The organism is Pseudoalteromonas sp. SWYJ118, from assembly GCF_015864505.1.
In the GTDB taxonomy this organism is placed as follows: Bacteria; Pseudomonadota; Gammaproteobacteria; order Enterobacterales; family Alteromonadaceae; genus Pseudoalteromonas; species Pseudoalteromonas arctica.
Map to the genome: position 1 here is coordinate 1 of NZ_JADYXC010000019.1, position 96,031 is coordinate 96,031.

Annotated in this window: 63 protein-coding genes and 1 pseudogene; 29 read left to right on the forward strand and 35 right to left on the reverse strand. The window is 37.6% G+C overall.

The features are described 5' to 3' along the window. Positions 1–345: 345 nt before the first annotated feature. The 10 genes from I6F48_RS15825 to I6F48_RS15870 form a co-directional block, all read right to left on the reverse strand. The gene (locus I6F48_RS15825) at positions 346–3,273 is read right to left on the reverse strand and encodes a TonB-dependent receptor (protein WP_197119802.1); all 2,928 of its coding nucleotides are present in this window, start codon (positions 3,271–3,273) and stop codon (positions 346–348) included. A gap of 395 nt (positions 3,274–3,668) precedes the next feature. Beyond that, entirely contained in the window at positions 3,669–4,382 is a 714-nt protein-coding gene (locus tag I6F48_RS15830; RefSeq protein ID WP_166379560.1) for a metallophosphoesterase, read from the reverse strand. A gap of 217 nt (positions 4,383–4,599) precedes the next feature. Further along, positions 4,600–4,845 (reverse strand): YfhL family 4Fe-4S dicluster ferredoxin, encoded by a 246-nt coding sequence (locus tag I6F48_RS15835; RefSeq protein WP_024594128.1) that lies wholly within the window; start codon positions 4,843–4,845, stop codon positions 4,600–4,602. 703 nt (positions 4,846–5,548) lie between these two features. Next, positions 5,549–7,507 carry a sulfatase family protein gene (locus I6F48_RS15840; RefSeq protein WP_158001031.1) on the reverse strand — a complete coding sequence of 653 codons (1,959 nt, stop codon included), beginning with the start codon at positions 7,505–7,507 and terminating at the stop codon, positions 5,549–5,551. Positions 7,508–7,610: 103 nt separating this feature from the next. Then, positions 7,611–10,295 carry a hypothetical protein gene (locus I6F48_RS21555; protein WP_197119803.1) on the reverse strand — a complete coding sequence of 895 codons (2,685 nt, stop codon included), beginning with the start codon at positions 10,293–10,295 and terminating at the stop codon, positions 7,611–7,613. Positions 10,296–10,548: 253 nt separating this feature from the next. Further along, positions 10,549–12,417 carry a right-handed parallel beta-helix repeat-containing protein gene (locus tag I6F48_RS15850; RefSeq protein WP_024594240.1) on the reverse strand — a complete coding sequence of 623 codons (1,869 nt, stop codon included), beginning with the start codon at positions 12,415–12,417 and terminating at the stop codon, positions 10,549–10,551. A 32-nt stretch (positions 12,418–12,449) separates the two neighbouring features. After that, a complete protein-coding gene (locus I6F48_RS15855; RefSeq protein WP_166379566.1) occupies positions 12,450–14,255 on the reverse strand; it encodes an alpha-1,3-galactosidase-related protein in 1,806 nt (601 codons plus the stop codon). Positions 14,256–14,340: 85 nt separating this feature from the next. After that, positions 14,341–15,960, reverse strand: a complete 1,620-nt coding sequence (locus tag I6F48_RS15860) for a sulfatase family protein (protein ID WP_024594238.1) — start codon at positions 15,958–15,960, stop codon at positions 14,341–14,343. Between the two features lie 196 nt (positions 15,961–16,156). Then, a complete protein-coding gene (locus tag I6F48_RS15865) occupies positions 16,157–18,652 on the reverse strand; it encodes a glycoside hydrolase family 2 (protein ID WP_024594237.1) in 2,496 nt (831 codons plus the stop codon). A 271-nt stretch (positions 18,653–18,923) separates the two neighbouring features. Continuing rightward, entirely contained in the window at positions 18,924–19,949 is a 1,026-nt protein-coding gene (locus I6F48_RS15870; protein WP_024594236.1) for a LacI family DNA-binding transcriptional regulator, read from the reverse strand. A 142-nt stretch (positions 19,950–20,091) separates the two neighbouring features. On the opposite strand from I6F48_RS15870, the gene I6F48_RS15875 reads away from it, so the two are divergent. Then, the gene (locus I6F48_RS15875) at positions 20,092–21,486 is read left to right on the forward strand and encodes an MFS transporter (RefSeq protein ID WP_024594235.1); all 1,395 of its coding nucleotides are present in this window, start codon (positions 20,092–20,094) and stop codon (positions 21,484–21,486) included. A gap of 147 nt (positions 21,487–21,633) precedes the next feature. Here the strand turns inward: I6F48_RS15875 and I6F48_RS15880 are convergent, their stop codons facing one another. From I6F48_RS15880 to I6F48_RS15890, 3 genes are all read right to left on the reverse strand, one after another. Further along, positions 21,634–23,769, reverse strand: a complete 2,136-nt coding sequence (locus I6F48_RS15880) for a multiheme c-type cytochrome (protein WP_197119804.1) — start codon at positions 23,767–23,769, stop codon at positions 21,634–21,636. Positions 23,770–23,970: 201 nt separating this feature from the next. After that, positions 23,971–25,512, reverse strand: a complete 1,542-nt coding sequence (locus I6F48_RS15885; protein ID WP_197119805.1) for a sulfatase family protein — start codon at positions 25,510–25,512, stop codon at positions 23,971–23,973. Further along, positions 25,509–27,074, reverse strand: coding sequence for a sulfatase family protein (locus I6F48_RS15890; RefSeq protein WP_024594184.1), 1,566 nt, complete (start codon positions 27,072–27,074; stop codon positions 25,509–25,511). Before I6F48_RS15890 ends, I6F48_RS15885 begins: the two co-directional genes overlap by 4 nt. 403 nt (positions 27,075–27,477) lie before the next feature. Here I6F48_RS15890 and I6F48_RS15895 point away from each other — a divergent pair, with 403 nt between their 5' ends. From I6F48_RS15895 to I6F48_RS15905, 3 genes are all read left to right on the forward strand, one after another. After that, positions 27,478–31,083, forward strand: a complete 3,606-nt coding sequence (locus tag I6F48_RS15895) for a TonB-dependent receptor (protein WP_197119806.1) — start codon at positions 27,478–27,480, stop codon at positions 31,081–31,083. 77 nt (positions 31,084–31,160) lie between these two features. Beyond that, complete coding sequence (locus tag I6F48_RS15900; RefSeq protein ID WP_024594186.1) at positions 31,161–32,735, forward strand: sulfatase family protein; 1,575 nt, start codon at positions 31,161–31,163, stop codon at positions 32,733–32,735. A gap of 318 nt (positions 32,736–33,053) precedes the next feature. After that, positions 33,054–34,616, forward strand: coding sequence for a sodium/sugar symporter (locus tag I6F48_RS15905; protein ID WP_024594187.1), 1,563 nt, complete (start codon positions 33,054–33,056; stop codon positions 34,614–34,616). A 634-nt stretch (positions 34,617–35,250) separates the two neighbouring features. Here the strand turns inward: I6F48_RS15905 and I6F48_RS15910 are convergent. Continuing rightward, entirely contained in the window at positions 35,251–38,079 is a 2,829-nt protein-coding gene (locus tag I6F48_RS15910; protein ID WP_024592988.1) for an outer membrane protein assembly factor BamB family protein, read from the reverse strand. 1,156 nt (positions 38,080–39,235) lie between these two features. On the opposite strand from I6F48_RS15910, the gene I6F48_RS15915 reads away from it, so the two are divergent. After that, the gene (locus I6F48_RS15915) at positions 39,236–40,129 is read left to right on the forward strand and encodes a LysR family transcriptional regulator (protein ID WP_197119807.1); all 894 of its coding nucleotides are present in this window, start codon (positions 39,236–39,238) and stop codon (positions 40,127–40,129) included. Positions 40,130–40,173: 44 nt separating this feature from the next. Here I6F48_RS15915 and I6F48_RS15920 read toward each other — a convergent pair whose 3' ends face one another. Beyond that, entirely contained in the window at positions 40,174–41,046 is an 873-nt protein-coding gene (locus tag I6F48_RS15920) for a DMT family transporter (protein ID WP_165722900.1), read from the reverse strand. A gap of 627 nt (positions 41,047–41,673) precedes the next feature. On the opposite strand from I6F48_RS15920, the gene I6F48_RS15925 reads away from it, so the two are divergent. Further along, a complete protein-coding gene (locus I6F48_RS15925; RefSeq protein ID WP_165728749.1) occupies positions 41,674–42,054 on the forward strand; it encodes a GreA/GreB family elongation factor in 381 nt (126 codons plus the stop codon). Positions 42,055–42,285: 231 nt separating this feature from the next. On the opposite strand, the pseudogene trhP reads toward I6F48_RS15925, so the two are convergent. Beyond that, positions 42,286–43,671 (reverse strand): annotated as a pseudogene (gene trhP / locus I6F48_RS15930) (prephenate-dependent tRNA uridine(34) hydroxylase TrhP). Positions 43,672–43,950: 279 nt separating this feature from the next. Here trhP and ndk point away from each other — a divergent pair. From ndk to der, 9 genes are all read left to right on the forward strand, one after another. After that, positions 43,951–44,382: a nucleoside-diphosphate kinase gene (gene ndk / locus I6F48_RS15935; RefSeq protein ID WP_007377442.1), complete on the forward strand. Its 432-nt coding sequence runs from the start codon at positions 43,951–43,953 to the stop codon at positions 44,380–44,382. A gap of 167 nt (positions 44,383–44,549) precedes the next feature. After that, positions 44,550–45,680, forward strand: a complete 1,131-nt coding sequence (locus I6F48_RS15940) for a bifunctional tRNA (adenosine(37)-C2)-methyltransferase TrmG/ribosomal RNA large subunit methyltransferase RlmN (RefSeq protein ID WP_007583420.1) — start codon at positions 44,550–44,552, stop codon at positions 45,678–45,680. Positions 45,681–45,806: 126 nt separating this feature from the next. Next, positions 45,807–47,645, forward strand: coding sequence for a type IV pilus biogenesis/stability protein PilW (gene pilW, locus I6F48_RS15945; protein ID WP_197119808.1), 1,839 nt, complete (start codon positions 45,807–45,809; stop codon positions 47,643–47,645). Next, positions 47,642–48,511 (forward strand): RodZ domain-containing protein, encoded by an 870-nt coding sequence (locus I6F48_RS15950; RefSeq protein WP_007583424.1) that lies wholly within the window; start codon positions 47,642–47,644, stop codon positions 48,509–48,511. Before pilW ends, I6F48_RS15950 begins: the two co-directional genes overlap by 4 nt. 5 nt (positions 48,512–48,516) lie before the next feature. Then, entirely contained in the window at positions 48,517–49,635 is a 1,119-nt protein-coding gene (gene ispG / locus I6F48_RS15955; protein ID WP_007583427.1) for a flavodoxin-dependent (E)-4-hydroxy-3-methylbut-2-enyl-diphosphate synthase, read from the forward strand. A gap of 398 nt (positions 49,636–50,033) precedes the next feature. Continuing rightward, a complete protein-coding gene (gene hisS, locus I6F48_RS15960) occupies positions 50,034–51,314 on the forward strand; it encodes a histidine--tRNA ligase (protein WP_007583429.1) in 1,281 nt (426 codons plus the stop codon). 19 nt (positions 51,315–51,333) lie between these two features. Continuing rightward, positions 51,334–51,954, forward strand: coding sequence for a YfgM family protein (locus I6F48_RS15965; protein WP_165740736.1), 621 nt, complete (start codon positions 51,334–51,336; stop codon positions 51,952–51,954). A 10-nt stretch (positions 51,955–51,964) separates the two neighbouring features. Continuing rightward, positions 51,965–53,143, forward strand: coding sequence for an outer membrane protein assembly factor BamB (gene bamB, locus I6F48_RS15970; RefSeq protein ID WP_007583433.1), 1,179 nt, complete (start codon positions 51,965–51,967; stop codon positions 53,141–53,143). A 74-nt stretch (positions 53,144–53,217) separates the two neighbouring features. Beyond that, the gene (gene der, locus I6F48_RS15975) at positions 53,218–54,684 is read left to right on the forward strand and encodes a ribosome biogenesis GTPase Der (RefSeq protein WP_024592997.1); all 1,467 of its coding nucleotides are present in this window, start codon (positions 53,218–53,220) and stop codon (positions 54,682–54,684) included. A gap of 80 nt (positions 54,685–54,764) precedes the next feature. On the opposite strand, the gene I6F48_RS15980 is transcribed toward der, so the two are convergent. Continuing rightward, complete coding sequence (locus tag I6F48_RS15980; protein WP_165728756.1) at positions 54,765–55,268, reverse strand: TFIIB-type zinc ribbon-containing protein; 504 nt, start codon at positions 55,266–55,268, stop codon at positions 54,765–54,767. A gap of 41 nt (positions 55,269–55,309) precedes the next feature. Next, positions 55,310–55,897 carry a DUF4202 domain-containing protein gene (locus I6F48_RS15985; protein ID WP_166379210.1) on the reverse strand — a complete coding sequence of 196 codons (588 nt, stop codon included), beginning with the start codon at positions 55,895–55,897 and terminating at the stop codon, positions 55,310–55,312. A 228-nt stretch (positions 55,898–56,125) separates the two neighbouring features. Between I6F48_RS15985 and I6F48_RS15990 the strand changes: the two genes are divergently transcribed. The 4 genes from I6F48_RS15990 to I6F48_RS16005 all read left to right on the forward strand — a co-directional run bounded on the left by I6F48_RS15990 (position 56,126) and on the right by I6F48_RS16005 (position 60,545). Next, complete coding sequence (locus I6F48_RS15990; protein ID WP_197119809.1) at positions 56,126–57,853, forward strand: DUF885 domain-containing protein; 1,728 nt, start codon at positions 56,126–56,128, stop codon at positions 57,851–57,853. Between the two features lie 50 nt (positions 57,854–57,903). Next, entirely contained in the window at positions 57,904–58,611 is a 708-nt protein-coding gene (locus I6F48_RS15995) for a winged helix-turn-helix domain-containing protein (protein ID WP_165728759.1), read from the forward strand. A gap of 154 nt (positions 58,612–58,765) precedes the next feature. After that, positions 58,766–59,104 carry a transcriptional regulator gene (locus I6F48_RS16000; protein ID WP_165728760.1) on the forward strand — a complete coding sequence of 113 codons (339 nt, stop codon included), beginning with the start codon at positions 58,766–58,768 and terminating at the stop codon, positions 59,102–59,104. A 121-nt stretch (positions 59,105–59,225) separates the two neighbouring features. Beyond that, the gene (locus I6F48_RS16005; protein ID WP_197119810.1) at positions 59,226–60,545 is read left to right on the forward strand and encodes a DASH family cryptochrome; all 1,320 of its coding nucleotides are present in this window, start codon (positions 59,226–59,228) and stop codon (positions 60,543–60,545) included. Positions 60,546–60,571: 26 nt separating this feature from the next. Here I6F48_RS16005 and I6F48_RS16010 read toward each other — a convergent pair whose 3' ends face one another. After that, positions 60,572–61,654: a YeiH family protein gene (locus I6F48_RS16010; protein ID WP_197119811.1), complete on the reverse strand. Its 1,083-nt coding sequence runs from the start codon at positions 61,652–61,654 to the stop codon at positions 60,572–60,574. A gap of 121 nt (positions 61,655–61,775) precedes the next feature. Here I6F48_RS16010 and I6F48_RS16015 point away from each other — a divergent pair, with 121 nt between their 5' ends. Then, positions 61,776–62,654 (forward strand): LysR family transcriptional regulator, encoded by an 879-nt coding sequence (locus tag I6F48_RS16015; RefSeq protein ID WP_165740659.1) that lies wholly within the window; start codon positions 61,776–61,778, stop codon positions 62,652–62,654. 133 nt (positions 62,655–62,787) lie between these two features. On the opposite strand, the gene I6F48_RS16020 is transcribed toward I6F48_RS16015, so the two are convergent. From I6F48_RS16020 to I6F48_RS16050, 7 genes are all read right to left on the reverse strand, one after another. Then, positions 62,788–63,603 (reverse strand): hypothetical protein, encoded by an 816-nt coding sequence (locus I6F48_RS16020; RefSeq protein WP_197119812.1) that lies wholly within the window; start codon positions 63,601–63,603, stop codon positions 62,788–62,790. Continuing rightward, positions 63,581–64,018 carry a hypothetical protein gene (locus I6F48_RS16025; protein WP_197119813.1) on the reverse strand — a complete coding sequence of 146 codons (438 nt, stop codon included), beginning with the start codon at positions 64,016–64,018 and terminating at the stop codon, positions 63,581–63,583. The genes I6F48_RS16020 and I6F48_RS16025 overlap by 23 nt, the downstream gene beginning before the upstream one ends. Then, a complete protein-coding gene (locus tag I6F48_RS16030) occupies positions 63,999–65,045 on the reverse strand; it encodes a hypothetical protein (protein ID WP_197119814.1) in 1,047 nt (348 codons plus the stop codon). The genes I6F48_RS16025 and I6F48_RS16030 overlap by 20 nt, the downstream gene beginning before the upstream one ends. 263 nt (positions 65,046–65,308) lie before the next feature. Then, positions 65,309–65,767 (reverse strand): TlpA family protein disulfide reductase, encoded by a 459-nt coding sequence (locus tag I6F48_RS16035; protein WP_197119815.1) that lies wholly within the window; start codon positions 65,765–65,767, stop codon positions 65,309–65,311. Between the two features lie 83 nt (positions 65,768–65,850). Further along, entirely contained in the window at positions 65,851–67,830 is a 1,980-nt protein-coding gene (locus tag I6F48_RS16040) for a hypothetical protein (protein WP_197119816.1), read from the reverse strand. Between the two features lie 157 nt (positions 67,831–67,987). Next, positions 67,988–69,622: a DUF6892 domain-containing protein gene (locus tag I6F48_RS16045; protein ID WP_197119817.1), complete on the reverse strand. Its 1,635-nt coding sequence runs from the start codon at positions 69,620–69,622 to the stop codon at positions 67,988–67,990. 188 nt (positions 69,623–69,810) lie between these two features. Further along, positions 69,811–70,500 (reverse strand): hypothetical protein, encoded by a 690-nt coding sequence (locus I6F48_RS16050; protein WP_197119818.1) that lies wholly within the window; start codon positions 70,498–70,500, stop codon positions 69,811–69,813. A gap of 403 nt (positions 70,501–70,903) precedes the next feature. Here I6F48_RS16050 and I6F48_RS16055 point away from each other — a divergent pair, with 403 nt between their 5' ends. Continuing rightward, positions 70,904–71,389, forward strand: a complete 486-nt coding sequence (locus tag I6F48_RS16055) for a hypothetical protein (protein WP_165728771.1) — start codon at positions 70,904–70,906, stop codon at positions 71,387–71,389. A gap of 33 nt (positions 71,390–71,422) precedes the next feature. Here I6F48_RS16055 and I6F48_RS16060 read toward each other — a convergent pair whose 3' ends face one another. Next, the gene (locus I6F48_RS16060; RefSeq protein WP_197119819.1) at positions 71,423–72,628 is read right to left on the reverse strand and encodes an anhydro-N-acetylmuramic acid kinase; all 1,206 of its coding nucleotides are present in this window, start codon (positions 72,626–72,628) and stop codon (positions 71,423–71,425) included. A 147-nt stretch (positions 72,629–72,775) separates the two neighbouring features. Between I6F48_RS16060 and I6F48_RS16065 the strand changes: the two genes are divergently transcribed. The 4 genes from I6F48_RS16065 (at position 72,776) to I6F48_RS16080 (ending at position 76,998) form a co-directional block, all read left to right on the forward strand. Continuing rightward, positions 72,776–73,276: a GNAT family N-acetyltransferase gene (locus I6F48_RS16065; RefSeq protein ID WP_197119820.1), complete on the forward strand. Its 501-nt coding sequence runs from the start codon at positions 72,776–72,778 to the stop codon at positions 73,274–73,276. A 181-nt stretch (positions 73,277–73,457) separates the two neighbouring features. After that, the gene (locus I6F48_RS16070) at positions 73,458–74,486 is read left to right on the forward strand and encodes an NADP-dependent oxidoreductase (protein ID WP_165741712.1); all 1,029 of its coding nucleotides are present in this window, start codon (positions 73,458–73,460) and stop codon (positions 74,484–74,486) included. Positions 74,487–74,536: 50 nt separating this feature from the next. Continuing rightward, complete coding sequence (locus I6F48_RS16075; RefSeq protein WP_010554991.1) at positions 74,537–75,154, forward strand: glutathione S-transferase family protein; 618 nt, start codon at positions 74,537–74,539, stop codon at positions 75,152–75,154. A gap of 224 nt (positions 75,155–75,378) precedes the next feature. After that, positions 75,379–76,998 (forward strand): methyl-accepting chemotaxis protein, encoded by a 1,620-nt coding sequence (locus tag I6F48_RS16080; protein ID WP_197119821.1) that lies wholly within the window; start codon positions 75,379–75,381, stop codon positions 76,996–76,998. 71 nt (positions 76,999–77,069) lie between these two features. On the opposite strand, the gene I6F48_RS16085 is transcribed toward I6F48_RS16080, so the two are convergent. Continuing rightward, complete coding sequence (locus tag I6F48_RS16085) at positions 77,070–77,378, reverse strand: YkgJ family cysteine cluster protein (RefSeq protein ID WP_010554993.1); 309 nt, start codon at positions 77,376–77,378, stop codon at positions 77,070–77,072. Between the two features lie 45 nt (positions 77,379–77,423). Then, on the reverse strand, positions 77,424–79,352 hold the full coding sequence (locus I6F48_RS16090) for a RecQ family ATP-dependent DNA helicase (RefSeq protein WP_197119822.1): 1,929 nt from the start codon (positions 79,350–79,352) through the stop codon (positions 77,424–77,426). A 242-nt stretch (positions 79,353–79,594) separates the two neighbouring features. Between I6F48_RS16090 and I6F48_RS16095 the strand changes: the two genes are divergently transcribed. The 3 genes from I6F48_RS16095 to I6F48_RS16105 all read left to right on the forward strand — a co-directional run bounded on the left by I6F48_RS16095 (position 79,595) and on the right by I6F48_RS16105 (position 84,737). Further along, positions 79,595–80,899 (forward strand): NAD(P)/FAD-dependent oxidoreductase, encoded by a 1,305-nt coding sequence (locus I6F48_RS16095; RefSeq protein ID WP_197119823.1) that lies wholly within the window; start codon positions 79,595–79,597, stop codon positions 80,897–80,899. A 131-nt stretch (positions 80,900–81,030) separates the two neighbouring features. Beyond that, positions 81,031–83,127, forward strand: a complete 2,097-nt coding sequence (locus I6F48_RS16100) for a cupric reductase (RefSeq protein ID WP_197119824.1) — start codon at positions 81,031–81,033, stop codon at positions 83,125–83,127. Positions 83,128–83,237: 110 nt separating this feature from the next. After that, positions 83,238–84,737, forward strand: a complete 1,500-nt coding sequence (locus tag I6F48_RS16105; RefSeq protein WP_197119825.1) for a phospholipase effector Tle1 domain-containing protein — start codon at positions 83,238–83,240, stop codon at positions 84,735–84,737. Positions 84,738–85,462: 725 nt separating this feature from the next. On the opposite strand, the gene I6F48_RS16110 is transcribed toward I6F48_RS16105, so the two are convergent. Together I6F48_RS16110 and I6F48_RS16115 are read right to left on the reverse strand one after the other, a co-directional pair. Continuing rightward, positions 85,463–86,596, reverse strand: a complete 1,134-nt coding sequence (locus tag I6F48_RS16110) for a DUF1570 domain-containing protein (protein WP_197119826.1) — start codon at positions 86,594–86,596, stop codon at positions 85,463–85,465. Positions 86,597–86,598: 2 nt separating this feature from the next. Further along, positions 86,599–87,081 (reverse strand): hypothetical protein, encoded by a 483-nt coding sequence (locus tag I6F48_RS16115; protein ID WP_197119827.1) that lies wholly within the window; start codon positions 87,079–87,081, stop codon positions 86,599–86,601. A 779-nt stretch (positions 87,082–87,860) separates the two neighbouring features. Here I6F48_RS16115 and I6F48_RS16120 point away from each other — a divergent pair. Beyond that, a complete protein-coding gene (locus I6F48_RS16120) occupies positions 87,861–89,387 on the forward strand; it encodes a DNA cytosine methyltransferase (RefSeq protein WP_197119828.1) in 1,527 nt (508 codons plus the stop codon). Here the strand turns inward: I6F48_RS16120 and I6F48_RS16125 are convergent. The 4 genes from I6F48_RS16125 to I6F48_RS16140 are packed head-to-tail and all read right to left on the reverse strand — an operon-like array spanning position 89,384 to position 95,866. Next, positions 89,384–91,498 (reverse strand): AIPR family protein, encoded by a 2,115-nt coding sequence (locus I6F48_RS16125; RefSeq protein WP_197119829.1) that lies wholly within the window; start codon positions 91,496–91,498, stop codon positions 89,384–89,386. The two genes, I6F48_RS16120 and I6F48_RS16125, sit on opposite strands and share 4 nt — an antisense overlap. Beyond that, positions 91,491–92,468: a PD-(D/E)XK motif protein gene (locus I6F48_RS16130; protein WP_197119830.1), complete on the reverse strand. Its 978-nt coding sequence runs from the start codon at positions 92,466–92,468 to the stop codon at positions 91,491–91,493. The genes I6F48_RS16125 and I6F48_RS16130 overlap by 8 nt, the downstream gene beginning before the upstream one ends. Next, complete coding sequence (locus I6F48_RS16135) at positions 92,461–95,280, reverse strand: Z1 domain-containing protein (RefSeq protein WP_197119831.1); 2,820 nt, start codon at positions 95,278–95,280, stop codon at positions 92,461–92,463. Before I6F48_RS16135 ends, I6F48_RS16130 begins: the two co-directional genes overlap by 8 nt. Further along, the gene (locus I6F48_RS16140; protein ID WP_197119832.1) at positions 95,273–95,866 is read right to left on the reverse strand and encodes a hypothetical protein; all 594 of its coding nucleotides are present in this window, start codon (positions 95,864–95,866) and stop codon (positions 95,273–95,275) included. The genes I6F48_RS16135 and I6F48_RS16140 overlap by 8 nt, the downstream gene beginning before the upstream one ends. Positions 95,867–96,031: the final 165 nt, after the last annotated feature.

Here is a 96,031-nt window from a genome sequence, read left to right on the forward strand (position 1 = left end):
CTTAGTTTTAAACTTTCTTTTGGAAGATTTAAAACCGAAGTTTTATTTAACTCTCTGAGTTGTTCCTGCCTCGCTATGCGTTGGCGTTTCCCGTCTCAGTGGGGTCGCATTATAGGGAGATTCGAGCGGGGGTCAATGTTTTATTTCAGCTTTTTGACAATTAAATGAATTTAGTATGAAAGCTATACAAATAAAGGGTTGCGAGGCTTTTTCTGCCTATTAAACAATCAACATATGAGCGACAAAACTATGTGCATACATAAAATTATACTATTTGGCTCTGTTAGGTTAAGCCAACTAAAGTTAGTCAGTTGGCTTTTGATAAAATATTGCGTATGTCGTTAATTAAAAGCTGTAATTAAAGCCTGCGTAATAGCGCCGACCCGAATAGCTCGAGTTAAGTAATCTTGCATCTGTATCATCACCTAAGCGCGTTACCGATTCCGACTTAGTTAAATTAATAACAGCAGCTGTTAAGCTTAGCCCTTCATACAAATTAACCGATGCATTAACGTCAACTTGCTCGTATGGATCTTGATATACATTTAACCCACTATTAAGGCCTAATACTGTCTCCCCTCGTTTGTTATATGAAGCGCGCACATTAAAAGCGTCACCTTCATAATAAACAGAAGTGTTGTACTGATACTTTGCACTACCTATTAATGCCGACTGACCAAATTCTTCACCATTTACAGTTACATCTGCTTTGTTAGTTTTGTTATAGGTGTAGTTTGCGTAAAAGCCAAAACCATTATCAAAGGCATGCTGGATAAATACTTCCGCGCCTTTAGATACCGCATCGGTACCATTACCTACAGTGCTGTACGGGGCTATATTAATAATACCGGCATCCACTATGTTATTTTTACCGGCAAAACTTTGCTCTACATCTATTACCAGTGGCACAACAAAGTTATCTACTTTTTTATGGAAAAGCGCCAATCCAATAGCAGAACCCTCGCTGTAATAATACTCAATAGATAAATCTGCTTGAACTGATTCAAATGGTTTCAAGTTTTTATTACCGCCACTACCGCTAAAACCAGGCAATTCATTAAATGCAGCTCTATCATCGGCCCATTCATCCGATACAAACGTAATACGCTGCTGCGCACCTAAATCGCTGTAGTCAGGACGAGACATTACTTTTGCTATTGCCCCACGTATAACTAAATCGTCAGTTGCATCCCACGCTATATTAAAGCTGGGTAGTATTTGAGTATCTTTGTTTTGCTGAGTGACTAACTGATAGTCTTCTACAAAACGTGCGTCACCCGTTACTGGCTCACCTGTTGCGTTATTTGTGTGATCTAATTGGTAGGTATATAAGTCGGTAGATGAAGTAAATGTTTTAGTTTGTACTACGCGTACGCCCAAATTACCTCTTACTTCACTAAACTCAAAATCGCCTTGAATATAAAAAGCAGATATTTTTTCTTCAATGTCGTAAACAAAGTTATCTTCAATACGTGTATAAGGAACATAGTTAGCAGTGACCATATCGCGGTATTTATCCCAATCGATACTTGGCATTTGGTTTATATTAAAACCACCAGCAATATTACTCTCATTCGTAAATACATTTTGAGCTAATGGCATTCCACCATTCCACTGGTAGCTATCAAAACGCGTAATACCTTGCTCGCTTGCTTCGCCCGCAGCTATATCAAAATTAGGATCTAAAAAGAAGGTGTTGCCGGTTTCACGGTGAAGGGTTGAGTTACGGTATTTAACACCGGTTCTAATTGTTTTTAAAAAGCCCCAATCAACATAAAAATCCACATCAGCTTGGTAATAATCTTCTTCTAGCTCACTGCGTACAAAACTTGAGTTTGAAGAACCCGCATCACGACCGCCTCCAATTCCATTTTGTAAGTTAGTTAATGTATTAGGGTCAATATTAAGTGATACATTATTTTGGTTGAGTGACCAGCCTGCCGTTTGAGCTGCATTTTGTATAGCAGTGGCGTTTTCGCCGGCGTTTGAACTTTTATATGCAGCCTCCCAGCTTTCTTCTGGCCCTCCTTCTGATTTTGTATTACCCACAACAAAACGCGCTTTAAAATTATCGCCTTCGTAAGTTAAATTAAAATCAAAGGTATCTGAAGTAGATTCTTCACGTACATAACTTCCGCGCATCCACGGAAACTGCATATCACTTTCAATACCGCTTGCCATCGCATCGTATTGCATACCAGTGACAATAGTGCCCGATTCATCAAGGTTAACATCCGTTAAAAAGTCAGGATTGAGTGACCACTCAGGTATATCAATCACAGATTCTGTTCTGTCTTGCCCGAGCGTAAAGCCAAAGTAATTAAATCCAAGCTCTAAACGATTTGTTGGTCGCCATTGCGTACTAAATTGAATTCCTTCACGCTCACGTTTTTCGTTAAGAACTGAACCTCGCACAACTTGTGGAAACCAAACTCCATCGTAACTGTTTCCGTTTGCATCATTAATAGTATCCCAGCCGTTATTGTTATCAACTGCGTTACTGTTTATATCTGAAGGTTGTCCACCGCCGGTGTAACGCCACACATTTGAATCAGTTCCGCCCGAAAGAGTTCGGTTTGTCCGCTCCTGATACGTATAGCCTACCAATACACCGAAGTCTTCGTCATCGTTTTTCCATGAATATAAACCCGTAAACTGTGGTTCGTATTCTTTTGTAACATCAGCGTAAGTACTCTCTACATTAAATACACCTGAGTTTGCATCCATACTTAAAGGTTTTCGGCTATGCATTAATACAGTACCACCAACCCCACCTTCATCTAAGCGTGCCTCTGGCGATTTATAAATCTCGACACTTTCAATCATCGAAGACGGTAACAAAGCATAGTCAAATGAACGCGAAGGTTCACCCGGGGAAGACGCAATAAAATTACCATTAAGCTGTGTAAAAGTAAGTTCTGATGATAAACCACGAATACTGACTGACGAACCTTCCCCACCATCACGCTCAATTACCACACCGGGTACACGCTGAAGAGAGTCTGCTACATTTTTATCAGGGAATTTTCCAATATCTTCAGCGGTAATTGCATCAACCACAGAGCCTGACATACGTTTTACATCTAAGTTTTCGGCCATGCTTGAACGGATACCACGTACTTCTATTACTTCTATATCTTTTGTGTGCTGCGAGTTTTCGTTTTCTTGCGCTGCAAAAGCACACGTAGAACCCAAAACAGAAAAAATTGATACATAAAGTGATGACTTACAAAACGTTGAAAAAGGGAAAGGGTATATACTTGCTAATATCATGTGAGAGGTTGTTCCATTTAAATCTGCTCATAAAACTAAAGCGAGAAGTTAGTCCTTTTACGTAAACTATTTACGTAATGGCAAAAATTGTTCCTAATTTTACACAGCCAAACTTAATGGTTTGTTAACCAACAATATAAAATCGAGTGGATCCTCTTTTAACTGTATTTATACCTATTAAATGAAAGTTAAAACCCAGCCCACACATCAAAGCCGCTCTTAATTAACAAACTAAGAGAGGCTTTGCTGTGTTTAATAGCTTGATAAAATAATTACAGTGGGTAAATCATCATAAAGTGTATATAGAAAACGAAGGTGTATAATTAGGAGATGTAGTCAGCAGCTTACATTTTAAAAAGCAAAGCTGCCGAATGATATTTAAAAAGTAGAAAACCCTAAAGAACAGATGACTTTTCAAGTGTAGCAATAACCTCTGAAAGCTCGAGTAATGTAGGCTTTCCACCGTGATAGTTAGTATCTATATGGTAACTATTGCCAACCCAGAAAGGTGCTTTAGTTGAGTTATGTCCATGTATTGAAAAGTCGACTCCATGACTTTTAACTACCTTATTTTGTTTAACTACTTCGCGATCCCACAATAGAGATTGCACAGTCACCGATTTATCATCAGGATAATTTTCCCAATCCCACGATTGCGGAAATGTATGAGACAACCCAATTTTATAACCGCGATATTCAAGTACTATCGAAAGCGGCTTTGTTAGTAACTCATTACACATAACATCGAGCTTTTCACTCGATACATACTTATGCCAATTGCCACCATTGTCCGTCCATAATTTAAAAGCGGCAGCATCATTACTTAATAATGACTCCAGCATTAAATGCTCATGATTACCTAATATCAAACATGCCTTAATTTCGTGTAAGTACGTAAATAAATCATATGTTTTATCCCCACGATCAATAAAATCACCTAAACAAAATAAAGTGTCGCTTTGCGGGTTAAAATTTACGGTATTAAGTGCGCTTTTTAACGCTGGTAAATCACCATCAAGATCGCCAATTACAAATACTCGGCACTTATCATTTATGAATACGGCTTGTTTTGAAGATACAGCCTGAATAGCGTTAATACCTATATCCAAAATAGACTCCTATAGAATGCAATCTAAAACTTAGATTAATACTTGAGTTTATAAAGCCTTAAGGTAACACAATATAGTTGATAATTAATGAAGGTAATAAGATTTGATTGAAACTAAAAACACATGACGGCGGATTTTTGCTACAAGCTACATAAGTAATGTAGATAGTTTTTAGCCGATAGTAAAAAGCGGCTTAGCAAAATACCTAAACAAGCTATTAGCTAGTTAACAGCACATATTTATCAGCCAGTTCATCTAAGCTTTCACGCTTATTTGGATCAGGCTTTATACAGTCAATAGGGCAAACACTTACACAAGTAGGTTTATCGTAATGCCCTACACATTCAGTACATTTACTAGCATCAATTTGATATATTTTAGCTCCCATATAAATAGCCTCATTAGGGCATTCAGGATCGCACATGTCGCAGTTAATGCATTTGTTATTTATGAGTAGAGCCACTTATAAGCCTCTTCAATTAATATCATTATAAAACAAAAAGATAGAGCTAAACTAAATGTTTTTTGACTACTTTTGATACAAGTCCAGTTCAATAATAAACCTTTATTTTTCTTTAAATCGTAGCACACATTCGTAACACACCATTTTATTTTTAGGTGTAAATTGCAGCCACGAATTATGCCTATTTTTCTCTGTTGCTTTGTTGATCTCAATCAATAAAAATCGCCGCAAGGCCTTTATTTATATAGGTTATTACAAAGTGAAGCACTCTTTATCAACGCTTACCAAAGTTCAATACACGAAAGCTAAACTAGAATGGAACCAGCTCAAACCGCCGTTTTCTATGCAGCACATAAATCGGTGTGTTATTTTGGCCACTAAAATCATCTTTTTTAAAGGAAAAGAGAATTTAAAACAAGGGACTAAAAAATTAGACACTAAGCGTTTATCTAAATATGAAGCACAACACAGTCTTCGTATCATATTTACGTTATCTAACATTGTGCCTTTTTACTCGATCTTATCTAAATCGTTTTTAGCTCCAACTGAAACCTCTAGCTTAAAGTGGTTTTGGTACGTTTCTTCAAAAGTCTTTTATTTGGTGGACTAGGTTGATTGAAGTTTAAAAAGCAGAAATATCTGACAATGTAGTTTGGCTAACACCATAACGACTCAAAAATTTTAGCCGTTATGCTGTTTATTGCTAGATTGTTTTTAAATAAGTTACCCGGTCTTTAAACCAGCTATTAACCATACGTTGGCTAAAGCTGTTCATTGGGCTGCTGGCATTAGTACGTAATTTACCCCATGATTTTTGCAGTTTAATATCAAACGTAGTATCCAATTCATCATGTAATTGAGTAGCAATATTTAGTATTGCTAAAACGGTTAGTGGATTTTCTGTTTGTTCTATTAAGCTTTCTAAATCAGCCTTGGGAGATATCCCTTGATTAAGAGCCAAGTACTGAATAGCCCTACCTCGATTAAGTGCACTACTGTCATGTAGTTTTATTTTATTGATTAAAGGTAATAACTCATTTGCCTCACTACCAAACGATAACAGCGTATTCATTGCCCAATAGCGATCCCATTGTTCATTTGATAACAATACTGCCTTTAACTTATTTTTTACTTGTTCAAACGGTTGTAGGCTCATATCTATTATATTGATAAAGCGGGCAATATTACTTTTGTGCTTTAAACCAAAAGTATTGGGGTCATCTTTTGCAATATCGACTAAATAAGATTCAGGATAAAAAGCTAAATCGGGCATCGATCGCAGCTTTTTTTGTAATCCTGTACGCATTTCAATCACTTCATCCGTGTATTGTGGTAATAGTGCTAAATTTTCAGTTTCGAAAGGATCTTGTTCAAGGTCGTATAATGCCTCTAACGGCTTATGTTTAAAAAAAGCACTTTGTACAGAGTTTAACTTGTTAGCCTTAAATAGGTATTTCCACTCTCTGTAAGCGGCCTGTTTATAACGGTAACTTGAAAACAATCCATCTGGGTTAAAAGGTAAATAGTTACGAATATATTTATATTTACCTTTGCCAAAGCCTCTTACCATATCGTATTTTTCATCAAATCTATCGGCAAATGAAAAGTTTGTATCACGCTTATTTAAATCATCTAAACTTAAATTTTTTGACAAAAAGCTTTCGCCATCCTGCAACTTAGATTTAGGTAAACCTGCCAGTTCAAGCAAGGTAGGGGCAAAATCTATAAAACTAATAATGCCATCTACTCGAGTCGATAGCTTAGCTTGTAAATCTTTATGTAATAAATGTCGAAAATTCTTTGGTACACGAACAACTAAAGGAACATTAAGGCCTCTTTGTGAAACAAACCCTTTGCTACCTGGTAAAACACCACCATGATCACCAAAATAAAATATGAATGTATCCTCTAATAATCCTTCCTCTTTAAGCTGATTTATTACCACGCCCATCTCTTTATCTACTTTTTTATGTAAGTCGAGATAACGAGCGTACGTATATCTGAATAGTTCAGTATTGGGGTGGATAGGATCTAATTCTACTAAATTGGGATTATGTATCGTTGGTAAATTTTCTATATCGCTTTCAGGAAAGTGTAGTTTTCCTTCATGCGTGGTTTTCCACGTTTGCATATGAAAGAAAGGTTGGCCTGCTTTGCGATTATGCCAGCTCGCTCCCTTTTTTGACGAGCTCCAATTATTCTGTGGTGAGATAAAGTTATAGTCTTCTTTGGCATCATTTGACGTGTAATAACCTGCTTTAGTGAGGTAATCACTTATTGTGCTTAATTCTTTAGGTAAGTTTATACGCTCAAATGGGCGGTGATATTCCATTGCTAATTTAGCAGGATACGCCCCCAGGGCGAGCGTTGTTCTTGCTGTTGAACATACAGGCGAGTTAGAAAATGCATTATTAAACACTAAGCCTTGCTCTGCCAAAAACTCTATATTGGGCATTTCAGCGCCTTTAGCGTTATACAATTTTAAATACCGTTTCGAGTTATCCTCTGATACTAACCAAACAAAATTTGGCCTTTTTTCAATCGCTTTTTTGGAAATAGGCGAGTCATCATTCGATATAGCAGAAGACTCACAACCCGATAACAGAGCAGAGGCAAGGCATATCGTTAGTATATGTCTCATTCCTAATTTTTTTATTGTCATAATATTCATCACTTATTAAGATACAAAAATAGCGGCACTCAGTACGCTTATTTAGTTAGTTAGTTAGTTAGTTAGTTAGTTAGTTAGTTAGTTAGTTAGTTAGTTAGTTANGAACTGATCCAGCAGGAACAGTAACGTTCATTTTATTATCAGTTATATGAAACGCTTCTTTAGATAAAATATCTTTTACCCATTTCGCTTTTTTATGAAAATGTATAGTTACATCTCTATCTTGAGGGTCAATATAGCCTTGATCGACTAAAATAATACGGCTATGTTTCTCGTCTAACTTAATTACAGACCAAGCAGAACCTTCAACACGTATAGGTAAATTTTGTGCTCCGAGCTCAATTGAGTGTTGCATCTCTGGGTAAAATTCTTCTGCACCTATCTCTTTATCATTACTAAAACCGACTCTTCCATTTGATACAAAATAAGGGGTATTTTGTTTTTTTAATTGCGCTGCAGATTCTATAGGGGCGATTGGGATCATGCCATTTGGCATTGGCGGAATGAAATTCAACCATCTATATTGCACACCTAAGGCCGCTCTAGAATAATCATACTTTGGTAAGTTTGTACCCGCCCATTGAATTTGCCCTAAACTCATCAAAGCATTGGAGTCATTTTCACTGTAGTGATTCATTTCGTGATGATTAGTTATTGAATGAGCTAACTCTATGTCTACATCTTTTATTAGCATCCATGAACCGATTGATTGCATTGCATCTTTTTCAACAATCGGTAAAACACCCGACTTCATTAATGCAAATAGAACATTTAATCCTGGCTGCTCGGTATAACGGCTATCAAAAATAATACCCATTCTTGAACCATACGCAGCTCTTAACACGGCAGTTCTAAGGTAGGGAGATACACTGCGCTGTCCACCAGGGCTAAGAGGACGCCAACTGGTTGGGTTATCATCAACAAGTCTCATTGCGTAATCGTTAACATAACCACCTAAAAACATGCCAACTCTACCGGTAAAATTTATATCTTGCGTACGTGATGTCGTATCCTCAGCAGAAGGAACTAAAATATCAGCGTACTGCCCAGAAAAAAACATATCTTTCCAAGGTTGCTGTTGAGAAGTCGTAGCCCAAAAAACATCTTTATATCTAAAATATAATTTTGCTTTGCCTTGCTTACGCATTGCTTTGGCTAAGCGTGGCATATACTCCGAGATAAAATAAAGTACTCTTGGATCTTTCGGGTCGTGCATTTCAGCATATAAAAAGCCAAGAGCGGTATTAGGAGCGGCCTCTAATATAGCCTCCATTGTGTCAATACTAACCCCAAATGGGTCTATACCGTGACCAGACCAAACAACAAAACTTTTTCCTTTGGCCTCAAATGCCTTCGCTTTTTTAATTAATTGCTCTCGCGTATCTTTGTATTTACCTCGGCGATCTTGCTTAAGCGCAATTTTGCCTATTTTTTTAACTAATTGGCTGCGATCCCATTTTTCAGTCCATCGCTCTTGGGCTACGCTAAGAAAATCGGCACCATTGAGTTTTTCCACATCACTATTTAGCTCTGCTTTAGTTAGCATTACCCAAGGTTCATTAGATTTCTTTTGGTAACTTGGCATTTCAAAAGCTAATGTTTGTTCATACAAATCATTAATATTTTTTTCAACTTGCGCTAACCGACCGGTTAATTGATGAGGAGTGTCTAACCAATTTTTATTATTTAAATCAAAACTATAAATAGTATTACCTCCACCAATTTGGCCTGCCGCAAAAAGTTTTTCGCTAGTGGCTGATAACTCTATATCATTAAAAATAAGGCCGGTGTGCTTTTCGCCAACTTGTTTTATTAACTTTCCTTTTGCATCAATTAAATAAGTAAGCCCCCCAAATTGAAGTACTATTTCGTTATACTTAGGTAATAGTGATGTGCCGTACACATGCGCATAACGCTGTCTTTGTGCAGATGCTATTTTAAAGTCTGCAATGCGTTTAAATTTGCTATTGTAAGCAACAAACGATGCAGCAGACTTTTGACCACTTTTATAATCACCGAAAAATAATAAATCGTCTAAACCATCCTGATCTAAGTCTGCGATGTCGATATCCGTTATCATCATATTTTTAGAAATGTCTTTAACATTTCGATCTGCAGGGCTAATTTTGCTTATTACCTTCTTTGATTTAGGGTCAATAAATCCCATAAAATCCCAACGATACTTATCACGATCTAAAGTAAAAACAAATAAGCTGTCTTTGTCGCTGGATAAAAAACGACCTGATTCTATTTTGCGAACCACACCCTCTAATTTTGTTTCGCTGAGTAGTTGTCCATTACTATTTAGCTCATACAAAATAAAGTTATTCCCCCCTGCGTAAATCCGTTTTTCACCGTCAACACGTGCTACTGCAACTTCACTAAAGCGAACTTTTTTAGGTGGAGTAAATTTCCAAAGAGGGGCTACCTTATTTTTAGATGTGGTATCCCATGCATAAATACTTCCATCAGCACTTGCTGCTATTAGCTCATCAGATTGATCATTATTTAAATCCGTACTATTTATCTCAAAAAGTACTGCTTTATTTTGAGTTGCGCTTCGCCACAGCTCTTCACCATTTGAACTATAACTTGCTACAGCACCATCTAATTCAGATGTATAAACAACGGGTTGACCATTTACTGTACCACTTGTAATTTGACGAAGACCATTGCCCTGTGTCGTAAAATAATCTTGTGAAACTTCACTTGCAAAGCTGCTAACACAGAAAAGTAACGTTATTGATGCCGCGCTTAATTTATTAACAATTTTTTTCATTGATATACCCTCACCTTTAGGTGAATTGAGAAACTTTAATATAATGTGTGTGTTTTAATGCGATAGTTAAATATTTACCTACTTAATTTATAAACAGGCCCTAAAAAAACGTGTAGAGGTGCGCTCCTAAAAGATAAATTTTAGAGTGGCGTGTTTATTTAAGTTACCCGTTGTTTATTTAAAGTAGGCGTTATAAAAGCTTATATAAGCAATATAAAACTGACTAAAAGTACTTATTATTAAAATACTCATTTTAGTTTTTAGCTCTTTTATAAGTTGTTGTGGGACTAAGTAGCTGGGACTTACTTTCAGAGAATCCTTGTAAAATATTATTTATAGAAATGGTAATATTGTCGCTGTTGTTTATTAAAAACAATGAGTCATATTTTTTACGCTCAGGATATCCAGTCGTTTTTTCAATGATGTTATTTTCAAAAACTAAATGTGAAACAGAAAATAAATTGAGAATAGGCGCTTTATCAAACACTTTGAATGTGTTGCCTTTTATTACAATATTTTTGTTATATCGTGATGTTTCTTTAAACTGCTCATCAATTCCAGCGTCTACGGCTATAACCCCCTGCCCCCACTGACTATAAAAACTATTTTCAAAAATATTATTTTTAATCGTTACATCTCGAACGCCACCTTGCTCAAACCAAAAATTTGCGTCGCCTTCAAATAAAATGGCCGATCCCGATGTATGAAAATAGTTATTTTCAACTAACGTTTTACCGCGGCTATTTAACAACATACCTCTGGCTCGGTTTTTACGAATTGTATTTCCTTTAATTATGACGTGTGCATAATCTCGAACCTCAGCAACAGAATCACCTTTTTGTAACCGGCTATCAAATGGCTTAACAAACTCAATTCGCGTTACTTCATTACTAACTCGAGTACTCTTTGCAACCAAAGCTGACCCATAAGTTATCAAACTGGGGCCATGAACTAGCTCTAACTCAGTTTCTGAGCCTATAAAATCGAAACCAAATTGCTGTGGATGTTGTAGCTTAATTTCTACCGTTTTATCATCTATAATTTTATCAATTGCAGCATAAATTCCATGTATGTTAGTTGCATCATCCTTTTGACTTTCGAATAAGTTATCAATCAACTTAATTTTTCCAGTACAATTAACAAAATGCGTTGCATCCGCTGTTGTGCTTACAATACGCCCTTTGCTAGGAGAGACTTTAGAGTCTTTGATTGTAATATTATGAGATCGTTGAGCAATTACTCCCATCCCCCCTGCATGATGAATGGTAATATTATGAAGTTCGACATTGTTACTGTCTGAAATAACCACACCGGGGTAATCACGATGCTTTGCCTGAAAAACTAATATATTTCCAACTTTTGCTTTCAAATTTGGATGAAAAATTCTTACAACGTCGCCTCCATCTAGCTTTTCAGCACGTAAAGCATTTCCAGTAAATATATCTTGCGCCATATACTCAGGCTCACGCAGTGCAAAGTTAAACTCTAATACACGCTTGTATTCATATTTATATTCATCTTGCGAAATTTGTTTACGTTTAAGTCTGTCTTTACTTTTTATTCCTGAGGCTTGAAATAGCTGAGACTGAAATTTTAAAATACCGGCCTCATTAATCTTATAAGGGAATTGGTCTGTAAATTTTAAATCTAAATACCCTTTTCCAGCACCAACAATTAATGCTTCGGAGTGAAAAGCCCGAGAAAAGTCGATAGAAAAATTACGAAGTATAATATGACTACTTTCATCTAAAATAAATGGCACTAAACCACCATGAAAAATAAAAGTAGAGTTATTTCCATCTATTTCAAGATTATTAAATAATGACAAAGGAAATGTAATACGTTTAATACCTGGGTCATTATTGCTTATATACATTAATCTATCGGCGGCTCGCTCTTCATAAAAGTCGTACCGACCTTTAGGAAAAGTGATTTTTGTTGCACCGATTTTTTTAGCCTCTTGCAAAGCTTTATATAAGCTATGGGTACTGTCGGATCCTGTATCTTTAATCGCGCCAAAGTCGCTTATATCTATCACTTTATCATTTGCAATAGTGCACAAGCTAAATAGAAATAGAGATAGAGATAAACTCAAAGTGAATTTAACGACAGAAATAAACATAAAAGATCCTTTGCCATATAATTTGATTGAAGTTACTTAATAGAGCCGTCGTCTATTAAAGTGCCTTTAGAGCTATCATCAACGATAAGCACTCGTTGTACTTTGCCATTATAAGTATTGTTTTTAAGTTCAATATTTTCACTGTTAACAAACTCAAAAAGTGGGCTATCTGGATGCAATACAGGCTGGTTAATATTACGATTAATCGTATTACCCGACACCGTTAAACCGCCAACTCTATCAGCCCAAACAATACGATTACCAAAGCTATTTATTGTGTTATTTTCAAATCGAATGTTGCGATCGTATATCTCATCTTGATTAAAACTTGTGCTAAGTCTTGGTGTTATGTTTAAAACCGCATGAGGTTTCCCTGCATAAGCTACATAGTCAAAAGTATTGTTTCTTATGAGTACGTCCTCTACTGCACCCGATTCGTACCAAAAGAAGGTTTCTCCACGAAACAAAATTGATGACATCATTGATGAAAAGAAATTATCTTCAATAACGGTTTTTAATGGTGTTTTTAAAACTACATTACGCGCGCGGTGGTTTTTAATGATGGTTTTACGCATTGTGAAAGTAGGGTTCCACGTTTTATTTTCTAACAAGTCACCTTTGGTAAGCTGTTTTGGCAAGCTATCTTTGAACTTAATCTGCGTATAATTTTCATTAATTATGTTTACCGATTCAACTATATTTATATTTTCTCTTTTGGTATTTGGCTGGTGTATAAACCAAATTTCATCACCTTGACCAGTAAACTCAAATCCTGTTTGCTCAAAGTGACCAAACTTGACCAATACAGTGTGACTATCAATTATTTTGTCAACTATGGTGTAAGTACCATGTACGTTTGCACCGTCATCTAGCATATTTTCAAAACGACTATTTTCTATTAAAATATCGCCCTTACAATTAGCAAAGTGAGTTGCATCAGCCGTTGTAGAAATTAAGCGCTCTGAACCATCACGTAAATAAACGCCTGAGTTTAGAATCTGAATGTCTTCACTTTTTTCAAATAAAAACCCCATTCCTAAAGCGTGATGTATAACTACATTATCAAACACTATATTTTTAGAATTTTTCACTTGAAAAGCAGGTGCGTACCGATGTGTTTCTCTGTCGCCTTTTGAGCTTGTTAACGAGCCAATCGGAGGGTGATTTTTAAGTTTTTCGTGAATTCTTAAAACACCATTTCCTAAGTCTTCTACGTTATCTGACTTGCTTTTACTGTCTATACCACCATGAACAACTCGCTTTTCATTTTTATCCCAAGCAAGTGTAGAGCCTAAATAGTCATAACTAAATCCATCAACATTTGGGAACCGAATTTTTCCTCCTTTAAGATCCCACTGATGATCGCCTTTAACAGGCCTTACGTCTCGATACCCTTGTTTCTCATTTACTGCCAGTACTTCAGCTACAAACGTAAACGGTATATCCCAATCAATAGTAATGTTGCTAACTTTAACGCTTTTATTATTATAAAATTCAAATGGCGCTATTTGCCCATGAAAAATAAATTCAGACCCAGCACCTTCAATTTCAACTGAGTCAAAACCATCTAAAGAAAAAGCTATTTTTTTTAATCCATTACCATGATTGGTAATTCGTCGGTACTCACTTGATGCATATTCAGGTAAAAACTTATAAGTCCCTTTCTTAAATACAATTTTTAAATCTTTATCTTTTACATTTTTCAGAGCGCTGCGAATAATCGGGGTCATATCCTGCGCTACCGGTTCAAAAGTTAAAACCTCTTTAGCGTACAACTGCATAGAAAGCAGCGGTAAAGCACTTAAAATTAAGGGGATTACTTTAGTTTTATAATTCATTCTTATGTCTCAATTTTTTATGGGTTGTGTTTATGATCTTAATTGAACGCTCAGAATTAATATTTCTGAGCGCTCAGCGCCTAAGCTACTGAAATTTCTTTCGGTATATATGCTCTATTTCGCTGTAATACGGCGTTTTAGGCTTTGGCATGTAGGCTGGCCATTGGATTGGTGAATACACTTTATCACCCGGTATATTTACTGAATCAGGATGGTGTAATCGATAGCTTTCACATTGAGTACTTACACAATTTTTACCCCATATATCAAGCACCTCTTTAACTGCTCGCTCAGACTCTGGATATGCACCCTTGTCGTCTGTTTTGGCAATCCAATCGAGTAAAATTTGGCGATGACGTAAGAGCTCTTTTTTATACTTAGGCAATGCAGCTAAATTTTTAATTTGGTCAGGGTCTGATTGCAGATCATATAACTCCTCTACCGGCTTTGTTGCAGAATAGTATGCTGCTTGCACTGGGGTTAGCTTACCTTCTTCATATAAAGCACGAGCCTCTATAGAGTATTGTTTTTTATCGCGGTATTGCGGTTGAGCGCTCGAAAGCTCTGGATGAAATTGGCGTATGTAACGGTATTTTTCAGTTCGTACGCTTCTCGCTCTGTCAAATGTATAATCCATTCGATCTTTGGCTGAAATAACGTAATCTCGACCTGAAAACTCTTCAGAAAAAACATTCTTACCGTCATAATAAGAAGGAATATCAATCCCGGCTAAAGCAAGGCTGGTTGCTGGTATATCTAAACCGCTGATCAAATCATTTCTTACAGCACCTTTACCTTTTAATAGCTCTTTACCTGCAGGCCAACTGATAATTAAAGGTACTTTTACGCCATCCTCATAAAGCTCCTGTTTGTGACGAAGTAACAGCATGCCATGATCTGAAAACCAAAAAATTGCAGTGTTTTCTAATATATTATTGTCATCTAACTCTTTTAAAATTTGGCCTAATTCGATATCAGACAAAACTTGAGTTTTATAATGCTTTGCCCATTCAGCGCGTGTTGCCGGGGTATCTGCATAATAAGGTGGAAGCGTCATTTTATCAGGGTCGACTTGAGGAACGTCTTTACCCTTAAAGTTATGATGCTTTCCGCCTTGTAGCTGTATCTGACCAAAAAACGGTTTATTTTTAAGGTTTTTGGCCCAATCAAATTTAGTGCCGTCATGTGCACCTTGAAAGCCCGCTTTTCCTTCGTGAGCATTGTAAAGTTTGCTACGATCATACTTAAAATTGTAATCATCTTTACCAATATTAAATGTCTGATATCCAGCATCAACAAACAGCTCTGGAACCGTTTTATATCCTTCTGGTAAAAAAGTCGCATTGTAACTGGCACGACTAGAACGATGATTTTGAAGGCCCAAGGTCGTTTGATATTGCCCTGTAATTAATGCTGAACGTGTTGCAGAACACACTGGAGCAGGCTGGTGTGCATTTGTAAAACGAACGCCTTGATCTGCAAATTGTTTAATATTTGGTGTTGATACAGTGTAATCACCCCAAGCATTATTCCACGGATTTTGATCCTCCATATAAATCCACAAAATATTTGTCGGTTTTTTTTGATTAACGGCTAATTTAGTTTTATCTATATTTTTAATACTTTTTGAGGTACTCACCTCTACATTAGCGTGTGCGCTAACTGTAATTAGCATTGTTATTGGTAAAAAAATTCTAAGTAACATAAAAGGCCTTTTATAAAAAATGATACAAGCAATTAAATGTATCAATAAGTTGAAATACAGAACCGTTTGTTATTTTCATCCAAGAAAAACACTCCTCAGCTAACTACTCTAAAGTAATGCTTTTCCCTTCCACGATTAATCAGCCAATCGCAGCTAGGCAAATATCGCCGCGACCACTGCAACACGGGCTATCTGCTTACTGGCTAATTAATACAACTGAATCTGAAATTAATTTTTCTCCACTAGCAGTCACTTTTATTTCCCCTAGCATGTTTTTATTACTTTTAACGATTAACATGGCTTTGCCGTAAAAGGCATGACGATAATCAGCTTGAAATGGGGCTGTTGTTGCCGAATCACCATTTCCGACCCCAATAATTTCGCCAGCACCTTCAACTTTAAAATTAATTTTATTATCAGCATCAGGAACTAAATTACCGTCTTTGTCTGTAATCTCTACGGTGATATAAGAAAGATCATAACCATCTGCGCTCAGTATTTTTCTATCAGGAGATAGCGCTATTTGAGCTGCTTTACCTGCTGTTTTAACCGTTTTAACAGAAACCACTTTATTATTTGTATATGCTACAACCTTAATTTCACCAGGTTGATACTCTACGTCCCAACGCAGTCGATACGGAGAATCAAAGTATTTAACCGACTTGTCGTAACGTAGGCTGACAGGTAAGCGTACTTTATCTTCACCTTTTCGTTTTCTTCCTTTAGATTGACCATTTACAAATAACTCAACCTCTTCAGCATTTGTATATGCAAAAACAGGGATTGTTTCACCGACTTTTTCGGGCCAGTTCCAATGTGGTAATACGTGTACCATTGGTTTTTTTGTCCACTGGCTTTGGTAAAGGTAAAATCTATCTTTTTTAAATCCAACTAAATCAACAGCCCCAAATGATGAACTTCGTGCTGGCCAATCTTGATTCCAATAAAACTTATTTCCATGATCACGACCACCGTAAGGCGTAGGCTCGCCAATATAGTCAAAACCTGTCCATATATACTCACCCATAACACTTGGATTATTCTTTAAATTTTCGAATTCTATATCTGGGATATAAGCCCAAGGAGGAGTGATCACATCAAAACTGGTGACATATTTAGACTCATGCTTATTATATTTTTCAATTGGGAAATGATACACACCACGCGTACTTACAACAGATGATGTCTCCGTTCCTACAATTATCCAATCGGGGTGTGCTTGCTTAATTTCTTGATATTTATAAGCCTTATAATTTAGACCCACAATGTCCATTTCTTGTGCCATGCCTTTATCTATAAAGTCAGGGTACATGCTCAAGCCATTGGTAACTAAACGGGTAGGGTCTTCGTCATGTGCAATACGTTGTAAATTTTTAGCAACTTTCCAACCGTCATCTGTGCGCTGCTCCATAACCTCATTACCAATACTCCACATGATTACTGAAGGGTTGTTACGGTATTGTTTGATCATGTCTCGTAAATCGCGGTCATGCCACTGTTCAAAGTTCTTATTGTATCCATTTACTACAGCAGGTTTTTCAATTTCCCACATATCGAAAGATTCAACTTGCAATAAAATTCCCATTTTATCAGCCAATTCAACCAACTCTGGTGATGGAGGGTTATGAGAAGTTCGAACAGAGTTAGCGCCCATTTCTTTCATTATTTCTAGCTTTCTTTCAATAGCACGCTTATTAACAATAGCGCCTAGCGGCCCATTGTCGTGGTGTAAACAAACACCCTGAATTTGAACTCTTCGGTCATTGAGCCAAAAGCCATCGTCAGCCTTAAATTCAATTTTTCGAACACCTAGCGGTACAGAATTTACATCAACAGTTTTTCCATCTTTTACAACGCTAGTAACTACCGTATATCTATATGGATCTTCAGTGTCCCATAGCCTAGGTTGACTAATTTTAAGTTGATGTTGGATTTTATGTTCACTATTTGCAGGTAATATAAGATCTAGAGCTGTCTCATCGACTACAACACCCTCAGCTGATTTTATACTTGTTTTTATAACAACAGCTTGAGACACTTTTTCGGTATTAATAACAGTGGTTTTATAATCAACAATCGCTTTATTTTTTGTAATAGCTGGGGTTGAAACAAATGTTTCCCATTGCTTAATATGTACTTTGTCGTTAATTTCAAGCCAAGTATTACGATAAATACCTGCTCCTGAGTACCAACGAGCTGAAAAATTTTCAGGAGATAACTTTACTGAAATCACATTTTCATCGCCTGGGTTGTTTAGATAAGGTGTAATATCAAATTCAAACGCAATATACCCAAATGGACGACTGATAACCTTATTTCCATTAACAAAAATTTCAGTGTTCGACATTGCACCATCGAAGGTGATAGAAACTGATTTCCCAAGGGTCGATTTTGCTAAAGTAAAATGCTTTCGATACCACGCTGTTCCAAATACCGGTAAACCACCATTTCTAGCACTGTAAGTTTTATCAAATGGTCCTTCAATTGCCCAGTCGTGAGGCAAGTTTAACGTTCGCCATTTTGAATCTTCAAATTTGCTTTTATCTGCACCAACGTGCTCACCTTTGGCAAATAACCAACCATCATTAAAACTTTCTCTCTCATTATTTGCCCAAGAATTAGCACTAATCATGCTTATTAGCATAATTAGTACTTTTAATGGCTTATATTTATTTACAAAATTGAAGTTCAAAATACTATTCCTGTATGACTTATTAACTAGGGATAACGTTATCCTTAAAAATTAAACTTAATTGAACGGTATGTCAATATCGCATTAACTTTATATAAACTTAAAAATCATATAAAAAAACATAAACAACTGATATTCATCGTAAAATAAATAGTTATGTTCCTCGTTCTTTACAATAAATTACATTGGGAGTTAATCAGGATAAACAGCAGGGGGGATCGTTATCCTAAGAGGAGGTAATTAAAACAAGTTAAATATAGGAGCTGATAACCTACAAATCTATTTTTTTAACTGATTTGCGCACAACTAAAGTAGGCATAAATAAATGCGTTCTTTGAACTATATCTTCTTTTTCTAAAGTCATTTGTAGTGACAGCTTTGTAGCATACTCAGACATTTCAATAATAGGGTAACGAATGGTCGTCAGTGCTGGGCGACATTTATGTGCTATATCAAGATCATCAAACCCCATAACAGATACGTCTTCAGGTACTCTTTTGCCTATATCAAATAGCGCGTTCATGAGGCATACCGCCATTTCATCATTGTAAGCAACAATCGCTGTGAAATTTGCGTTTCTTTTGTATAACTCTTTAACAGCATACACACAATATTCTTCAATATTCGAAACAACGTCTTTTACAGGACTGTGTTCAACAATATTTTCTTCAGGGATTGGGATCCCTTTTGATTGAAAAAATTGACGAACACCTCGAATACGTTCTTCTTGATCGTTGTTGAGATTTAAACTGACTAAAGCGATATCTCTATGGCCTTGGCTGTATAAATAATCAGCCGTCATTCGCCCACCTGATACATTATCAAGCCAAACACATCTTGACGCTAATTCAGGTATAAAGCGGTTAATAAAAACTAAACCTGGAATTTTTTCAGCGAGATCTTTTAAATCATCAACAGAGCCAGACTTACTGTGCAAAATAATATTTTCGCAACCGTGCTCTCGAAATGAGTTTATGGCATCTATTTCGTGCTCAGGATCGTTATGTGAATTACGCATCATTACTTGAAATGACTTTTGGCGTGCTGCGGTCTCTGCACCAAAAGCAATAGAGCCAAAAAAAGGCTTGTGAAGTGCTGGAGTAACAATACCAACTAGCTCAGATCTTCTACTCACTAATGCTCTTGCATTGGTGTTGGGTCTATAACCCATTTCATCAATTACTTTTTGAACTTTAGCTCGACATTTTTTACCTACCTTCCCTTCTCCTCGCACTACACGAGAAACCGTTGAAGGTGATACATCCGCTACGCGGGCAACATCCTTTATAGTGACCATTGAGTTTAAGTTCTCCAAGAATAGTTAAGATAATTAATTTGTGCTAACGTTATCCCATAATTTTGCTCTTTTCAAATGAAAAATCTACATATCGCCTGATTATAACCATAAAAATAAGGTGGTTAAGCATTAGTGAGAAACCATGATCCAATTAAATAATAAAGACGTGATGCTTAAACAAAAAATATTGCTCGGTATCGGCTTTCTTGGAATATTTTTCTCTCATCAAGGTATCGGTATTTTAGCTATTCCTTATTACCAAATGACACTCGGTGTAGATCCTTTTTTCTTAGCCTTGGCTATAAAAGCTCCTGTTTTCGTAGCTAGTTTCATTTCCCCACTAGTTGGTTATTGGTCAGATAAATTACAAACCCCCTACGGTAGAAGAAGACCTTTTTTATTCGTATTCCCTTGGCTTTCATGTATCGTTTTTGGGTTTATTTGGATGGTACCTATTCATTGGGCGCAAACATACCAGCTATATTATTTTTCATTCATGGCGCTTTTATTTTATGCCTTTAATGCGTGTTGGACATTACCAATGAAGTGCTTGGCCTACGAGGCATCTAACAACTATCACGAACGAACAAAAGTTATGGCCTTTGTTACTTACTTTTTAAAATTAGGGGGTATTACCTATCATTGGATATTCCCTTTAGCAAAGCTAAGTATTTTTGGTGGGGTTGTGTTGGGCATGCAATATGTGGGTTGGGGTGTTGCTATAGTATGTTTGGGTTGCTTTGGTATGCTACCGGCTCTATTTCTAAAAGAGCGTGATTACAAAAAGACTGAAGTTAATAAAAATCTCCCTTTACTTTCAAGCTTAAACGCAATTATAAAAAATAAAAACATGAAGATTTTGCTCATTTTAATTGCTGTACAACTTACAGTTGGAAGCTTTGCAGCAAGCATGGATTACTACGTATTAGTCTACTACATGAATGACGGCAATATTCTGGCTGGCGCTACATCTAAAGGCATACTTTCGAGCTCATACGCAATTGCAGGTATTGCTGCAATTTACGTGCTGACATCCCTTTCTACACGTATAGGTAAAGTAAATACCTTAAAGTGGTCTTATAGAGTAACTATTATCGGCGGCTTTGCTAAGTGGTTTATATACCAACCTGGTAATGATTGGTGGTTGGTTTTAGATGCTATTTTATGTTGCTCAATTTGGGCCAGCATTGGTGTCATTGTATCTTCAATGATTGCAGATCAAATAGATGCTGATGAAGTTGCAAACAAAGTTCGTAGAGAAGGTTTGTTTGCCTCTTTGCAATACTGGATTATTGCAATTGCAAGTACCATTGCCATGATAGGCTCAGGGTTAACATTAAATTTAATCGGTTTTGACGCCTTACTTGGAATCAATCAATCACCTACCTCTCTTTTATTGATGAGAGTTATTTTGGTTGCGGGTACAATTATTTCGGCTGTTGTAGGTTATTTTTTTATTAGTAAATACAGTCTTGATGAAGAAGCATTTGAAAAAATAAAGCACCAATTAGCGGAAAAACATAGCCCGACGCCTTAAATTTATAAATGTAATGTGGCTTTTAATTTTAATTATATCAAACCACTATTATAAATCTCTATAGAGTTAACCGACCTTTGTACTGGTCGATTAACTCTATAGGCGTATTAAATCCGTGTGTAGCGTTTATAACTTAAGGTTCAAGTCTTATTTCAATAGACTGAAGTAGTTATAAGTATTTCTATCTTTTATTTTTTGAGCAAAGCCCATTCCTAAGTTTTTAAGCTGCTGCGCATTATTATAAGCGCCCATTTTGAGTTTTAATTCACTCACGGCCTGCGCTGTTGAGCCAATGCTATCTAGCGCTAAAAAGTACAAATAAGCGTATTGCACGTTATTACTCTCAAGTGTCATTGCGTGTTTAAATGAATTAACTGCAGCGGGTTTGTTACCGCTTCTAATAAGCGCCATACCGTTTGCATAATGTAGCGGCGCAGAGGTAGGTACTGCTTTTAAACCACTATTTAACGTGCTTTGCATTTTTGCTGTTTGACCAAGGCGATAATAAATATCGGCTAAATTTACATAACTTGCATCAAAGTAAGGGTCAACGCTAATGCCTTTTTGTAACGACGTTATAGCACCGTTTATGTCTTGTTTATTAAGCGCGAGCATACTTTGATTGATGTTACCTTCACCGCGCCATGTATTGACAGTATTGGCGTGTGCAAGCTCTATGATTGATTGATTAAGCCCATTTAACTGCGCTGTTGTTTGGCTTAGGTTTTGCGCAGCAGCAACACGCACCGACTTTAATTTGTCGGTTAATAGTTGCTTATAGCTTTTTAAGCGCTCTGCTTCGGGGAGTAAAAAGCCCATTTTAGCAATCGCTAAGCGAATAAGCGGAAGCGACGAGTTAACCCAACTTTTTACTGTGGCATCGTTTAGCTCAGCGCCCGAATTACCTAAATAGGCAATTGCACTGGCGCGGTCTATTTCATTTAACGAAAAGTCATTAATTAAGCTCATATGTGCATTTTGCGATATCGCTTTTAATGAGCGCAGTTCAAGCATACTGTGCTCGCTTGCACTTAATGCCGGTGCTTTACCATGCCATTTTTCAAGCGTGCTTGCTGCCCATTCGTTTGTTTGACCGTCGTGGCATTGCACACACGCATTGGGTGTATCGTATTTTATTGATATGTCAGGGCGCGGAATTTTAAAGCTGTGGTCGCGCCTGTCATCAACGCCCATGTATCTGTTGGTTGGCATGTGGCAGCTAACACATTGTGCGCCGGTTGATTGTTCTTTATGGCGATGATGCTCGGGTTTGTTATATTCGCTGGCACTGTGGCACTGTAAGCACAGCCCATTTGTTTTTGTTTTAACTTTCATGGTGTGTTTATCGTGGCAGTCAACACAGTTAACTCCGGCTTTGTACATTTTACTTTGTGCAAAAGAGCCAAACACATACACTTCTTCTTTAATTTGGCCATCGGCGTGATACAAATTTGGTTCTAAAAATGAAGGACTAAATTGGTCTAAAAACGCTTGGCTGTTATCAAAGCCATCGGTTAATGGGCTTCGAAGCGAATGACACGCATAACAGCCTTGCATAAAGCTGTTATCGCGCGGCTCACCTTGCCAAGTAGCAATTTTATTATCGCCAATTATTTTCCACTGCGACATATTGGTAGGGCTTGTTTGAGCTGTCTTTATTATTTTTTTAGTTTTATGTTCATCCGTTATATCGCTGTGGCACGATTTACAGCCCACATTTATATTCGAGAAGTGCGTATCAAAGCTTTCTTTTTCAGTAGTGTAATTACGCTTTAAATTATCTGAATGGCAATCGGCGCACATGCCGTTCCAGTTTTGCAGAGGTTGCAGCCAATGGAGACGGTCGCTGGGTTTTACATCTTCGTTAGCGTAGTTGGCATACCAACGCTTTCCGCCTAGTGATTTAGCGCGACTATCCCATGCAAAGGGAAATACTTGGTATTTGCCTTTTTCAACTTCAATTAAATACTGTTGCAGTGGGTCAAAGCCAAATACATAACTTACGGTGTACGTTTTTTTTGTACCTTGCTCGGTCAAATCAATTAAAAAGGCCTCTTTTTCTTTATAAAACACGGCTTTTTGAGAAAAGTGGGTCGCGGTTATATTACTAAAATCACCAAGCACGGTATCTTTATTGGCTAAAGCCATTGAACTTGCATGGTCTGACTGCTTCCAATCGTAGGTTTGTTGTTGATGGCAAGACTGGCACTCATCATTTGCAACCGCTGAAAAACAGCTGCATAAAAAAAGAACAACAAAAAGGCTGTTTTTTATATTTATCATTATGGGCTCTACTTTAAAAAACGATGATGGGCTCTAAACTACACATATATTATGCAGTGCTAAACAGCTGAAAGTAGCACGCTGCCAATAAGTAGCCCATTAAAAGAACTAAGGTTAGGCTGTGGCTCGCTTTAGGAGCCACTTAAAAAGATGCTTATAAACTCATTCATTTATGTGATTAAATTTATAAAAGTAGTTTATCTACTTGCCATGAGCAGTTAAAAATTCATCCCAATAAATTAAATAGTCATCAGGAGTAATATCTTCCGATAAGCCTCTTATTTTCATTTGGGTAAGGTAATGCTTTTTAAAAAAATTATCCCAATATGCTTTCACTTCTGGCGTTTCATCAATCATCCCTTGATCATTAGTTTCTTTCTGCCAGCGTTCAAGCTCACTGCGCATTACAAGTAGTTGCTCAGCATAATCTTTATTTAGTGCTAAATTATGCACTTCATCAGCGTCATTAATTGTATCGTAGAGCTCCTCTGGAGGTCTATTGGGTGCAAAAAATAATGCTTGTTCGTGAGTTAATAGCTTTTTAGCATGCATTGATTCCATAAGCGCCAATACAGGATATTGTAGATGCTTGTAGGCATTGAAGTCGTTATATGGTTTTTCGGGATAAAAGTTTTTAATATACTTAAAACGAAGATCTCGCACAGCCCGTACTCTGTCATCTGTCTCGTCGGTTCTATCTTTATGAGCATAAATATAATCTCTTTTTTGTTTGTTTTTTCCTAAAAACATATGCCCTTCTACGTAGTCAGGAACCTTTAAGCCCACCAAATCAAGCGTTGTAGGCATAACATCAATTAAGCTAACTAGCTCATTATTAACTTGATTAGACTCAATACCTTTACCCCAAACAATAAGAGGCACTCTTAACCCACCATCGTATAACCACTGTTTATCACGCAGCATTGCACGCCCATGATCTCCAAAAATAAAGACAATTGTATTGTCTATTACACCGGCTTTTTCAAGCTCAGAAAATAAATTACCGACCTTTTGATCTACAGTTTGTATTGTTTCTAAGTAAAGTGCCCAATCTCGGCGCGTAATATCATGATCAGGGTAATAACTCGGAATTTTAACTTTTGAGGGATCGATAGGATTGTTTTTATCTGCAATAAAAGTACGGTGGGTTTCGCTATAATTAATTTGTGCAAAAAATGGCTGCCCGGAATACTCTTTTATATAAGTCTGCCATGCGGGGCGCTCTAAAAGCTTAAGATCGGTAGGGGCATGCGTATAAGCGCCTCCAGAGTATTTAACTTCGCCATCTTGCGCATCAAAAGCATTTATAGTGGTAGAAAAGTTAAAATCCGTTTTTTGTTTAGGGCCCATTAATAAGTTTACATAACCAACTTCACGCATAAATTGTGAAGTCATTTTAATATTTTCTGGTAAATAATAACCATCATCTAAATGACTTCTATGGTTTTGCGCACCTATGCTTGTTGCATGCATACCAGTAAAAAAAGCAGAACGTGCGGTAGAACAAACTGCCGCAGTGGCGTATGCGTGATTATAACGAATCCCCTCGTTTGCAAGCCTATCTAGGTTAGGTGTTTTAACTTCTGGAGTACCATATACAGATAGATCTAAAGAAATATCCTCCAGTACCAACCAAATTATATTTGGTTTATTACTATCACCAACATGCTGTGCGTCTGCTTTGTTAATAATAGTAGCGCAAATCAATACTAATGCCGTAACTGCATATTTATAAGATTTCATTTTAGACTCTTTAAACGGATAGATTGAAGTTCAATATCTTGAAGCTTTTGTTCCAGTAACTTAACTTTATCTGGGTGTTTAGCCGCAAGATTGTGTAGTTCAGATGGGTCGGTATCAAGATCAAATAATTGAGGCGCTTTTGAGGTACCTGGGTCTATATTTTTTTTTGTTTTAACCCAGCTTGCAATTTTTTTTGCAGGCCTAATGTACTTCCAACTGTTCTCTCTTAAACCTTTTGCATGTGGGGTTTCTTGCACTAAGGTTGTACGAGCCAATTTACTTGCATCAAAAAGTGGTAATAATTGATTTTGGCTATCAATCGCCTCTGTTTCCTCAAGAGGTACTCCTAATAATTCAGCTATTGATGCGTATAAATCAATTTGGCTAAATAGAGAATTACTCACCCCCGGTTTAACTCTGTTAGGATGGTGAACAATAAATGGAATACGCGTTCCAGCTTCGTAAATACTGTACTTACCACCACGGTATGGGCCATTTTGCTTATGGGTTCCAATGCGCTTTAATGCCTCGTCATCATAACCATCTGTTAAAACAGCACCATTATCGCTAGTAAAAATAATCAAAGTATTATCTAGTAAATTTAACTCCCTGAGTTTTTCCACCACTTGGCCTGTGGTCCAATCCATTTGTACGATTGAGTCCCCCCTCACACCCATATTCGTTTTACCTCTAAACATTTTATTGGGTAAGCGAGGCACATGAATATCATGAAACGAGAAAAGTAAAAAAAATGGCTGTTGACTTGATTTTGAAATGAATTGCTTTGCTTTATCTGATAAGACTGTATTAAATTCTTCATCGCGCCACTGTGCAGACTTTCCCCCTTGCATCCAGCCAATACGACTTACACCATTAATAATACTTTTGTTGTGCTGCTCATCGGCTCCTTGCTTTAATAGCTCTGGGTTTTCATAGCCTGTAGGTCGCGTACCTATTTTTTTTTGATAATTCACAAACAATGGATCTGATTTTTCTAAATTCACAACATCATGATTTTCAAGAAAAACAGAAGGGACCCTATCTCCTGTCGCTGGAATCAGAAAACTATAGTCAAATCCAACTTCTAGTGGGCCAGGCTTAACTTTTTCATTCCAATTTACTGGCGTATTGCCATCACCGAGGCCTAAATGCCATTTACCAACAATACCTGTTCGATACCCTGCTGTTTGCAGCATTTTTGGTAATGTTTTTTGTACTTCAGAAATAACTAGCGGGGCATCACCTTTAAGTATGCGAATGTTTTTTCTAAAAGCATGCTCACCGGTCAGTAATGAATATCTTGATGGAGAGCATGTTGCTGCAGAGCTATGCGCATCAGTGAATCTAATACCATTTTTCGCTAACGCATCGATGTTTGGAGTGTTGACCTCAGTAGCACCATAACTACTTAAATCTCCCCACCCAAGGTCATCAACATAAAACAAAACAATATTTGGTTTTCCCGCACTATTTTGCGCCTCTTTTGCATAGGCATCCGAATAAAAAGTGTTGAAAATCCCAATACTAAATAACCCCAATACTAAAAGTTTATTTGGTAACATTCGAATAACCTCAAATTATATGTGTGAAATAACCAGTAACAGCTTTTAAATAGAAATATTAAAATCCTAGCTAAAAATCAAGGAGATTAATTTTTAGGCTTCATATTAATACATTAATAAAACAAATCAACAAAAATGGTAACGCTATCCCCAAGCCACCCAAAACAAGCCATTAACAAAAACACTTATAAACACCTCTAAAACCACCATTAAACAACTGTTATTGTGTATTAGTTGTTATTTATTGACCACAATTGTTAAATACTATTGGAAAAGCTTAAGCTTGTACGTTACGATTAGGACCCAAGTAAGGACAACGCAATCCCCTTTCGATTTGGTTGATGTTCAATCGATAAGGTAAGGCGATCACACACAATACAATAATGGTTAATGGGTAACTAAGATGAAAAGTCACTTTAAATTAAATGCCATATCAGCGGCACTAATCTGCACCTTTGTTTCAGGTATCTCTGTAGCTGAAGAAAACACCGATGAAAAAAAGAAAGTCGATAAAAAAGAATCTGACGTTGAGGTTATCACTGTAACTGGATTTAGAGGCAGCTTGCAGCGAGCAATGAATAATAAAAGATTCTCTGAAGGTGTTACAGATTCAATCCATGCTGAGGATGTTGGTAAGTCAACAGACCAAAATATTGCAGATGCTCTCTCTCGTGTTACAGGGGTTACAGTTCAGGAGTCTAATGGTGAAGGTACTAAAATATCGGTCCGTGGTGCTAATTCTAATTTAAATAATATTTCAATGAACGGAGTTACCCTAACAAGCGGGCTTTCAGGATCAGGTTCTAATGCATCAGCAGAGCAAGGTGTTGATTTAAGTTCATTTTCCTCTGATATTCTATCGTCTATTGAAGTGCAAAAGACAGCATCAGCAGACCAAGATGAAGGCTCTCTGGGTGCAAACGTTGTATTGAAAACCATTAAACCATTATCTTTAAAAAAGCCGATACGCAGTATAGAACTTCAAGGTCGTTATAACGATTACTCTGAAGATGCAAACCGAAAAGTCTCCGCTTCTTTTTCAGATAAATACCTTGATGACTCACTAGGTGTTATTTTCACTTTCGCTGATGAAACTCAAAGTACTCGAAGAGATGAGTATAGTGCTAGTTGGGATGATGAGATTCATAGTGCTAAAGCAGGTAAAGCTAGAGATTTTTCGACAGGACAAATTATTACAGAAGAAAGTGAGTTTTTATCTCAAAGTTCACAAAGTTACGGTTTAAATTTAGATAAACAAGATAGGCAATCTATAACCTTAGGGTTACAGTATCAACCAACTGCTGATACCGACATCCAATTAGATCTTACCCATTCTAATCAGGAGGTTATATTAGATAATCATCAATATGATCTGCAAATTTTATCAAACTTAAAAAATAAAAATAGTGATCCTCAAGAGGATTGGTGGACCATAAACAATGAGAATCATACATTGGTTAAGCGCCTTGATCGTTCAAATCGCGGTCGAGTATTTCGCCTTAAAGGTGGCTCTGAAATTAAGAACAATATCGGAACACTTAGCATAGACCATCATTTTACAGATAACTTTTCTGGTAAACTAATAGCTGGTTATTCTAAAACAAGCCAAGACTCGCTCCCTAACGCTAGAGTTATGTTAGCAGGTAAATCTAAGACAAATAAATTACCAATAACATCAAATGATCCAAATGAAGTAACTTTACAGCCGCAAGGTTACGATTGCTCAAGTGGTAGCTGTCAAATTATCGCTAATAAAGGCTTTATCCAATTTCCTGATGGCATCACCGACCCATCTTTTGGTTTAGCACCAGGAAGAACAAATCCACTCGACATTCAAAACTTTCGAGTAGGGAATGTATCTAATGATGAGGATCATAATTCAGATACCAATAAGTCTCTATTCTTAGATTTTGACTGGAATGTAGATTATTTGGGCGTTACTAAGGTTGAGTTTGGAGGAAAGTATTCAAAGAGAGTTAAAGATGTTTACTCCCTTACAACTAAAATTCTAAACAACTCGGTAGTAGTTGACGCTAATGGAGACGAGCTAAGTATCGGAGGCCTAACAGATATAACGATGGCCGATCTATTAGTATCCAATGATTTTCCTGTAAATAACTTTATGGATGGTATTGCAGATCCTAATCAAGTCCACTTTTTAGATGGATGGGGAATAGTAGACCCATTCAAAGCGCTTGCTTTAGCAACCGATAGTGAGTCGGGTTTAGATGTAAAGCCACAACCTGATGAATCTGCATCAAGAATTATTGAGCAAGAAGTAAATGCACTTTATGGCAAAATTAATTTTGAATACTTTGATGGACGTCTAACCGGTAACCTTGGTCTTCGCTACGTAAAGACAGAAACCAACGCAGAGGCGTTTAATAAAGTTCAGTTCCAAAAAACGCCGATTCTTTACGACTTCTACGATTTAATCTATAACCGTGGGCTAGCTAATGGTAATTTGCCTGTATGTGATTTTGAACCTCAGTACCCTAATGATGATGTAACTCAAACACCATCAAACCTTCCAGCTTCAGGCTCTTGTGCAGCATGGCAGCTTATGTATAACTATGACATGAATGATCCATCTACTTTCCCTGATTTTGTTAATCGTGATGGTGATACTTATCTAGCACCATCGGCTTTAAATTCAAGCAACCCTAACTATATTTTACAAGTAGTCTACAACGACGATGGTAGCGTTCAACACGTACTTAATAATGGCGTATCATCATTAGATGGACGCTCAACGGAAAATCCTGATTTAGCAGCATGGCTTGACCGCTCGACTATCGATGAGTTTATTGACCCTGTAACAGGCCAACCTCTAGGTTTCAAAGCAGGTCTTCGCTCTAAACGCGCAAAAGGCTCGGCTAGCAACGATATTTTTCTTCCTAGTTTAAATCTAAATTATAAATTTAGTGACGACTTCATCGGTCGTTTCTCAGTTTCAAAAACAATGTCTCGTCCTACTTTCGACTCGACTACGCCAGGGGCTAACATTGATGAAAAATACGTTAGTGCTTGGGGAATAGGCAAAGCGAATAATGTAGCTCTAAAACCTCTAGAATCTACTAACTTAGATCTTTCTTTTGAATGGTACTTTAACAACTCTGGTTTAGTTTCTGTTGCATTTTTTCACAAGGACATGACAAATTTTGAAGAGAATATAACCGAAACCTATATTTGGAAGGATATCCGAACAGACTACGACTTGTCGTCAGTCGACTCAATCTATGATGTACTCGTAGAGCCAACATTAAAAGAGGATGCCGACGGTAATCCTATTCCTGATACGCAAAATGCTCAACTTAATCAATATGAAGAAACACCAGGCACACCTTTAGATGAAAGCGGTAATACTTGTATGCCTGATAGAGTTGCTCACATTGAATTGCAAGACTCATTAACAGCTAATTGTCACACTGTAAAATTAGCAACCGTGAGAAATGGTAAAGGGGCGACAACTCAAGGCATTGAAGTAAACTATACACAAAACTATGATTTTCTACCTGGTGCATTATCAGGCCTAGGCTTAAGCGTAAATTATACATACGCAGAGTCAGAGAAAGACATTGAAGTTAGTGCCGTTTCGGGTGTTTCAATAACACCTTTACCTCAAGCTTACACGCCAAAACATTCAGCTAATACAACTGTTTTTTGGGAGAAAGACGATTTAATGCTGCGCCTTGCACATCGTTATAGTTCTGTACAACTTGTAAACGATAACTTTGCATTTGGCCAAGGTGTTGCGTGGTTAGATTCAACAAGTAAGTTGGATTTTAGCTCAACTTATAAAATTAATGATCATTTTACCCTTAGCTTCCAGGCGCTTAACCTCACAGACGAAACAAACAGAACTTTTCTAACAAGTAGGAATTATATAATTGATGGCGAAGTGTATGACGAAGGTAATGCCCTTAATAACTCAGTTGATACTAGTCGGACGATTTCAGAATATCGAACTGGTCGCCAATATAGAATAGGTATTAGAGCTTCATTCTAATTACAAATATATAGAAATATATCACTTTTCTAAATGGGTAGGAGTTTCTGCCCATTTATATCAAATTGAAGGTATTTATGAACTTTAAAATTAATTACTTATACTTTTTTACTGTATTGACTTTATCCTTGGCAACAAGTGCTCACGCAGAACTGACAGATAATAGTATAGAGCTAAAAGAAAACAAAAATAAAGTGAGCTCACTTAATGATAAGCCGAATATTGTAATATTTTATGTAGACGACCTTGGTTATGGGGATTTAAGTAGTTACGGAATGAAGCAAGCTCAAACCCCTAATATTGATGCATTAGCAGCTGAGGGGATTCGCTTTACCGATGCACACAGTTCTGCCGCAACCTGTACACCGTCGCGTTATTCAATGTTAACTGGCCAGTATGCTTTTCGTAATAATGCTGCAATTTTACCGGGCGACGCACCGCTTATCATTGATCATAACAAGCCTACTCTGCCTAAAATGTTGCAAAAAGCAGGCTATAAAACGGGTGTCGTTGGTAAATGGCACTTGGGACTAGGCGATGGTTTTGTCGACTGGAATAAAGCTGTAAAGCCAGGGCCGATAGAGCTAGGATTTGATTATAGCTTTTTAATCCCTGCGACTGCAGATCGAGTACCCACTGTATTTTTAGAAAATCATCACGTAGTTAATCTAGACCCGAATGACCCAATAACGATTTCCTATGAAAAGCGTATAGGGAACCGCCCTGTCGGTACAGAGCATCCTGAGCTACTTAAAATGTCAGCAGATCTTCAACATAGCAATACCATTGTTGATGGTGTTAGTCGCATTGGTTGGATGGCTGGCGGAAAGTCTGCTGAGTGGAAAGATGAAGAGTTTCCTCACATTTTCACTAAAAAAGCTATTGATTTTATTAATGATAATAAAGGTGAATCGTTTATGCTGTTTTTTCCATTCAGTGATATTCACGTACCTAGAGTTCCAAATAAGATGTTTGCCAATAAATCAGGAATGGGGCCAAGGGGTGATGCAATATTGCAAATGGATTGGATGTCAGGACAGATTATTGATGAGTTAAAAAAACAAGATTTATATGATAACACGCTTATTATATTTTCTAGTGATAACGGCCCTGTAATGGATGATGGCTATGCAGACCAAGCCGAAGAGCTACGAGGAGATCATGACCCAGCGGCAGGTTATAGAGGTGGAAAATATAGTGCATATGAAGCCGGAACACGTGTACCTATGATTATTACTTACCCTAAAGGAATTAAAAACAACGGGGATAGTAATGCATTAGTTAGCCATATAGATATTTATAAATCACTCGCTGAATTAGCCGGTGTTAAGCTAGATGAAAGCGAAGCGATTGATAGTGAAAATATGTTGCCAGCTTTTTTAGATGCTAAAGAGAGCGGACGTACAGAAATGCTTGAAGAGTCATTTACTTTGGCAATTCGCAGTGGAAATTGGAAATACATAGCGCCATTTAATGGGACTACTCCCGACTGGCTTGCAAATAAAACCGCAATTGAAAATGGTTTAAAAACTAAGTCACAGTTATTTGATTTATCAAAAGACAGAAATGAGCAACACAATGTGGCAGATAAATACCCAAAATTAGTATTTTCACTACAAGCTAAGATAGATAAAATTAAAGCTCGTAAGTAATAAATTTTAAACATGCCGAGGTTGACTATAGGTAGTTAATCTCGGCTATTTAAAAGTAGTCAACTTACGCTTATTCAAACTAATTTAATTAGTTATTTCATGATATAAAACAGTTTACTAGCTGAAATCCACCCCTACTTCGCTTACGGATATCTCTTTTAATCTTGTTACTATACTTATAAAAATCAGCGATATAAATAATCTAATTACTAAAACATTGTATTTACTTAAAAATATAAAAGGCAAACTCCAAAACAAAAAGGATAACGCTATCCTAATCGTTTTTATATTTTAAAATACAAATTATGAGGAAAGTTAATGAAATTAGACATACTCGATTCTAGTGTGTTTGTAGCTTATGTATTAGGACTACTAATACTCGCGTTATGGATATCAAGAGAAAGCAAGCAGAAACAAAAAAACACTGAAGATTATTTTTTAGCCTCTAAGTCCCTTCCTTGGTGGGCAATTGGTGCATCATTAATTGCATCAAATATATCTGCAGAACAGATTATTGGAATGTCAGGCTCTGGTTTTGCAATAGGTATGGCTATCGCATCGTATGAATGGATGGCTGCAATAACACTATTAATTGTAGGCAAGTATATGCTGCCTATTTTTTTAGAAAATAAAATTTTTACTATGCCCCAATATCTTGAACAGCGCTTCGACAGTAAAGTTAAAACTGTTTTAGCTCTTTTTTGGCTTGCCGTGTATGTGTTTGTTAATTTAACGGCTGTGTTATGGTTAGGCGGGCTTGCAATAGAAACAGTTGCAGGTGTTGATTGGATGTACGGCATGATTTTTTTAGCGCTATTCTCAGTAGCATACTCTTTATATGGAGGCCTAAAAGCAGTTGCTTACACCGATATATTACAGGTAGTCCTTTTGGTATTCGGTGGCCTATTCTTAGTTTATTTGGCATTAGATGAAGTATCTAGCGGGCAAGGTGTGCTTGCAGGGTTCGGTATTTTAACTGAGCAGCTACCTAATCACTTTGATATGATTTTAAGCCCAGATAACAGTAATTATATGAGTTTACCTGGTATCTCTGTTTTAGTTGGTGGCATGTGGATAATGAACCTTAGTTACTGGGGGTTTAATCAATATATTATTCAAAGAGCTTTAGCAGCAAAAAGTATTAAGGAAGCCCAAAAAGGCATTGCATTTGCCGCATATCTAAAACTACTAATGCCAATAATAGTTGTACTACCAGGGATTGCCGCAGTTGTGTTACACCCACAGTTAAGTTCACCAGATCAAGCCTACCCATCAATGATGGAATTAATGCCATCGGGTATTAAAGGACTTGTTTTTGCTGCTCTAGTCGCCGCTGTCGTTTCATCTTTAGCATCGATGACAAATAGTATATCGACTATCTTCACGATGGATATTTATTCAAAACTTCAGCCGGGAAAAACTCAAAAACACTATGTGAAAGTAGGTCGATTAACCGCTTTGGTTTCATTAATTATTGCTTTAATAGTGGCAGAGCCGCTATTAGGTAAATTTGATCAAGCCTTTCAATATATACAAGAATTTACAGGGTTTTTCACTCCGGGTATTGTTGTAATATTTTTAATGGGAATGTTTTGGTCAAAAGCGAGCTCAGCTGGCGCGTTAGCTGCAGGTGTTGGCTCCGCATTATTTTCCCTGATTTTAAAATTCGCATACCCTGAACTCCCTTTTATGGATCGCGTTGGAATTGTCTTTTTATTATGCCTAGTTATCTGTGTAATTGTCTCTTTGTTAATAAAAGATAAAGGCACTAACGGAAGCGTAAATTTAAAAGAGATAAGCTTTGCAACTGAGACTAACTTTAACATAGCCGCTCTAGGTGTCGTAATAATCCTAACAACGTTATACGCTGTATGGTGGTAAAAAATTAAATCGTAAGATTTAAACAAGTGTGTATGTCAAATCAAAGTCACTCATAATTTGAGTGGCTTTTTTGGCTTTTAATAAATGTATTTTATTACATAACCTGATGTAATAATCTAGGGACTTTCAGGGTTAAAGCTCGTTCTATCTAGGAGCAATGGAGTCGCGTATGAGGCTTATAACTCAGTAGGGCCCAATCACTATTACTAAGTCACTACTACTGCGCTATTCTACTAACTACACCTAGTATAAATAAGTAAAAATAGAACAAAGCTTCCCGTGCTGCTCACGCTCTTTATCTATAATGGTGTAGGCAACAAAAAGAAAATGACTCTATGGACAAACTAAAGTGTAAAGCATGTTTGGAATTTATGCTGCTCCTGAAGTAACAAAGTTAATTTGACTACCTAATTAGAGGTTTTATCATGTGTCTCATCAGACTTAAGAGACGCTATGAAATGAAAAGAAATTTGAGTTAACTTTAGAGGAAAATACCATTTTTGTATTAGAGGATGTAGTGTATTTCGGCTTACTTAATTGATTATCAGCAACACTTTACAAGACTTATAAAATGTCAAATAAATAGCGCAGGACTAATAAATATTAATCCTGCGCCATATATTAAACGCTGTATTTACATTGACGTACTTTCGGTGTTTCTAATATCCTCAGTAATTTTCACATCAATAAATCTAAATGCACCAGCTAAAACTGGAATTTCAACTACTCCATTTGAATCCGGAGAGAATATTTCACCTGATAGAATATCTACTATCGTTTCAGGTGTAACTGAGTTAAATTTCACCTTAGCAATTTTATCACCTGGATTTAAGTATCCACTATCAACAAGTGTAAGCCTTAAGTGTTTTTTGTCTGACTGAGCAACAACCCATGCAGTTTCTCCTGATACAGTCATTGGCAGAAGGTTAGATTTTTCTTCAATCTTATCCCTAATTTGTTTATATCGAATGCTATCAGCAGCCATTACATTTTCCCCATTAGGATCGAAGTAACTTTTACCGTCAGTAATATATTCCTTCATAATATTTTTATAGATAGGGTGCATATTATCAGCCAATGCGCCTCTAACTGTACCTTCATCTTTAAATTTACCTTGCTGAACCGGTGTGATTAAAACTAATCCTTTAGGAAATTTTGGTATAAAATCTAATCGTCTTTCTTTCGTATCAGCAGCATAACTAGAATAATCCCACGGCAACGTTTTTGCACCTGGCCACGTGCCATTTAGGCGACTAAATACATATGGCACAGATTCTTTCTCTTCATCATAAAACGTAGTCCATTTCACATTATTTGATGTTTCTCTATAAACAGGGTCTGGCTCTTTCATACTGATGTGAACTGGCGATAAACTTAATAGCTCATCACGTTTAGGAACATAAAGCGCTCCTTTACCAATTAGCTCCCAAGCAAGACTCATGTATTCTTGATTAAAGCCGAAGTTATTAATATAACGTGCACCTGACGCTAATTTATAGATTATTTGTCTAAGCGCATGATTAGGAACCATTTGATGAGAGTGTTGACGTAATCGGTCAAAACTAGGGTTATCTCTCGCATACCTCTCACCCCAATCATCGACAGAACCAGCCGCCCAAAGACCCATTCTCCCTGCCACACTTATTTCCATTGATTTATCTGTTGTTTCTTCCATTGCAGGAACAAAAGCATCAGCTAAACGTCCAGATCTTAATTCCAACCATTCCGGAGCATATATAGTGGACTGCCAAAATGTATGTTTATTTCGCATAAATAAATTAGCGTTGTTTTCACTACTAAATTTGGCTAAAGGATAAAAGTGATGATTTAGTACTTTATTAAATGCCTCTCCATGCCCTTCGATCTCCGGGTATATATTGACTGTCTTTTTGCCTTCTCCACTACTTATAATTCTTTTCATAGTGGCTAAACTAATCATGTACGGATCATTTCCATGACCTGCCCACTGTGATATCCCATCGCTATTTTCATAACCATCTGAAAGCTGATTAAACATTTCCTCAGGTGATAATGTATAATTTTTACGGCGATCTCTTTTATCACGGTACTTCGGGTTATCAGCAAGTATTTCACTTCTATCCCAGTTCTCTACATTTGGTAAGGTCGAGTAATTTAAAAATACAGGTGAATCATACAAAGACTCACTTCTTTCGATTGTATCTGGGATATCATTACGACTCTCTGAAATAAAGTAAACGGGTAAAGGTTCACGTTCGCGAGTCGGCTTTTGAAAAGATGATAGTTGCCTTTCAATTGTTCTAGTATTGTTCTGTATAGCTGCCAGCTTGCCTTGCGGCTCTAGCTCTTTATAGGCATTCTTCCAATCTGGGTTAGATGTATCAATTATGTGTACTTGGCTGCCTCCACTTTGAGCACTTGCAAGTAAAATTTTATTTGAATCCTTGTCTTTCCAGATATCATAATATGAATACTTACTGGCTAGTATTTCCGAATCATTCACATCAAATGACTCTGGGGTTAGAAGTATTCTCGATCCAAAAAGTGTTAAGTACGTCGAAATACCTTCATTAATAACGACTTCAGTTTGAGCGACACGGTATCCAAAACGGTCGATTTGTCTTGCTATATCATTTATTTGACTTTTCTTTTGCGAAAGATCACTTAAGTCCATAACTGAAATAGCGGCATCTCCTATCTGAGCGCTATTACCTATAGTTAGCTCATCATTACCATCATTATCAAAATCGACTGTACGCAGGTCGCCTATGCCTTTTTTTATTAATACTCTACTTTTTTCGCTCGGTAAGTCAGCAAATGGTTCAAAGATATAAAAGCGGCCAGAACTTTGAAGGCTATTATTTGTTCCTAGAACAACCAGCTTTTCAGTACCATCACTAGATTTTATAGGGCGTACAAAATTCACTGTGTGAGTACCCGCTTCAGGTTTTACGCCATCACCAAAAACACCTTCTTCTGAGTATGTTTTTGATTCAATAGTTTTTAATAATTCACCATCAGTAGATATATAATACAAGTTTTTATCATAGCCACCTGCAACAACATACTTGTTATCTGCATCAGAGATTACAGTTACAGAGTTCATAGGAACTTCATTAAGTCCAAACGTCCACTTTAAAGAACCATCACTATTAATACAGTAAACATTACCATCTGCATTCGCAGCAAATACTTCTACAAGTCCATCACCATTAATATCTTGAACCCAAATATCATGGTTCATAAAACCCGAGAGTTCATTTTCCCATAATTTTTGTCCATTAAAATTAAAAGCAGCTACTGTCCCCTCATAACTAGTCGTTATGATTGATGAGCCACTGCTCAGCATTCCAGTCCTAACTTTAGTAACTGTTCGATTTGTTTCAATACTTTTAATGGCCGATTGAGAAGCCTTAACGACAGGGAGAGCGCAACCAATTAACAGCGTACTTGCTATTACTGCAGATAAGATTTTTACTTTCATAACATTCCTCGCATAAATATAAATTAGTAAATATTTAGGACTTAGGTGTGTACCTATTTCCTAGAATAAAAGTTTATGCTTTTTTTGAATAGAAGATCAAAGTTTGGGTGAAAATAGTAAAAAAGGCAAAATCAGTGCATAAACAATCCTTTTGTATTGATTTAACAAATAGATTAAGCAAATTAATTATGTAAGACAAATCATTTATAATACTTATATTATTTATAAAAACACTTGGATGTACCTAATTTATTAGGTCATAGACAGGTAAGCAATATTAAATAAATGAAAAAACCATCAATAAGAGATAACGATGCCACTGTAACCATCCCTTTACATAAATTGTAACTTTCGATTCTTCACAATTGTTACCAAAGTATTAAGCCTTATATCGGCATAATTAATTTGGCCAGTGTAAATAAGTAAAAAAACTAACCACTTCAACACCTTCTTAATATCGCCATGAAAATCAGAATTGCCTTCAAAAAACTGCAAAAAATGCCTATCAACAAACAACAATATCCTTGGGTTATCTTCCCACGCTGATTTACTAGCTCGTTGGTATTTACGAATAAGCTGAAATTTGATGCCCATTAAAATATTGCACAATACGTTTAAAGTATTGATATGGAAGTTAGGTGAGACTTTTTGAAGTGAAATTACGTATGGTCTTTTATAATACTCGTACCCGTTATGTTACTCACTGTTGGCTTTTCTTCGATTTTATTTAGGATTAAAAACGAGAGTTGATAAAATGAGACACTGTTAATTGATACTTTTAACTGCGCCTTCTATTTAAACAATTACATAATCGCCATAAACTATATTCAATTGGTGTTACAGCCCTTATCTCGTAACTTAATGGATACTACCGCACCCACTATCACTATAAAAAAGCGATTTTAGATACAGTAATGTTTTATGCTTTTTTAAGGTTTCAGTTACTAATTATCTATTATTAGGCGAAAGCGATGCACAGCTAGCCTTTGCAATGCTGAACTTAATCAATAATATCCCAGGCAATATTCTTCTTTATATTACTCATAACAGATATAATTTAATTACATAACCTCAGCCTTTCCCCTCTTAATCTCTAATGAAATTTTAAAGCGCCGCTGTTAATATTGTCTACCTCCTAAGCAATAAAGTAGTTCTGATGGCAGCTCATTATTCTCTCGATGATTTACGTTACTTTTGCACCATAGTAAAACTAGGTAGCTTTAAAAAAGCATCAGCAGACCTTGGTATGTCACTATCAACTTTAAGCCGTAGAATACGCTTATTAGAGCAAGCTCTTCAATTAACGCTATTAAATCGAGATGCCCATCGGGTGACACTTACGCATACTGGCGAGTTATATTACGACCGCTATCGCAAGTTGTTTGACGAAGTAGAGTGTATTGAGCAAGCACTTTGTGATGAAAAAGACCAACCTAAAGGAAAAATTAGGATCTCTGCCCCCATTTACATGGGTAAACATTTTTTAAGTACTATTTTTTGTGATTTTTTACTACAGTATCCCGAAATTCAATTAGATTTACGCTTTTCAAATAACCTTATTGATATTGAAAAAGAAGGGATTGATATAGCGTTTAGAGTAAGAAATCCTGCCATTGATAATTGGGTTATTAGGGAGCTTAAGCTTACTCACAATATATTATGTACTCACTTAAATCATGATTATCAATCCATCACTCATCCTAAGCAATTAGAAGATCACCCAAAAGTTACGTGCGTTGGGTTGGTACCGTGGCAATTAAAAAATCAGCAAACGAGTGAAGAGTACAGTTTTAATCCAAACACACATGTTCGATTAGAAGTTGATGAAATTCAAATGATGAAACAAGCAGTTGAGTCTGGTGTGGGTATTAGCTACATCCCTGATTATATAGCATTACCACTTATTAAAGCCGGAAAGCTTAAACACATTCTTCCTGATTGGCAAAGCAAAGGGCAGCCATTTTCTATGCTTTATCGCGACAGAAAACAAATCCCTTATCGAGTGCGATTACTGATAGAGCATACACTGCAACACTTCACTAAAATGTAGCAGTGTAGGCTTTTCACAGCAAAGTAATTAAGCTAATTCATCTTTCAAAAACTAAGCCTTAGTACAATTACACCTAAAAATGCCGTTGTTAATCCTATAACTTCTTGGCGTGTAAAAGACTCTTTTAGAACGATGCGTGAATACAACAAAATAATTAAAATATTCATACCTGAAATCGCTGAAACTAGCCCTGTATTACCAATAGCAAAAGCCGATATTATTGCAACCATGCCAGCTACATTTGTTAAACCAATAAGTAACCCGCACGAAAATGTTTTACCGGCAGACCAATACGCTTGAGAAGAGCCTTGCTCTGCTAGCATTTTTTTACGCTTTACTAACCAACTAACGGCAAAAAGAAAGCTACCAAAACCAAACATAGACGTTAAAGTTGCAAACGTATCAGCCTCAAGAAGTGTAGATTGCTTACCCATTAAATCATTAAATGCAAAAGACAGTGCCGCGAGTAATCCCCATTGCGCGCCTTGTAAATTACTTAATGAGATATCGCTGGAGTAGCGAATAATATAAAGGCCGCCAAAAATAATAAAAAAGCCGATTAATTGAATAACAGTTAAGGTTTCTTTCCATAATAAAAAGGCAAATAAAAGTACAAATAAAGGCGTTAACCCCGACAGGATGCTAATTAAAGACGCTTTCCCAACCGAAAACCCTTTGTGCAAAAATCCATTAGCCGCAAAAGATCCAAAACCTAAAGCGAGCCCAACCGTAATATCAGCCCAGCCGTACCATGTGTGCTCAAACACCACAGTACCTAGCGCACTAATTATAAATCCCACAAAAAAAACACCGAATAATAATAGATTACGATTAATCTTTTTTTGTGACGTCCATTGGTACATTATTCCTCGCGCACCAAAAAAAACAGTGGCGAGTAATGCAAAAATTATCCACATATAAATGAGACCCTTTATAATTTACTTCGATAAACCTGAATAAAAAGTGGTTATTTAACATTGTTGAATGCAATGACTATTACATAAAGGTTCAGCTGTAAAACACGTAGCCACTACAAGAGCGTTACCCGATACCTAGCTTCTACTCTATAAAATAAGCAGCTTAAGCTTCAAAAAATAAAATACTAGCCACACAATTACACTTTAATAAACAACAACACCAGTATATTTAATCTATAAATATTATAAATAGGCATAAGTGGCACTATAGATCCCATAAATAGCACTTAACTATTTAGTCGCTTAGCTTCAATCAAATAGTGAGCAACTAACACACAGAAATAACAACAATTTAGTGAAAAAAACGAATTTATAAAAACATAAAAAAAACAGTTTTAAACTGTCATTTTATCGCCAATATATTTTTAACCTAAAACTCAATTGACTTTATTTTTAAACTCAATATGATTGATTTAAACAAAGAGGATAATATGTTTACTTTAATCACATATCTGCTAAAAACAAATACCACCTTCGGAATTTAAGCCGAGTGTAACCCTTACACTCGGCAGTTACACTGTACCTTTATATATTTAAATTCGATTTAGTTTTTGTGGGGATTAGTCCGTGCTTTCTTTTCTGTTCGAGCGTAAAAAATCTTTCCTGTCTAAAAATGACTTCACAGACGCAGCGGTACTATTACAACCGTTAAAGCTTGCGTATTTACTACAAGAAGTCGAGTATTCACAGCGGCCTTGGTCAAAATTCAATCCGCATGTAAAAATTAATAGCACGGTGGTTATTAAAAATATAACCACCGGTTTTAAGCGCCGTATAACTTTAGTGCCTCCAAACCAACGAAGGCACTTTATTAATGACGTATCATTTCACTCTCCTCTTGGGGTCGCTCTTTTAGGGCATAAAATAAATCATATTATTGAATATAAAGAAGCTGGGGAATCCCACCTTTGGGAAATAATAGCCATTAATATTAAGGAGGAAATATAGAGTAAATTATTTCAATTTTTATTTATTAATTTTATATATTTAATTGGAGTTATTTGTAATGAGTAAAGAAAAACCTAAAAAACATGCAAGCAAAACATTAAAACAAAAACGTAAAGAGCGAAGAGATAAGCTAAAGCAGCTTGAAAAATAATTAATATTATTTTAAATAAAGTCGCAAACTCGGGGTTTTTATAACCCCGAGTTTTTTGAAAAAACTATATTCAGCTGTAGCTAAACAGCTTGTTTAAATGGATTACGAGTATCTTGGTGTTCCTCAAGATTACGCATTAAAATAGCATGCGCTAAGTTAATGTCTTCATCTAGCAGTATTTTTACAATGTGACCGGAGCCTTTAGCATCGCTAATACTTTCGCCCTTTTTGTTTTCCATATATTCAAGCTTAAAAGTAAAGTTACCTTGTGGTGTCATAAGCTCTAAAGAGTGGCCTGTACAAAATTTATTTTTAACGTCTATTTCAACTAATCCATTTTCGCAGCGCTCAAGTACTTCTCCCACAAATTGCTGCTTAGTTGATACCGAATGGCCGTATTCATAATTTTGATAATCTTGATGGGCATGGCGTTTTAAAAAGCCTTCGGTATAACCACGATGTGCTAGATTTTCGAGTGTTTAAAATAAGTTAGTATCAAATGGTTTACCCGAAGCTGCGTCGTCTATTGCTCTGCGATAAACTTGTGCTGTGCGCGCTACATAATAAAATGACTTAGTACGCCCTTCTATTTTTAAACTATGTACACCCATTTTTGTTAACTGCTCTACGTATTGCACAGCGCGTAAATCTTTTGAGTTCATAATATACGTGCCGTGTTCATCCTCAAACGCAGGCATATACTCACCAGGGCGACCTTGTTCCTCTAGCATAAATACATCGTTACTTGGCGCGCCTTCACCCAGTGTAGGAATAACCTGTTTGGGGTCAATTTTATGCACCATTTCGCCAGTTTCGTTCTCAACACCAGGTTTTACATCGTAATCCCAGCGACATGCATTAGTACATGTGCCTTGATTTGGATCGCGCTTATTTATGTAACCAGAGAGCAAACAACGCCCCGAATACGCCATACACAGTGCGCCATGTACAAACACTTCAAGTTGGGTGTCTGGGCAGAGTGTCCGTATTTCAGTTATTTCTTCGAGCGACAGCTCCCGCGATAAAATAACGCGTTCAATTCCCTGCTTTGCCCAAAATTGTACACTCGCGTAATTTACCGCATTCGCCTGTACCGATAAGTGGATCGGCATGGCAGGCCATTTTTCACGAACAAGCATAATTAAACCAGGGTCTGACATAATTAGCGCATCGGGTTTCATCGCAATAACCGGTTCTATATCACGTAAATACGATTTAACTTTAGCGTTGTGCGGTGCAATATTAGACACCACATAAAACTTTTTATTTTGCACATGCGCTTCACTAATTCCTACTTGCAGAGTATCTAGGTCAAACTCATTATTACGTACACGCAAACTATAGCGAGGCTGCCCTGCATAAACCGCATCTGCGCCATAAGCAAACGCGTAGCGCATGTTTTTTAAACTGCCTGCGGGGCATAATAATTCAGGAATAAAAGGCATTGAAGAAATAACGGGTGACATGTGCGCTCCATACATCAAACTGGGTTTAAGCCAGTTGCATAAGTAGTTAACCTAAACTCTGAAAAATAAATCTATCCCAAGCAGAATTCAGATTAGTCATTAACAAATAAGTAAACAGAAGCGCGGCAGTATAAATGCGGTCAATAATTTGCGTTTGATCGAGATCACAAAACGGCAACCAAACTGGTTTTTAATAAAATTAGGATTTTTCACTTAAAACGCGTATAATTCGCGCCCGTTAATATTCACACTTTTACTTAAAATTATTGGAGCATAAAGATGGCTTTAGAACGTACTTTTTCAATCGTAAAACCTGATGCAGTTGCTAAAAACCACATTGGCGCTATCTACAACCGTTTCGAATCTGCTGGCCTTAAAATCGTTGCAGCTAAAATGGTTCACCTTTCACAAGAGAAAGCTGAAGGTTTCTACGCTGAACATAGCGAACGTCCTTTCTTCGGTGCTTTAGTATCTTTCATGACATCTGGTCCAGTAATGGTTACAGTTCTTGAAGGCGAAAACGCTGTTCTTAAAAACCGTGAAATCATGGGTGCTACTAACCCTGCTGAAGCACTAGCTGGTACTTTACGTGCAGACTACGCTGATAGCATCGACGAAAATGCTGTTCACGGTTCTGACGCTGTTGAATCTGCTGCTCGCGAAATCGCGTACTTCTTCGCTGACGAAGAGCTTTGTTCACGTACTCGTTAATTCGAATTCGTTAACATATTGAAAAGGGCTTTCGGGCCCTTTTTTAGTCATTACGTAAAGTATTAATCAGAAACTCATGATGTTTTACTTAATGATTAAAGTGAGTGAATTGTGTACAATTCGTCCTCGTAAATTTTATCTCCACCGTCACCGATTGAGGTTGTTTCATGACCGAGCAAAAAAAGATTAACTTATTAGATTTAAACCGAGAAGCAATGCGCGAGCTATTTGCATCGTTCGGTGAAAAGCCGTTTCGTAGTGACCAGGTGATGAAATGGATTTATCATTTTGGCGTAGATAACTTCGACGATATGAGCAACGTAAACAAAAAGCTTAAAGAAAAACTTAAAGCTGAGTGCGAAATTGTAGCGCCAGAAATCACTGTGCGCCAACAAGCAAGCGACGGTACTATTAAGTACGCACTTATTCTGGAAGGCGGCCAAGAAGTAGAAGCCGTTTGGATCCCTGAAAAAGAGCGCGCTACGTTATGTGTATCATCACAAGTGGGTTGTGCTCTTGAATGTACTTTTTGTTCTACTGCTCAACAAGGCTTTAACCGTAACTTAAAAGTATCTGAAATTATTGGTCAAGTTTGGCGTGTAGCTAAAGATATAGGCCTTGATGGTCATAGCGAAAAGCGCCCAGTAACTAACGTTGTAATGATGGGTATGGGCGAGCCTTTACTTAATCTTAAAAACGTAGTGCCAGCAATGGAACTAATGATGGACGATTGGGGCTTTGGTTTATCTAAGCGCCGCGTAACATTAAGTACTTCAGGCGTTGTACCTGCTCTTGATTTACTAAAAGAGAAAATTGACGTAGCACTGGCTATTTCACTTCACGCACCCGATAACGCACTGCGTGACATTTTAGTGCCAGTTAATAAAAAGTACCCTATTGAAGAATTTTTAGCCTCGTGTCGTCGTTATATCGATGGCTCAAAAGCAAATAAAGATGTAACGGTTGAATACGTTATGCTTAACGGTATTAACGACAGCACCGATCAGGCGCATGCATTAGTGCAAACGTTAAAAGGCACACCTTGTAAGGTAAACCTTATTCCGTTTAACCCGTTTCCGGGTAATGAATACACGCGCTCAAGCAATAGCCGTATTGACCGTTTTTCAAAAGTATTACAAGCAGCAGGCGTTACCTGTATTGTGCGCCGAACTCGCGGTGACGATATTGACGCTGCTTGCGGACAGTTAGTAGGTGATGTAGTTGACCGTACTAAACGTTTAGCTAAAAAGAAAATGCGTGACGATAACGCAATTAGCGTTAATATCCACCAAGCATAATCTGTAACCACCCTATGTTAATTAGTCATGTAGGGTGGTTAAGTTGTTTATTTTTAAATAAATGATGCAACAACAAAGGTTTTAGGTAAGATAGGCGCCATGGACTAAAAATAAAGAGATAAGGTAATGCGATCTATACTTGCTATAACACTATCAACACTTGCCTTAAGTGGCTGTGTTAGCGAAAGTAGTTATAACGGCAGTAATAAGCCCGTCGTCGAAAATAAAATTAATAATACTGGCGCAGCACGAACACGAATTGCTTTAGCCCTACAGTATTTAAAAACGGGTAATAACTCTCAAGCCAAATACAATTTAGAACGTGCAGCTGCATTTGCTCCTGACCTACCTGAAGTACATTACTCTCTTGCTTATTACTATCAACAAGTAGGCGAAAACCCGCTAGCTGATAAAGCCTACCAAAAAGCACTCGAAATAAAGCCTGACGATCCTAATACCCTTAATAACTACGGCGTGTTTTTATGTGGTATTGATGAATACGATCGTGCAACTGATCAATTTTTAAAAGCCATTGAAGTACCAAGTTATATTCGCGTTGCCGAAAGTTACGAAAATTTAGCCTTGTGTGCTATTGAATTTGATGATTTTGAAAATGCAGAAAGTTACTTTCAACAGGCACTTAATCACAGCTCTCAGCGTACATCTACGTTAATTAGTTTAGCAGCGCTGTATTACGCAAAAAGTGACTTATACAAAGCCAGTGAACTTTTAAAACGCTACGAAAGCACAGGTCGAGTATCTTCTCGCGCATTAATGCTTAGCTACCTTGTAAAAAACAGAATGGGCAGAATAGAAGAGGCTGAAAAAATTTCCAGCACTATCTTACAAACTTACTCTAGCAGTAACGAAGCCTATGCATTAAAAGAGAAAAGAACACGTTTTAATGAGTTTGAAATACTGCGAGAAAAATACCGTAAAGCGCAGTTAAAAGAACTAAAAAATGACGAAAGCGGCGCGCACGTTAGTTCAAAACCAAAAATAAAAGTAATCAGAAAGAAACGTTCACCACAAGACGGTTCAACAAGCTTGGTAACAAACGACGAGCAAAAAACAGATAAAAAGCTCGCAATAGCAAATAACCAAGATGTAAATCCAGTTATAGTAAGAGAAAAGCAAGCTAAGACGGTAAAAAACACGGTCAGTAAGCAAGCCGATGAAGCAACCGTAATAGCAAAACAAATAACAACTCAAAAAGAAGATGCTCCTAAAGTCGTCGCGCCAAGCAACCCTACCGATACATCGGCTGTTATGCTTGCACTTACTACTAAGCACGACTCTGCAGATTCCGTAGTAGCTGCACCTAAAAAAGCTAAGCCCGTTTACGAACCTCAAAAAGAAGTTATAGCAACAAAACAACCAGCTAAAGCCGATGACGAAGTTACAATAATTTCGTTTGGCGCACCTAAAACAGGCCAGTTTAATTCGCAGCAAACTAGTAACTATAGTAATTCAGTTCCTGCAGTTACCGCTCAAAAAAATAGTAGTGACGTGGTATTCTACGAAGCGACTAAAAATACAACTGTATTTAAAAATAGCAGCTATCAAAATGATGCAGATATTGAATTTAAAAGTTACGAAGCAGTACAAAAAACAGAGCTCCCAATGCTTAACCCTAAAGTATCGCCTTTACGCGTGCCATTTCACGTAATTGCTGTTGGCGAAAACCTATTTAGCATTTCGGTGCGATACAATGTTAAACTACAAAAGCTCCTGCAATGGAATGGTCTAAAAGAGTCGGATCGGGTAATGAATGGAAGTAAAATATACCTAAACGATCCAAATATTTATTACGAAATTAAAGCTGGTGATTCCCTTTACGATATAGCTACCCAGCGGCATGTATTAATTGATGAATTAATGCGATGGAATAAATTAAGTCCTGATATAGCACTAAAACCAGGGCACAAACTTTTACTAGTGGATCCAGACTCATACACATTATGAATGAAGAAAATACGCAAACACAGAGCGAACAGCCAACTGTAGGCCAGATATTAAAAAATCACAGAGAACAAGCGAACGTTAGCATAGCGACTATTGCTGCACCGTTAAAGCTGTCTGAACTTCAAATTAAACGCCTTGAAAATGATGAATTTACATTACTAGGCCCTATTACTTTTGTTAAAGGCTATATAAAAAACTATTGCCGTGAATTAAAAGTAGATAGCGCACCTATATTAGCAATGATGCCAGCCCCACCGGAGCCGGCTAAACCCGCTAATATGCAGAGTTTTTCACGCCGTACAGAAAAAGAAGCAAACGACAGCCGCTTAATGTTTTTTAGCTATTTAATTTTAGCGATTGTTATTGGCTCATCTGCTTTATGGTTTTGGCAAAACGCGACACCTATTGAAGAGCAAACGAGTAACATAAACGTTGCCAACTCAAAAATGAGCGAGCGCCAAGCCGCTCAACCCAGTATTTCAGAGCAACAGCAACAAGCCGAAATTGACGATGAATCATTATTAGAATCACAAAGCACGTCTAGTGAAACATCAACAAGCCCAGAAATAGTTAAAGAAACGGCTCCTATTGCTTCTAACAGCGCAAGTCAAGACGATGCTAGCAGTACAATTGTCATGAACTTTAATGGCGAAAGTTGGGTTGAAATTTACGACGGCGAAGGCGAGAAAATAGCATTCGGCGTTAAAAAAGCAGGCTACATTATGACCGTAAGCGGTACGCCTCCTTTTTCAGTTGTGCTTGGTAAGCATGACGCTGTAGACATTACTTTAAACGGTGAACCTGTAGATGTTTCTGCATTTCCTCAAAACCGTTTAGCCAAATTTACATTACCACTAGCAGAGTAGTCGCTATGTTTTCAGAATCTCCAATTAAACGCAGAAAATCCACCCGAATCAATGTAGGTAACGTCCCTATTGGTGATGGTGCCCCTATTGCAGTGCAATCAATGACCAACACCGACACCATGGATGTTGATGCAACTGTTGCACAAATACAGGCAATACAAGATGCAGGTGCCGACATAGTCCGTGTATCAGTACCAACAATGGATGCAGCCGAAGCGTTTAAAAGTATTAAAGAACAAGTAACGATTCCGCTAGTAGCCGATATTCACTTTGATTACCGTATAGCCTTAAAAGTGGCAAAATACGGCGTTGATTGCCTGCGTATAAACCCAGGGAATATAGGTAGTGAAGAGCGTATTAGAGCCGTAGTAGACTCAGCACGCGAGCATAACATTCCTATTCGTATTGGTGTAAATGGCGGTTCACTAGAGCGCGACTTACAAGAAAAATACGGCGAACCAACACCAGAAGCCTTATTAGAATCAGCAATGCGCCATGTAGATATATTGCGCCGCCTTGATTTTGACCAATTTAAAATATCAGTAAAAGCGTCTGACGTATTTTTAGCTGTAGGAGCATATCGCTTACTCGCTAAAGAAATAGACCAACCACTACATTTAGGTATTACCGAAGCGGGCGGCATGCGCTCAGGCTCTGTTAAATCTGCAGTAGGTTTAGGTATGTTATTAGCCGAAGGTATTGGCGATACCCTGCGTGTATCACTTGCTGCCGATCCTGTTCAAGAAATTAAAGTCGGCTTTGATATCTTAAATTCATTGCGCATTCGTTCGCGTGGAATTAACTTTATTGCCTGCCCTAGCTGCTCACGCCAAGAGTTTGATGTAGTAAGCACCATGAACCAACTTGAAGAGCGCTTAGAGGATATTATCGAACCTATGTCAGTTTCGGTAATTGGTTGCGTTGTAAATGGACCAGGTGAAGCGCTTGTGAGTGATATAGGGCTTGCCGGTGCAAATCGTCGCTCTGGTTTGTATATAAATGGCGAACGCCAAAAAGCGCGCATTGATAACAACAACATTGTTGATCAGCTTGAAGGTTATGTACGCGACTTTATAGAAAAAAAGCAGAGCCAAACACCGATTGACATAAAAATAGTCGAATAAATACCGTTTAAGGTGGCAAACCCCGTGGTTTGCCGTTTACCTTTATAGCTAGTGGATACCCAAACGACCCCAAGATACAGAATTCAGCGTTTCACAGGCTCTTAATATCAAGGCGTTACTTTGCAAGAATGGCAATCCCTTTTAAAAAGTAACAACGATGAGAGTAAGTGTCTGTGAACCGCCCAACGGGTTGGTTTAAAAGCGATTTATACTGCGTTATTGATTTTAACAATAGAACCACTATTACTTTCAATCAATGCCTTGCCTAAATCGCTTTTAATTCCAACTGAAACTCGCATCATGGGGTCATTTGGGTATATAATGACGGGTCAATTTTTAGCATTCTTGTTGTGTAAGCATTTTTCATTACACAAAAAAACAGCATTTAGGATTTATCAGTGGCAAAACAAATTCAGGCAGTTCGCGGTATGAACGATTGTCTGCCGGGCGATACACAAGTTTGGCAGAAAGTAGAAAACATTTTACGCGAGACAGTAGCATCGTTCGGTTATCAAGAAATTCGTTTTCCTATTGTAGAATCAACCGACTTATTTAAACGCTCTATTGGTGAAGTTACCGATATAGTAGAAAAAGAAATGTACACCTTTGCCGATCGCAATGGCGACTTATTAACACTTCGCCCAGAAGGCACCGCAGTATGCGTACGTGCTGGCAACCAAAATGGCTTACTATACAACCAAGAACAACGCCTTTGGTACATGGGTCCAATGTTTCGTCACGAGCGTCCGCAAAAAGGTCGTTACCGTCAGTTTCACCAATTTGGTTTAGAAACATTTGGTATTGCTACAGCAGATATAGACGCAGAAGTTATTTTATTAACAGCGCAACTATGGGAAGCCTTTGGTATTACTGACCACGTTCGTTTAGAGCTAAATTCTTTAGGGTCTAACGAAGCGCGTGCAGATTACCGTGATGCGTTAGTAGCCTACCTTGAGCAACACATTGATGTGCTTGATGAAGACTCAAAACGTCGTATGTATTCAAACCCATTACGCGTACTTGATAGCAAAAATCCAGACGTACAAGCAATTTTAACTGATGCGCCTAAATTGTCTGAAAATTTAGATGCTGAATCAAAAGAACATTTTGCAAATTTATGTGAACGTTTAGACGCTGCTGGCGTCTCATATACGGTTAATGAAAAGTTAGTACGTGGTTTAGACTACTACAACCGCACTGTATTTGAATGGGTAACCGACAGTTTAGGTGCACAAGGCACTGTATGTGCTGGCGGACGTTACGATGGCTTAGTTGAACAACTTGGCGGCAAAGCAACGCCAGCAGTTGGTTTTGCAATGGGTCTAGAGCGCTTAGTATTATTACTACAAGCACTTGAGTGTGTAGGTGACATTCGTCGTAATGCTGATGTATATTTAGCAGCAATGGGCGACAAAGCAAGCATTCAAGCACCTGCAATTGCAGCGCAACTACGCAAAGACGTACCGGGTTTGCGCGTTATGGTACATGCGGGCGGCGGCAACTTTAAAAAACAATTAAAACGTGCTGATAAAAGCGATGCACTTGTTGCAGTGATTATTGGCGAAGATGAATTAGAAAAAGGCGTTGTGACCATCAAGTATTTACGCGAGCGTAAAGAACAAGTCACATTAGAATTAGAACAAGCTAAAGCGCTATTAGCTGAGCTTATTAACGGCTAAGCGAACATTAGAGGTAAGAATGGACATTTATTCAACAGAAGAACAACAAGCAGAAGCCATTAAACGCTTTTTCCGTGAAAACGGCATTTCACTTGCGCTAGGTATACTTGTTGGCCTAGGTGGCTTATATGGCTGGAAAGCATATAACCAAAACCAAATTACTACCGCTGAAAAAGCATCAGATTCATATACAACACTTGTTGAAAGCGATGATGTATTATCTTCAGCTGATGCGTTTATTAGCGAAAATAAAGACACAAACTACGCAACACTTGCTGCATTCGTTGCTGCAAAAGACGCAGTAGAAGCGAAAAAACTAGACGTAGCAAGCGAAAAGCTAAGCTGGGTTGTGTCTAATACGCCAAATACAGAATTAAAAGCAATTGCGATTACACGTTTAGCACGTGTTCAAATTGCGCAAACTAAATATGACGATGCATTAACAACATTAAATGCACCATTACCTGAAGCGTTCAATGCAAACGTGGCCGAGCTTAAAGGCGATATTTACACTGAGCAAGGTAATAAAGATCAAGCACGTACTGCATACCAAGCAGCAATAGATGCGGGTGGATTAACAAGTAACCCACTATTACAAATTAAGTTAGATGACCTAGCAGTAACTAGCCCAGCGGCATAAGGTTTTAGGCATGAAAAAATTTACAACAGCAGCCCTTGCCCTATGTATGGCAACATTGATGGGTTGTTCATCAAGTGATGATGAAGATGAACTAGTACTTCCTGAAATTGTAAACCAATTTGAAACTGACGTTGTTTGGCAAGAATCTGTAGGTGATGGCGTAGAGCATTATTTTTCTCGTTTAACACCCGCAGTTTACAAAGATACTGTGTATGTTGCTAGCCGCGAAGGCCAAGTAGAAGCGCTTTCGCTTGATAATGGCGATACAAAATGGGAAACCGATGTACGCCAAGATTTATCGTTTTGGCCTTGGGCTGACAACGGTAATGCAAAATTATCAGGTGGTATTTTGCAAGCCTATGGTAAAATTTATATTGGTTCTGAACACGGCTTTATTATTGCTCTTGATCGCGAAACTGGTGAAGAAGTTTGGCGTAAAAACGTACCAGGCGAATCTCTGTCTAAACCAACAGCAGGCGATGGCTTAATATTTGTAAATTTAGGCTCTGGTAAATTGTTAGCCCTTCACCCAGATACAGGCGAAGAGCGTTGGAGCTTTGAACAAGAAGTTCCACCACTAACATTACGCGGACAAAGCTCGCCAACCGTTGCTAACGGTGGTGTATTAGTAGGCCTTGAAACAGGCAAGCTAAGCGTATTAATTTCAGACAGTGGTTACTCAGCATGGAGCGCAGAAATTGCGGTTGCTAAAGGCGCATCAGAATTTGAACGCCTAGTTGACGTAGACACTCAACCACTTATTAGTGGTCCATACGCTTACGCTATAGCTTACAACGGCAACTTAGCCGCTGTAGATATTCGCTCTGGCAATGTTGTATGGAAACGCGAGTACAGCAGCTACCGCGAAATTGCGATGGATGCACAAACAATTTATTTAGTAGATAGCGATGGTGTTATTTACGCATTAGATAAAAATTCAGGTATTGAACGTTGGAGCCAACCCGCTCTACGCGGTTGGTACCTAACAGGCCCTGCAGTTGCAGGTAGCCACTTAGCTTTAGGCGACCAAGAAGGTAACCTACATTGGCTAAATAAAGAAACTGGCGAGCTAGTATCTCGTGAAGACTTTGACAGCTCGGGCTTTTTTGTTGAGCCAGTTGTTGCCGACGATAAGCTAATTTTATACACCCGTGATGGTGAAGTTAGTATGGTAAAAATACCAAACTAAGTTACTAATAGTCATATGGTTTTTTTAAGGCTTCGCACTGCGAAGCCTTTTGTTGTTTTTTAAAGAGGTAGTTTATGCTTCCCGTGATCGCTCTAGTTGGGCGACCCAATGTGGGCAAATCCACATTATTTAACCGTTTAACACGTACTCGTGATGCACTCGTAGCCGATTTTCCAGGTTTAACACGAGATAGAAAATATGGCCAAGCTAGTTACGATGGCTATGAATTTATCGTGGTAGACACGGGCGGTATTGATGGCTCAGAAGAAGGCATCGAAATCGAAATGGCAGATCAATCTCTGCTAGCTATTGAAGAAGCCGACATTGTTCTGTTTTTAGTAGATGCTCGTGTAGGTATGACCGTAGCTGACCAAGCAATTGCTAATCACTTGCGTAAACAAGATAAAAAGTGTTTTGTTGTTGCCAATAAAACCGATGGTATTGATGCAGATTCAAACTGTGCTGAATTTTACCAATTATCATTAGGTGAAATTCATCACATTGCTGCATCGCATGGCCGTGGTATTACGTTATTACTTGAGCAAACACTTCAGCCGCTTATTGCTGAATTAGCTGCACAAGACGAAGACGTAACAGGCGATGACGAAGAGCTTATTAATCTTTACGAAGAAGATGAAGACAGCGATACCGATCACCAGGCATTTGCAGACAAACCTGTAAAGCTTGCAATTATTGGTCGCCCTAACGTTGGTAAGTCAACGCTTACAAACCGTATACTGGGTGAAGATCGCGTAATTGTATACGACATGCCAGGTACAACACGTGACTCTATCTACATTCCGATGACTCGAAATGAAAAAGAGTATGTGTTAATTGACACCGCAGGTGTTCGTAAGCGTAAAAAAGTAAGCGACGTTGTTGAAAAGTTCTCAGTAATTAAAACGCTTCAAGCAATCGAAGATTGTAACGTTGTGTTATTGATTGTTGATGCTCGCGATGGTATTTCAGATCAAGATTTAAGCTTATTAGGCTTTGCTCTTAACTCAGGTCGTTCATTGGTAATTGCAGTGAACAAATGGGATGGCTTAGACGATTACGTTAAAGATCGTATTAAATCAGAGCTCGATCGCCGTTTAGGCTTTATTGACTTTGCACGCCTACACTTTATATCTGCACTACACGGTACAGGTGTTGGTCATTTATTCGAGTCTGTTGACGAAGCGTATGAATCAGCTACTAAACGTATAAGTACTGCAATGTTACGTCGTATTATGGACATGGCTCAAGCCGATCACCAGCCGCCACTTGTTCGTGGTCGTCGTGTTAAGCTCAAATATGCGCATGCCGGTGGTTATAACCCACCACGTATTGTTATTCACGGTAACCAAGTTAAAGATTTACCAGATAGTTATAAACGCTACCTGATGAACTACTACCGTAAAGCGCTTAAAATTATGGGCACACCTATTAAAATCGAATTTAGAGAAGGTGAAAACCCATTTGCTGGTCGTGTTAATAAAGTAACACTGTCGCAAAAGCGTAAAATACGTGCATTTGCTAAAGAAAACCGTAATAAATAAACTTTTCAAGCGTTAGTTTATTACAATAAAAACGGCGTACTTTTTAGTACGCCGTTTTTGTTTTAATATGTTATTAAGAGTTACAAACCAAGTAAAGCTAAGCGCACTAAGTTTTCCACCGTGGCTTCATGTGCACTTTTATTTTTATTAGTTGGCATAAACCTAGAAGTAGGTGATTTAATAGTTATAAAGCCATGATTGGTTGCCATTTCATGAGCTAATAGCTTTCGCTCTTTAGGTGTTAAATGGTTTTCGTGTATTTTTGCCAGTTCACCGCTATCAAGCCATATGCCTGCACAACCTGGGCATTCGTCTATTTCAACCACTTTAAGCGGTGAAAAATACCGGCGCATCATCACAATACTTGGGCATTTAGGACAATTTACTCGCATTGAGACATCGCCCTCACCTTCAATATAGTTACTTAAGTGTTTAAGTAATACCTGACCGTGCTTTAACTCTGGCGAGCTAAACTTAAAAATTTGGCTGTTATCAAAAAATACGCCACCTTGCACTGAAGTGTAAACAGTAATACCGCCAATTAATAACGGCTCAAGAGAGGCATTTGTACGTGGGCATAACATTCTAAAAATCCTTTTTATTTTAATACCTAGCTTACACTACTTTACTCAAGCGCTTTATGAATAAGCCCAACAAGTGGATCTGGTAATGTAATATTACCTGTAAGTACAAACTCATGGGCTTCATCTGACATTTTTTGCCATGTGCGGCGAATAATACCAATCCATTTTTCTTCATTGTAATCTGGTTTTGCATTGGCAAACCCAAGCATGTAGTGTTCAATAAACACCAAACTCGCTACATCTTCTACTAATTGGCTATCTGGATTGCGCTTAATATCTTTTTTAGCAACAGCGTTATAAACACGGTTTTGGTCCGTATCGTTAAACCCAGCTTGTTTCATTAATTCAACGGCTAGTGACGCATGAAAAATATAAAGTGCGCTGCGCCATTGATGATAACCCTGCTTGTTCATTTCAAAGTCACTACGTGGCGACTTCCAACGCTGAATATGCTGTGCACGCACTGCAACTTGCATGAGTTCATCGGCATCTGGTTTAAAACGAGTTAGCATTTCGCTCATACGCAAGCCGTATAAGCTTTCTTTTGGAAAGCTTTGCCCATTGTGCTGCTCAGTATTAGGGTCTTGGTTATTAGCTTCATCAATCAGCGTTATTACTTTATTAAACATGACGGTCTTTTATTGTAATTAGTTTTAATCATTCTAAACGCTGATAAAACAATAAACTAGTGGCCCACTCACTTCAGCGGTGAAATTTGTTCAATCAAAAAGTAAAACCAATTGATACTGGTTATAAAAGTAAGCGCATTAATAAAGTTAACTTGGTACTATATTAAAAACAAAAATGATAAATGTGCGTACACTAATAAAAATTAACGCGCTAAAAATGAGAATAATATGTTCAAAAAAACAATTTTAGCTATTTGCTTAGCTGTAGCATCACTGCCGAGCGCAGCCGATAGCAATGCAGATTTAAAAACCATTATTGATAACCATTGGCAAAATGCAAAAGCCGAAAAAATATTCTTTCGTACCGACCCTGATGGTTGGAAACCCAGTGGTACATTACCAAATTGGACCGAACAAGCCATTGCAAAGCGCCAAGCTTATAATAACAATGTATTAAAAAACTTAAGTAAAATAGATCCTAAAACGCTGAGCAGCTCGCAGTTAATGAACTACCGTTTATTTAAATACGAGCGAGAAACAGAGCAGCAAAGTTACCTTTTTCAAGATAAGTATTTTCAGGTTAACTTTTTAAGTGGCTGGCATACCTACTTTGCCGAAGCACCGGCTAATATGGCATTTTTAACACCTGATGATTACAACGCATTTTTAGTAAGCCTTGCCGACTACCCTCGCTTTAATCAAGAAAACATTAACTTGATGAAGGAAGGAATTGAACTGGGGTATACGCACTACTGCAAAACATTTGAAAATTACAGCCAGAGCATTAACGCTCATATAGTTAAGCAATCTGAAAACAGTGCCTTATACGAGCCTTTTACACGTATACCAAATACGTTTACAGCAGAGCAAAAGGCCACATACCAAAATAAAGCAAAAGCCTTAATTAGCTCAAAAGTAGTACCAGCTTATCAGCACTTTTACGACTTTTTTGAAAACGATTACATGCCTAACTGTAGAGCAGAGCCAGGTATTTCAAGCGTTAAAGGCGGGCTTGAGTATTATAAATATGCGGTAAATTATTACACCACAACCAATGCAACACCCAAGCAAATACACGAGCTTGGCTTAAAAGAAGTGGCGCGTATAAAAACGCAAATGCAAAACATTATTGATAAAGTAAGCTTTGATGGCACTTATGCTGAGTTTTTAGAATTTTTAGCAACCGATGAGCAATTTTACGCAACAGACGCGCAAGACTTGCTTGAAAAAACAGCTTTTATAACGCAAAAAATGTATGGCAAGTTACCCACCTACTTTGGCCATTTACCACGTAACACCTTTACAATAAAAGGCTCAGCGAGTCGTGGCGCGTTTTATATGCCACCGGCTGATAATCGCTCACCGGGTACTTATTTTTTAGCCTCAACACCTAAGCTACAACCTTTATATAATTTAGAAGCACTTAGCCTACACGAAGCAATACCAGGGCATCATTTACAAAACGCCATTGCAATGGAGTTAGACGTGCCCCAGTTTAGACGCACACTTAGCCACTCAGCATTTGGCGAAGGCTGGGCGCTTTACACCGAGCGCTTAGGCAAAGAAGCCGGCTTTTATCAAAACCCTTATAGCGACTTTGGTCGTTTAGGTTACGAAATGTGGCGCGCAGTGAGGCTTGTTGTTGATACAGGTATTCATGCATTTGGCTGGAGCCGCCAAAAGGCAATAGACTACTTGGCAGATCACACTGCATTGCCACAAAGCGCGGTGGAGGATCAAATAGATCGTTATATATCATGGCCAGGCCAAGCGCTTTCGTACAAAATGGGGGAGCTAAAAATACGCGAACTACGCGCAAAAGCTGAACAAGAACTAGGTGCTAAGTTTGATATTCGCAGCTTTCACGACACCGTAATCGGCCAAGGTTCATTGCCTATGTCAGTACTTGAGGATGTAATAAACGATTGGATAGCAGAGCAAAAATCGGCTATTTAACATTAAAGGAGGCGGTATTATTTACCGCCTCTTTCTAAATGGACTTTTTAATGAAACAAATCATTATTTTCATACCACTCATTTTATTTAGCAGCCAAGCTAATGCGTTTTGTTTAGACGCATCAAACTACATAGAGGGCGTAAAATATGGCGTTTGTGGGGAGCAAACAGATTCAATTTCCCTTACGCCTTATTTTATTATATGGATGCTTTTAAACGTGTTATTTGGGCAAATGCTTAATAAACCAAATATACACGTGGGATTTAAATATTTACTTTTTCTTTGTACGTTCCCACTGAGCCCGTTAGTACTATTAATGAATTTAACTGGAATGATGGTATCTCGCATTTATAAAAAACATTCAAACACCGCAAAAAACAAAGCCCAACCTAACCATGATTGCGCGGAACCTGTTATAGAAAAACCGAGCGTTAAGCAGCTAATAATTGGTGAGTACACTTTTGACAGCATGCAACAGGCCTTAATTAAAGAAGATAACCACTTCACATTAGAGCCTAAATGCATGCAGGTACTAAGCTATTTAGTTGAACAACAACCAAGGATAGTTAGCCTAGAAGAGTTACATAATAATGTATGGGAGAATCAAATAGTAACCGACACTGCAGTTAGGCGAGTTATTAGCAAACTACGTGTAGCCCTTAACGATAACGACACAAAAAACCCCAAATATATAAAGTCTGTAATGAAGCGAGGTTATCAGCTCATAGCAGAAGTTAAATCACAACCCACTGAATAGCAATGATTTATTAAAGTTATAACCGAGGTAATATCGTGGTTATAACTTTATAATAACTAGTTAACAGCTTTATTATCGTTATTTTTTACCTAACGTTTTAATTTATTTAGGCGCTGTAGAGCGACCCATAAAATTAAATAATTAAGGAAAAAATATGAAACATTTACTGCCGCTAGCACTATTATTAATTACAACATTAGTTACCATCAGTCTAATAGGTAATGCGCAATGTATTGAAATAGGTAACGCATCTATTGCCAGTATTTCATTCGGCACGTGTGATTTATCAAGCGCTAAAACAACGCTATCACCACTCGTTACTATTTTTTGGTTAGCAATGAATATGCTTTTTGCAATCATATTGCCTAAACCATCTATTGCTAAAAAGTACAAAATTGCTTTATTTATTTGTAGTTTACCGCTTAGCGTATTTGTGTATTTAATTGCTTATGTATCTATTAACCTCACTAACACGACCAAACCAGTTAAATAAAACCTAAGCAGGTGAGTAAGTAATACTTGCTCACCGCTTCATTACTAAAACTTGCAGCTGACTAATCCCTACCGGCTTTTACTTCGTAAAGTTAATGATTTACAAAAACCAGAGCATAAGTATGAGCAAACGCATTTTATATTGGCTACAAAACGATTTACGAATAGACGACAACCCTATTTTTAGTGATCTTGCGTCGCAGCAATGCGCACTCGATATTGTATTTGTAATAAATCCGCATTGGTTCAAAAATAATAACTACCAACAAAAACCATATGGCGTGCATAAACAACAGTTTTTAATGCAAAGCTTATTTGAGCTACAGCAGACGCTTATTGAACGCGGACAAACACTGCACGTGCTTGAAGGTGAACCAATAGCGCTTTTAAAAGCGCGTATAAATGATCTAAACATTGATGAAGTTGTATTTAGCAAGCAAATCGGTTTGTACGAGCAACGCCAAATAAGTTTACTTAAAGCGCATTGCCCAAATACAGAATTTACAGGCGTGCTGCAAGACACCCTATTTAAACAAAGCGACCTACCTTTTAATTTAAACGAGCTGCCTAAAAGCTTTACGCCGTTTCGTAAAAAGGTAGAGGCAGCCAATATACCTATAACTCTCTCAATGTTACCTGAAGGTTTACTCCCTCAACCTATAACATTATGTGCGGCCAAACCAATTGAGCTTACTGAACATACTGATGACAACAACGCGATAATGCACGGCGGATTTAAAAGTGCGCAAGCTCATTTAGCGCAGTACTTTTCGGGCTTACTGCCAAGTACCTATAAAACAACTCGAAACGAGCTTGATGGCTTTAATAACACCACAAAATTTAGTACCTGGCTTGCCTTTGGCTGTGTAAGTGCACGGCAAGTTTATAAAGCGGTTGAAGAGTACGAACATAAACATATCGTCAACGAATCTACTTATTGGATTAAGTTTGAATTGCTATGGCGAGAGTATTTTAAATGGCATGCACTCAATGCGGGCAACAGCTTATTTAGCTTTAAAGGCCAAAAACAAACCAAACCCCTAACAACGTTTATGCCAAACCGCTTTGCTGCGTGGTGTAATGGCTCAACACCCTTCCCATTGGTCAATGCCATTATGAATGAGCTTAATGCCACTGGTTATATATCAAACCGAGCAAGGCAAGTTGCGGCAAGTTGTTTAGTTAACGAACTTGGCCTTGATTGGCGCTATGGCGCGGCTTATTTTGAACAGCAATTGATTGATTACGACGTAGCCGCAAACTGGGGCAACTGGCAATACATAGCGGGCGTAGGTGTAGATCCGCGTGGCGGTAGGCACTTTAATATTGAAAAACAAACGTTACAGTTTGATCCGCTCGGTATTTACACTAATAAATGGCAAGGTAATAAAAATACCAGCGCGCAGCTGGATGACTTAAACGAAGTTGATTGGCCAATTTAAGCCAATCAACTTTTACCAAATAACGTTTAAAACAGCTCAGCAATACCTATATTAATGGCAAAGCCGCCTAACGTTAAAAACAAAAATAAACACAGTGCCAGTAACAGCGGTTTAATACCCGCTTGGCGAATTGCCCCAACATGTGTGCGTAAACCCAAAGCCACCATCGCAATGGTGAGTAATATATTATCAAACCAAACAACTGCGTTTGTAGTCACTTGAGGAATAATAGAGAGTGAATGCACACCACTGGCCACTATAAATAACACCGCAAACCAAGGGATAGTAATACCTGATTTATCGCCCTCACTGCTTGCTGCATCACCTGCTTTTGCTCTTTTTTTACTTTGCCAAAATGATAAACCCACTAAAAATGGCGCAAGCATCATCACTCTTAGCATTTTTTCTATTACTGCGGTGTCGGCCGCGTTAGCGCTTACCGCAGTGCCCGCTGCAACCACTTGCGCTACTTCATGAATGGTTGAGCCTACAAAAATACCGTATGCGTGTTCGCTCAATCCCATGTACTCAAACATTATTGGGTAGGCAAACATGCTTAGCGTACCAAACACCACCACCGTTGCTACCGCTACTGATACTTTATGCGCCTGTGCTTTTATAACAGGCTCGGTTGCCATCACCGCTGCAGCGCCACAAATAGAGCTACCCGCGCCAATTAATATAGTTGTTTGCTCATCTAGCTTAAATACACGTTTGCCAAGTTGAATTGCTAATATAAATGTACCAACAAGCATAACAATGTCAGTTAGTAAGCCACTCCAACCAACGCCCGCTACTTGCGTAAAGGTTATTCTAAAACCAAACAACACAACGCCCGCTTTGAGCAAAATACTTTTAGCGTAATCAACGCCCACATCGGTATGAGTCGCTATACCCGAAAAAATACTGTTACCCACAATAATACCAACCACAATACCAATAGTGAGTGAGCTAAATTGCGCAGTTTGCATTATTGATAATTTACTAAGCGCAACAGCAACGCCCGCAAGTACAATAACCAGTAACATGCCAATCCACCAGCGAGAGTCACCATACTGTTTAGTGTTAACACCTAAAGGCTGTAACCCATTTTTAATAGCGCTAAGCATAATATTCCCTCAATCAAACAACTCTAATTAGTTGACTTCATTTTAATAAAGGCCAAAATATAACTCCAATATATTAAAATCATGATTCGATAACTTAAGGTTATGTAATTTGAGAGGCGCAATGAATTTACATGCACTTAGGGTGTTTTATACGGTAGCAAAGCTTGGTAGTTTTTCAAGCGCAGCCGAGGCGCTTTTTATAAGCCAACCTGCGGTATCTAAAGCGCTAAAAGAGCTTGAGTATCAATTAAATATTCAACTTATTGAACGTGCATCTAAAGGCAAAAAACTCACTTTAAGTGAAGGCGGGCAAGCGCTTTTTGAACATGCGCGTAGTATTTTTGCCATAGAAAAAGCCGCCATTGAAGATATTAAATCGCGCACAGGGCTTAAGCGCGGCACATTGGTTATAGGCACCAGCACCACCATTGCCAGCTATTGGCTGCCTCCTTACTTAGCTAAATTTTGCGCGCAGTACCCACATATAAAAGTAGAAGTACAAGTGGCTAATACTGCGCAAATTGAGCACGCACTACTTGAATGCACCATCGATTTAGCACTGGTTGAGGGCACACCCACCGAGCCACACATTATTAGTAAGCACTGGCAAAACGATTTAATGAGTGTGGTTATACCAAGCAATTTAAAACCCGCTAAAAATGTAAAAGCATGGTTAAACAATCAATTTTGGTTACTACGCGAACCTGGCTCGGGCACTTTAGAGGTGTCGGTTAAGTTATTACAGCAACACGGTATTACGGCAAAAAACTGTATGCAACTCGGAAGTAATGAAGCAATAGCAAGAGCAGTAGCACAAGGAATGGGCGTTGCTTTATTGCCTAATGTAGTCACAGACGATTTAGTACAATTGGGTAAATTAACACGGCTAGAACAGCCAAATGACGTCGAGTTATCAAGACCATTATACCAATTACACTACAAAGACAGACCCTCTTCACATGCCGCACAAGCATTCGAAAAAAGCCTATTTAGTGAATAATGCTTACAACTTACAACTTACAACTTACAACTTACAACTTACAAGTAGTATATGTGCCTGAAGCAAAGGTAGGTAAAGTATAATGTATAAATCAAAACTTGACCCCCCTTTAGTCTTTCTATTTTTGTATAAGTTAAACCTTAATTTCTAAGAAATCTCCTAAAGCTATTTTTAATTTAGCCTGATCTAAGTCTTCAAAATCTGTTTCTTTCCAATCTTCAAATATTTGAATTAAATCCAACCTTGCATTTTCAAGCTTTAAACTATTAGCGGCTCTTCCGCTTGCATCCATAGGTTCATGAGCTACATCTAAGCAAATACACTTAACTTTTAAATCGACTCCAGACGGTTTATTTACTATCAAGTCAAAGCTATAGTCTTCTTTATTTGAAATAGTTAAAGAATTAAATGAATTATTTATTTTCTGTAACTGTTTAGCATCTTTTGCGATAGTGGCACTTTGTTGCCACTTTTTATTTTTTAAATAATTACTAAAGTTTGTAAAAAAAGTAACTGCCCCTGCTTTTTGACAATATACTAATAAGCCTGCCTGCTTATCTCTTTTAACATACCTAGTGACTAGCTGAAGTAAGCCTTCAAATACTTGAGGATTTGACTTCCCTAATTTTGCTTCCGCAATCCAAGTATAGCCAGATGAACTAACTGTCAGATCCACTGCACCATTTTTTTTTGTTTGCTCATCAGCATCGTCATAACCTAAATTAATAAGATTCCCAGCAAGTTCATTTGTAATCGAATCTTCTTTGGCACAATAGTGTTTATCAGATGCGGACTCCATCCTAACAAATTGTTCTGATATGTCTTTTTCTAGAAAAGTGACAAACTCATCATAAGAATCTGCTCTCATTCTTTTAGAAACACAAAGAAGTCTGTTTTTGTGAGCACTACTTAATTCAGGATGATAACTAGTCATTACGATCACAGCCATATTCAGTCGTATTCAATGTACAATAAAAACTTATATTTTTATGGTCATAATATTCTATGTGGTTGCCTGTCATCATATCAACAGGTGCCTCTCCCAATTCCATTGCTTCTATGTAAGAATCTCTTGAAATAAGAATGTTTTCTCCATCGTCAGAATTAAAATAAAAGTATTGAATATCTAAAAAGGCAGAAAAGAACTCGACTATTGAAATAACATTATCAATGGAATTACTTTTAGAGGCTGTCAATATTTTATTTATTGGATAATAACTTCGTGTAGGATTTTGCTCCACATAATTTAAAAAATTGTCATACATCTCAATATTTTCATATCGTTTAAATTTCTTAAGCTTAGCTATTCTCACCCTTTGTTTATCTAGTGCTTCATTGAGTTTTTCAAGCTCGAGAGATGACATCAGTTATTAGCCTATCTAATTTATAGAATGATTCAGGATGTTTAATTTTTATGGAATTACAAATTTTAATCTCCCACAGGTTTTTATGTGGTTCTATACTTACTTGCATTTCACAAACCTTCTCATCGGGCAATTCCCATCTGATATTAACAGCTCTGCATATATAAGTATGCTTCTTGCCACTATTATCTTGAACAACCTGAGTCCTGGCACAATAATTTTTTACAGTTTTATTTGATAAGTTAGCATCACTGCTTTGCTCATCAGTAGTCATAATTACAGCAGCAGCTCGACCGGCTTTTTTATCCTGATAAAGAGACTCTATACATTTAATGAAAGATATTTCTTTTGCATTTCTTAAATTAACCTTTTGAAGACCTACTAAATCATAAAAAGCATTATATGTACTTCTAAAGCAATCATCTTGCTCATTTTTTGGCATTTTTGAAGGTATTCTCACTTCAATTCTTTTCTTTTCAAAAGGAATAAATATGGTACTAAAATGATGAGTTTTAACCCTGAATGTAGTTCTAGTTTTTCTGTCAAACTCAGTTTTTTCTAGTATTGTTGAATAAATACAAGCGACTCCTTGCTTGAATTGTTTTATTTTAGTTAAAAAAGTTCCTTGATCATGTTTAGAGTCACTTTTTATTTTAGATGGGTAGATCTCTGATAGTTCACTTTCTTTAAATTCCGTTTCGAATCGGAGAAGAGCCTCTGTAATCTGATCTTCTGTAAATCTATCAATTTCATATATTCTATATGCTTGATCAGCCGACATTATTATTTGATCTACTAAAAGCTCTAAATTTCTAAAAGTAGCATCTGGCTTTATAGAGCTGGGCTTTATCAAATCTTGATGAATCTCTTTAATTGTTTTTGGCCAGTCATTTGAGACATGAAATTTATATTTCTTTGCTAGAAATCGAAAATAATGTAACTCTTCAGTTTCTTTAAGTCCGTCTAATAACAGCTCATACCGATTACGAGAGTGTTGCTGTAGGTTTTCCGTTTCCGCTAAATTCATTTTATCTCTAATTTTATAATAATTATTAAATATACATATCATTAAATAATATTTAAAAAAATAGTGCAACCTATCTAATTAATTTCACTTAACTTATAGATCTTACGATTTACTATTACATTAACACATTCTTATACAAGAAATAAAACGCCAAAGGGTTAAGGCCTCCACCTAAAATATTAAGAGGCTATCTATAACAGCCCACCAGCTAACTTATAAACCTATTTGCTAAATCGTTAACCCCAAATACGAACAAGCTCTATTTACAAACCCTGTGTTAAATCTTGTGCCAATGTACCCGTTGGCTTTTCAATTACGCGTACTAACTCTTTACCATCGTCTTTTACTATAAACGTAGGGGTGTATTGCAAGTCGTGAGCTTCTGCAATGCCTGCATCGTCTTGCTTGTTGTAACCTACGGCCACATATTCAATGCTTGCAAGTTCAACTTTAGACGCATCAATTAACTTAATGAGCTTTGGTACTTCGCGCTCACTGTCGTGGCACCACGTACCAAATAATACAATAAGCTCTTTGCCTTCTAGCTTTTGCATTAGGGCAATGTCTTGTGCTGTTGGCGTAAACGCTTTGTATTGTTCGTTAAACTTGTCGTAGTCGCTTAGCAGTACATCAGTGGAAATTCCGCCCGAAAACGGTGCATCAGCAGCGCAGCTTACAAGCGGCATACTTAAAGCACACAATAAAATTAATTTTTTAAACATAAGGTTGCTCTTAATTTAGGTATTAATTTAGGTATTAAACGACTATACCCAATATTGAGCGTGGAGTGAATAACTCTCAGGCGTTACTTTTTATCCATAAAAAAGTTAACTTGCGATAAGTTAGTTAAATACTCGCGTCTTACGTCTTTATTTTCAGCCAGCTTGTCTAAATCATCAATTAAGGTAACTAACTTATTATGAGAATGACTGCTGGTTGTTTTAAAGTCGTCTTGCTTTTCGTCGCTCTCAACACGCTCTTTTTTATTCATGCTGTAGCTGTTTTCGTTTGCTTCAAGCCAAATATCGTCAATTAAGCGAATGTCACTTTTACTAATGGTTTGCTCTTGCATCGCCATTTGCAGCTCGTATTGATTTGTTTGCGGGTTAAACGCATACATTTTTGTATCAACATCAACTTTGTGAGACTGGTCAAGCCCCACAAGTTCTTTATTTTTAACTGCGGTACCTACGTTATAACTCTCTTCTTTGTCGTAGTAATCAGGGCGACTGTATTGATAATCAAAGTGGCTACTTACGTTTTTACTTTGTGTTAAACCGCTAAGCTCGCCTAATTGGGTTTGCTCAGTAGCTTGGCTTAGCTCAATTGTACTTTTAGGCTGATAGTCACCGCTATCCAGTGCGTAAGAAAACGTAGCATCAAAATCAGCGAGCTTAGAAATCCCTGCTCCCAATGTATTTGGCGCTTTATCACCTAACCCTTGGTAACGGGGATCGTTTGTGACCATGTTATCAACCAAATCAGCAACCATAGCGCGCCCGTCATTAAATTGCTTATCTGCAAGTGACTCTATATTGCTATAACGCTCTGCCGCCGACGACATACTTGCAAAAGCGCCTTTAAACAATACAAAGCCTTGTTGCATTGTCTCATCCCCATTACGACCAAATGCCGAGCCTTCACTATCCTCGGTACTGTTTACTCGGCTATCTTCTAAGCTTTGATCGAGCGACGCTAAATACTGCTGCATTTGCTGTGTGTCTTTAGCGCCAATGGTCGACATATCGAGTGCAAAATCGATTTCGTTTTGCCCACTATCAGCCTTAAACACAAGCGCTTGCTGATTCGATGCTTCATCAATGGAGTAACTTAAATCAAGCGTGTTTTCGCCTGTATCAAGCGCATCATTTTGCGTTGTTGAAAACGACACATTAAAACCCGCTAGCTGCTCACTATTAAAGCCTGCTAAAAAGTCTAAACTCATGTCTGTTTGGTTTGGCACTATAATAGGATTAAATGAGTTTTCACTCACTTTAAAAAACTCATCGGCCATTTCGCCAACACCCGCCATAACCTGCGTTAAAGCCGCATGTTCAGCCTCAGATAAATCGCCATTTACTTCGTAACTTATGCCAAAGCCATCAACGGCTTCGCCCGTTTTTTCATCAAAGCCTTGTGACGAATTAAAAGTGATATTTATTACATCACCCTCTTTGGTTTTTACCGAGAGCTCAAATAAATAATTATCGTCATCCTCGTACTTGCTACTGTTAGCACTTTCCATGTAAGGATTAAGCGTGCGCTCAACACGTTGCTGACTTGAGGCTAAAAAGGTTTTTTGCTCATATCCAAGCTGCCCTAAACTCGACAAAATATCGCTAGTATTCGCATAAGCCCCCTGAATATTTTTAACCGACGTATTTAACCGCTCAATTAATTGGGTACTGTTTTCGTTTTTTAATAACCCCTCATGCTGAGAGCTTATTACGGTGCGCAGGGCGAGTTCTTCATCGGAGAGTTTATAGTTAAGCGTGCTTGGTGTGCTTGAAATAGTAAATAGTGAGGTAAGTTGCTGTTGTAAAATATCCCCTACTTTTTGATTGCTACTTATTGTTTCGTAAATTGTTTCGTAAATCGTTTCATCATTTAGCTGGCTTAATAACTCGTCGGTTATTTTAGGCACGTTAGTTTGTAAATCATTAATAGCTTGAAGGTCGCCACTGCTGTGCAGTGAAGGTGTCGCAGGTGTTTGGTTGGCGTTATTAACTGATTGGGCAAGCACAGTGCTTAGATTAGCCTGACTGCCTAATATATTATTAACCATGATTATCCTTAATCGCTAAACCTATTAAGTAATGTATCGGTCATTTGGCTAAAAGCTTTAGCTACAGATAATTAAGTTAAAAGCAGAAAAAATTAATACTTGAATTCAAATAATAATAGTCTGCTTTTAATCTAAAAGTTTGAAGGAGTAACCTAAATTATCCCTCTTCTTCCAACACAATATTTCGCTCAGCTAAGGCATTTAATAATTTTTTACTCGGCTCGCTATTTTCTAAACCAATTATTTTAGTAAGATTAGGTAATAAAGCTAAATCATCAATTGCTTTGTTCGTTACTTTGGGTACTTCATCTCCCATACCGGGATCCCAAAATGGGTGCATATGCTCTAAAAATACAGCTCCACCATTTAAACCACTGTCTTGATAAAGCTGCGTTACTTTATCGAGTAAAGTCATCGGTATTTCTACGTTTTTAAAGTACTTTTTAACCTCAGGAATACACTCATATCCATCTTCTTCTCGATCAATTTCGCGTTTTACATACTCTTTGGCAAATAAGTCTAAATCAAACTTTGGTAAGAGGATCTCTTGTCGATACATCAGCTCTTCAATAACAAGTAACTTAAAATTAAAATCACGAAATAAAACGGTGGGTTTATTATTAATATTAAACAATTTAGGTGTGTTTTTTAAAACATCAGCTTCTAAAAGTAACGATTTTAAGTGTGTTACTTTAGCTTCATCAGTGGTGGCTTTAAGTAATATATCCACGCTTTTTCGAGTCGGGGCTGAAACGGTAATTCTACGCAGAGCCGTTTTAATATTTTTGTTGTATTTATCTTGGCTGACTGCATCTATATTATCTAATTTTTGTTGATAATCGTTAATTATACTTTGTTTTGCACCTTTAATTTCAAGCTTTTTTAAGTGTTCTTGAATACGCGCTTGTTGTGTTTTTTTATCCTCAATTCCAAGCGGGCTTAGCATTAAATTCTCAATTAAATAATCTATCTCAATATCAGAAAAATCAAAACTATTAATCAAATTTTTAAAGATCAGTGGTGCATTTTTATAAAGCACATCTGCAGGCTTTGCAAACATACTTAATAGTTCTGAGTGCATCCAGCCGTAGCTGCTATTTTTAGCGTGCCTAACAATGCTCAACTGCAATAAATGAGTAAACTCGTTTATAACATCTGGGTGATACTCTTCAAAAATACTCATTATCAAGTTGCTATGTTGATTTGGAAATACTCGATAAAAAGCAGGAAGTAATAAAGCAATATCCACTTTATCGAGCTCATACTGATCAACAAAGCCAGAAGCATAACTGTTCACCGAATGATAAAAATAGAGTGTTATTAAACCCGAAACAACCACGTTAATTTTTGTATTTTGCTGATGAACTCGTTGATGCTCAATGAGCTCTTCTATTTTAGCTAATAGTGTTTGATGATATTTTAATATTACTAATCCATTTGGCGAATAGTCTGAGCTACACACAATTTCAATAAACGTAGCAAGGTACTCAACCTCAACCGAGTTTGATAAATCTATAGTTGTAAGCCAATTTATCATTGCGCTGTATATTTCATCTTCAACGCTAAAATCAGCCTCCATTAAACTACGACACTCTAGCCCATTAATAAGCCCTCGATCATATTGCCTTTTAATAGTGCCTTGCTGCTCTTGGATTAATTTTTTCCATTGCGCTTGAATATTTTTTACTGTCGTTTTATGTTTTTTATTAGGCACGCCTTTTTGAGTAGCACCAAAATTAGGGTTACGAATTGAATCAATATTTTTTTGTATATGAGTATGTACAGTCAACATATTATTTAGTAGTCCTTACTTAAAGCTGATGTATTAAATTGCAGTTTTTAAGATTACAGCTTATTAAAAATGGGTCGTTATATTTAATGTGCCATAAAAATGGTGAACAAAATTAGATATGTAACGCTTAAAACCGTGGTCAAATTTAATTAACCACAACAACGATTGTTAATATCTAAATCATAAAGTCATAATGTGATTTTTTTAACAGTTTCATGTGCTAAATTTTGAAAATCAACAGTTACACGCACATTGTTTTCAGCGAGATAAAGCAAGTAATTATCTGCTATAAAGTCCATTGCCATTCTTCTAAATTCACCTTTGTCAGCACCTTTAAGCTCATCAACGGCTGTGCTAGTCAAAGTAATAGTTAAAATTACATCTGAATCATTAAGACCTTTTTTTGCTTCAAGGCTTGAGTAATAGTAAGGGTTAAGCTCAAAGTTTGTAGCATTAACATCTTCCACAAAATATTGAGCAACATCCTCTTCTGGCATTGTGACCCATGTAACTCCAACAAATATCCCCATGTAAAATACAATCGCCGCTAAAGATATTCCAAATACTTTCCAGTTTGATTCAAACTCATATTCTTCTGAGTCTGATATTTGTGTTTTAGTAAGGTAGTGTTCTTTAAGTATCATAACCACAGGGATTAAGTAAGCGATAGGAATTAACATATTAGGCGTTTCATCTGGTAGAAAAGGTGAAATTACGATGATAATTGCGCTAAGTATTAAGTATCCATAAAACGTTTTTTTTGCTAAATCATTTTTATTAATTGATTCAAATGACTTCTTTAAAAAATAAGCGGCGGCCAAAGGCCCACCTATAAAAGTGGCAGCTATGATTTGGCCCGGAGAATAAATACTACTCATGACATTCCTTTGATCAATAAAAAATTAATAGTACGCAAATCACGTACTTTATCGTCGATTAATTGAATTAATTTTGGTTCTAACATTATCACACTCTTATTTGTAAACACTCGGAACTAAAAAGGAAACCTAACATATTTATCAGAGGAAAGTTCCCCCATAGTATTACTTAGTTAATGACAGTCGATGCAGAATGACCGCTTATCGCTCATAACTACCATATCGCATATGACTCTTTATTTTAGACTCACTCCCAAAAAATCCAACTTTAGAAACGCAAAGATCATTTTTGATCAAACCGACTTAACGTGTGTTTTTTATACTGTAACAGTAATAATTCTGTAACCTTGATCCGCGATAATCTCTATCCGATAAATGAATAAACTCAAGAAGACTAAGTAAGATGAGTACACCCTTAGTGCAACTAACATTTGCACAGCAATCATTTGATGATTCTATGTCTGCGGCGATGAGCCACGCTATGGAATATGAAAAGCTATCGCTAAAAGCCAATGCTGCGCATAACATTACGCTGCAGTGTGTGTTGCCTGATGGCGCAAATGAGAGCGATGTTATTTCACTAAGTGCTACGCAGCCCAGTGCGCGTGGGGCGCAGTATTTTACTGAAAAAATGCTAAGCAATGACGACCTTGAATCTGGTACTGTAAACCTTACTTTAAGTAACATTACACAAAGCCAATGTTTTGTAGTGCAAATGATGCTGCACGGAAAAAACACGACCTTAAAAGAAAGCCAACAACTCGATGTGTACATTAAAGCATTTGAGCAAGGCTATATTCCTGAACACATAACAACTGAACATGCTAAGCCTCAGGGCGTTCGTAGCTACTTTGCGAGTATGGGATCTACGTTTTTATCACTGTTTTAGTGCTGATTGCACTCCTGTAACACTGATAAGTTATTAATCAGCAAAACTTACTTTACCCATAGTAACTCCCGCAATACCTTGTGCAGTATTACTTAGGTGTTGTTGCTCTCCTGCTAGGCATTCGTTTGCTAAAATAGCAAATAACACGGCCTCTTTAGCGTCGGGGTTAATACCTAAATCGTCGGTGTTTTTAAAAGCCTTAATACGTGGGCAAAGCGCTTTAAGTTGCGCCATTAGTAACGGGTTATGAATACCGCCACCACTTGCATACACCACACAATTTTGTGCGCGCTCCGCACACTCATTTAATGCATTTGCTATTACTGTGGCTGTAAAGGTATTTAAGGTAGCCATAACATCTTCATGGTTTAAATGGTGAGTGTTAGTTTGCTGCTGTGCGGCCTTTAAATACGCTAAGTTAAATACCTCTGGCCCTGTAGTTTTAGGCATTGGGAGTTTAAAAAATGCGTTGTCACACAATGCACTCAATAATGGCGTATTTACCTTGCCTGCTTTTGCTATTTTTGCGCCATCGTCATAATGTAGCCCTGTAAAATGTTGCTGTACGTAGGCGTCCATAATGGTATTACCGGGGCCAATGTCGGAGCTAAACACACCGTTTGCATCGCCATTTTTAGGTAAAAATGTTAAGTTAGCTATGCCGCCCATGTTTAGCAAAACCCGACTTTCAACAGCGCTCGAAAAATATAAATAATCGCCATACACCGCCAGTGGTGCACCCTCACCTCCTGCGGCTATGTGTTTTTGCCTAAAATCACCAATGGTAGTAATACCGGTAGTAACGGCTATTTGGTCGCTATCTCCAATTTGTAAAGTGCCGTTATTAAAATCTTTATGGTTATGCTGCGACTGCGGGCAGTGGTAAATGGTTTGCCCGTGGCTGGCTATTACATCAATACTTGCTGGGTTTATATTCCACTTAGCTAAGCACTGATTAACCATATTACCGTGCAGCTTACCTACCCAAGGGTGCAATAAAGTAACAATCTCTAAATCGCATTCGCGCTTAGCAAATACCTGCTTTATTTTGGTTTTGTAGTCGTCGTTGTAGTCAACGGTGGTAAAGTTTAAAACCTCAATGTGTGTATTTAAGCCTGCGCCCGTTACTTTGCACAGTGCAACATCGAGCCCATCTAACGAGGTACCGCTCATTAAACCAATAATTAAACGGCTTGGCTTTTGGGCACTATTATAAAGGGCGGCTATATGTGGGTGCATAATGGCATCTAAACAGGTGTAATATTTTGCTTATATTAGAGTACTTTAAAACAAAGTAATAGCCGTAAACCGTTTAATCTTAATGATTGTACAAGGTTTAAATGATTGCTAAGTTAGTGTGTATTCAACTAATAATTAACTATCGCTATGATCACGCTCAGAGATTTTCAACCGCACGATGCGCCACACATTATTAAAACCTTAAACGATGAACAGGTAACACGGTATTTATCGTCAAAAATTCCGTTTCCGTATACGCAAGCCGATGCTGATTGGTGGATAAACCAAGGTTCTAAAAATGACGTAATTGATGCAGCGGTTAAGGCCATTGTAGTAAATGAGCAATTTGCAGGCTGTATTGGCATAACCCCAGGAGAGTTTGAATACAGCCGCAGTGGCGAAATTGGCTATTGGCTAAATAAAACCTACTGGGGACAAGGTATTATTACTCGCGCCATCACACTTATTTGCGAAGAAGCGTTTGCGCAATCTAACCTAAATAGAATTTTTGGCGCTGTGTTTACTGGTAATATAGGCTCAATGAAAGCACTTACTAAAAGTGGTTTTGAGCAAGAAGCCATCCTAAAACAGGCCATTTATAAAAACGGGGTGTTTTACAATAGCCATATTTTTAGCAAGCTAAAATAAACCATTTAGAATAAATACTCTGCAAAGGTTGAATTATCAACCACCCGCCCAAAACTCCTTTATTAAGGTACGCATTGTACATATTCATACTGCTTAGCCGCGCATTATTGTTTAGCTGATCACGATTTTTAAAGCGTAAACATTCGGTAAGTAGTTTATTTATATTAATAGGAGATCTTATATGTCTACGACTAGTCGCCAACTTACTCTTGAATCACGCCCTAATGGCGCTCCAACAGATGAAAACTTTAAATTAAAAACGGTAGAGCTTCCTGCATTAAAAGACGGCGAAGTTTTACTACGCACTATTTACCTATCGCTAGACCCGTATATGCGTGGTCGTATGAGCGATGCTAAGTCGTACGCTGACCCTGTTAATATTGGCGATGTAATGGTTGGCGCAACCGTGTGCCAAGTAGAAGAGTCTAAAAGCGATAAGTTTAACGAAGGCGAGTGGGTACTTGCCTACACAGGTTGGCAAGATTACGCCATTACCAATGGCGAAGGCTTAATGCAGTTAGGTAAAGAGCCTGCAAACCCTTCATACGCATTAGGTATTATGGGTATGCCTGGCTTTACTGCTTACATGGGTTTACTTGATATTGGCCAGCCTAAAGAAGGCGAAACCGTAGTTGTTGCAGCAGCAACAGGCCCAGTAGGTGCAACGGTTGGTCAAATAGCTAAAATTAAAGGCTGTAAAGTAGTGGGTGTTGCTGGTGGTAGCGAAAAATGTGCACACGCAGTTGAAAAACTAGGGTTTGATGCCTGTATTGATCACAAAGCTGATGACTTTGCAGAGCAGTTAGAAAAAGCCTGTGATAAAGGCATTGATGTTTACTACGAAAATGTGGGCGGTAAAGTATTCGACGCCGTACTACCATTACTAAATACCGCAGCGCGCGTACCATTGTGTGGTTTAGTATCGCAATATAACGCTACTAGCTTGCCAGAAGGCCCAGACCGTTTAGGTATGCTAATGGGTCAATTGCTTACTAAGCGTATTAAAATGCAAGGCTTTATCATTTTTGATGATTACGGCGACCGTTACGACGAGTTTGCACAAGACATGCAAAAATGGCTACAAGACGGAAAAATTCAATACCGTGAGCACATGGTAGAAGGCATCGAAAATACAGTAGGCGCGTTCAACGACATGATATGCGGTAAAAACTTTGGTAAAACTGTGGTTAAAATTAATAACCCACTTTAATTTTAAACGGTTTGTAAGGCCAAGTCCTTACAAGCCACAAAAGGACTGACATGATCAAACTACACCATTTAAATAAATCACGTTCTAAACGCGTAATTTGGCTTTTAGAAGAGCTAAATGTTGATTACGAAATTGTGGCTTATCAGCGTAATAAAGACACCTTCCTAGCCCCTGACGAATTAAAGCATATTCATCAACTTGGTAAGTCGCCAGTGATTGAAGACGGCGGCCTAATTATTGCCGAATCAGGCGCGATTACCGACTACCTTATTACTAAATATGGTAACGGTAAATTTGCACCAAAAGTAGATACCGCTGAATATGTTGACTACCAGCAATGGCTGCACTTTGCAGAAAGCTCAGCAATTTTACCGCTTTTACTTAAAATGTTTGTACTAAAAGACGGCGCTAAAACGCAGTTTTTAGAAGGCTATGCTGACGCTGAAACAGCTAAAGTAATTAGCTACTTTAACGACCGCCTTGAAGGTAAACGTTATTTAGTGGGCGATACCCTAACGGGCGCTGATTTTATGATGTCGTTTATTGTTGAAATAGTTAAAAACTCAGGTCAATTAGCGCACTTTAAAAACCTCGTTAAATACGACGAGCAATTACAAAGCCATGAGAAGTTTCATACAGCTAATGAGCTAGAAGCAAAGTACGACTAAACTTTTATATAATATTTTTATATAACATTAAGGGGCATTTAGCCCCTTTTTTAATGCCTGAAAAACACTCCTCATTAAAGTTACGCTTGTAAACTAAATTAACAAACAACCCCTTATTGCTAATAAAACTTTAATTAATAAGGCATAATGCTGCTATTGTTTTAGAATAATCACTAATAATACAAGCTGCTCTTGCGCGTATTGACTCACACTTGGGATCAACCATGACCATAAACATGCGTTTAACGACCGGCTTTGGCGTAATTTTATCAATGATGCTTATTTTAACCATTATTGGTATTTCGCGCGTTAGCCTCATTAATAATAACATTACCCACATGACCGACGTAAATTCGGTAAAGCAACGTTACGCAATTAACTTTAGAGGCAGCGTACACGACAGAGCAATAGCCGTGCGCGATGTAGTGCTAATTACCGATCAAAGCAGTTTAAGCTCCGTGTTAAAGAGCATAAAAGAGCTAAACGCATTTTACCAAACATCAAGCCGGTCTATGGCCGAGCTAATGGGTAATATGAATAGTGAAGAACGCGCTCTAATTAATAAAATAAATCAAATAGAGCAGCGCACTCAACCTTTCATTCAAGGTGTAATAAACGCTAAAAATGCAGGAAACCTAAACGAAGCTGAGCGCATTTTATTAACCGATGCGCGCCCTGCGTTTACCCAGTGGCTAAATGTTATAAACCAATTTATAAACCTGCAAGAGCAAGCAAATCAAACCACCACTATTGATACTCTCGATATTGCCAGCTCGTTTAAAATTTGGATGATTTCGCTCACCGCACTTGCCTTTTTAATAGGCATAAGCGTTGCGTATGTTATTAGCCAACTGATCAGAAATTCAGTAGGTGGCGAACCACAAGAAGCCGCCGAAGTAATTGCCCTTATTGCACAAGGCGACTTAAGAGGCGATGTACAGTCGTGTTGCCCAAATAGCATGATGGCTTCTGTAGGGGTGATGCAATCTAAATTAAAAACCATTGTAGATAGCATTATTAACTCATCTGAAGAGCTTTCTACGCACTCTGCAAGCGTAGCATCTGGCTCGCAGCAAGCACTTAGTGCCGCTGACGCACAAGTAACTTATACAAACTCGGCAGTAAGCAGCCTAGAAGAAATGAGCCGTAGTATTCATGCTGTAGCCGATTCAGTTAGGCAAACAGAAGATAACTCAAAAATAACCGCGCAGTTGTCACAGCAAGGTAGTATTGCAGTGCAAAAAGTTGCCGCCGAAATTGAGCAAATCTCAGTAACCGTAAAAGCCACAGTTACCCAAGTAAACGTGCTGCAAGAACATGTAAAACACATTGGCGATATTTTAAGTGTGATCCGCAGTATTTCTGATCAAACAAACTTGCTTGCACTAAATGCAGCAATAGAAGCTGCAAGAGCAGGCGAAACAGGCCGAGGGTTTGCTGTTGTTGCTGACGAGGTAAGACAACTTGCCCAGCGTACTGGTGATGCAACAGGCGATATTGAAAAGATGATTTTGCAAGTACAAGAAAACACGCAAGCGTCGGTAACAGCTATGGAAACCACAGTACCACAAGTAGAAAATGGCTTAACGCTTACTCACGAAGCAAACGAGCTACTGCATCAAATACAGCAACAAGCTAATGACTCATTAAGTAACGTGCTTGAAATTGTTGAATCAACATCAAACCAAGTAGCCACCGTGGCGCAAATTAGTACTGGCGTAGAAGAAATTGCCAGTATGTCCAAAGAAACCAGCATGTCGCTTAACAGTAACGCACAAGAAGCCGTTGCATTAGCTGACCTTTCAAACACGCTTAAAAAGTATATTAGCTACTTTAAAGTTTAATTTTTATAGTAAGCAATAAACAAAGGGGCTTTTAAGCCCCTTTGTTGTTTATGTACATTAATAATAGCGGACTATATACCCGCTAAATCGCGCTCGGTAATACACTCACCCGAGGCCATTTCAAACTCGCGACATACTAATGGGCGGTTTTCGTAAATAGAGCACATAAGCGTATTGCGGTCGAGTGCTTGGCACCAACCGTCGTCAGCGCGTTTCATTACTTCACTGCCCCATTTATCGTATTCTATATAGTTAAAAGGCACGCCAGTGTCGGTTACTATGCGCACTTCTAATTGGCAACAACAGGCTTGGCAGTTAGCACACGTAACGGGCTCTGGGGTAGTAGAAATATTTTCAACGGGGATAACAATATGAGGCATAGTGGCTTACTTTTTTGAATAAGCCACTAGGATACAGTAACTAATTTAACGCGCTAGTAGTTTTGCTTTAATATCGCTGTAACGCATTTGCTCACACAGTGCAAAACCACTCAGCTGGCGTACTTTATTACGCGCAAATAACGGCACACTCATCCCCGCTAAAAAGCGGCATTGGGTTTCAATCCCCACATTATTATTACCCTTGCCCGCCATATGCGCTAAAAACTCATCAACTTTTTGATAAATAAGCTGATCGTCAATATATGCAGGCTCTATAGAGTACTCAAGCTTAACCGCATGCCCTCTACACACACTACAATGCCCACATTGCTCAGGTGCATTTTGATCGTCAAAATAGCGCGCTAAGTTATAGCTTAAGCAACTTTGTAGCTCAAAAAAGCGCACAAGTGCAGCAATACGTTTAATTTCGGCTTGTTCTTTGTCGGTAAAGTAGTCGTGAAGTTGCTGGGCAAGTTCTGGGTTATTTATAACCTCGCTATGCACTTTGTATACTTGGGTAATACGTTTGGTTTCGAGCGTTATTAGGTTTTTTTCGGCTAGGTAATCAAGAGCAGCCACTACGCGTTTGCGATCAACCTGCGCGGCTTGCGTAAGGGAGTCAAAATTTAGCGTGCCCCATATTTTTTTAAAATCGGTATGGCTAAATATTTGTGTTAAAAATGCTTGGCGTTGCTCATCAAAATGACCAAGTAGCTCGTTTTTATCAACCAAAAATTTGTATTTAAAATCAGCGTAGTAGGCATATTGCGGCGTTATAGCGCCTTGCATTTCAAGCTGTACAAGTAAGGTTTTAAGTGCCAGTTGCCTAATATTACTTTCGCTTGAAAGGCTATATTCTTGCATTTCCCATTGCTGGTGGCTTTGGCGAATATCGTTAATTACGTATTCAATACCGCTCAGCTCTGGGGTGTCGCCATATACAAAGTTTTCGACTGTGTTTAGGCCATCTAAATTAGCAAGCGTGTAACAGTTTGATGGATTGCCATCGCGCCCTGCTCGGCCAATTTCTTGGCTGTAATTTTCTATCGATTTAGGTAAATCGTAATGTATAACAAAACGAATATCCGATTTATCAACGCCCATACCAAAGGCAATGGTTGCCACCACTACGTTAATTTTACCGCCCATAAAGTCATCTTGAATTTGCCAGCGTAGCGTATCTTCAAGCCCTGCGTGGTAAGCAACAGCATGAATACCTTGCGCACTGAGCGTGTTTGCTACTTGCTCGGCACTTTGCTGCAGCGTTACATACACAATACCAGGGCCACTTTGCGCACGTACAATGTTGGCAAGCTCTGTGTTTTTATCGGCGGTTTTAACACTCAGCACGCTTAAATCTAAATTAGCGCGGTAAAAGCCCGTTTGCACAATGCACTCAGGCGCAATAGCAAAGCGCTCTGCCATATCGCGTTTTACTTTTTTAGTGGCCGTTGCCGTAAGTAACAACACTAAAGGAATATTAAGCTCTTCGCGGTAACGCGGCAATTTAAGGTAGTCGGGTCTAAAGTTATGGCCCCATTCAGATATACAGTGTGCTTCGTCTACCACTAACATCGAAAGCGCAACTTGGCTTATAAACTCTCTAAAACGCTCGTTTTTAAAACGCTCAACCGACACCATTAATACTTTAATTTTACCGTTTCGAACATCGTTCATTACGGTGCTGCTTTGCATTTGATCTTGGCTCGAATCAAGGCTGGCAGCATAAATGCCTTTGCTATTTAAAAAGCTAATTTGATCTTTCATCAATGCAAGTAAAGGCGATACAACTAAGGTTAAATTTGGTAAATGCAACGCAGTTAGCTGGTAGCACAACGATTTACCCGAGCCCGTAGGAAATATAGCCAACGACGACTGACCATTTAAAAGCTGCTCAATAGTTTGTTGTTGGCCTGTTCTAAATTGGCTAAAACCAAAGTGCTGCTCAAGTGATTGAATTAGTGGCGTGGTCATAAATGTCCTTTTGGTGTTTTAACAGCAATTTAACTGCACAGCTAAACGATAAAAAAGTGAGTATAACTTATATGCCTTTATTCAGCATTTTTTGCTGACATATCCTTTATTTAGGCGCAAACTAATAGCGTAAAAATAAATAGTCACGTTTGCCAAAAATAACTTTTTGCCATACCCAAGTAACCTCAAAACACTAAAAATAATACAGATTATTTGGGTATATTATTTTTGAGGGCAACGTTATGAATATTACTACACCTAAAATTGTCGTTATTGGCGGTGGTGCTGGCGGATTAGAACTCGCAACGCAATTAGGTCATAAACTAGGAAAGAAAAAACAAGCAGAAATTCTACTAATAGACAAAAACCGCACCCACATATGGAAGCCGTTACTGCACGAAGTAGCGACAGGCTCTATTGACCCCGATTTAGATGGCGTTGTGTATTCAGCCCATGCCGCAAAACATCACTATAACTTTCAACTTGGTACTTTTTGCAATATAGACCAAAGCAATAAAACAATTACCCTTGCACCACTTAACGACGAATTAGGCCACACCATTTTACCTGGGCGTACCGTACGCTACGATCACCTTGTTATTGCCATTGGCAGCGTAAGTAACGACTTTAATACCCCCGGCATAAAAGATCATTGCTACTTTTTAGATTCAAGCCAACAAGCAGAGCGCTTTCAGCACTCATTACTCGACAGCTTTACCCGCCTTCATCAAGACGACAACCAACAGCAATCACTTAATATTGCCATTGTAGGCGGCGGTGCTACGGGCGTTGAACTCTCAGCTGAGCTTTACCATGTGTCTGAGCTATTAAAGCTTTATGGCTTAACAAATATGTCGTCTAAGCGTTTGCATATTCATTTAATAGAAGCCGGACCGCGTATTTTACCTGCATTACCAGAGCGTATTGCCGTTAGTGCCAAACGCGAGCTATTAAAGCTTGGCGTAAACGTGCGCGAACAAACGCAAGTAAAAGAAGGTACCGCACAAGGCTTTATCACCAAAGATGAAGAACACATTGATGCCGATATAATGGTGTGGGCGGCAGGCGTAAAAGCACCTGACTTTATAAAAGACTTAGGGGTTTTTGAGCTTACTCGCAGTAATCAAATTCAGGTGAACGAGTTTTTACAAAGCACCGTTGACGAAAGCATTTTTGTATTAGGCGATTGCTGCGCATTTACCCAAGCCGACGGCAAGCAAGTACCACCACGCGCACAATCGGCGCACCAAATGGCGTTGTGCGTCGAAAAAAATCTCATTGCAACATTAAAGCAGCAACCACTTCGCGGCTTTAAATACAGCGACCATGGCTCGCTAGTTAACTTATCGAGCTACAGCACGGTAGGTAACTTAATGGGCAACCTAACCAGCAATACCTTTTTTATTGAAGGTAAAATTGCCCGCTTTATGTATATATCTTTATATCGTATGCACCAACGCGCCATACACGGTAGCGCAAAAACCTTTGCATTATGGATAAGCGAAAAAGTACTGCGAGTAGTGCGCCCTAAAATGAAATTGCATTAAAAGCAAACTGAATTAGCAGCCTATAAAATGGCTTTAATAAATTAATACTTTATTAAAGCCTCTTACACTATTAGTATCTAAAATAGTACCATGTGGATAATTGAAATAGTGAACCTAAAGGATTAACGTTTATGAAAAAAGGACCCCTGGCGCTTATTGCCATTGCTACGGTTGTATTGGCAACTTATATATTTATAGCTCAATCCAGCTCACCAGTAGTAAAGCAAAATTTAAAACCTGCCTCAAATATAGTTCAGCCCAAAATAAAACAACAAAAGCAGATCGTTCAAGCATCCCCACAACAGAAAGTAGTAAAACTAAAACACGAAATTAGCCTTTGTAAAAATAAATCGGCTGATAAAGCATACAAAATAAATGAAATAAACCAATCGCTTACTTTATTTTTTAAAAATGAACTCAACAAAGGTACTTCTGTCGCCGACCTATTAATGTATTCAGGTTTGTACGAGGCATCTTATCAGTCATATACAACGCTACTTAAAGAAGCGATTAAAGATAAACAAAAAAAAGACTATAAAATAATTGAAAGCATAGCTATTTTAGCTGACTGGCAAGGCATTGAAGCTATTCAAAATTTCACCACTGATAAAGTAAAAGAGATGGTGCAGCAGTTAGGTTCGGCTACCCAAAGCCCTGCTGGTTTAACATTTAACGTTCCACTTGATGAAAATGTAAAAAAAGAAACCCTCTATGCACTATTAAACAATTCCGACACGTTTACCACTTATTTGCAGTCGTTTATTCGTATTGAAGGTAGTAATGTTATCTCTCCCGCCACGCTACTTATGCTCAATGCAAATAAACTTTCAATTGACGAATTTGAGCATGTAATCGCAGTAAATCAATTTACGGTAAATGAACTCGCAGTAGCTATAAATAACGGTCTACCTAATGAGTATATTTTTGCGTTAATGAAGCAAGTACCTTCACTTAATGATATGCCTATTTATGACAATTTTACCGTTTTATATAACTTAGCCGATTTAGCTATTAGCCAATTTAATTTACCCTTAGTAAAAGCATTAAAACAAGCAGGAGTATCGCCAACCAATAAAGCAGGCCTATTTACAGCGTTAGATATTGCCATAATTAATTTACCTAAAAACGGAAACTTAACTTTAGAAGATTTAGATAAAAGTAAGACTGATATGATGGATTACTTAATCGCCGAAGGATATAAAGCCCATGGTGAGTTTAATTATAAAAATTCATCAGATAAGACTCTACTTTTTGAAAACAAATTTAAATATCAACAAGGTACTTTTATTAGTGAGCAAACAAACCCTTTAAGTTACCTCTACTTTAGCCAAATCTCTATAATTGAAAACTCTATGCTGCCTAGAGTAACTGAGCCAGATAACTCTGAAATATCTCAATTTTTACTAGAGCTACAACATAAAAAAGAAGATCTAGATTCAGCCTCAAGCAATTGTAATCAATTAACAGAAAAGCTGTTTGCAGCCCAAAAGCTCATACGAGATAGTGATGCTTACGACAAAGTGCGCAAAATCGAAAAAGAGTATGGCAGTAACTTTGAAGACGTATTACAAAATATAGACCCTGTTTTAGTTAATTATTGGTGGAACACTCTTGCCCGCCGTACCTCTTCAGATAGAAGCGATAGTGTATTTCGTGAGTATTTAGCTAAAAAAGAATTTCAAAAAGCACATGAATACAGCCAGACAACTCCACTAAATCAAACAGAGACAAACGTGCTATTTATTAGGTTACTTAAGAATCCATATGACTTAGTGCCTATTTGGAATAGTCGAACGCTACCTATCCCTCCAACAGAGTTAGTTAGACTAAGCTGGATTCCGCTTAGTCAATGGCAAGAACTTGCACAACTTGGTTTTGATTTTTCGATTACCGATATACATGGACGCGACGTTTATACACAAGCTGCGTCGTCTTCTGTCGAAGCAGTCCAATTTCTAATTGATAACAAAATACCGACTGTTCCCAGTAAACTTGGCGTAGATATACTCGACTTAGCGCTAGAACAAAGCTACACCAAAGGTGAGTTAAGCCCAATGGTTCCTTTAGCTTTGCAGCTTGTTGAAAAATTTGAACCAAACCACTTTTCTCGCGTTGCCCGATTAAAAATATTTTACCCTGAAGTTTATCAGCAGTTGGTACAACTTAACTCTGCGCTTAAACCATTAGAGGAAACAACGTTAAATAGCTATACTTTTTATAATCACTGATCTTCATAGCAGGCGAGCCATAAATTAGCTCGTCATTACCTGATGAATATTGTCTTTAATTTTTAACATTGTCTGTGTAGAGTATTTAAAACAACTAAGGGAATTGGGTTATGACGGGTAAAACGCTAATTTTTAACTTTGACGGCACAGGAAACGAGCCCCGTGACGCAGAACAGTTTAGCTCAGATCATTTTAAAGAAGACTCTAATATTACAAATATTCTAAAACTGCATTTGCTGCTTGGCGGTAAATTAGAAGACTCCCCTATTACTCCATTTTTAAACCAACTCAGTTTTTATTATCAAGGTATTGGTACCAAAGGCAGCCGCCTTAAACGTATTTTAAACCAAACCCTTGCACCTCGTGGTGACGACGTAGCCAGTATTTTAAATCAAGCGTTAAGCGACTTTAAAGCTCACTATCAATTAGGCGATACCATACTGCTAACAGGTTTTAGCCGAGGCGCTGCGCTTGCCAGACGCTTTGCTAAATGTTTAGAACCCTTAATAAGCAACAACGTGTATGTATGTGTGTTTGATACCGTTGCCTCTATTGGCTTATCAAAAGTAAGTAAAGCCACTCGTGGCGCAGAGCACGTTATTTTTGAAAACCACACCATTGCCAACAACATTACTCAAGCGCTGCACTGCGTAGCCCTTGACGAAAAACGCCGCGCCTTTGAACCCACACTCATGAACCATCAAAACAATATTACCGAGCTATGGTTTGCAGGTGCGCATTCAGACATTGGCGGTGGTTACTACCGCGATGGCCTAGCCGATATTAGCTTGCGCTATGCACTTGAGTGGTTAATAGAACAACCGCTTAATATATCGTTACTCACTAGCCACGACATAGATTACGAAACCTTACTCCCCGACAGCAACTTAGTAGCACAAGATGACGTAACAGTAACGCCCGATCCGCTCGCATTAAGTCATCAACAAAATTACTTTTGGTTTAACCCGTTTTTTAAATTAGTAGATAGAGAGTGCTATGTATTAATTGATGACGAAGCCAGCAACCTTGAGCCCTTAGTGCACTTCAGCGTAGCCGAACGCATTAATAAGCTAACCAGTTACCGCCCAGAGTCGCTTAAAAAATTGCATTACAAAATTAGCTACAACGACAACACCACGCTTAGTTTTATTGGTTTAAGCCAACATATAGAACTGGCTAATCAAAACATGAGTGTGCTGAGCATTAACCAAAGCCAAGATGTAATGGTATTTGCCTCTGAGCAATACAACGCAACCGGGCTCATGCTAGAGCAAGGCGCTACGTACCGCTTTACCCCATATCCAAATCAATACTGGTTTGACGATGGCATAAAGTGCACGCCATTAGGCTGGAACCGCGACAACGTACAACTTGGCGTAAAAGAAATCCCAATGGCCGTACTCGAACCATTTAGACGATTTCCTCGCGCGCAATGGTTTTCACTCATTGGTGCTATTAATAAAAACGACGACCACCTTTTTGAAATAGCCAACGGCGCCGATATTAAAATAGATAAATCAGGCGAGTTTTGCCCATTTGCAAACGACCTAAGCCGCTTTTATGGCGCTAATGCGGGTAAAATAAAAGTGAAAGTAACGCGGTTGGAATAGTAGATTGCACAGTATTTTAGATTGTAGGTGCGATTTTACATCGCGCAAAAGCGAAGCGTTTAAATTGTAGGTGCGATTTTATCTCGCGCTTTGGCTTTATAAAAACACCATGCGAGGTATAAAACCTCACCTACAACAACTCAAACACGACACTCAACAAACCCGTAGGTGCGATTTTACATCGCGCTTTGCTCTTATAAAAACACCCGCGAGGTATAAAACCTCACCTACAACAATTCAAACACCCCAATCAACGCTACAAAGCTCACCCAAACACCTGTAGGCGCTCAGCTTGCTCGCGCGAAAAGCGAAGCTTTTAAATTGTAGGCGCGATTTTACATCGCGCTTTGCCCTCTAGTAACTAGATCATTACCCCAATCAACTCTACAAAGCTCACCTAAACACCTATTCGCCTCACATGGTGAGGCGAATAACAATTTATTTGCCTCATACAATGAGGCGAATAGGAAAGTTAATTGCCTCATTACATTTAAGCGTTAAACAGAAGAATAATTCATTTTTCAATGGTAAAAAAAATCCATTTATAAGCGAGGTATAAAACCTTACCTACAATAATTAAATCACCACTATCAACAAACCCGTAGGTACGATTTTACATCGCGCTTTGGCTTTTAAATAAGGCCAAGCTAAACACCTGTAGGCGCTCAGCTTGCTCGCGAGAAAAGCTGTAGGCGGGAGTTTACCTCGCGCTTTTGGTTTGTAATTTAAAATATATGCACTTTTAAAGGAGTTTTTAACCGCTTAGAATATTCACGGTTAAGATTAGGAAGCTGCTTATACATCATCGTTTTTAATTGCTTTTCAGATAACTTATTACAGAGAAATTCTTGCTCAGCAAGCATTATATTCTTAAGTAACGCTCTCCCTGCTTTCGTATCCATTAAGAAGTAAATTGCAGCCCAACTGCTTGCATACAGCTTGCTGGTATCACCTTTTTTCCACGAGTCATCTAAACCCACTAACGAATCAATTGAAAATACACTTTGAGTAATATTGTTATTTTTCGTCCATGAACTATTCGGCTCAACAATAGCTGTTTGCATATTATTTTTAGTAAGCTCAAAGTATTCAGCAAATCCTTCATTAAACCATCTAGGGGTGTAGCCTAAAACTGCTTTATTAATGGCATGCACTGCCTCATGTACGGCAGTTCGCATTGCACTGTGTGCATTATCATAATGAATAAAAGCAGAGTTACTCGCATGAAAATACATACCCGCAGTATTTGTAGGGTCAGCACTGCGTTGCTTAATTGCGGCCTCATAAGTGCGGCGCGTAGGCAGTACCGTTAAATTAAGCTTTACCTTTTTAAGTGCGTGCACGCCAATAATCTGTCCATATACTTTAAATACAGTATTGAGTTTTATGCGTAACGCTTGGTTAAATGACGAAGGTAAATTAGGCGTATTTAAAGTGAGGTCAAAGTAATCTAACGGTTCAATAAAACCAGGATCGTAAGTTGCTACCGCAAAATCCGGTTTTTTGTCACTAAAATGCGGCACACCGTCACTGTCTGTCCACGTAAATATATCGCCATTACGTTTATATTTAACCTTCCCTAACGATACATCCACGCAGCGCGTATTGTTAGCTTGCGATAAATGATTATCGGCAGATACTGATACATTTTGTAAAGTTGCCGAGCTTACATTTTTAAGCTGTTTAGTTGCTAACGGTTCAGTAGTTACCTGCGACGATAAACTACTATAAATTCGTTTAACCTCGCCTATAGGATCGTGATAATTAAATACCCGCCCAGTAAAATGATTAGCAATGAGCGCCGATGCAATTAGCAGCACAAAAAATACAATCACCACGCGTAATTTTGTTTTAAACATATTTATGGGCGCCTTTGCCACTGTGCTTCAAATAACTCTTTTTGCTTACCCCGATACTCGCTACACCATACGAAATCGGCCGACTCCATTCCTTTTTTACGACAACGTTTAGGCAATTTATAAAATTTTGACCAAGCATCAAGCTTAGCGGCATCTTTATAGCTATCGCTGTGCAAAGACATGTTTGATACTTTTTGATTGAGTAACCAATTGCTATTAGGCGTACGAGTTGGAGTAGAAGTAGCCTGATAAGCGCTACCGCTCTTTTTAGGCTTACTGCAGTGATTAGCAAGTAAAGTAAATAGCGCTTTATCGCGTGCAGTTAAACGCTCACCTTCTTTATTACTGTAGCCACTTCTAAATTGAGATCGAATAGCTTCTCGCTGCTTTTTAATGCTATCGCATTGGGCTTGTGTATAAGCCTCACCAGCTTGAGGAAAAGTTGTAAATACGCTAATAAATACCAGTAAGATCCATTTAATCATTATTCATTCCCTGAATTAAAACTTTAAAATAGTGTACCTATAAATGTGAAAAAACACATCAACATTACTAATCCAAAAAAAATTAAAGCTATGGGTGGGAGTTCGCCTTGTGGCTGGTTTTTACAAAGCACCCGCGAGGTATAAAACCTCACCTACAATAATTAAACCACCATATTCAACAAAAGCGTAGGCGCGATTTTACATCGCGCTTTATCTTTCGTAACTAGCTCTTTAGTAACTAGCTCATAATCCCAATTAACGCTACAAAGCTCACCCAAACACCTGTAGGCGCTCAGCTTGCTCGCGCGAAAAGCGTAGCTTTTAAAATAATTGACTTAATATCGCATTGGCGATGGCAATCAAGGGGCGGCCTTCTTCAAATAAGCTCTGCTGCTAATAATTCATCCTTGAAGCCGGGTTCCTGTCAGCATCCATGCTTCCACTTCCTCAAGCTGCAAAGCTACGCTTTGGTCATTCGTCACCCACGGCGCCCCGAGGATCACACTATTTCCTCAATTTAAATAATTAATATGAACGTAACCAGCGTAGATAGGCCATCCATGGCCAAGCTACGCTTTTAACAGCATCCATGCTGTTAATTACTCATCATTAATTAAATTTCGGGTGTGATCACGGGGGGATTGCCTTGGCTAATGCCTTTAAATTTAAATTAGTGCTGCTAATTTGTTCTATTAGTAGTAGTGCTACTATTTAAAACTTTAAGACCGTGTATAAGCCTGGTATCATCCTACGTCATTAAATTATTTAGTAGTAAAGTTATGGAAAACGGTGAAATTCTTGTTATAGATTTATTCGCAGGCCCTGGTGGTCTTGGCGAAGGGATTTCAGCAGCCCAAACCTCAGATGGTAAATCACCTTTTCAAATAGGCATTTCTGTCGAGAAAGATTTTCATGCCCATAAAACTCTTACTACTCGTGCTTTCTTTCGCTCACTCAAAACAAAGTCTCAACCATTAGATAATTACTATAATTATCTACACGGAAAAATCACAAGAGATGAGTTGTTTAAACTTCACCCTGATATTGCAACAGAAGCTAATCAAGAAACTCTCAATGGTGCTAAAGAACTTGGCAAAGATAATAAGCTTATTCATAAGCGTATTAAAGATCTTGTAAAAGAGCATAAAGGACCAAAAGTACTAATTGGTGGGCCTCCATGCCAAGCTTATTCACTTGCAGGACGTTCTCGAAATGCTGGGAATAAAAGTTACATCGCAGAAGAAGATACTCGCCATTTTTTATATAAAGAATACTTAGAAGTAATCTGCCTAGCGAAGCCTGATATTTTTGTAATGGAAAATGTAAGAGGAATACTTACGGCAAAAGTAAATGGCCAAGTGATGTTCCCGCAAATACTGGAAGACTTGCGTAGTCCTGGTTCAGTAACAAAGCATAAAAAGATTCCAAAATATAAAATCTACTCATTAGTCGTTGATGCCAAAACCCCGGAAGATCCACAATACAAAGACTCTGCTGATTTCCTAATTCGCTGTGAGCAATATGGTATACCTCAAGCTAGGCATCGTGTAATTTTACTTGGTGTACGTGAGGATATTAAAGCCCCCCCAGAAATACTAAAACTATGCGAACACCAAGTTACCGTAGAACAAGCTATTAGTGACTTACCAAATTTACGCAGCGGCTTTTCAAAACAAAAAGATAACGCAAAAGATTGGGAAACAGCGGTTACTAAAAATGCAGCTAAATTAAAAGTAATTCTTACAAAGCAATTTAATGAAGAATCAGCAAACAGCTTGAATCTTTTACCAAAAATAGGCTTAACAAGAAAAGAAAAAGCTTTAAGTAACAAAGATCCAATCATGCCAGAGCCTTTAAAATCTTGGTATATCGATCCAAGCCTTAAAGTCGTTCTAAATCATGAAACCAGAGGACATATGGTTGATGATTTACTACGTTACTCATACTGTGCTGCATACGCACAAATTCAAGGTTTATCGCCTAAGTCTCGTCATTTCCCACAAGAACTAGCCCCGGCCCACGCTAATTGGGATACTGGAACACATTCAGATCGATTTAGGGTACAAGTTGCCAGTAAATATGCTACGACAGTTACAAGCCATATCTCAAAAGATGGGCATTACTTTGTTCATTATGACCCACAGCAGTGCAGAAGTTTAAGCGTACGTGAAGCCGCTCGCTTACAAACGTTTCCTGATAATTATATTTTTGAAGGGACTAGAACTAACCAGTATGTACAGGTAGGGAATGCTGTGCCGCCATATTTGGCACAGCAAATTGGTGAAATAATTATTAAATTAATTTAAACAAAGTCGAAACCTGATATATAAGCAGCTTTTCTAACTTCAACCGCCATTTTCATCTGTTTATCAGAAGGTACTTTGTTGTATAAGTGAAGGGCTACACACTTTAAAGGAATCCCTACATTTTTATGCGTAGCTGGATAAGTTGCTGAGTAATAATCAGATATACTTTGCCATTCTGCACTTGTAACTCCCATAACATATTCAAAGTCTGAAATTGATTTTGAAGTATCTTTAACTTCATTATTTTCTTTTAGAATATCATTTAACTGTTTTTCATCTAATAAATCACTTGGATCGATTAAACTACAGTCAATTTCCAATTCTTGGAATTTCAACCAACCCTTCTCTGACTTACAAAACTCAGATGGATTAACAACACCATTTCTAAAATTAGGATCAGTAATACAACTTCTAACTTTATAAGCTAAATCAACTATAAAACTTAATAAACTAGGGCTAACAACTTGATTATTGTATATTCTTTTTAAGCTAATATCTTTCCCTTGTTTTCTTAAGTTATACCTTAATAGAGCTAAGGTATAAGTTACAACTTCTGCTTTTAGTCCCTTCTCCTCTTTGTACCAATCTGATCTTGGAATTGCATAGTCAGCATTTCTAAAAAGAATCATTTTAGAAACCAAATCATTAAAAAATACAGCACCAAAGTCATCTTCATTATTCTCAAATTCTTTAAGAATTGCCTGCCCTAATAATTTCAAGTTAGCCTGCGCTCCACGCTTCACTTCATAGGGCTTCATTCTCCAAGTATTTTCATATTTAGCCATATCGGTTTTCGTAAAGACTTGATCCTTCGGATATTCTGCAATGAACTTGTTACTACGACTAGTACTCATAGCACGCAACTGAGTTGAATATTGCCCTCTGGCTCTTTCATAAAACCATTTAGTGGGAAAACCAGTTTTACCAGCTGGCATTAGCTGTTTACGTGAGCGATTCTCAATATTTATATGGAAAGGGTGATTTGAAACTAAATCAGATTGTTGAATTGAGTTTTGTGAATTAGCAAACGTAGCAATATTACTTTTTAGAATATCGGCTGTTTCTTTTTCTCCTACGACTGTTAACTTCATTTGGACAAAAACTTTAGATAAATCTATTTCACTATAAGAATATTCTCGATCTACACCCTTTAGCTTTCCTTTATCCTTAGGTGAGAAATATATAGAAGCTGTTGTTTGCCCGCCATTAACTATTTGCATATTCTCCAACTCAGTGACTACCGTTTGACCATCAACAATTTCGGTTTTAATACTTGTAGCTGTTACTGTTAGGCCATTATTATATGCAAAAAATCTTTCTGGCTCTGTTAAAAGCGACTTTCTCATTCCTTTGTTAGTACCAGCTCTAAAATCAAGAAAGGTTCTTACGTTACTTTCTAGTAATCGTTGTCCAAACTCATCATATATATCACTTAATAAAGTTCCCGGCATAATACCTAAATATGTGCTTACACCATTTTCTAAATTATTAGCAGGCAATACTTTTAACTCTCCACCTAGAGCTTTAATATCAACAGTAAACTCTTCTGAGTCAGAATCTGAATATGAGAGCTCTTTTAATCGCTCAATATCCCAAATCTCTATCGAAGTTTCCTTGTCTAATATTTCACCAATTGATAGTTTTTTTACTCTGTCACTAAGCTTTTGATCTGTAAAAATAACTACTCTAATTTTGAGAGCATCTTCAATATAATGACTTATTTCTTGCGCAGCGTATCGGCCCGGATCTGTCACTTCCATACTTTCTATAAAGTCTTTATTAATACTCCCTTCGAAGAATTTTGTTACTTTCTTACTTATATCTTTAATTTGAGAGTTAATAAGCGTTTCTATGTAATCTTTTTCATTTGTAAAATTAACGATTATCCCACATATAGTTTTTTCTAAGGCGTTCCAACTATATCCATCTAATCGCATGCCTTTACGCGTATTCCGGTACGGACAATATTCGACATCATCCATTATACCCGCCTCAGAAAGCATTTCGCTCACATGCTCAAAAAAGCTTTCTTCTGGAAAAATAGAATTTTTATCGGCATCAATATTTGAAATGCTATACAACTCATTTTTATATTCTAAAATATCATCCATTTTTAATTACCTCCTCAACTGACTTTTTGCTTTCATATTCACGAATAGACGAAATCAGCAAGTCGTATTTAACATTAACTATGGAGCTGGGTATATCTATTGGTCTTAAACAAGGGAATGAATCTGTAACTTCATAGATAGTTTCAGATAATAATACGTTTTTATTATTCAATTGCTTTACCGTAGCTTTAGCATACATATCAGAAATTTTTTGAAAGAAAATAAGTTCACATGTAAATTCTTTACTTATGTAACATTTACACTTTTCATATAACTCCTCCAAAGATAGACCAACGTGATTATCTGAGGGATTTGCTACAATATGTAAGATATACAACTTTTCTGTTATCTGCTCTAATTGCTCTAAAGAGCTTATTGTTATTGAACGAGCATTACTTGAAAAAGTGGTTTTGACTTCAATCGCTAATTTATTAAACGTAAAATCCTGCTTTTTCCCTTCGGGGCCTACCCAAAACCTCATTGCATCTGATGGGCTGTAATTTTTTAAAACAAACTCAGCCAAAGTATACAACTCTCCCCATAAACCGATATATTCACTCTCTGATAAACCATTTCTTTGTGGCTGTAAAAAACTAGCCCAAGAATCGATTAGATCCAAGACTTTTTTAAATAGAACTCGACCTTTTAAACCGGAGCACTTATACGCAATGTCTTTAGTAACTATAATAAACTTACTTTTAAGATCGGGATCATTTGAAGTTAAGGTGCATACTAATCGACTTGCGTTATTCATATATTTAACGAAATCAATTTTGATACCAGCTAAATTTTCTGGTGGACTTATTTCAGTAGAGATATTGTCGTGAATAAAAAAAAGTATATGCCCATTAGTATCCATCGAAACCCATAGGCGTTCATCATCTAAATATAATCGGTGCCCTTCTGGATAGCATGGCTTATCTATACACTTCCAAGGATCATTACTAAAAAAATCATCATAACTACTCATCTGTGTACTCCTCAATGAAATTAATACTGAGGCGCTGTGCTATTTTATTTAATTGATAACTATATTTGGTATTTTTTACTAATTTCTTAAGTTCTTTTTGAGTCTTACCTTTTAAATGTTCAGGCCTAGGTATTGCGACTGTAAAACCCACCGTTGGCATTTTTCCGTGCCCTAACTTGTAAGAGTCTTTATCTTGCTCTAATTTATCAATTGCTACTGCAAAAAAATAAATAATTAAAGTTGGGTAATCTCTATCTGGTGATGCTATGTAGTCATAACTTACTGCATTATTCTTAATACTTTTGATTCGATCTCGTTCTTCTTCGGATAAAAATATTTTTTCATCATCACTATTACCTAGATTTACACTTGGTTTATAGAATGTATCGCCATTAGAGAGTAATAATCTCTTAGGCATATTTATATTTTCACCTAACAAGTCGTATGGTGTATTTATAAAATCAATTTCAGACTGGTCATCGATATTTTTTTCCCAAGTTGTATTACCAATATTTTTTTGATTAAAAATAGCAACTTTAAACTTAGGAATTGTATTATCTTTACTCATTTCTTTTAACTGATGTATCAGTGCTTTATTACCTACATCATCTTCAGGAAGATTTATATTATTTATAAAGTTAATTACATCATCATAGCCAACTTCTGAAAAAATCAATGAACTAGTTCTTGGATCTTTATACATCATGGGAACTTTGTTAAAAAATTTGCCATTCCGATCATCTGATAATTTTCTTAAAAAATCTTTTGTATACTTTAAATTAATGGAGTTTTGATTAATATCACTCTTAAACCTAAATCTCCTTAAAATTTGCCCCCACAAGTCTTGAGTTCTAACTTCCGAAACAGCGGATCCCATCTTATTCTTTGCTGTAACAATCATTGCGCCGGGATGCTCTCTTACCTTCAAACCAAAATCTCTTGGCGTGAAGGATCTATCTCGCATAATCCCTAATTCACTGTAGAGTTCTTCAATTGCTTCCGCTATGAACGAATACCAAGCTTCAGACTCCCTAGACATAAATACTCGGCAAAGGTCGTCATAATTAGGTCGATAACCAAACCATCTACACATTTGCATTAAAGTATCATAAGCTTTTGAATTTCTAGTAAAATAAGATATTGCTAAACCTTCTAAAGTAAGTCCTCGTGAAAGTTTATGCCCACCAATAACAATAACCTTTAACCCATTCTCTCTATTTGTAGAGTAATCCAAAACTTTATCATTCTTGCCATTCGACTGATTTATGGCCGATACTTTTATCTCGTCAAATGGAGTAACCAAGTATTTAAATACATCCGAATAGTTTTCTTTTATTTTAAATATTTCATAAAAAGTATCTTCTAAATCACTGAGCAACGGATTAGATCTAACACCTATCATTCCAAGCCCAGAGTAGGCTGTATATGCATTTTTCAATTCATCGAAATAATCTTGGATCAAAAGTTCAAGTTTATTCTGGTGATCTTTTAGATGTGAAACATTTACTAACATTGAGCTGTGTGCTTTATCATCCCCTCTAATAGCTCTGATAGCACAGACTAAACAAAAAGCCCGTACAGCTTTTTGCAAAGACTTGGGTATTTTTGTTATTACACTATCTTTTTTTAGTTCGTATAATGAATTATTAGCTTCTAACGGAATAATTGCCTTTGAAGAACCATCAAAGTAGTACTTCTGACCTAAATAATTATTTGGTGCGGGAATTTTTATCATAAAATCAGAGGGGAATAAGTCATCCTCATCTGAATATGTATTCTCATCTGGGTCTATGAATATATTTGCAAATGGGGTTGCTGTATAACCAACATAAGTGCTCTTGTTAAATAAAGATAGTAAATTTCTAACACCTTCATTTGTACTTGTTATTTCTTCTCTGTGATGTTTAGTGTTAACCGTTGCATAATCGGCTTCATCATCAATCAATAAAAGTGGATTATCTAATTTTTTACCTTCTTTCACATCTAAGTAATGGTGGTCTCTAATCCATTCGTGAAGCCGTTTCATTACCCCAGAGTGCTTTTTTATTGTAAAAATAACAGGATCTGAACCACTTAAACTGAAACCAAGCTTATCTGCAAACGGTTTAGTAAAGTCACCAATTGTCGTAGTACCGGAATTAACATTATTTATCCCAAACTCCCCAACGCCAATAGGAGATGTTTTTCCCTTTTTTATATCGATTAAATGCTTGGATTCCCTACCAAGTACCCCCTCATCAACTCGTTCTTGAGTCTGTTGCCTTAGATCGTTTAGATGACCCCCAAGTAAAATAATTGTCTTATACCCACAATCTATCGCTTTATTTATTAGCCCAATATAATTTTGTGTTTTACCTGATTGAACATTACCCATTACCAGTCCTTTGCTAGCCCAAGGACCTTGCCTGCGAGGATCTCCAGAGCAATCAAGCACAGCATTAATTACATCTTCATTTGCTTTAATTGTAGCTTCGGATCGTGCTTGTTTCTTGAGCATTTTTTCATAAGCACTCCAATGACCCCATTCAATATCTTTTTTGGATGAATCAAACCATTTTTGAATCAGAGTATCTGATAATATAACTAGCTCTTCATCCACAGTAATTGTAAACACGTTGGATATATTAAAGATTAATGCCTTTATATCAGAGTCATTAAACTCAACCTTTGGCGCGTCTTCTTTAAGCTCAGCTAAAGTTCTTATTACATTTTTACTAACTAATTCAGGGGTAATATTAACTCCTGTGCTCCGGCTAGCTTTTAGCCTTTCTGAAATTGATAATACTAATTGATCAAAAAGATTATTATTCATTACTTGAGCCTTCAAATACTTTGTTCAAAATAGATTCTAATAAATAGTCCGTTACATTTTCTTGGACTATATCTTTAGGAGATTCTGACATTTTTTGGTAAATATGATTAAGAGGTAAATTTTCTGCAAGTTGGCCTAGATAATTAATAAATAGTGACTTTTGGCTTTTATCTAAATTGCCGAGTATTTCCATTAAAATTTCATTCTCGGGTGAAATCTGATAACTGATGACTTTGTTTGTTTCGTTTTCTTGAATATCCCAATATTTATTAGCTTGGTCTTGTTTTCCACGATAGGTATATACTCGCTTAGATCTTTTTATTGGATCTGAAAGAAACTTCCTTAGCTCTTTTTTAATTCTAGGAGGGAGCTGCAAACTTGCTTTTTTTACATCTGTTGACCATTCCTGATCTAAAGAAGAAGGTACATTTACCTCAACTCTTGCTAAAGCCCCTAATTGACTGGTTTTTGCCAAACCAAGCCATCCGCCTGCGTTAATTAATCTATTTTCACGATAAATATAAAGGCCTTGATTTTGTACAATTCCATTAGCCCCTCCTAACCTTTCAAGTGGCTTAGTCTCCATTCTTTTAAAGTGTGGTAGTACGTGAGTATTGATTTCAATATATCTGTAGTGGTACAGTGATTTTGGCCACCCATTAAGAAAGAAATGTTATGCTAATAAGCATACAAATTTGGGTGAAAAAATGACGAAATTAAAACGCGCAACGTATTCTGCAGCAATAAAATT

Excerpts from the sequence above, each read along its gene's own strand:
- I6F48_RS15825 (WP_197119802.1), bottom strand. The coding sequence starts at position 3,273 with ATGATATTAGCAAGTATATACCCTTTCCCTTTTTCAACGTTTTGTAAG.
- I6F48_RS15840 (WP_158001031.1), bottom strand. The coding sequence starts at position 7,507 with ATGACAATAAAAAAATTAGGAATGAGACATATACTAACGATATGCCTT.
- I6F48_RS15850 (WP_024594240.1), bottom strand. The coding sequence starts at position 12,417 with ATGTTTATTTCTGTCGTTAAATTCACTTTGAGTTTATCTCTATCTCTA.
- I6F48_RS15855 (WP_166379566.1), bottom strand. The coding sequence starts at position 14,255 with ATGAATTATAAAACTAAAGTAATCCCCTTAATTTTAAGTGCTTTACCG.
- I6F48_RS15860 (WP_024594238.1), bottom strand. The coding sequence starts at position 15,960 with ATGTTACTTAGAATTTTTTTACCAATAACAATGCTAATTACAGTTAGC.
- I6F48_RS15870 (WP_024594236.1), bottom strand. The coding sequence starts at position 19,949 with ATGGTCACTATAAAGGATGTTGCCCGCGTAGCGGATGTATCACCTTCA.
- I6F48_RS15875 (WP_024594235.1), top strand. The coding sequence starts at position 20,092 with ATGATCCAATTAAATAATAAAGACGTGATGCTTAAACAAAAAATATTG.
- I6F48_RS15880 (WP_197119804.1), bottom strand. The coding sequence starts at position 23,769 with ATGATAAATATAAAAAACAGCCTTTTTGTTGTTCTTTTTTTATGCAGC.
- I6F48_RS15885 (WP_197119805.1), bottom strand. The coding sequence starts at position 25,512 with ATGAAATCTTATAAATATGCAGTTACGGCATTAGTATTGATTTGCGCT.
- I6F48_RS15890 (WP_024594184.1), bottom strand. The coding sequence starts at position 27,074 with ATGTTACCAAATAAACTTTTAGTATTGGGGTTATTTAGTATTGGGATT.
- I6F48_RS15895 (WP_197119806.1), top strand. The coding sequence starts at position 27,478 with ATGAAAAGTCACTTTAAATTAAATGCCATATCAGCGGCACTAATCTGC.
- I6F48_RS15900 (WP_024594186.1), top strand. The coding sequence starts at position 31,161 with ATGAACTTTAAAATTAATTACTTATACTTTTTTACTGTATTGACTTTA.
- I6F48_RS15905 (WP_024594187.1), top strand. The coding sequence starts at position 33,054 with ATGAAATTAGACATACTCGATTCTAGTGTGTTTGTAGCTTATGTATTA.
- I6F48_RS15910 (WP_024592988.1), bottom strand. The coding sequence starts at position 38,079 with ATGAAAGTAAAAATCTTATCTGCAGTAATAGCAAGTACGCTGTTAATT.
- I6F48_RS15915 (WP_197119807.1), top strand. The coding sequence starts at position 39,236 with ATGGCAGCTCATTATTCTCTCGATGATTTACGTTACTTTTGCACCATA.
- I6F48_RS15920 (WP_165722900.1), bottom strand. The coding sequence starts at position 41,046 with ATGTGGATAATTTTTGCATTACTCGCCACTGTTTTTTTTGGTGCGCGA.
- ndk (WP_007377442.1), top strand. The coding sequence starts at position 43,951 with ATGGCTTTAGAACGTACTTTTTCAATCGTAAAACCTGATGCAGTTGCT.
- I6F48_RS15940 (WP_007583420.1), top strand. The coding sequence starts at position 44,550 with ATGACCGAGCAAAAAAAGATTAACTTATTAGATTTAAACCGAGAAGCA.
- pilW (WP_197119808.1), top strand. The coding sequence starts at position 45,807 with ATGCGATCTATACTTGCTATAACACTATCAACACTTGCCTTAAGTGGC.
- I6F48_RS15950 (WP_007583424.1), top strand. The coding sequence starts at position 47,642 with ATGAATGAAGAAAATACGCAAACACAGAGCGAACAGCCAACTGTAGGC.
- ispG (WP_007583427.1), top strand. The coding sequence starts at position 48,517 with ATGTTTTCAGAATCTCCAATTAAACGCAGAAAATCCACCCGAATCAAT.
- I6F48_RS15965 (WP_165740736.1), top strand. The coding sequence starts at position 51,334 with ATGGACATTTATTCAACAGAAGAACAACAAGCAGAAGCCATTAAACGC.
- bamB (WP_007583433.1), top strand. The coding sequence starts at position 51,965 with ATGAAAAAATTTACAACAGCAGCCCTTGCCCTATGTATGGCAACATTG.
- der (WP_024592997.1), top strand. The coding sequence starts at position 53,218 with ATGCTTCCCGTGATCGCTCTAGTTGGGCGACCCAATGTGGGCAAATCC.
- I6F48_RS15980 (WP_165728756.1), bottom strand. The coding sequence starts at position 55,268 with ATGTTATGCCCACGTACAAATGCCTCTCTTGAGCCGTTATTAATTGGC.
- I6F48_RS15985 (WP_166379210.1), bottom strand. The coding sequence starts at position 55,897 with ATGTTTAATAAAGTAATAACGCTGATTGATGAAGCTAATAACCAAGAC.
- I6F48_RS15990 (WP_197119809.1), top strand. The coding sequence starts at position 56,126 with ATGTTCAAAAAAACAATTTTAGCTATTTGCTTAGCTGTAGCATCACTG.
- I6F48_RS15995 (WP_165728759.1), top strand. The coding sequence starts at position 57,904 with ATGAAACAAATCATTATTTTCATACCACTCATTTTATTTAGCAGCCAA.
- I6F48_RS16000 (WP_165728760.1), top strand. The coding sequence starts at position 58,766 with ATGAAACATTTACTGCCGCTAGCACTATTATTAATTACAACATTAGTT.
- I6F48_RS16005 (WP_197119810.1), top strand. The coding sequence starts at position 59,226 with ATGAGCAAACGCATTTTATATTGGCTACAAAACGATTTACGAATAGAC.
- I6F48_RS16010 (WP_197119811.1), bottom strand. The coding sequence starts at position 61,654 with ATGCTTAGCGCTATTAAAAATGGGTTACAGCCTTTAGGTGTTAACACT.
- I6F48_RS16015 (WP_165740659.1), top strand. The coding sequence starts at position 61,776 with ATGAATTTACATGCACTTAGGGTGTTTTATACGGTAGCAAAGCTTGGT.
- I6F48_RS16020 (WP_197119812.1), bottom strand. The coding sequence starts at position 63,603 with ATGGCTGTGATCGTAATGACTAGTTATCATCCTGAATTAAGTAGTGCT.
- I6F48_RS16025 (WP_197119813.1), bottom strand. The coding sequence starts at position 64,018 with ATGTCATCTCTCGAGCTTGAAAAACTCAATGAAGCACTAGATAAACAA.
- I6F48_RS16030 (WP_197119814.1), bottom strand. The coding sequence starts at position 65,045 with ATGAATTTAGCGGAAACGGAAAACCTACAGCAACACTCTCGTAATCGG.
- I6F48_RS16035 (WP_197119815.1), bottom strand. The coding sequence starts at position 65,767 with ATGTTTAAAAAATTAATTTTATTGTGTGCTTTAAGTATGCCGCTTGTA.
- I6F48_RS16040 (WP_197119816.1), bottom strand. The coding sequence starts at position 67,830 with ATGGTTAATAATATATTAGGCAGTCAGGCTAATCTAAGCACTGTGCTT.
- I6F48_RS16045 (WP_197119817.1), bottom strand. The coding sequence starts at position 69,622 with ATGTTGACTGTACATACTCATATACAAAAAAATATTGATTCAATTCGT.
- I6F48_RS16050 (WP_197119818.1), bottom strand. The coding sequence starts at position 70,500 with ATGAGTAGTATTTATTCTCCGGGCCAAATCATAGCTGCCACTTTTATA.
- I6F48_RS16055 (WP_165728771.1), top strand. The coding sequence starts at position 70,904 with ATGAGTACACCCTTAGTGCAACTAACATTTGCACAGCAATCATTTGAT.
- I6F48_RS16060 (WP_197119819.1), bottom strand. The coding sequence starts at position 72,628 with ATGCACCCACATATAGCCGCCCTTTATAATAGTGCCCAAAAGCCAAGC.
- I6F48_RS16065 (WP_197119820.1), top strand. The coding sequence starts at position 72,776 with ATGATCACGCTCAGAGATTTTCAACCGCACGATGCGCCACACATTATT.
- I6F48_RS16070 (WP_165741712.1), top strand. The coding sequence starts at position 73,458 with ATGTCTACGACTAGTCGCCAACTTACTCTTGAATCACGCCCTAATGGC.
- I6F48_RS16075 (WP_010554991.1), top strand. The coding sequence starts at position 74,537 with ATGATCAAACTACACCATTTAAATAAATCACGTTCTAAACGCGTAATT.
- I6F48_RS16080 (WP_197119821.1), top strand. The coding sequence starts at position 75,379 with ATGACCATAAACATGCGTTTAACGACCGGCTTTGGCGTAATTTTATCA.
- I6F48_RS16085 (WP_010554993.1), bottom strand. The coding sequence starts at position 77,378 with ATGCCTCATATTGTTATCCCCGTTGAAAATATTTCTACTACCCCAGAG.
- I6F48_RS16090 (WP_197119822.1), bottom strand. The coding sequence starts at position 79,352 with ATGACCACGCCACTAATTCAATCACTTGAGCAGCACTTTGGTTTTAGC.
- I6F48_RS16095 (WP_197119823.1), top strand. The coding sequence starts at position 79,595 with ATGAATATTACTACACCTAAAATTGTCGTTATTGGCGGTGGTGCTGGC.
- I6F48_RS16100 (WP_197119824.1), top strand. The coding sequence starts at position 81,031 with ATGAAAAAAGGACCCCTGGCGCTTATTGCCATTGCTACGGTTGTATTG.
- I6F48_RS16105 (WP_197119825.1), top strand. The coding sequence starts at position 83,238 with ATGACGGGTAAAACGCTAATTTTTAACTTTGACGGCACAGGAAACGAG.
- I6F48_RS16110 (WP_197119826.1), bottom strand. The coding sequence starts at position 86,596 with ATGTTTAAAACAAAATTACGCGTGGTGATTGTATTTTTTGTGCTGCTA.
- I6F48_RS16115 (WP_197119827.1), bottom strand. The coding sequence starts at position 87,081 with ATGATTAAATGGATCTTACTGGTATTTATTAGCGTATTTACAACTTTT.
- I6F48_RS16120 (WP_197119828.1), top strand. The coding sequence starts at position 87,861 with ATGGAAAACGGTGAAATTCTTGTTATAGATTTATTCGCAGGCCCTGGT.
- I6F48_RS16125 (WP_197119829.1), bottom strand. The coding sequence starts at position 91,498 with ATGGATGATATTTTAGAATATAAAAATGAGTTGTATAGCATTTCAAAT.
- I6F48_RS16130 (WP_197119830.1), bottom strand. The coding sequence starts at position 92,468 with ATGAGTAGTTATGATGATTTTTTTAGTAATGATCCTTGGAAGTGTATA.
- I6F48_RS16135 (WP_197119831.1), bottom strand. The coding sequence starts at position 95,280 with ATGAATAATAATCTTTTTGATCAATTAGTATTATCAATTTCAGAAAGG.
- I6F48_RS16140 (WP_197119832.1), bottom strand. The coding sequence starts at position 95,866 with ATGGAGACTAAGCCACTTGAAAGGTTAGGAGGGGCTAATGGAATTGTA.